Origin of the sequence: Crenobacter intestini, assembly GCF_004919095.1 — a bacterium.
Lineage (GTDB): Bacteria > Pseudomonadota > Gammaproteobacteria > Burkholderiales > Chromobacteriaceae > Craterilacuibacter > Craterilacuibacter intestini.
On sequence record NZ_STGJ01000013.1, the window covers coordinates 1 to 100,067 of the forward strand.

Sequence of the window (100,067 nt, forward strand, 5' to 3'; positions counted from 1 at the left end):
TCTTGACCGTCTCCGGCGTCGCCGCGACCCGCGTGTCCGCAAGTTCGCGGACAATGGCAATGATCATGGTCTTCCTTTCAGGATGGTATTGAACGATAGAGCTAAAAACTGGCACGCCCGTCCGGCACGGATTAGAACGAGCGTTTGAAATTCATTTATTCCACGATTGTTAGATCTGCGCAATTGTTTTATACAAAAGCGACATCATGCGTGGCAAAGCCGCGTCGCCCGACGCAAGGGGCAAGAGATTAAGCAAACTCCGGCAGCCACGCTGTGATCAGGATCAGATACCCTGCGCATCCGGCGCAAGCATCGCGCGCCGTCGCGCATGGTGCGTTGCACAAAAAACACAGTGTAGCCGCGCCCCCTGCCGCCGCGCATCGGGGCAACACCCTAAGCCGACAGGAGACCACCGCTTGCCCCCCTCGCCCTGGCCCTACCCCCGCTTGTTCGCGCACCGGCTGGGCGGCGCGCTGGCGCCGGAAAACACGCTCGCCGGCCTGCGCCTGGCCGCCCGGCTCGGTGTACGCGCGGTCGAGTGCGACGTCAAACTGTCGGCCGACGGCGTACCCTTCCTGCTGCACGACGACACGCTGGAACGCACCACCGACGGCCACGGCCCGGCCGCCGCCCAGCCCTGGGCCGCGCTGCGGACGCTGGACGCCGGCACCTACCACCACCGCGCCTTCGCCGGCGAGCCGCTGCCGGCGCTCGCCGAGCTCGCCGGCGCCTGCCAGCCACTCGACGTCGTCCCCAACCTGGAAATCAAGCCCTGCCCGGGGCGGGAAGCGGAGACCGGCCGGCAGGTCGCCCTGGCGGCCGAACGGCTGTGGCGGCACGCGCCGCTGCCACCGCTGTTGTCGTCGTTCTCGCCTGAGGTGCTGTTGGCCGCCGCACAGGCGGCGCCGACGCTGCCGCGCGCGCTGCTGCTGGAACAATGGGAGGAAGACGCGGCCGCGCAGGCGGCGGCGCTGGGCGCGCGCGCGCTGCACCTGCCGTGGCAGGCGCTGACGGAAACGCGCGTGGCCGCGCTCAAGGGTGCCGGCTACGCGCTGATGGCGTGGACGGTGAACGACCCGCGCGAGGCGGGCCGGCTGACCGCGCTCGGGGTCGACATGCTGTGCAGCGACCGGCCGGAGCGGCTCTAGTCCCCGACGCGGGCGAGCAGGCGGTTCACCGTGCCGTCGCGCACCATGCTGGCGAGCGCGGCCTCCAGCTTGGGCTTGAGCGCATGGTAGGGCGAACGCTTGGCCAGCCCGACCTTGCGCGGCTCGGCCGCGACCAGCTCCAGCGGCGCACGGACGACGCGCCCGGCGAATTCCGGCCACGAGCTGACCGCCTCGCCGTGCAGCTCGTTGACGATGACCACGTCGACGCGCCCAGCCGCGAGCTTGTTGAAGCTGCCGACGATGTTCGGGCTGACGTCGCGCTGGATATGCGGGTCGCTGTCGAAGTCCGGCGTGTAGCGCGCGCCGTGGGTCACCGCGACACGCTTGCCGTACAGGTCTTCGTAGCGGGTCAGCGGCGCGCGCGCCCCCGTCTTCAGGTACAGCGCGTTGCGGGTCGGCGCGGCGAACGGCGGCTCGAGGAAGTCGAGGTAGGCCACGCGGTCGGGCGCGTTCTGGATGCCGATCACCAGGTCGGCGCGCCCCTCTGCGACTTCGGCGAGGCAACGCGCGATCGGGCACGGCAGGAAGGCCAGCGGCTGCTTCACCCGCCGCGCGAGCTCGCGGACGATCTCGGTATACGGGCCGGCCGGCTCGCCGGCGGCGTTGACCACCTTCCACGGCGGAAAGACGTTGTAGGCCAGCGTCAGCGGGCGGCCTTCGGCCAGCGCACCGGCCGCCAGCAGCAGCATGCCCCATAGCAAGGGTCTGGTTCGGATCATGTTTTTGGCGTCTGAGCGTCATTGTTTTGACAAGATCATACCTTGCGCGGCGCAGACAATGCCAACAACAAAACAGGGCGCCCCTGAGGGGTACGCCCTGTGCCTGTCGCCTTCCGGCCACGCCTACAACTTGATCACCCCGGCTGCCCACAGCGCGAGCACCAGCGCGTCCAGCGCCAGCAGCACGACCAGGTACAGCTTGTCGCGGCCGGCGAACACCGCGGCGCTCGCGTCGTGCTCGCGGCGCGACCACATGTACACCGGCACGCCGACGGTCAGGAACAGCGGGATCATCGCCACGTACTGCAGGCCGCCCGCGTACAGGATGAACAGGCCGAAGATGGTGCCGATCACGCCGCTGGCCAGCGCCTGGCCCAGGATCCTGTCGCTGCCGGCGTATTTAACAAACTCGCCGTTACGCGCCATCTTGACGAGGAACAGGGTGGACGCGAGGTAGGACGGCAGCACCATCACCGTGGAAATGCTCAGCATGGTGTTCCACGCGTTGGGCGAGAAATACACCAGCAGCATCGCGGTCTGCATCACGCAGCTGCTGACCCACAGCGAGACCGACGGCGCGTCGTTCTTGTTGGTCCGCGCGAACGCCTTGGGGAAGGTGCCGTTGACGCCGGCCGCCATCGGGATTTCCGCGCACAGCATGGTCCACGCCAGCCAGCCGGCCATGATCGACACGATCAGGCCGACGTTCATCAGCCACGCACCCCAGTGGCCGACCACCATCTGCAGCACGCCGGCGGTCGACGGGTTGGCGATCTTGGTCAGCACATGCTGCGGGGCGATGCCGAACGGCAGCACCGACAGCAGCACGTACACCACCAGCGCGACGATAAAGCCGATCAGCGTCGCCTTGCCGACGTCGGCCTTGTTCTTGGCGCGGCCGGACAGCACCACCGCGCCCTCGACCCCGATGAACGCCCACAGCGCGACGATCATCGGCGCCATCACCTGCGAGGTGATCGAGCCGAGCTCCAGCGCCTTCTCGGGCGAAGAGTGCCCCCAGAAGTTGCTGAACATCAGGCCCGGGCTCAGCATGAAGCCGACGATCAGGATGAACAGCACCAGCGGGACGATCTTGGCGACCGTGCCGACGGTGTTGACGATACCGGACACCCGCACGCCGGAGAGCACCAGGAAGTTGTACGCCCAGATCAGGATGGAGCCGACGATGATCGAGTTCAGGTTGTTGCCGCCGGTGAACACGCCGGGGAAGAAGTAGTTGAACGAGTCCATCAGGATCACCGCGAAGGCGACGTTGCCGAACGCCGCCATCAGCCAGTAACCCCAGGCCGAGATGAAGCCGATGAAGGGGCCGAAGCCTTCGCGCGCGTACATGTAGATGCCGGCCTGCAGGTCCGGACGGGCGTCGGCCAGGATGCGGAAGGTGTTGGCGATGAAGTAGACGCCGACCCCGGCAATGATCCAGGAGACGATCACCGGGCCGATCGCCGAGGACTGCGCCATATTCTGCGGCAGGCTGTACACCCCGCCGCCGAGCATGGAGCCGACCACCACCGCGATCATCGCGAAGAAGCCGAGCTTGGCCTGCGGCGCGTCGCCGCCGCTGTTCTGCTTGTCAGACATATTGCTTGCTCCCATAAAGACGCCGGCCGCGGCGGGACGCTTAGCCCCGCCCGGCCGGCGGGTGGCGGCCGCTTACTGGCGGCCCTTCTTGGCGGCACCAGCCGCGGTCCGCGTCAGCGCGGCTTCGGCCGACTTGTCGGCCGCCCTCGCCTCTTCCACCAGCGCGCGCACCCAGAAGTTGCCTTCCGCGTCGACGCTGACGCCGTGCACCTCGTGCTCGAAGCCGGGGAAGCTGCGGTCGAAGGCCTGCAGCGCCTGCAAATAGCCGACGATGGGGTTGGCGCCGGCCGGCACCCGCTCGCCCGGCATCAACAGCGGAATCCCCGGCGGGTACGGCACCAGCATGCTGGCGGCGATGCGGCCGGCGAAATCGTCGACCTTCACCGGCTCGGCGCGGTAGCGCACCACCTGCTGGAAGGCGGCGGCCGGCGTCAGCACCGGCTCGGGCGTGACGCTGACCGCGGCGTCCAGCTTGGGCAAGAGCGCAAGCTCGGTCATCTTGCCGTGCATCGCGTCGCACAGCGCCTTGAGCGTCATCTGCGCGTACTGCGGGTGGGCCTGGGCGAGTTCCGGAATCGCCTCGGCGACGGTCGCGCCCTCGTCGTACAGGCGCTTGAATTCGAGCAGGCTCTCCAGCAACGCGCCCCACTTGCCCTTGGTGGTACCGACCGAGAACAGGATCAGCAGGGTGTAGTCGCCGGTACGCGCGATCTCGGTGTGGCGGCTGTCGAGGAACTTGGTCAGCACGTAGCCGGGGATGCCGCGCGCCTCGGTCTGGCCGTCGGCGCGCACGCCGGGGCTGGTGATGGTGACCTTGACCGGATCGAGCATGCAGTCGGTGCCCTCGATGTCCTCGCGCGCGAAGCCGTGCCAGGTTTCGGAGGCGTCCAGCCGCCAGCACTCGGGCGAGCGGCTGAGCAGCGACATCGGCGCGTCCTCGAAGCGGTAGCTAAGCTTGCTCGCCGGGTCGGTCACCTCGCGCGGCTGCAGCACGTCGAAGAACCAGCCGGCCTCGCCGCCCTTCTGCTCGAACTTGCGCTTGAGGATGACCACCGCCTTGCGGAAGGCCACCGCGTCCTCGATCGCCTCCTGCAACAGCGACTCGCCGGACGCGCCCTCCATCATCGACACCGCGACGTCGATCGACGCGATGATCGGGTAGTACGGCGAGGTGGTGCCGTGCATCATGAACGCGTCGTTGAAGTCGTGGAAACTGAGCGGCGCGCGCGCGCCGGGCTTCACGTGGATCATCGACGCCATCGACAGGGCCGGCAGCATCTTGTGCGTCGAATGCACGGCAAACAGCGTCGGCGTGTCTTCCGGCTTGCCCTCGTAACCCATCGCGAAGCGGTGGCGGTACAGCGGGTGGAACTTGGCGTACGCGTACCACGCCTCGTCGAAGTGGATGCGAGGCACACTCTGCCCGAGCGCGCCGACCACGTCGTCGACGTTGTAGCAGAAGCCGTCGTAGGTACAGTTGGTCACCACCGCGTAGCTGGGCGCCGCCGACGCCGCGCCCTCGGCCAGCGGGCTGCCGGCGAGCAGGGCCGCGACCGCGTCCTTGCCCAGGCGCGCGGTCGGGATCGGCCCGATCATGCCCCAGGCGTTACGCGTCGGCTGCAGGTAGACCGGACGCGCCTGCGCCAGGGTCAGGCCGTGGTTCAGCGACTTGTGGCAGTTGCGGTCGACCAGGCACAGCTCGTTGGCGCCGATCGCGCCCTGCGCGACGATGCGGTTGGAGGTGGACGAGCCGCCGACGCTGTAGAAGGTCCACTTGGCGCCGAACGCGCGCGCGGCACGCGCCTCGGACGCCTTCGGCGGCCCGGCGTGCTCGAGGTAGTCTCCCATTTCGCTGGTGGCGACGCCGATATCGGCGCGCAGCATGTTCTCGCCGAAGAAGCGCAAAAACTCGGCGCCGACCGGGTGCTTCTTGTACGCCATGCCGCCCATATGTCCCGGGCAGTCCCAGTAGTAGTCGCCGGCCTCGGTAAACTCCTTCAGCGTCTTGAAGTACACCGGCAACAGCTCGCGGTAGTACTGGCCGATCGCGGTATCGACCCGCTCGGCGATGAAGTTCGGCGTATCCGAATAGAGGTGGATGTATTCGCGCACCTCCTGCAGCACCTCGACCGGCAGCACCGGGAAGATGTCGTTGCTGTCGGAGATCAGGAAGATCGGCAGGCTCGCGTTGCGCGCGCGCACCCGGCTGACCAGTTCCAGCGCGTGGCGCTGCAGCGCGTCGGTATCGACCGCCGCGTCGACAAACAGGCCCAGCGCACCGTAGTCCTGCGCCTCGTTGAGCAGGATCGCGGCGTCGGCGATGGAGTAGGTGTCCTCGATCTCGAAACCGCGCTCGGCGAGCGCGTCCTCGATGCGGGCGAGCGCGTCGGCGGCGGGGTGCGAGCGCCCGGCCAGCGCCTCGTTCAGAACCAGCAGTATTTTCCTGCGTGCGTGCATAAATCCTCCCGGACAAGCTGTAACGGATGGATGACCGGCCGTCGGCAGGACGGCCGGAAGAAGAAAACCCATGCGAAAGGCGCGGTCGGAAAACGGAAAGCCGGCCGCGCCGGATAGCCACGTTCTAGCAGCGGAGCCGGCAATTGCAACGACAGGTGAATAACGCGGAGCATGAAAAAACCCGGGGTGTGCCCCGGGTTGTCTCGGTAAAAGAAGCGGCTTAAGCGTGGTGCGGGTGCGCCGCGTGGCTGGCCAGTTCGCCGCGCGCCTGGCGCACCACGCTGACCGCGGCCGACAGGGCGAGGCCGGCGATGGCGACGGCGACCACGAGGTCGGGCCACGCGCTGCCGCTGCCGAACACGCCGAGCGCGGCGACGCCGATCGCGACGTTGACGATGGCGTCGTTGCGGCTGCACAGCCACACCGAACGCATGTTGGCGTCGCCCTCGCGGTGCGCGTACAGCAAGAGCGCGACGCTGACGTTGGCGACGAGCGCCAGCATCGCGATCGCGCCCATGGTGAACGGCTCCGGCGGCACGCCGGCCAGCGCGGCCCACGCGGTCTTGCCCAGCACGAACACGCCGTAGGCACCCATGCTCAGCCCCTTGACCAGCGCCGCACGCGAGCGCCACAGCATTCCCATCGACAGCACCGCCAGCGACAGCGCGTAGTTGGCGGCGTCGCCGGCGAAGTCGACCGCGTCGGCCAGCAGCGACACCGACCCGGCGCGCAGGCCGCCGAACACCTCGACGCCGAACATCGCCGCGTTGACCACCAGCGCGATCCACAAGGCCCTGCGAAAACGCGGGTCGACCGACCCCTTCTGCGACGAACAGCCGCCGGAACAGCATGCGGACATGGCTTTCTCCTGTGTGTTAGCCGGATGATGACCCGATTGAACACCCTGAAGCGGCTACAGGGTCAAGCGCGTCGGCGCTAGCGCGGCTGGAACGCGATCAGCCCCATGCCTACGAGCGCGACGGCGACGCCGGCGACGTCCCACGGCGACGGGCGAACGCCGTCGACCAGCCACAGCCACAGCAAGGCGACCGCGATATACACGCCGCCGTACGCGGCGTACACCCGCCCGGACGCCGCCTCGTGCAGCGTCAGCAGCCAGGCGAAGGCGGCCAGGCTGGCGGCGGCAGGCAGCAGCAACCAGGCCGGGCCGCCCTGCCTGAGCCACAGCCACGGCAGGTAGCAGCCGACGATCTCGGCCAGCGCGGTCAGCAGGTACAGCGCGACCGTCTTCATGCCCCCGCCCCGCCCGCCGCGGGCGGCAGGTGGTGAACCTCGATCGTCGCGTGCACCACCTCCTCATGCACGGCGAGCCGGTCGCGCACCGTGTCCGGCGTCAGCGCCGAGTCGCGGGTCACCACCGTCAGCGCGCAGGAATAGGCGACCTGGCCGACCCGCCACACGTGCAGGTCGACGATGCGCGTCGCCCCCGCCCCGGCGTCGACCTCGACCACCTCGCGGATCTCGCCGACCACCGGATGGTCCATCTCGCGGTCGAGCAGCACCTTGCCCGTCTCGACGATCAGCCCGCGCGCCCACACGCCGACCAGCACCGCGCCGACGATGCCCATCGCCGGGTCCAGCCACGACCAGCCGTACAGCCAGCCGCCGACGAGCGCGCCGATCGCCAGCACCGAAGTCGCCGCGTCGGCGATCACGTGCACGTACGCCGACTTCAGGTTGAGGTCGTGGTGGTGATGGTCGTGCCCGTGGTGGTGATGGCCGTGATCATGCCCGTGCGCATGGCCATGCCCGTGGTGGTGCGCGCGACCCAGGATCAGCGCGCAGACGACGTTTACCACCAGCCCGAGCACCGCCACCGCGATCGCCTCGCGGTACTGGATGGGTTCGGGCGAAAAAAAGCGCTCGACCGAGCCGACCACCATCATCGCGGCGACGCCGAGCAGGAAGATCGCGCTGGCAAAGCCGCCGAGGATCTCGATCTTCCAGGTACCGAAGGCGAAGCGCGGGTCGCGCGCGTAGCGGCGCGCCGCCGCGTACGCCATCGCCGACAGGCCGATCGCCAGCGCGTGCGAGCTCATGTGCCAGCCGTCCGCCAGCAAGGCCATCGAGTTGAACCACCAGCCGGCGGCCACCTCGACCAGCATGGTGGCCGCCGTGATCCACATCACGGCCCGCGTGCCGCGCTCGGCCGCCGCGTTGCCGCCGTCAAACACATGGTCGTGCACCCAGCGGGTCATCTGTTCGGGCTGCATGATTTGCTCACTTGATATAGGTGCGCAGCACGGCGACCAGCTCGTCGGCGCCCTGCTGGCGCTCGGCGTCACTGGTGATCGCCGGGTCCGCGATATGGGAACGGATATGGCCTTCCAGCACTTCGGCCATCAGGCCGCCGACCGCGCCGCGGATCGCCGCGATCTGGTGCAGCACTTCGGCGCAGCCCTGGTCGGCATCCAGCGCGCGCTCCAGCGCCTCGACCTGGCCGCGGATGCGGCGCACCCGCGCCAGCAGCCGGGATTTTTCCTGCACGGTATGGCTCATGGTGTTCTGCCAAAAAAGGATAGGGGGGTATGGTATATCCGGCAGGATAAAAATGCCATGCGCAAACCAAGGGCAGGCCGGCGGCGCTACCGTCCGTACCGGAGGTGCCACGGCGGGCGGGCAAGCAAAAGGCGATGTCCTAATTGCAAGTTGGTAGGTTGAGCCCGGGTTTTGTGTCCGCTGCGCGGACGTGTTTGAGTGCCGCTTCCGCGCGGCGAACGGGCAAGGGGCTTGTAGCGACAAGCCCCTTGCATCCCAAACGCCCCCGAAGGCTCGCGACTTCCCCGTCAACAAAGACGCTGGCGAGGCGCTGGCCAACTCGCGATTCGCTACCGTCGAATCGCTCGAACAAGGGCCAGCTTAAGACCTCGCCAGCGCCTTTGTTGCCGGCGCGAGCCTACGCGGAAGGGTGGCTGGCGCAAAAACAACCCGCGATGCCAGCAACAGCACCACCAACTTTTAATTAGGACATCGCCAAGCAAAACCCCCGGCAGGCGGGGGCTGCAAGGGGCAGCCGGCAATCACCGGCAACAAGCCGGAACGATGCAGAAGGCAGACCAGGGCGTACCGCCCCAGCCAGCCCAGGGCCACTCAGGCGGGCTTGCGCAGCACGAACATCTGGTAGCCGAACTCGCCCAGATGCTTGCGGTAGATTTCAAGCTCCGTCTCCAGGTCTTGCAGTGCCGCTGAATCTTTGAGCTGCCCGCGTAGCTGGCTCACCCGCGCCTGCAGCGGGCCCGCATACGCCTGCCACGCCTCGTCGCTCAGGACAAAGCTGTCCAGCAACGCGTAACCCGCCGCCTGCGCCTGCTGCTGCCGGCTGGCCGCGTCGCTCATGTCCGGGTACGCGCCTTGCCAGAAGGCGCGCGCTCCGGCGCTGGGTGTTGCCGTACGCCAAACGAGGTCGCTGAACATCAGCACGCCGCCGGGCAGCAAGAAACGCTGCCATTGCGCGAGGGCCTTCTCCACGCCCATCACGTAGGCGCTGCCCTCGCACCAGATCAGGTCGAAACTGCCGGCGGCAAACGGCATCTCCGTCATGCTGGCGCAGACGGTTTCCACCCGGCTGGCGACGCCGGCCCCGGAAGCGTGCTCCGCCACGCGGGCAAGCGCGGAGGCCTCGTTGTCCAGCGCGGTGATCTTTGCCGAGGTATGCGCGGCCAGCACGGTGGTCGCGATGCCCCTGCCGCAGCCGATCTCCAGGATGTGCCGTGGCTGGAACGGGACGGCCGCCAGCGCCCTGAGCGTGTCCTTGTCAGACCCCGGCCCCCAGCGGTCGAGCGAGGCAAACACCTGCATGAAGTCGGCCATGTATTGTTCGTGTTCGTTCATGTCTTTCGATAACCATTTGAGCCTCAACGCGTCCTTCTCGCTGAAGCCTTGTTTCATCAACCACGCAAGGTGGGCGTCGGGCGCGACCTGGTCGACTGCCGCGTGCCACGCCTGCAACGCGCCCTCGCCCAGCAGCGCGGCCAGCAACTGGCGCGACTGCTGCTTGCGTGCGATCTCCTCGTCGAGCCGCCGCAACCGGCGCTCAAGCAGTTCCCGGTCGATCCGGGCGTCCAGGCAGGCGATGCACTCCTTGAGGGTCAGCCCGCCTGCCTGCAGTTTCAGGATCAACTGCAGCCGCTGTACATCCTGCTCGCCGTAGCTGCGGTAACCGTTGCCTTGCCGCCGGCCGCGGATCAGACCGAGCTTCTCGTAGTAGAGCAAGGTGGAGCGGGACAGCCCGACCCGCGCGGCCAGCGCCGAAATGTGCAACATGCAGGCTCCTTCGCGATTGCGGCCCGAATGACACTTACCTGCCGGCATCCGCACCGCCTCCTCAATGCTGCACTGTAGGGTGTAAAGCCGTAGACAGGTCAAGCGCGGGCAAGACGATGGCCGGCACACGGCCGTGCCGCCCGGACGAGGCGCGGGGGCGGAAAAAACAAAACCCCCGGCTGGCGGGGGTTGGCGAGTCGAAGCCCCATGCAACTTCGGGGCGGGCAGTCCGATGCAGAAGCTAGTGAGCCAGGCTGTAAGCCTGGTCAAATAAGGAGTTAGCCTTCAGCACACTTTACTTGTGTACTGAATCGTGTACATACACACCAATCTGCCTCATAAAACGAGACCGACAAGCATGACGAATGGAAGTCTTGCGAGACTAGTATAGCAATACTTGGTCGCCAGCTTATCAATCGTCCAACACCCAATCCAGTAGCTTGCCCACGCCATACCCTACCGCCGCACTAGTGGCCACGGTCAGTGCGAGCGGGGCGAGTGTCGTCGCGGTGACACCCGCAGCCAGCCCTGCCGCCAGGGCGGTGGTACCGCCGGCCACCTGACTGCCGGTAACGGCGGCGGATGCAGCCTGGGCAGCCAGTTGCACGGTGTGCTTGCCCGCCTGCTGTCCAGGTGTACTCGCCGCCAGTCGTGCCGCCTGTGATGCGGCAAGGCCAGTGCTGACCAGTTGGCTCACCTGCTGGCTGTCGTGGGTTCCCTCGATGCACCAGTGCACGAAGTGCTCGCAGTTGTTGAACAGCACGTTGTAGCCGTCTTCGCCCTGACGCTTGAAAGCACGGGCGATGCTCTGCTCGGCGTCAAAGCGCCGGCACAGGTGATGGCGGACGCTGCTCGGCCAGCCTTGCTGGAATTCTTCCAACGTCACTACGGCGACGCCATCCTGCACGTAGTGGATGACGCGCTGCTGGCCCAGATAGAGTCCATGGTGGGTGTAGCCGGCACGCGGCGTAATGAGGTGGTCGCCTCGTTGCATGTGGTTTCCTTTCGTCTGAATAAAGAAGCCCCCGCGCTTGGCGGGGGCGATCTGCCGTCATGCGGCTTCCGGCTCTTTGCTCGTGCCGAGCTTGCTGGTGAGCCGGCTTGGCCGGGGGCTGGTCTTGGCGGGGGCCTCTTCGGGTGGTGGTTCGTCGCCTTCCGGGTAGAACTCCTGCAGCAGTAGCGGGATCTCCTCTTCGCTGTCCTCGAACTGGCCGTTGCGCAGCAAGGCCTTGGCGGCTTGCTCCAGGCCTTCCTGGTCGACGCCGGCCTCCAGCGCCGCCTGGGCGTCGCTTCTGGCCTGCAACACCACGCTGGCGAGGGTGTCGCCGTCGCGTAGCGTCAGATCGACGTAGTAGACCGGCGCCCGGTAGGACTGGGTGGTGCTCTTGGCACGCAGGCGCAGCATCAATGGCAGGTAACGGGCGTGCCCGCCGCTGACGGCCTCGAAGTAACGCAGGCGTGCCGCCAGCGTGCGCACCGAGTTGTAGCCGGTGGTCCGAAAGATGAAGCTGCCCAGCTCGTCGGCCTGACCGTCGATCTGCAGGTTGAGCCGGCCATACAGCTTGCAGCCGGCCTGCAGCCCGAAACGGCAGCGCTCGGGGCCGGCACAGGCCACATCCTCCATCCCTTCCTTGCCGTTACGTCTGGCGTGTTCGCCGTTGCCGACGCACAGCGGCCGACCGTTGTTGCGGTCGAAGGCGCTGTACTCGGCTCGCAGGTTAAGGTCGCTGTCGTTGAACAGCAGCCGCACCGGAATGGCGCGCAGCTTGCCGTTGGCGCTGGCGTCGCTGTACTGCTGGTGCAGCGGATGCAGCATCCAGCCACCGCGGGTCTGTACCTGGGTGGTCAGGGTGAAGCTGTCGTCCTTCTCCGGCAGCCACTTGTCGTTCTTGTTGACCAGCTTGCCGATGCTGATGCGTCCGATCACCGGCGGGGTGATGGCGAGTCCCTTGATCATGCTGTACTCCTTTCGGTCTGGATGACGAAGCGGCGGCTGCCGCTGACGGGTTTGCTGTATTGCTGCAGCAGGTCGGGATGTTCGAGGTTCAAGCGCTCCAGATCCGGCGCCAGCCGGTCCTTGCTCTTCTTCCAGCTGATCTTGCCGCCCTGGAACACCGCCGAGGTGGCACTGCCCAGCGCCGCCTGCAGTTGTTGCTTGAGCCTGGCTTCAATGGCTTCGGTTTCTTCCTTGCGCTGGCGGATGGCCAGCAGGTCGCCGAACAGCGCGTTGAACTCGCTCGACTCGGTGAGGTCCAGCGTGTCGCCGTTGTCCTGCGGAAACAGCCATTGCAGGGCACGGCCGGCGTCGTCCGAGCCGTCCGGCACCGGTTGTTGATCGGTTTCCACCGCCTGCCAGAACGCCGCTTCGCGTTCGATCAGGTCGGCGATCTTGTCGTCGTCACGCTGGATGCGGTAGATCCTGAAGTCCTGACCACCAATCAGCACCGCGACATCCGCCCAGGCGTGGCCGGTCACCACCAGCTGGTGCAGTACCTGACATTGGTAGGCCACCGGTACGCCGTCTTCCCACTGCGTCGTGCTGTGATAGCCGGCGGTCTTGATCTCCAGCACGCCGGGGCCGTCCTCACAGCCGACCACCTCACGGTCGAGGTTGGCCAGCATGAAGCGGTGTTCGGCGTGTTGCAGGACTGCGTTGACCCGACGTACCTTGCGGCCAGTCCGCTCGGCGTAGGCGCGGGCCAGTACCGGCTCCAGCGTGGTGCCCCATACCACCGCGTCTTTGCCGGAAATATCGTCAGGTGCCTTACGGCCGGTCTTCTCCAGCCACAGGGCTAGCGGGCTCTTGTAGGGCGACAGGCCAATGGCTGCTGCCGCGTCGGACGAACCGATGCCTTGCTGGCGTAGGGCCAACCAGGTCTGATGATCGAGCCCCACCGTCGAAGCCAGACGAAGGGCATTGCCGTAGCGTTCACGCATGAAAGTCTCCTTGAGAAAGCACAACGCCCGGCAGGCGAACCTGACCGGGCGGGGATGAATGAATGAATGAATCGGAAGAAGCAGACGTTAGTGGTAGGGCATGGCTGCCAGCTGGTCCAGGCAGTCGCCTGACAGCGGCAACAGCTCGCTGACCAGTGCCAGGGCGTGTTGGCCGTAGCCACCGCCTGCCATGAAGCGGATGGTGAGCTCGGCCAGCTGCTGAAGGACACGATCGGCCGAAGGTGCTTCACCTTCGGCCTCCACCATGCAGCCGAACCACGCGCCCAGCGCTTCGCTGACCTCGTACTCGAACACACCCGGGAAGGCGTAGCGGGCCGATAGCGCCGCGTTGACGCGGTACAGCGGCTCGGCGTAGCGACAGAGCGTGTCGTGCAGCTCCAGCGCGCCTTGTGCCCAGCGTTGGTACAGCGCATCCGGCTGGATGCCCACCAGCATGCCGGCGGTCAGGAAAGACGCCTGTACGGCGACCGAGTTGTAGTAAGGCACCATGTCAGTACTCCTCGGTCAGCATCAGAGTCAGTACCCGGCGAGGCACCGCCAGATCCGCCGGGTCTTCCGACAGGGAGCGCAGCGAAGCGTCGTAGTAGTCGATCTTCCACAACACCCGCACCCCGTCGAATTCCAGGCTACCGAAGTCGTGTTCGCCGTGCGGATCGTTGTCGGCGCTGAAATCATCGAATGCCTGCAGGCGTCGCAATAGCGCCAGTTGAAGCGGGGTGGGTAAGGCACGCACGCCCTGGGTGAGGACCAGCATGCCGCCGAAGCACAGCGAGCGGCGCAGCAGGTCGTTGTAGAAGCGGATGCGCAGAGTGCGCGAGTCGGTCAGGGTTTCGGTCATGGTCAAACCTCCAGGTGACGCCGCGGACAGCAAGCGTCAGCCACGCAGACATGAAAAAGGCCGCCTCGCGGGCGGCCATCGGGAAGGAACAACGGGAAGGACGTCAGTCGAGCAAAGCCAGCGCGTGATCGAGCGCCTGCGTCTTGAGCTGGGCGCCCTGGCCGAACCAGGCCGAGTCCAGCCGGTAGTCCTGGCTACGAGCCCGGCGCTTGTGATCGACGAACTCGGTCACCGCGTTGAGCAGCCCCCACACCGTGCCTCGGGTACCGGTCAGCAGCGAACCCATGCCGGCGCCACTGTAGAGCGCCTGCAGCTGCTGCATGGCGCGAGAAGCGACGCTGTCCTCGCCCACTGCCAGCGGCTCGTCCAGCACCTCGGCAAAGTACTGGCGGGCCTCCTCGGGCGACACCGAGCGCTGACTGAGTGCCTTGAGGTTGCCAATGAAGGCCTCCCACCCCGACAGGCCCAGCCCCAGCGCTTCCTTGACTGCGACCGGGTCGAACACCGTCGAGTGCGGCACCTTGACCGCGCCGGTCTTGTCAGCCACCGCCATCTGCAAGGTGTTGTTGCACACCACCCGCAAGGACGTGAACTGCGCGGTAGTGCACAGCGTGCCGTCGCAGCTGGTGGCCAGCAGCAGATAGGCCTTCACCCGGTCACCGCCCTTGAGCAGGGTTTCTTGCCCGGTCCTGGCCAGCGCCCACAACTTACGCCCGCCCTTCAATACGCCGGCCGTCTCCAGCTCGAAGCCGCCGGCACTGACCAGATCGCGGTAGAAGTGCAGCACCTCGGCCGGCTGCACCACCTTGTAACGCGGGGACACTACCGACAGCGGCGCCAAAGTATCGGAGCGATACAGCACCCGCGCGTCGCTGTACGGGCGGATATGCATGCCGCCATCCGGCGACACGTTGAACAGCACGTCGCCGTGCTCGATGGTCCAGTCCATGCCGGCCTCGCGCAGCCAGACCGATTCCGGTTGCTGCGGGGACAGCGGGTTGCCCAGACCGTGCCAGGGCACGGCACCGACGTAAGCCATGGTTTCGACAAGATGAGACATCACACACTCCACAAGGCAAAAACCCCGGCACAAGGCCGGGGCTGGGGGGGGGGGAAGGAAGGCCTGGGCTTGCACGCAGACCTCGGGCTGATTCATGGGAGTGATATGTGTCTGAAAAAATCTACAGAGGGAGTCAACGATGTTTGGTTGACAGAATACGCACAGGCTCCGCTGATACGGTGTGTAACTTGGCTACGAGTGGCTATTTGGCGACTGGGTACTCAGGCGCTCTTTGGTCTATTGAATCAGTGGCTTGGTGATACTCCAGCGGCCTGACGGGGATACCGCCTCCGCTCAACCACAGGGTAAGGATGCAGCCGATCAGGCTGATCATTGCAGCCAGTATTAGCACGGCCGCGACCCCCCACTGCTCGCGAATCATCGGCAAGAATACGATACCGATACAGGCGCCTACCTTGGCTGTGCTGGAGGCGACCCCACAGGCGGTTGCTCGCAACTGCGTAGGAAAGAGGACTGGAGGCAGTGCGAAGGTTGTGGCGTTGGGGCCGGCATACATGGCCAGGTTGTAAAGTGCGAAGCCGCCCAGTATCCAGACCAGTGAGTACAGACCTGTGTCGCCGTTAATGGCCAGCAACATGAGTACCATGCCGCAGGCCATTCCGGCAAAGCCGATCGCCTGCGCACGGATGGCGCCAAGCCAAGGGACAAAGTACAGGCTGGCGACCGCGCCGGCGAGCAGGGCGAGGTCAACCAGAGCGCTGCCGCGGGTGGCGGCCGCGTCGCGCCCGATCAGGCTGGCGCCAGCGTCGTTAAGGCCCAGACTCGCCAGGATGACCGGCGTAAACAGTCCGACGCCGTAGGTCGCAATATCCATCAGCAACCATGGCAGGCAGGACAGCGCCAGCCTGCGCCGGTAGGGTGTCTGTAGCAGGCTGCGCGCGTGCATGGCATGCGCGGGTTCGGCGAGGCTCTGTACATGCCGTGCCGTGCCGGCTACCTGCGCATGTCTCAAGCTGTGTTCAGCCAGGTGCGGCAGGACGCTGGCGAGTGCGCGGGCAGCCTCCAGATTGCGTCCGTGCAGCATCAGCCAGCGGGGGCTTTCCTGCAAGGCCAGCCTCGCTAGCGCGATCAGCGCCGCGCACAGGCCCGTGCACCCGAGTAGCAGGCGCCACACCCCGCTTGTGTAGCTTGCGTCAAGCAGGGCGAGCCCCGCGCCCGCCCCGATAACCATGCCGGCAGCCTGCGAGCCTTTCAGGGCGACCATCGAGCGCGGCCTGCTGGCGACGGGCATCCATTCGGCGACGTAGGTGCCGCTGACCGGAAAGTCTACGCCGATGCCGAACCCCACCAGTAAAAGCCCTGCAGCCAGGGTGAGCGGTGTCTGCGCCCAAGCTGCGAGCGCAGCGCCCAGCGCGACTAGAGCCATATCGGCGATGAAGACGGGTTTGCGGCCGGCCCGGTCGGCTGCAAAACCACCCAGCAGCGCGCCAGGGACCGAGCCGAACACCAGGGCGGCCCCCAGCAGCCCCTGTTCGGCAGGCGACAATGCAAACCGAGCAGAGAGCAGCGGAATTGCAATCCCGAGCAGCATTAGCGACATGCCGTTTAGCAAAGTGCCACCGCTGGCCAGCGCCCATAGCCGCGCATGGCCACAGCCCAGCGTGGCCTCATCGATCAGGTCGAGCAGCCCCTGATGGGCGGGTGAGACTTGGCTGACCGGGGGGGTCATTCTGTTGCGCGCACCGGTAGCGGATGGGTTGCACGCGAAATTGAGGCTCGCGGCTGCATGGACAGCGGACGTTCGAGGGAAGCTTGCGCTAGCAGCGCGTCGTCGCAGAACAATTCGAGCGGGCGGGCGTTGGCGATCACCCGCCCTTGCGAGAGCACGATCACTCGGCTGCAGACGTCAAGGACGAGGTCGAGGTCGTGGGTGGCGATCAGCTTGGTGTGCTCGAAGCACTGTAGCAGGCCGATCAGCCTGCGCCGCGCGGCGGGGTCGAGTGCGTCGGAGGGTTCGTCAAGGATCAGGATATCCGGTTGCATGGCGAGCACGCCGGCGATTGCGACCGCTCTTTTCTGTCCGCCAGATAGCTCCCACGGCGCACGTGCGGCCAAGCTGGCCGCACCGACTTGTTCAAGTGCCCGCATCACGACACGATCGATGTCCTGAGTAGATACGCCAAGGTTGAGGGGGCCAAACGCGACGTCTTCGAACACTGTCGGCATGAACAACTGGTCGTCCGGGTTCTGGAAGACAAAGCCTAGCGTGCGACGTAGTTGCGGCAGGGTGCGCCGCTCGACGCGAAGCTCGCCGACGCGAATCTGCCCTTGTGTAGGCACGAGAAAGCCATTCAGTAATTGCAGCAACGTCGACTTGCCGGCGCCGTTACCGCCGACGACAGCAACCGACTCGCCGTGATGCAGGGTGAAGCTGACCTTGTCCAGTGCCGGCGCTTGCCCCGGGTAGGCAAAGCAGAGGTTTTCAACCTGCAGCAGGTGATGGCTCATGTATTCAGGCTCCTGTCAGCAAGCGGCCCAGCATCAGGGGGATGTCCACCTGTCTTGCGAGCAGCGGGAAGATGATCCAGAACAGCAAAAAGCCGGTGTCGCGCCAGCGCCAGCGGGGGAGCCTTGCCAGGCGCATCTTTCCGTCGAAGCCGCGCGCGAGCATGGCCTGATGGATGCGCATGGCGCGCTGGAACGTTCGGGTCAGCACCGACGCGAGCAGTAGCTTGAGCTGGTGCGGCGGCACCCCCCGGCGAGGCTTGCCGGCCCCGCGCAGTTGCCAGGCCTGGACGGTGCGTGCGAGTTCCTCTCCGACCACGAAAAGATAGCGGTACAGGAACAGCACCTGGTTCACCAGTACTGCGGGCAAGCCCAAGCAAGACATCGCATAGCTGATACGGATGATGCCAGTGGTGGCCAGCAGCAGGAGCGCGCTGGAAACGGCAATCAGGCCGCGCAGCAGGATGGATGCGAGCGAAAACCAGCCTGCCGCGATCGCCCCACCCCAAGGTGACGGCAATGGGTCGGGATCGAGCCATGGATTCAATGCCCCGACCATCAGTACGAACGGCAGAGCCAGCAGCAGGCGTCCGCACAGCCAGCTAAGTGGCACCTCGCCCATCACCAGCAGGACGACCGGAAATAATGCGAGGGGCAAGAGCCTGGCCACTTCGTAGGACGGGAACGAGGCAAGCACCCCTACGACCCACAAGGTGGCCAGCAACTTGGCCCGTGCGTCAATCGCAGCGGCACGGGTTGGCCGGCTGGCGAGGCTATCTGCGCGCCGGATCGCAGAAAGCGCATGAGCCAGACCTGTCATGGTTCGCCTTGGCCTAATTGTTGCGCCGGGGGCGGCGCAACATGAGTGCGACCAGAGCGACCAGAGCGAGCGTCACCACGCTGCCGACAATACCCGCGATCGACACGCCCGGCACGACAACACCATTCGAGGGCAAGGCATTAGGCAACTCATAGTCAGGTAACACGGAGGTGAGTTGCTGCACTTGTGCGCTCTGACGATGCAGGGTGCCGACGGGTGCTTCTTCCAACAGACTTGTTGCTCGTAGCCGTTCGACCGACCATTCCAGACCATCCGGATGTTCCGAGGCCAGCCATGAGAGCACGCCACCTGTCAGTAGCGCGGCCAGGATGAAGCTGGCGATGATGCCACGGCCTCCAGCCTGCAAAGGTCGCCCGGAAAAGCCTCCCGGCCGTTGTGCCAGAGCGGTCAGTACGCCTGCCGTGACAAGGCCCTCAACCAAGCCAATGACCAGATGGATCGGTATCATCAGCGCCAGGAACTCGGGCAAGGGTAAGCGGGTGATTCCGCTCGCCGCTGTCTCCAAAGCGATGCCGGCCGCACCCAGGATCGTCGACAGCGTGCAGGCGAGCACCGCCGCCAATGTGACGCGGGCGCGGCTATTGCCGTCGCCGGCCAGCGTGCAGTAAACCAGCGGATAGAGGATCAGGCAGCTGATTACGCCCAAGTTGAACACATTGGCACCCCAGGCCAGCAAGCCGCCGTCGGCAAAAAACAGGGCCTGCACCAGCAGGACCGACGCGATCACGATGAGCCCAGCCCAAGGCCCCAGCAGGATCGCTAACAGCATTCCGCCACCGAGGTGACCGCTAGAGCCGGTTCCGGGGATGCTGAAGTTGATCATCTGTGCGGCAAATACAAAAGCACCGAGAACACCCATCAGCGCAACGAGCTGGCTGTCTTCCTGCAAGCTTGCTTGCAGGCGGCGTGCGCCAATGACCAGAGCGGTGAGGCTCGCAGCGAGAAAACTGGCGCCTACTTCGGGGGACAGCAAAGCATCGGCCATGTGCATGTGGGGACTCCTTGAACGTGTGTGAGATTAATAAAAGGTTCTACTGGTGGCCGATTTTCGATTCGGGGTTTGGTGCATGCGGGTGGGGCAGCAACTGCGCCTTGGGCAGCGTGAATAGCCACATGGTCAGCACGTAAGGAGCGGTAAAGGTCGGGATGCCGACCGGGGTCAGCAAGGTGTCGAGTGCGCCTTGCACGATGACGGTGAAAATGGTCGCCAGCAGGGCGAACACGAGTACCTTGGGGCCGGTTTGCATAAACACGACACCGACTGCGATCGCAGTCAGCACAGGGCTGAAGCCGTACAGGCCGGCCTTGACCGCCGCCGGGTCCGCGCCGAACAGCACGCTGCAAAAGAGCGCAACTACCGAGCCCAAGAGGGCGGCGATGGCCGCTGGGATAGATTCGACCAGAAGCCCGATCACGATCAGCACGCCGCTGACCGCGTTGCCCAGCAGAAAGACCTGCCCGATATTTCGGCAAAGGATGACCAGCATGTCCTGCGGTGCCATTCCGGCAAAGCCTGCCACCGAAATGGCTTCAGGCAGCTTGGGTGGCCCCATGCTTGCGATGGGGAGGTTGGCGAATGAGTAGGCGGCCAACATTAGTAGCCAGGTCGTCAGTACGAACGGTCCGGTCGATGCGGCCACCCCCCAGTTCTTGGTGACCACATTGGTGAAGGCGTCCATGACGACCGTCGAGACAGCCGCCCCGAGCACCAGCAAAACCCACATCACCGGTCCGGCAGCGAGGAAGGTGGGGACGGCAACACCGACCAGAATGCCGTTGAAACCGTACATGCCCTGGGCGATGGCCTTGTCGCGTGCGTCGATCAGATAGGCGGTCCCGGTCGCGACGACCAGCCCGAGCACGGCGCCGACTGTAGTGGCCCAATTGCCGGTATCGACGGACGCGTAGGCGATTGCGAGCAGGAAGCACACCCCCGTCAGTGCATTCTCCATGAAGAAAACCTGACCTGCTCCACGCAGACAGTGCGTGACAAAGTGTTCCGGTAAACGGTACCCCATCATCGTCCTCCTAGCTTGGCTTGCTTTGGTTTAGCGCTAGCGCCAACGGAACTCGGCTGGCAGTGAATGCCCAGTCACCTCTTCGCGGACCACCTGCCAGCACTCCCTGATCCGCTCGCGTACCTGATGGCTTTCCTGTCCGACCACCCGGAACATCAGTCCGGCGTCGCCAGGCAGTCGGCTGAGTCCGCTAGCGAGACCTTCCGCTCGATCGAAGCGTGGAAGAACCCTTGCGCTGATCCGTTCAACGATGGAAGGCGATGTCAGGATCAGCAGGTTGCCGAACACGTCAAAGCCGGCCATCACGCCGGGTAGGGCGAGGCTGCCGCTAGCGGGCTCCGCCAGCAGTTTTTCGGTGAAGAGTAGCGAGCCGTCCGGCCGTCGTACCTCTGTTCTCAATGAAAGTACGTCGTAGGCAAAGCGCTCAGCGTGGTGCTTGCGCCCCGACATGACCGACTCGGCACAGACAAGCGTCGCCGAGGCAGGCAGCACGATGCGGGTCAGGCTCGCGTAGCGGGCATGTCGATAGGGAATGGTGACCTCGGGCATGTACTCCAGGTAAGCGTTTTCCTCGAGCACCAGTGTCTGCACCTGCGATGCGTAGTTGGCATCCATCGCGTGCACCCGGTTGGCGCCTTGGGTGGTGACATGCGCGCAGGCACCGGCACCAACCGTGACATGGATGCCCAGTCGGTCGCCTTGCAGGACGCCCCCGCCGATGGAGGTCATCATGCAGATGGGTAACTGCGGCATTGCCTCGTCCCAGTACAGGGCCTGCTGCACGAGCAAAGGCGTCTTGCGATAGAGATCGGCGAGGATGGATCGGTTATCCCGCAGCGCGAAGCCCAGTCTGAGCAGCCCAATCTTTCCCGGGACCCCGGCCGGCATCTGAGGTGGGTGATCCTGATAGCCGGCCAACTCGGGCAAGTCACCGAGCTCGCCCAGTTGGGCGAGCAGTTCCGGTTCGCGCATCATGGCAGGCTCTTTTCACGAATGGGGACGTCGAACAGTGCCATCTCGTGGATCAGGCTCACGAGTTCGGGGATGCCCTCGCCCGTCTTGCAGTTGGTGAACAGGTAGGGTTTGTCCGGACGCATCATGCGCGAGTCACGGTCCATCACCTCCAAGCTGGCCCCGACATGGGGGGCAAGGTCAGTCTTGTTAATGACAAGGATGTCGGACTGGCAGATGCCCGGTCCGTTTTTGCGCGGGATCTTGTCACCCGCAGCAACGTCGATCACGTAGATGAAGAAGTCGACCAACGCGGGGCTGAAGGTCAAAGTCAGGTTATCGCCGCCAGACTCGATCAGAACAACATCGCTCTCCGGGAAGCGCGCCTCCATTTCCTCGACTGCGGCCAGGTTCATTGACGGGTCTTCCCGAACCGCAGTGTGCGGGCAAGCACCTGTTTCGACGCCGAGGATCTTTTCCTCCACCAGAATGCCCTTTAGCGTGCGCTGCACATGTCGCGCGTCTTCGGTGGTGACGACGTCGTTGGTGATGATCAGCACCCGGATACCCAGGTCGAGCATCAGCGGCGTGATCGCCTCGATGATGGCGGTCTTGCCAGACCCTACCGGGCCGCCGATTCCAATCCTTGTGATTTTCTTCATGGTGATTCCCCCGTGAGGCCGCATCCAGTCGCGGTCAATTCATGAACATGCGTACATGCGCACCGACGTGATGGGCGACTAGTACGTCAAATACAGGTGCGAAGCCGGACATCTCGTTGAGCGAGAGCTGCCTGCTTCGCAGGTAGGCGTCGTTGGCGCTGCCGTTCACCCGGTACAGCAGTTGCTGGGTATCGTAGTGGTCGATCTTCATCATCCTGAGTGCCGCGCCCAGCATCATCGACGCCACACCGTACTGATGGACGGCAAAAGCGTCCTCCTCGGGCAACCGCCGGCCGGCAAACATCAGCGCGTGCGCGATGGCAAAGCAGCCGGGCGTGCGCCCCTGCTTAATTTCTTCCAGCCAGGCTGGCACCATGCCCGCATCCGGTAGTTTTGCACCCAGTTCAGCCAGCTTCTTGCCCATCCGGGTGGTCATTAGTCGTTGCTCTTCCCCAACCCTGCGGGTAAACAGCGCATGGTCAGCTTGAATCACGTCGTCCATAGAGCCTTTGCATGCGGCACGATGGGCGTGCAGTAGCGCGACCCCGTCCAGCGAAGCGGCCTGCCGTGTCGCGGCCAGCACGAATCCTTCCAGCGTGGCAACGTCGTGCACAATGCCTGTCTGCAAGGCCGACTCAAGCGCATTGGAGAAAGCGAACGCGCCGACCGGCAAGGTCGAGTCGCCAAACTGCAGCACCCGCATCAGTTCGGTCAGCGATCCTGTTGCGTGGCGTCTAGTCATGGTCATGTCGATGCCGCGTGTAATTGCCATGTAGTTCTGCATGCCGGTGCTCGCCCACCGGAGCTGCCGCATGCGGGTGCTGGTGGGCGTGGCTGTGCAGGTGCGTGTGGCTGCTGCCGTCCTCGTGGGTGTGCTCGTGCTCGTGGGGGTGCTCATGCACGGCGGGTGCTGCCTGTTCGAAGGATTGGGTATGGCTGTGTGGGGTGGCGTCTGCCCCGCCGAACAGCCGTCGGGATTCGTGCGGCGCAAGGTAGGGGATTACCTCCGCGCCCGGAATGAACTGGTAACGGATATGCTCGAAGTGGTGTGTTCGCATGACCGAGTCCATGACCTTGCGGTCCACGGTCAGCGGCACGTAGACACGCGAACCTTTTACCACGGCTGGCCAGTGCTGGTTACCCAGTGCGTGCCCGAGTTCGAAGCAAGTCCGCGCGATCAGTTCGGCGGACAATACCTGGGTACCTTCCAACTCGATCACCAGCACATCCTTGAGCGTGATGCTGACGACGATGGCGGTGCGAGCCTCCCCATCGGCGACGATAATGTCCCCGTCGTGCAGGTGGCTTTGTCTCGGCAGAGCGATAGCGATCTCGTTGCCAGCCAATGTTCTCTTGCGTAAACGGTTCTTCTGGGCCTCCCACTGGTCAAGCATCAGTGTGTCGACGTTCCAGTCAGCCAGACGATCGGTCCATTCCGGCGCCAGGCGGTTGCCCAACACAGCCTCGATCAGAATCATTGCATGCCCCTTGTCGGTAGTGGGTGAGGATCTGGCGGGTATTCAGCCCGCCGTTTTTTTGGCCAGCTTCAGGCCGGCGATCATCAGCAGGAAGCCTGCGAACAGGCTGGCTGCAAGGTATGCCAGCGCGACCGCGAATTCGCCGGGCGTCTTCATGACGGTCGCGGCGCCGTAGACGAAACTTGAAAAGGTCGACATCCCCCCCATGATCCCGGTGCCGATCATGGTGTGGACGTGGTGGTGGATCTTGACCCGCTGGTGGAACGAGGTAGATAGACCGAGCAGGAAACAGGCGATCATGTTCGCCGTGAAAATGTCCAGAGGAAATCCGTCGGACATGGGAGACACCATCAGCATGATGAACTCCCGGCACATGGCGCCGAACGCACCGCCGACAAAAATCAGAATGATCAGGTTCACCATGACTAGCTCCTAGCCTTGCAGCACGGCAAGCCACGCGCCAAATACGGCTGCGGCGAGGCCGGCGAAGGTCGATGCAAGTAGGTAGATCGTGGCAAGCCGACCCTTGCCTGCATCCGCAAGCTTGGCCGCATCCAGTTGCATGCTGCTGAAGGTGGTGTAGCCGCCCAGCACGCCGGTGAGGACGCCTGCATTCAGGGCGCTGCCGAAGCGATCCCGCCAGTCGACGCCGAACAGGACGGCCAAGTAGGCGATGACGAAAGCTCCGGTGACGTTGATCAGGAAGGTGCCTAGCGGGAAATCGCCGTGGTAGCGCTCGCCGACGAGGGCACCTACACGCCACCGCAACAGCGCACCAAGCCCTCCCCCTAGACCTACCCACATTACGTCCAGTGCGTTCATCATCGCCCCCTTCGCTAGGTCAGCTGAAGAAATGCAACTGGTTCAACGCAATCGATGCCGCCGGCAGGACTGTGGCGTGCACTCCGTTAACCCGTACGGCAAAGGTCTCCGGGTCGACTTCGATTAAAGGCGTCGCGTCGTTGCGTACCATGTCCCGCTTGGTGACCTGTCGTGTCCGGTAAACCGGCTCCACCCGACGCTGCAGGCCGTAACGGTCGGCAACGCCGTTCTCGTACGCCGCCCTCGACGTGAAGGTGATGCAGGTCTTGTGCAGCGCCGAGCCAAAGGCACCGTACATCGGCCTGTAAATCACGGGTTGCGGGGTGGGCAGCGAGGCATTCGGGTCGCCCATCGGCGCCCAGGAAATCATGCCGCCCTTGATCACATACTTGGGCTTGGCGCCGAAAAGCGCCGGATCCCACAATACCAGGTCGGCCAGTTTGCCCACCTCGACCGAGCCGATCAGGTGGCTGACCCCCTGTGCGATGGCCGGGTTGATGGTGACCTTGGCGACAAAACGCAGTACGCGGAAGTTGTCGTTACCCGGCGCATCTTCGGGTAGCTTGCCGCGCGCCTTCTTCATGCAATCGGCCGTCTGGATCGCACGCAGGAAACTTTCCCCTACCCGACCCATCGCCTGGGAGTCGGACGAGATAATCGAGATCGCGCCCATATCGTGCAGGACGTTCTCGGCGGCGATGGTCTCGGCGCGGACCCGGCTCTCGGCGAATGCCACGTCCGAAGGAATTTTCGGGTTCAGGTTATGGCACACCATGATCATGTCGAAGAGTTCGGCCTGCGAGTTGACGCCGTAGGGTAGCGTCGGGTTGGTCGAACTAGGGAGCACGTTCTGCAAGGAGGCGACGCGGATGATGTCCGGCGCGTGGCCGCCGCCGGCTCCTTCGGTGTGGTAAGTGTGGATCGTGCGCCCCTCGAACGCTGCGATGGTGTTCTCGACGAAACCGGCTTCGTTCAGGGTATCCGTATGGATGCATACCTGAACGTCCATATCGTCTGCGACCGTGAGCGCGCTGCGGATCGCGCCCGGTGTGGTACCCCAGTCCTCATGGATCTTGAAACCAGCCGCGCCAGCATTGATTTGCTCAACAAGGGGTGCAATTCCGGAGGAGTTGCCCTTGCCTAGCAACCCGACATTGATGGGGAGCGCATCAAAGGCCCGCATCATCATCTCCATGTTCCATACGCCGGAAGTGATGGTCGTGCCGTTCGTGCCGTCGGTCGGGCCAACGCCACCGCCCCACAGCGTGGTGATGCCGTTGGAGAGCGCCGCGTAGGCCTGCTGCGGGGAGATCATGTGGACGTGGCCGTCGTTGCCACCAGCGGTCAGGATCAGGTGTTCGCCTGAAATGGCGTCTGTCGACGGGCCGATGGCCAGTGAGGGGGTGACGCCGTCCATGGTCGAGGGGTTGCCTGCCTTGCCGATGCCGCAGATCAGACCATCCTTGATGCCTACGTCGGCCTTGATGACGCCAAGGCGGGCGTCGACGATGGTCACGTTAGTGATCACCAGGTCAGGCGAGCCGGCAAAGCCCGTGAGCTGGTTGTCCATCCCCATCCCATCGCGCAAGGTCTTGCCGCCGCCGTAGACGGCCTCATCACCGTAGCTGCGTAGGTCTTTCTCGATTTCGATGTAAAGATCGGTATCACCCAGGCGGATCTTGTCGCCGGTGGTCGGGCCGAACAGGTCGGCGTATTGCTGTCTGGAAATGCTCGACATGGACTTTTCCTTTCGTGCCGACGGTTCAGCGCTTGTTTTTGAAACCGAGTAGTTCGACGCGACGCATGGCCTCGCCGAAACGGGGGCGATAGGCGTGGTCGTGCTCACTGCCCGTCCAGCCGTCGACCAGGTTGTTGAAGCCGTAAATCCGCTGGCCACCGCCGATTGGGATCAGCGTCACTTCCTTTTCATCACCCGGCTCGAAACGGACGGCAGTGGTGGCCGGGATATCGAGGCGCTTGCCGAAAGCTTGCGAGCGATCGAACTCCAGATAGGCATTTGCTTCAAAGAAGTGAAAATGCGAACCAACCTGAATCGGGCGATCGCCGGTGTTGCGAACCTTGAGAGTGGTGGTTGGTTTGCCGGCATTCAGTTCGATCGAACCTTCTGCCAAAATGAGCCCGCCTACCGGGCAGCTTTGTGTCGAATTGGACATGAGCAGAGCTCCGAAAAATGGATAGGGGGCTACTTGATCGGCGCGTGCACAGTTACCAGACGACTGCCGTCAGTGAACACAGCTTCTACCTGTACGATGGGAATCATCTCGGCGACGCCTTCCATCACATCCGCGCGGGTCAGCACGGTGCTGGCATCCTTCATCACGTCTTCGACAGACTTGCCTTCGCGTGCGCCCTCCATGGCCGCAGCGGAAATGATGGCGACGGCTTCTGGATGATTGAGCTTCAACCCCTTGCCCTTTCGCTTGAGTGCGACATCGGCAAGGGTGTAGATCATCAGCTTGTCCAGTTCTCTTGGGGTCAGGTTCATAGGGACCTCTTGGCGTGCCGGGGCATCCCGGTCCGGACGAAAACGGCTAAGCCAAGTGGTGAAAACCACTTATGCCAAGCACACTTATCTGCCTGAATGACGGCAGATGACTCCCGATATAGGATCTACGGGGGGGAAGAGCAAGAAAGAAGCAATTGATATTTAAATGACAATTAAGTCGCATTCAGCGAGAGTTATGAGTTATAAGAATTGTCATTCTGCGCCATCAAGATGGGAGCTTTGCCGACCTGAACGGCATGGAGGGCGATCTGACCGTGCTCGGTCAACAGATCCGCGCACGGGTCGAGCAGTGGGTGGGCATCCCAAGCTGCGTTGGCATCGGCCCGAGCAAGACTCTGGCCAAGTTCTGCAACCACTTGGCCAAGCGCCACGCCAAGCTTGCTGGCGTGCTCGACTGGGACAGCCTCACCCCCGAGCGGCAAGCCAAGGCACTCGCTAGTGAACCCGTCAGCGAGGTGTGGGGGATCGGCCGTAAACTCTCCGTGCAACTGGCGGACATGGGCATCTGCACGGCGCTGGATCTTGCCCGTGCGGAGCCGGCACTGATCCGCCGTCGCTTCGGGGTAGTCGTTGAACGGGTACTGCGTGAGCTACAAGGGGTCTCTTGCCTCACGCTGGAGGACGTTGCGCCGGTGCGGCAGCAACTGGTGCGAAGCCGCAGCTTCGGCGAGCGGGTTACCGCCCGCGAAGACCTGCTCGCTGCCATTGCTCACCACACCGCACAGGCTGCCACCGACTTGCGTACCCAAGGCAGCGTAGCCGGACTGATTGGCGTACAACTGCACACCCATCGTTTCCGCGAACAGGACCCGCAATATCACGCCTGCGATTGGCACGCATTACCCGTGCCCTGCAGCGACACGCTGACCCTGACCAGGGCGGCTATTGCCTTGCTGAATCGACTTTACCGACCTGGCTACGCCTACAAGAAAACCGGCGTCACCCTGGCCGCGCTGGAGGTCGGCCCGGCGCGCCAGATCGACTGGCTCTCTCCTGACACGTCCCCCAACACCGCAGCCTTGATGAACACCTTGGACGCGATCAACCAGCGTTACGGTCGCGGTACGCTCAAGCTCGCAGTGGAAGAGATGGGCCAGCGCTGGCAGATGCGTCGTGAGCGGGTCAGCCCTTGCTACACGACGCGGTTTGACCAGTTGCCGAGGGTGGGCTGGGCAGGCTGTGATCTACTCGACGCAGCCTCCATGCAAACGGTAAGACTACACACTACTGGGGATCGCGCTGAATGCTTGTTGCTGTTGTAGGGCCGCCTGCGGCTGACACGACTTGTCTGCTGGTGGTACGACAGAGGAGTCACCCAACATTTTTGGACGTCGCCCTGGCTTTGGCGGTAACAACGGTGGCATTTCGCCCCGACGGAAAGTTCTTTTATTGTTGCCAATCAACAATCGGATATAGTAATCCGCCTTCACCAGATAGAGAGCTGTCTTCCTTAAGATAGCTATCTTCTCTATATCTGTACGATTTACCATTCCGATTCCATAGTTTTTGTAACCTGTAGCATTTGCATTACAGCTATGGTATCTACCAATACCTTTGGTAACTTTATCTTTCCAATACTCACCAATTTGCTTTGCAATGTACACATCACGACAATGCCTTGCACCATCAAAGAAAAGCATCAGGTGTATATGGCAACCTGTTTCCATACCCATTTCAATTTTGGCAGCATAACCAACCACGCCCTTGAACTGTTTCTTTATTTTATAATTTTTTAGCATTAGATCCAAGTGACGAGATGCCGTCTGCGGCGTGATATCTTCAGTTGAATCTCGTAGATAAGCGAGATCAATACGAACAACCAGCAACTTTGAATAGTGCTCAAAAAGGCGCGTTATATATTTGTCAAAACTAGCAACATTTTTTATCACATGCCGCTTTCTTTCTAAGGCAGATGAAATGATACCATCCTCTTGAGCACGCGTTCTTATAACATGGGCAAGCTGGTTTATTTTTGACTCCAGACGATAGAAATGTCTGCCATACAAATCACTAGTCCACTCATCACCATTTGAAAATATGGCGCTTCCGTCAACTATTTGAAATAGCATAGTTACCAATGGAGGAAATTCATGCTTTGGGAATTGCCTCTGAAGATGAAAAAAACCACCTTGCATTACTGTAAATAAATCCTTTGCTAATTGATCAATTCTACTACCCTTTGGATGGCTCGACTTGTTTATTTTTATCAATTGATGATCCGACAGCACGATTTTCCTTAATGTATTTTCAGCAAAGAAACATTCCGCAACTGCCGTCAAAGCATGCGTAAATATTGCATCACCTTTTTCGCCATGAATAACCTGCCTAGTAGTCATGTCTGACATCAGACCATTTTCATCAAATGGTTTCATAGCAGAAGATTTTTTCATATTGGCTCCCTCTAAAAGAAAGCAGTTCAAGTAACGTTCAATAACAAAAGATCCGCAATTATGCAGAGTTAAAATACCGACCTATCTCGGCCGACTCAGTTAGGATCTGCCGATAGATTAGGGGGTTTTGTAAAAATAAAACCGGGCAAGTTATTCATAACAAAAGCATGCATTTTGCTCTACACAGGCTCCTGCATGCGGCAGCTCCTCATGGAAGCGCAGCGTGGTAGGCCCACGGCGACTTCTGCGTGCACCACCTGTAAATCTTAGTAACAGGCCTAACTCACTACCCGCATACTACTAATTCACTACCCCCTGGCTTCGCTCCTGATGACGATTGCTCGGCGCTTGGCCAGCTTGTTCAGGTAGTCAATAACCTCAGACTCCAGCCAACCGACGGCCGACCGGTCCATCCCCGGCAGTGAGTGAACTGGCCTCGGAAATTCGGGATCGTGATACTTGGACTTGGCGCTCATCCGCGAGTAGATCGTGCTACACGACAGGCCGAGCACTTCTTGTAGCTGCTTTCGACGCAGGACGCGTGGAAAGGGTATGGATTGAAGGTGCACATTCATCTTGATTCTCCTCAGGGCTAATAAAACACATCACGACGTCGAAGCTCGATGCCAAGCTTAGGCCGCCCGATAGATTAATAAAACCCGTCAGCAGCTGAGGGAGATAAAATTTATTAGACCTCCAGAACAGACTCTTGATAGCTAACATTTTACATAGGAGGGCATACGAAGAATGATGACATGTCCATTACTCTCGCTACTTGAGAGCAAGGCAGGCTATTAAAACCACTCACCGGACAGAATTAGCAAAATCCATATGGTATTCACACTACCAAGAATGGCAGGTCTCAGAAACTTATTGATCGAAATCATCGCCAAAATGATTGACCGCTCACCTTTAAATTCGGCGACAGATTATGAAATATCAACAAAATCAAAAATAAAAAAGCAGCCATCTGGCTGCTGAAATTTGGAATTAATTTTACTTTGACCGACGTGACTTTCTTTCAATATATTTTTCTCTATCCGGCATATCAGCAATCCACGTCTTCAATGATTTAAATGAAACCTTCTTTTCACTCACGTTAATATTTATTTTCCCATCTACAAAATTTGCAGCGGCTTCTACCGTGCTCCAAACAACTCCCTCACTTCTAATAAAATCATAGACAGCTTCTTTCTTTTTAAAATACACATCCTTACTCTTCATTGATGCCGCACTTGCTGCCCGACTCATCTTTCTCTTTAATGCATCACTAATCTCTTCATCCAGTAACAAAATTGTCTTTACGCAAGTCAACAACGATCTAAAATGCAGTGCATGATTGAACGAATTGCCAAAATCTTTTTTTGACATATAGTCGAAAGCTAAAAGTCCGTGAATCAACCCCCTCTCTATCGAAAGAGTCAGTTCACTCAAGCGCATTTCTCTATTTTTAATTTTAGCAACCTCGATAGATTTTATATAGAGTTCGTCCGGATCAAGGGCATCACGCTTACCAATTTCGCTCAATAGAGCTGAAAAGCTCTCTGGCGTTGTGCTTGGGGAAACGGATGAGTAATATATAAAGCTATCTTCAAACATCTCATTCATTGAATTAATAAAATGAGTGGCATCAAGTTCTGTCATATCCATTTAATAGTACTCCTTCATATCTGATCGTCGACAAAATCAGCCCACGCCTGCATGATTAGCTTCCTCTGCTCGGCATACTCTGCTCGGTTGTAGACTCCCTTGATGCCAACGATCTTGTGCGACAGCGCCTTTTCGATCGCATCAGAGGAATGACCCATTTCGTGCAAGTGCGTTGATGCTGTACGCCTAAAATCATGCAGGACAAAATGCTGAACGTCCAATGACAACGACTGAACAGCTTGGTTGAGGGTACTGCTTGCAATGGGGCGGTCTTCAGTCCCACGTGGGCTGGGGAAAAGATAGGACGACGAACGAGTCAAGGACTTGAGCTCCGTCAACAACCCTTTGGCCTGCGTCGACAGATATACCCGGTGGGGGCGGTCTTTCTTCATCCGCTCAGCGGGGATATCCCAGATACCCGCGTCTAGGTCCACTTCCTCCCAGCGAGCAGTGGTGAGTTCTGTTTTACGGACCATGGTGATCGCCAGCAGGTGCAGGGCCAGCTTCAGCGGGCGACGGATATCGGACAGGTAGACACCCCGCAGTACATCGCCGATCTCCTGTGCTGACAGCACCCGGGTACGACTTTCCTCTGTCGCAATGAAGCGAGCGGGCAGCACTGCTGCCGGGTTGTGCTCTGCGACCTGGCGGGCAATCGCAAAGTCGTACATGCGCTTGAGCACGTTGCGGGTCAGCAGCGCCATCTTTGGCGAGCCCCTGTGCTTGATCCTGTCGCACAATCCCAACACATCCGCCGGCTTCACATCCTTCAGCGGCATGCCCCCAAGCCACGGCAGCACGTCCTTATAAATCACCCGTGTAAGCGTCTTCCGGTAGCTCTCCGACTTGCCCTCCAGTTGCTCCAGTAGCCAGTGCTCGGCAAATTTAGCCACCGTGTTGTGCTTCTCCGCCTTGGCTTCCCGAACCGCTAGTTTCGGCGACTCACCTTTCGCCACCAGCTTGGCCCATTGGTCCCTTTGCTGCCTCGCCTCAGCCAGGCTGATTTCCGGGTACGGGCCGATCGTCAACGTTGGCTGTGGTTTGCCATGCAAGGTAAACCTGTATCGCCAGACCTTACTGCCGGTCGGCATCACCTCCAGCACCAGCCCTCCTCCATCACTAATCCTGTAACGCTTCTCAGTGGGTTTGAGTGCCTTGATCTTTGTATCGGTCAATGGAATCGCCTGACGCGGCATGGCTGTGCTCCCTCGATGTCCAGTGCGTGCACCTCTGTACACAGAAACGGACACACGAATCACTTCTATCTAATTGATTTACAAACAAAAACTGCAGACCCATGAGGATTGATCCGCTCTTCACGCAAAGCATCCTTCGTGTACGCATGGCCAGAATACCCAAAATCCATGTCAATGCGTACACGAAAATACAATTAAGAGTCACGTGTACATAATCGTGTACCGTACTTTGCAAGATTTAGCTAGAAGCCGTCGGAACAGATAAAAAATAAAAACCCCCGACTGGCGGGGGTTGTAGAGATTTTTTGGAATGACTCGGAAGCTGTCGGAAAGCTTTTTACTTGCCGATGCAGAAGCGGCTGAAGATCACGCCCAACAGGTCGTCCGCCGTGAATTCGCCGGTGATCTCGGACAGCGCGTTCTGCGCGAGGCGCAGCTCCTCGGCGAAGATCTCGACCTGCTGCCACTCGACGGCGGCGGTGTCGAGATGGGCGCCGGCGCGGCGGATCGCGTCGAGGTGGCGCTCGCGGGCGAGAAACACGCCCTCGGCGTCGCCCTGGAAGCCGATCAGCGCCAGCAGCCGCGCCTTGAGCAGGTCGACGCCGGCGTGCGTCGCCGCCGACAAATGCACTACCTCGTGGCCGTCCTCGTCGCCGACGCGCGGCGTCTCGCCCACCAAATCGATCTTGTTGAACACGAAGATGCGCGGCAGGCGCTCGGGCAGCCGCGCGAGGATGGTTCCGACGCTGCCGGTGATGCCCTCGCGACCGTCGACCAGCACCAGCGCGACGTCGGCGCGCTCGACCGCCTGCCAGGTGCGCTCGATGCCGATCTTCTCGACCACGTCGTCGGTGTCGCGCAGGCCGGCGGTGTCGATCACGTGCACCGGCACCTCGTCGATCAGGATTTCCTCGCGCACGGTGTCGCGGGTGGTGCCGGCGATGTCGGTGACGATCGCCACCTCGTCGCCGGCCAGCGCGTTCATCAGGCTGGACTTGCCGACGTTCGGCTCGCCGACCAGCACCACGTGCATGCCCTCGCGCAGGATCGCGCCCTGGCGCGCGGTCGCCTGCACGCGGGAGAGCCGCTGGCGGATCGCGGAAAGCTTGCCGGTGGCATCGGCCGCCTTGAGGAAGTCGATGTCTTCCTCGGGGAAGTCGAGCGTCGCCTCGACCAGCATGCGCAGGGTGATCAGCTCGTCGACCAGTTGGTGGATTTCGCCGGAGAACGCGCCCTTCAGCGACTTGAGCGCGCCGCGCGCGGCGGTCTCGGAGGCGGCGTCGATCAAATCGACCACGCTCTCGGCCTGCGCGAGGTCCATCTTGTCGTTGAGGAAGGCGCGGCGGGTGAACTCGCCCGGCTCGGCGTGGCGCGCGCCCAGCTCGATGCAGCGCGCGAGCAGCATCCGGAGCACCACCGGGCCGCCGTGGCCCTGCAGCTCGATCACGTCCTCGCCGGTGAAGCTGTTGGGGCCGGGGAAGAACAGCAGCAGGCCGTTGTCGAGCGCGCTGCCGTCCGCGGCGACGAAGTCGGTATACAGCGCGTAGCGCGGCTTCGGCGTCTTGCCGCCGCTGATCGCCTGCGCGAACGGCAACAGGTCGCGCCCGGAGACGCGGATCACGCCGACGCCGCCGCGGCCCGGGGCGGTCGCGATGGCGGCGATGGTCGAAGGTGCGTAACTGAGGTTCATGTCATGTTCCGTGGTGTGAGCCGTGCGGGACGGCTGCTTGCCTGGGCGCGCTGCGCGGCAACGCGCCGGGGCAAAAAGCCAAAAAGCCCGGCCGCGAGGCCGGGCTTTTGCCAGGGAGCCTGCTGCCAGTTTACGACTGCAGTGCCGCCTTGCGGGCGTTTTCGATCTGGCGGTTGATGTAGTACTGCTGGGCCATCGACAGCACGTTGTTGACCACCCAGTACAGCACCAGGCCTGCCGGGAAGAAGAAGAACATCACCGAGAAGGCAACCGGCATGATCTTCATCATCTTCGCCTGCACCGGGTCGGTCGGCGGCGGGTTCAGGAAGGTCTGGATGAACATGGTGATCGCCATGATCGCCGGCAGCACGTAGTACGGGTCCGGCTTGGCCAGGTCATGGATCCACAGGATCCACGGCGCCTGACGCAGCTCGACCGAGGCGAGCAGCGCCCAATAGAGGCCGATGAACACCGGGATCTGGATCAGGATGGGCAGGCAGCCGCCCAGCGGGTTGATCTTCTCCTGCTTGTACATCTCCATGACCGCCTGCTGGAACTTCATGCGGTCGTCGCCGTACTGCGCCTTCATGGTTTCCAGACGCGGCGCCAGCGCCTTCATCTTGGCCATCGAGCGGTACGAGGCGGCGGTCAGCGGGTAGAACACGGCCTTGACCAGGATGGTCAAGAGCACGATCGCCCAGCCCCAGTTACCCACCAGCGTGTGCAGCTTGGTCAGCAGCCAGAACAGCGGCGAGGCGAAGATGTACACCCAGCCGTAGTCCTTCACGTAGTTCATGCCGTCGGCGAGCTTGGTGATGGTCGCGTACTCTTCCGGACCGGCGTACAGCGGCACCGAGATCGACTCGGAGGCGCCGTTGGCCAGCGTCGGCAGGTTGACCAGCACGCCGGCCGAGTACAGGCCGTTCGGCAGCTTCTTGATGTCGTACGTGCAGTCTTCGGCCTTCGCGCAGATCGCCTTGCCCTCCAGCGGCTTGGTGATCCAGCCGGAGAAGAAGTAGTGCTGCACCATCGCCACCCAGCCGTCCGGGCTGTTCTTCACGTAGCTGGCCTTGTTCTTGTCGAGGTCTTCGAACGACACCTTCTGGAACTTGCCTTCCGAGGTGTACAGCGCCGGGCCGGTGAAGGTGTGCGCGAAGTAGCTCTCACCCTCGGGCGACTGGTTGTCGCGCAGCAGGCGGTAGTAAGCCGACAACGGCAGCGGCTTGCCGCTGGCGTTGCTCACGTCGTAACGCACGTCGATCAGGTAGGAGCCCTTGCTGAAGGTGTACACCTTGCTCACCTTGACGCCGTTCACTTCCGGCGCGGTCAGCTTGACCTCGACCTTGTCGCCGGCGAGCGTGTAGTCGGTCTTCTCGGCGGTGAACAGGGTCTTGTGGGTCGGCAGCTGCGGGTCGGCGGCGGACAACAGGCCGGTCTGCGCGACGTACACGCGGCCGCCCTTGTCGGTCAGCAGCTCGAAGTCCTTGGTGGAATCGGTGGTCTGCCCGTGCTGGGTCAGGTCGAGCGTGCGCAGGTCACCGCCCATGGTGTCGATCTCGGCGCGCAGCACGTCGGTGTTGACGACGATGCGCTGGCCCTTGTCGAGGCGGGACGACTCGGCCGGCTGCGGCGCGGCAGGCGTTCCGTCACCGGCGGCACGGGTGGCGGTCGCAACGGCTGCCGGCTTGGCCGGTGGCGGAGGCGCGAAGAATTCCTGCCAGCCGAGCAAGATTGCCAGCGACAGGACAATAAATACGATCAGTCTCTTGGAGTCCATCTCTCTTTTACCGGAAAGTTCAGGGAACCGGGTCGTAGCCGCTGCCACCGAACGGGTGACAACGTGCGATGCGCCTTGCCGCCAGCCAACCCCCCTTGCAAGCCCCGTGCTTCTGCACCGCTTCGATCGCGTAACACGAACAGGTCGGCAGGTAGCGGCAGCGCGGGGCGAGCCACGGGCTGATGGCGACCTGGTAGAAGCGGATCAGGAGGACGAGGAGGCGCGACATCGCGTGAGTTTAGCAAAGAGTGCGGCCAAAGCCGTGATTGCCTCGACACGATTTTCACGCACGAAGGGCTGCCGGGCCCGGACAACGTAGTCGTTGCCACCGAGTCCGTGCTGATGCAGGCGGAACCACTCGCGCACCGAACGCTTGATGTAATTGCGGCGGTTGGCCCGCTTGGCGACCTTCTTGCCGACCACCAGACCGAGCCGCGCATGGCTCAGCCCGTTGGGGCGGATATGGACCTGGAAGAAGGCATTGCCGCGGGACTGGCGCAAACTAAAAACGGATGAAAAATCATCCGTTTTCAAAAGCCGGTGCGCACGGCGAAAGTGGTAGGCCAAGGCCTTATACGGACAGGCGCTTGCGGCCCTTGGCACGGCGGGCGGCCAGAACGGCGCGACCACCACGGGTCTTGGAGCGGACGAGGAAGCCGTGGGTACGCTTGCGGCGGGTCGTGGAGGGCTGGTAAGTGCGTTTCATGATGCTATTCCTGTTTCGAAACGGAAATAAACGCGGGATTACATCGATAAACCCCCTTGTTGTCAAGCACTTATTTTTGACAGCCCTGTGGATAACTTGTGTAAAAACCGTTAGAATGGGTGAGCTTGGCGCCTTGTTCGCCGCGGGCACACCGCTGACCCCGCGCGGCGCCGCCGATCCCCGGCCCTGTCGCGCCGGGCGTCGCGTACCCGAATACCTGAGCCGGCCCCGCGGGGCCGGCATGTCTTTCGCAACCCGGACTGTCCACAGGCCCGTCCGGGTTTGGCAAGCAAGATTGAGTAATGAACGAACTGGATCAACTGTGGCCGGCGTGCCTTGAGCGCCTTGCCGCCGAACTGTCTTCGCAGCAGTTCAACACCTGGATCAAACCGCTCGCCGCCGAGCTCGGCGACGAGGGCCTGGTGTTGCTCGCGCCCAACCGGTTCATCCTGCAGTTCATCAAGGACCGCTTCCTCGACCGCATCCAGGGCCTGGTCAACGAGCTGGCCGGCGAGATCCCGATCGAGCTGCGCGTCGGCGCCGGCATGAAACCGGTCACCCCGCCGTCGGTCAGCGCCGCCGCGCCGCGCCCGGCGCCGGCCCAGCCGGCCGCGCCGACGGTCGCCGAGCAGGCCAAGCAGGCCGCCGTGAAGGCGATCGGCAACCACGAGAGCACCCGGCTGAATCCGGCGTTCACCTTCGAGAGCCTGGTCACCGGCAAGGGCAACCAGCTCGCGCGCGCGGCCGCCTTGCAGATCGCCGAGAACCCGGGCGACCCGGCGTACAACCCGCTGTTCGTGTACGGCGGCGTCGGCCTCGGCAAGACCCACCTGATCCAGGCGATCGGCAACCATGTGTTCCAGAAGAACCCGCAGGCGCGGGTGCGCTACATCCACGCCGAGCGCTACGTCGCCGACATCATGCGCGCGTACCAGCACAAGGCCTTCGACGAGTTCAAGCGTTACTACCACTCGCTCGACCTGTTGCTGATCGACGACATCCAGTTCTTCGCCGGCAAGAACCGCACGCAGGAAGAGTTCTTCTACGCATTCAACGCGCTGATCGAAGGCGGCAAGCAGGTGATCATGACCTGCGACACCTACCCCAAGCAGATCGAGGGGATGGAAGAGCGGCTGATCTCGCGCTTCTCGTGGGGGCTGACCGTCGAGATCCAGCCGCCGGAGCTGGAGATGCGGGTGGCGATCCTGATGAAGAAGGCCGAGGTCGACAACATCAAGCTCGACAACAACGTCGCCTTCTTCATCGCGCAGAACGTGCGTTCCAACGTGCGCGAGCTGGAAGGCGCGCTCAAGCGCGTGGTCGCCTACGCGCGCTTCACCAACCAGCCGATCACCCTCGAGCTGGTGAAGGAAGCGCTGAAGGACATCCTGGCCGCCGGCAACCGGCAGGTCACCGTCGACGTGATCCAGAAGACCGTCGCCGAGTACTACAAGATCAAGCTGTCCGACATGCACAGCAAAAAGCGTTCGCGCGACATCGCGCGGCCGCGGCAGGTGGCGATGGCGCTGGCCAAGGAACTGACCCAGCTCTCGCTGCCGAACATCGGCGACGCCTTCGGCGGCCGCGACCACACGACGGTGCTGCACGCGTGCAAGACCATCGCCGAGTTGCGGAACAACGACGCGGACATCGCCCACGATTACGAAGCGCTGCTCGCGATGCTGCGCAACTGACCAACCTAACCACCTGTTTCTGAATCGGGAGCCCACCGCATGCTGATCCTGCAAGCCGAACGCGACGCCCTGTTGAAGCCCCTGCTGGCCGTGACCGGCATCGTCGAGCGACGCCACACGCTGCCCATCCTGTCCAACGTGCTGATCGAGAAGAAAGGCGGCGTGGTGAGCTTCCTCGCCACCGACCTGGAAATCCAGATCACCACCGCGAGCCCCGATGAGCTGCCGGGCGAAGACTTCCGGCTGACCACCTCGGCCAAGAAGCTGCAGGACATCCTGCGCGCGATCCCCGACAAGGCGGTGGTCACCCTCGAATCGCTGGACGGCGGCCGCCTGGTGCTGAAGGCCGGCAAGAGCCGCTTCAACCTGCAGACGCTGCCGGCGGACGACTTCCCGCTGGTGAGCGCGGCCAGCCAGCCGCAGGCGGTGTTCAGCCTGCCGCAGCGCGACCTCAAGCGCCTGCTCTCGCAGGTGCAGTTCGCGATGGCGGTGCAGGACATCCGTTACTACCTGAACGGCCTGTTGCTGCAGACCGAGGGCAACCAGGTGCGCCTGGTGTCCACCGACGGCCACCGCCTGGCCTTCGCCGCCGCCGAGCACGACGGCGATTTGCCGCGCAGCGAGCTGATCCTGCCGCGCAAGACCGTGCTCGAGCTGTACAAGCTGCTGCAGGACAGCGACGAGCTAATCAGCATCGAGCTGTTGTCCAACCAGGTGCGCTTCAGCTTCGGCGCCACCGTGATCATCAGCAAGGTGGTCGACGGCAAGTTCCCCGACTACAACCGCGTGATCCCGCTCGACAACGACAAGCTGTTCCTGATCGAGCGGCTGACCTTCCTGCACGCGCTGCAGCGCGCCGCCATCCTCGCCAACGAGAAATTCCGCGGCGTGCGGCTGGTGCTGAAGAACGGCGCGATGTCGATCCTGTGTACCAACAGCGAACAGGAAGAGGCCGAGGAAGAGCTGGAGATCGCCTTCCAGGGCGACTCGCTGGAGATCGGCTTCAACATCAACTACCTCTTGGACGTGCTGACCAACCTGCCGGCGGACACGCTGCAGCTGGCGTTCGGCGACGCCGCGCGTTCGGCGCTGTTCACCATCCCGGGCAACAGCAACTTCAAGTACATCGTGATGCCGATGCGCATCTGACGGGCGCGGCACACGCCCAGCGGCGGGGCGCCACGGCGCCCCGGCAAGGATCCCTGATCCCGAATTTTGAGAATCGAGTAGCAGACAGATGAGTGAACAGGAATACGGCGCGGACAGCATCAAGGTCCTCAAGGGCCTCGACGCGGTACGCAAGCGCCCCGGCATGTATATCGGCGACACGCAGGACGGCACCGGCCTGCACCACATGGTGTTCGAGGTGCTCGACAACGCCATTGACGAGGCGCTGGCCGGCCACGCCGACACCATCCGCGTCACCATCCACCCGGACAACTCGATCTCGGTGGAAGACAACGGCCGCGGCATCCCGACCGACATCCATCCGGAAGAAGGGCGCTCGGCGGCCGAGGTCATCATGACCATCCTGCATGCAGGCGGCAAGTTCGACAACAACAGCTACAAGATCTCCGGCGGCCTGCACGGCGTCGGCGTGTCGGTGGTCAACGCACTGTCCGACTGGCTGCGCCTGAAGATCTGGCGCGACGGCAAGGTGCACGAGATGGAGTTCCGCCACGGCGACGCGGTGGAACCGCTGACCGTCACCGGGCACACCACCCACCGCGGCACCCAGGTGCACTTCATGGCGTCGACCGAGATCTTCGGCCATGTCGAATTCCACTTCGACATCCTCGCCAAGCGCATCCGCGAACTGTCCTTCCTCAACCAGGGCGTCGCGATCACCCTGATCGACAAGCGCAACGGCAAGGAAGAGAACTTCGCGTTCTCCGGCGGCGTGGCGGGCTTTGTCGAGTACATGAACCGCAACAAGTCGGTGCTGCACCCCAAGGTGTTCTACGCGCTGGGCGAGAAGGACGGCATGAGCGTCGAAGTCGCCATGCAGTGGAACGACTCGTACCAGGAATCGGTGCAGTGCTTCACCAACAACATCCCGCAGCGTGACGGCGGCACCCACCTGACCGCGCTGCGCCAGGTGATGACCCGCACGCTCAACCACTACATCGAAGAGAGCGAGACGGCCAAGAAGGCCAAGGTCGACACCACCGGCGACGACATGCGCGAAGGCCTGACCTGCGTGCTGTCGGTCAAGCTGCCCGACCCCAAGTTCTCCAGCCAGACCAAGGACAAGCTGGTCTCCAGCGAAATCGGCCCGGTGATCAACGAAGTGATCAGCGAGACGCTGAAGAACTACCTGCTGGAAAACCCGAACGACGCCAAGACCATCTGCGGCAAGATCGTCGAAGCCGCCCGCGCGCGCGAAGCCGCGCGCAAGGCGCGCGAGATCACCCGCCGCAAGGGCGTGATGGACGGCCTGGGCCTGCCCGGCAAGCTGGCCGACTGCCAGGAAAAAGACCCGGCGATGTCCGAACTCTACCTGGTGGAGGGTGACTCCGCCGGCGGCTCGGCCAAGCAGGGCCGCGACCGCAAGTTCCAGGCCATCCTGCCGCTGAAGGGCAAGATCCTCAACGTCGAGCGCGCGCGCTTCGACAAGATGCTGGCCAGCCAGGAAGTGGCGACGCTGATCACGGCTTTGGGCTGCGGCATCGGCAAGGACGAGTACAACCCGGACAAGCTGCGCTACCACCGCGTGATCATCATGACCGACGCGGACGTCGACGGCGCGCACATCCGCACCCTGCTGTTGACCTTCTTCTACCGGCAGACGCCGGAGCTGGTCGAGCGCGGCCACATCTACATCGCGCAGCCGCCGCTGTTCAAGGCCAAGCACGGCAAGCAGGAACGCTACCTGAAGGACGAGACCGAACTCGACCAGTACCTGCTGCAGCTGGCGCTGGACAAGGCCGAGCTGACCCCGCGTGCCGACGCCGCGCCGCTGGAAGCTGAAGAGCTCGGCCGCATCGCCCGCCAGTTCCTGCGCGCACGCACCGTGATCGAACGCGAAAGCCGCGTGATCGACCACCTGGTGCTGGAAGCCATGCTGTCCACCGGCCCGCTGTCGCTGGAGACCGAGCACGAAGCGCTGGCCGCACTCGATGCGCTGCGAGCGCGGGTGCCGGCCGACGAGATCGGCCTCGAACTGCTGCCCGACGAGAAGAACGACGGGTATCTGCTGAAGGTGATCCGCAAGCTGCACGGCAACGTGATGGTCACCGTGCTCGACCAGAGCTTCCTCGACTCCGCCGACTACGCCGAGCTGCAGAAGACCGCGGCCATGCTGGACGGCCTGTTGGGCGAAGGTGCCAGCGTGCGCCGCGGCGAGACCGTCAAGCCTGTGGACAACTTCGGCGCCGCGCTGGACTGGCTGCTGGCCGAGGCACGCAAGGGCATGGGCATCCAGCGCTACAAGGGGCTGGGCGAGATGAACCCGGAACAGCTGTGGGAAACCACCATGGACCCGAGCGTGCGCCGCCTGCTCAAGGTGCGCATCGAAGACGCGATGGCCGCCGACGACGTGTTCACCACGCTGATGGGCGACCAGGTCGAACCGCGCCGCGCCTTCATCGAGAGCAACGCGCTGATCGCGCGCAATATCGACATCTGATCGCGCGGATACGGGTAGGGTGGGTTAGGCCGCAGGCCGTAACCCACCACAGACCACCTGCCAGATAGACCAAGGCCAGCCGGCAACGGCTGGCCTTTTTTGCGGCTAAGTCCGACGGATGTGTGGCACAAGCTGAGCAGATCATGCCTGCTGTGCGGTGGGTTACGCCGCCCTACCTGCTATGAATCACCACGCACATGGGAAGCCGCCCCAGCCCCGTAGCCGCAAGCCGTGGCGAAGCTGGCCGACAAGGTTTTAAGCCGCCTCTTGTCTGAGCGGATCGCGGTAGCGAGCCGCGAGTTAGGCGGCGCCTTGTCGGCCGGCTTCGCCGCGGGGTTTCGCGGCGGCTTCGGGTCGCCTTTTCTTTCGGCCATTTCTTTTGGCGAGACAAAAGAAATGGCCCCGTCCGCCGCGCGGAAGCGGCAAGAAAACATCCGCGTAGCGGATTCAAAAAGAATCGTTTGGTAGGGTGAGTTAGGCCACAGGCCGTAACCCACCATCGATCACCTACCAGACAGACCAAGGCCAGCCGATAACGGCTGGCCTTTTTTTGGTGACTCCCGACAGACTTTGGCTGGTGGGGGAAGTCTGTTTTTGAGTCTGCTACGCGGACGCATTTAAGTGCCGCTTCCTCGCTAACCAAGCGCAGCAGTCCCTCTCCCAACCTGCGCCCTAAAACTCACTGCCTCCAACTGACAATGTTGCTCCACCGCACCCGGTAGTTCAAAAAATTGCACGCTGCTGGCCTGAAAATGTAAGCCGTACACACGGTAGATCACGTAGGCGTCCGGCTGTTCTTTGGCTGCGTTGATCTCGTTAGCTGAGATGTAAAATGCTGTGTCAGCGGGGCCCTGTGTGGATTTTACTTCTATCAATTTTGGACGACCGTCTGGATGGTAGGACGCAATATCATAGCCGGCTGCAGCATTATGCAGAGCTACGTGTTGTACCTGCTGTGCCAGGTCGTTGCAGCCTTGCTGAGTCAAGCGGTCAATTTCGTATTGAAGTACCAATAGCTCGCCACACAAGCCAAGGCCGCGGTTGCGCTCGTCACGGGCGGCCCAATCAATCACATTGGCCTGGCTGCGCTTGGATTTGCCTCGAATAGCCACGGGGGTAGCCACAGGCGGCTCCACTCGCTGAAGCTGTAACGTTGGAGGCAACATAATTGGTGGACAGTACAGCGGATTAAGCGCTGGTCGATACGGTAGCCCCATTTCATGTAGCTGGTTGGTGCTTAGATCCCAGTTTTGAATCTGCCAAATAAAATGCACAGGCCTGACCAACTGCGGGTCATGCTGGTGATAAGCTAGCACCCCCATATAGGCATAACGATCGGTACGGTTGCCACGCAAAAAAAGGTGGATATTACGTTGGTTGGGGTCATGCTGCAGTAGTTGCTGAATCACAGATGAGTGAAAGTCATGCCTGTTTTGCGACTCCCAAATCAGGTAGCCATCTTCGGTGATAGAATCTTGGTACGGGTTGCCTTCGGTAGGCTCACCTAGTGTCACCAAAAATACAAAATGTCCGCTGCCCTTGGGCGAGTCCACAATACCAGATATGCCCCAGCGCCCTGCACCAGGGGTAAAAATACAGCCTGGCTCAAACAGTTGGGAGATGTCGTGCCGGCTATAGCGCTGGTAGCGTTGTAATACTGGCTTGGGCACGATCTGAAATCCCAGCCCCTGCAGAATAGAAAAACATGGCGATCTCAGGCCTCCGGTAAATGAATTAGACGATAGCGGCTGACCCAGTAGTTGCCCCACAGCCAAACCTAGCACGGCCTTCGGAGGATAACGCTGGCTATTGTGTAACAGGTCGTAATCAGTGGAGTCGGAGTAGCCATACTGGGCTGCATGCTCCAAGCTAAAATTTTCCAGTACCGTCAATACATGCTGCTCGGTCAACCCGGATAGGTGATGCCGAAGTTGATGAATACGGCCGCTAGGGCCAATAGACACTGAGAGATCACTGCTTACCATGCAATATATCCTATATGTTTAACCACAGCTTATGACGTAGCTCTTTCGGCTGCAATATGCATATAGATAATTAGTGACTACATGTAGTTGACCTCTCATTTACACTGTCTGACTTTACTGTGCTACTCCTCTGCAGCCCACTTCAGTAGTTACACATGAGCAAACAATGTGGTGTGCCTACCTCGTGGGTGCGCATAATCATGCCAATGTTCTTCCCGTAGGGCCACTTCTTGCTTAAGATCAAGCGCCCCCACATCCGGGGGCGGGTCCGCCGCCACCATCCCGGCGCGCGGACGCTGACCGCAAGGAGCACACCATGCCCGCCGAACCGTTGACCTTTTTGCTGTCGCGCCGCGTCGACGCGGCGCACCACGATGAATTCCTGCGCTGGATGCGCACCGGGGAGGCGCTGGCCGCCACCCGGCCGGGCTTTCTCGGCGCCGGCCTGTTCTCGCCGCCGGCCGGCGGCGACGCCTGGCAGATCGTGTTCCGCTTCGCCGACGAGGCCAGCCTCGCCGCGTGGCTGCACGACCCGGAACGAGGCGCGTGGCTGGCAGGTGGCACCCACCTGGTGCAGGCGAGCGAGGCGCAGTGCGCGCGCGGGCTGGACGGCTGGTTTGCCGCGCCGCCGCCGCGCTGGAAGCAAACCATCGCGGTGTGGCTGGCGTTCTTTCCGGTGTCGCTCGCGCTCAACGGCGTGCTGGGCGACTGGCTATCGCAGTTTCCGCTGCTGTGGCGGGTGCTGATCTCGACGCTGATGCTGACGCCGCTGATGGTCGGCGTGGTGATCCCCTTCGTCAGCCGCAAGCTGCGCCGCTGGCTGGCGCCGCCGCTGCCGGCCTCGCTGGCCGGCCGCTAGATCAGGTTGAAGCGCCGCTCGGGCGGCGGCGGCAGCACGCGCATCGGCTCCTGCAGCATTTCGTGCAGCGACGCCTCGATGTTGTAGCTGAGGGAAAACAGCGGCAAATCGTTCGGCTCGACGCCGAACGGCTCTTCGATCTCGCCGCCGATCTCGTCCAGCGCGAAGAAGGTGTACGCGATGAAGCAGGCGATCAGCGGCGTCCACCAGCCGATGCTGGCGGCCAGCGCAAACGGCAGCAGCAGGCAGTACACGCTGACGGTGCGGGTGAGCAGCACGCGGTAGGTATAAGGAAACGGCGTGCCGGCGATGCGCTCGCAGCCGCCCTGCACCTCGCTCAAGGTGTTGAGGTGGGCCTCCAGCAACTGCAGTTGCAGCATTTCAAGCCGGCCCTGCTGCTGCAGGCCGCTCGCCATCTTGCCTAGCCACAACAGCACGATCAGCGGCCGGTTGTCGGCGCGCGCCAGCCGTTCGCAGGCGTCGGTCGGCAGCAGGCGTTCGAGGTCGGCGCCGGCGTCGCTGCCGCGCAGGTGGTGGGCGAGCGCCTGCGCGAAGGCGGCCACGCCGCGCACGAACTGGCAGCGTGCCTCGCTCACCTCTGGGTGCGGCGTGAAGCACAGCATCTGCCGCGCCAGCGAGCGCGAGCTGTTAAGCAGCGTGCCCCACAGCTTGCGGCCTTCCCAGTAGCGCTCGTAGCTGACCGTGTTGCGAAAGCCGAGGAACAGCGCGAGCGTCACCCCCATCAGCGTGAACGCGGAGACGGTCAGCCTGCTGCCGCCGGCGTGCAGCGGCCACCACGGGCGCAGCCACAGCGCAAGGCAGGACACGCCGCCGATCAGCGCGAGGCGGGGCAACAGGCGCGGCAATACCGAGCCGCGCCCGGCGAACAGCAGGCGCAACCAGTGGCGGTGGGGCAGGACGATCATGCGGGGCAGCCGGCAAAAGCGGCAGCATAGGTGGCGCGACGGGCGTTCGCCTTGCGCGCGGCGCGAATCTGCCCGCGCGTGGCGCGCGACGGCAAACGCTACCAGTCGTGGCCGCGCCCGGCCAGGTAATGCGCGAGGTGCACCACCAGCGCGTGCGACGGCGACTGCAGGCCGAACAGTACGCCGGCCGACACCAGCACGCCGCCGGCGACGATCAGCCGGCGCATCGGCAAGGTGCCCGCGTCTTCGCAGGCCTTCAGGTAGCCGGCTGACACCCACAGCCCGAGCGCGAGGCCGCTGGCCACCTCGGACACCGAATGCACGCCTATCATCAGCCGCGACACGCCGACCAACAGCGCCAGCAGCACGCCGGCCAACTGGCCGTAGAAGGCGCGCGCGCTGTCGCGCGGCCACAACTGGCGGCCGAGTACCGGCAGCACGGCGGCGGCGAGATAGCTGTGCCCGCTGACGCCGGTAAAGCGCAGCGCCGGCACGCCGACGCCCCAGCCTATGAAGGCGAGCTTGCTCGCCAGCACCAGCAGGCCGCCCGCGCCCAGCAGCAACAGCCAGAGACCCGCGCTGCGCAGGTGACCGCGCACGGCCTGCGCCAGCGCGATCGCCAGCGCGGCGGGCAGGGTTACCGCCGAGTCGCCGGCGTTGGTCAGGAAGTGCCACATCCGCTCATCATGGCCGAGCGGCGCCGCCGCCGCCAGCGCCGCCATCCGTTACAATGACGGCCCGCCGAACCGTACAAGGACGCCCGCGATGGCCCGCAAGCAAAAACCCGCCTCCCCCCAGAACGGCGAAGCGGCGGCGCGCGCCGCCGCCCAGCAACGCCATGCTCGCGCGCAGGCCGCCTGCCAGGCGGTGCTCGCCGCCTTCGACGCGCTGGAAGCCGCCGACGGCTTCACCGGCCACGACACCGCGCGCCAGTACGCGCAGATGTGCCGCGTGTACGCGGCCAAGCTGCGCAACGGCAACGTGCTCTCCAGCGCCGACTTCGACGTCGCGGTCAAGCTGTGCACCGCCGCGCGCCGCGCGCTGCTGCAGCTAGACCCGGCGCTCGCCTTCGCCGGCCAGCCCGGCGCCGACGCGCTGATCGCCGCCGGCGCCGCCGCCTACACGGTACTGGAAGACAACCACAAGCTGGGTGGCCCCGCCAGCAAACGCCCGCTGCCGTTCTGATTGTTCCACGTGGAACGGCAAAGCCGGGCCGGCTGCCGCATACTGTGGGCGACGGCGTGCCGACGGCACGCCGCAGCCTTTCCCCTGACAAGGAGTGTGCGATGCAACTGAGCAGCCAGACCTTCAGCGACGGCGGCCGGATCCCCGGCAAATGCGCGTTCGCGGTCCCCGACCCGCAGCACCACCTGAAACTCTCCAGCAACCTCAACCCCGAACTGTCCTGGCAGGACGTGCCGGCCGGCACCCGCTCGTTCGCGCTGGTGTGCCACGACCCGGACGCGCCAAGCGTCGCCACCGACGTCAACGTCGAGGGGCGCACCATCGCCGCCGACTTGCCGCGCGCCGACTTCTTCCACTGGTTGCTGGTCGACATCCCCGAAAACGTGCGCGGCATCGCCGAGGGCGGCCACAGCCGCGAGGTGACGCCGCGCGGCAAGCCGGGGCCGGCAGCGCCCGGCGGCATGCGCCACGGCCTGAACGACTACACCGGCTGGAACGCCGGCGACAGCGAGATGGCCGGCGACTACTACGGCTACGACGGCCCGTGCCCGCCGTGGAACGACGCGCGCGTGCACCGCTACGTGTTCACGCTGTACGCGCTCGACTGCGAGCGGCTGCCCATGGGCGAAGCCTTCTCCGGCAACGCCGTGCTGGCGGCGGTGCGCCCGCACATGCTGGCCAGCGCCACGCTGACCGGCACCTACACGCTCAACCCGGCGCTCGCCTGAGGCGCGCCGAGCACGCCGAGCAGCCAGTCGCGGAACGCCGCCAGCTTGGGCTGGCCGGCGTTCTCGCGCGGGTAGACCAGGTAGTACGCCCACTCGGTGTACAGGCGCTCGGAAAACGGCATCAGCAACCGCCCGCTGGAGAGCTCGCCCGCGATCATCGAGCGCTGCGCCAGCGTCACTCCCATGCCGCCCAGCGCGGCGGCCAGCGCGTATTCCTGGGTGTCGAAGGTGACGCCGCGCGCGGTGTCCACCTCGCCCGCCACCCCGAGCTTGTCGAGGTATCGCGCCCAGGTGTCGTCGCCGCGCCACGGGTGCAGCAGCGTGTGGCGCGCCAGGTCCGCCGGCACCTTGAGTGGCGTGCGCGCGAGCAGCGCCGGCGCGCACACCGCGACCAGCTCTTCCTGCGCGATGCGCTCGCCGGCGAGGCCGGCCGGCAGCTCGCCGTCGCGCAGGCCGACGATCGCCAGGTCGTACTCGGCGCGGTTGAACGGCAGGTCGGGGTCGAGCTGGGTGATCAGATGCACCGTGTACTCGGGGTAGAGCTGCTGGAACGACGGCAGGTTGGGCAACAGCCAGCGCATCGCCGGCGTCGCCGGGCTGCGTACCCGCAAGTCGCCCTGCCGACGTTTCAGCGCTTCGCTGGCCGCCTGCAGGCGGTCGAAGGCGTCGCGCACCGGCGCGTACAGCGCCTCGCCCTCCGGCGTGAGGGTGAGCCCGCGGCGGCCGCGCACGAACAGCGGCGTGCCGTAGAACGTCTCCAGCGTCTGCACCTGGCGGCTGACCGCGCCCTGGGTGAGGAATAGCTGTTCGCCGGCGCGGGTGAACGAGCGGGTGGCGGCGGCGGCGAGGAACACGCGCAGCGCGTTGAGCGGGGGCTGACGGGCCATGTCAGGTATGCGTTTCTTGCATGCTAGGCATGCATATTACTGCTTTGCGGCGCGGTGGCGCAGCCCGTTAAGCTGGAAGTCCGATTCTCCCCCTCCATCGCGGCCGACCGCGCGTTAGTCGTGGCTGGCCGCATTTTTTTTGCGTGATCCGCCATGTTCAACGCCGCCTTCTCCACCCTGCCCCGTCCTGCCCGCGCGCTCGCCTGGTTCCGATGCAGCCGCTTCATGCACGACGCGCGCGGCATCGGTGTGCTGGCCAAGCCGCTGATCCTGTCGCAGTTCGCGCAAACCGGCATCCTGTTCATCGACACCCTGCTGATGGGCCGGCTCGGCGCGCAGGCGCTGGCCGGCGGCGCGCTGGCGCTGTCGACCTTCTACCTGTGCTACGTGCTGGCGTTCGGGCTGGTGGCCGCAGCCGGCAACCTGGTCGCCATCCACCACGGCGCCGGCCGCCGCCGCGACGTGGTCGCCGCGGTGCGCGCCGGCCTGCTGCTGGCCGCCGCTGCGTCGCTCGGTTTCGGCGTGCTGCTGTGGAACATCCACCCGCTGATGCTGTGGCTGGGGCAGGACGCGCACACCGCGCTGATCGCCCGCGACTTCTTGCGCGTGCTGGTGTGGGGCATGCCGTTCGGCCTGCTGTTCCTCGCGCTGCGCAGCTTCGCCGCCGGCGTCGGCCGCCCCGGGCCGGTGCCGGTGATCACCTTCAGCGCGCTGGCGTTCTCGGCCATCGCCGGCTGGGCGCTGTCGCAGTGGCTGGGCGTGTACGGCGTCGCGCTGTCGGCGGCGCTCACCTACGGCTGGATGGGGCTCGCCTTCAGCGCGGTGGTGGCCTGGCACCCGACCTTCCGCCGCTACCCGCTGTTCGCGCGCTTCACCCGGCGCGACTTCGCCGCGCTGGGCCCGCTGCTGCGCGTCGGCGTGCCGACCAGCGTGACGCTGGGGCTGGAGAGCGGCCTGTTCAACGTCGGCGCGTGGCTGATGGGCGCGCTGGGCGCCGCGCAGCTGGCCGCGCACCAGAGCATGATCCAGCTGGTGATCGCGAGCTTCATGGTGCCCTTGGGCCTAATGTACGCGACGTCGATGCGCGCAGGCCAGGCCGCCGGCGCCGGCGACTGGGCGCAGGTGCGCCGTTACAGCCGCTGCGGGCTGTGGCTGGCGATTGGCTGGTCTTGCGTGGCGGCGCTACTGCTGTTGGCGATGCCGTTGCCGCTGATCGCGCTGTTCCTGCCCGACGGCCGCGAGGGGGTGGACGCCGCGCGCACGGCAGCTTTGGCGCTGCTGCTGCCGGCCGCGCTGATGTTCGTGCTCGACGCGTGGCAGGCGCTCGCCGGCGGCATGCTGCGCGCGCTGAAGGACGCGCGCGCCAGCATGCTGATCTACGCGGCCGGCTGCGCGGGCTTCGGCCTGCCGCTGGCGTGGCTGCTGTCGCGCCACGGCCTGGGCGGCGCCGGCGTGTGGTGGGGGATGTGCGCCGGCCTGCTGCTGATCGGCGCGCTGTCGCAATACCGGCTCGCCGGGCGCATCCGGGCGCTGCAGGCCGGCGCGCGGCTGTGAGTCAGGCGGGCAACTCGAGCCGATAGCTGTCGAACACCTCGTCGCGCCGGTAGCCGGCCGCGCGGTACAGCGCCTGCGCCGCCGTGTTGTCGTGCGCGGTCTGCAGCACCACCGCGCAGGCGCCCGTCTCCCGGGCGAGTTCCTGCACGGCGTCCAGCAAGGCGCGGCCGATGCCGTGGCCACGCGCCTCCGGCTCGACGAACAGGTCGTGCAGGATCAGTTGCGGCGCGAGTGACAGCGAATCGAAGCTCGGGTAGCACAGCGCGAAACCCAGCCCGGCGCCCTCCTCGTCTTCGGCCAGCAGCACGCTGGCCGAACCGTCGGCCAGCCGGTCGACCAGGAACACCCAGCTGTCGCCGGCGCGCGGGTCCATCCCGTAGAACACCCGGTAGGCGGTGAACAGCGGCAGGATCGCGTCGATGTCCTGCCCGTCGGCACTGCGTATTCTCACGTCTCGGCTCATGGCAGCTCTTCCGGTACAAGGTCCGCCTTCAGGCTATGCCGCGCCTGTCGGCGCGCGCAAGCGCCGCGCACGCAAAAAGGCCGCCCGGTGGGGCGGCCTGTGGCGGACATGCCAGCGCGGCGGGTCTTAGCCGGCCATCGCCGCCTCGACCTCGTCGGCGGTCTTCGGGATCGGCTCGCCGAGCACGCGGCAGCCGTCGGCGGTGATCAGCACGTTGTCCTCGATGCGCACGCCGCCGAAGCCGGCGTACTCGGCGAAGCGCGCGTAGTCGATCATGCCGGCGTGCAGGCCGTCGGCGCGCCACGCCTCGATCAGCGCCGGGATGAAGTAGACGCCCGGCTCGACAGTGATCACCATGCCCTCGCGCAGCGTCTTGGCCAGGCGCAGATAGCCCATGCCGAACAAGGGGCTGCGCGACAGCCCTTCGCCGTAGCCGACCAGGTCTTCGCCCAGCGCTTCCATGTCGTGCACGTCGAGGCCGATCTGGTGGCCCAGGCCGTGCGGGAAGGCGATCGCGTACGCGCCGGACTCGACGATTTCATCCGCGTCGCCGTGGAAGAAGCCGAGTCTGGCCATGCGCTCGACCATTACCTTCGCGGCCAGCTTGTGCATGTCGAGGTAGCGCACGCCCGGGCGCAGCGCGTCGATCACCGCCAGCTGCATCGCCAGCACCGTGTCGTAGATCTCGCGCTGGCGGTCGCTGAAGCGGCCGCCGACCGGCAGCGTACGCGTGATGTCGCTCGCGTAGCCGCCGGCCGAGGTGCAGCCGGTGTCGTTCAGCGCAAGGTCACCCGCCTGCAGCACGCCGCGGTGGTGTTCGTTGTGCAGCACTTCGCCGCGGCGCGAGAAGATGCTCGGGTACGCGAGGTGCAGGTCGTGCGCGCGCATCAGCCCTTCCATCGCGCCGACCACCTGGTATTCGGGCACGCCGGCCTTAGCCGTACGCATCGCCGCGAGGTGCATCTGGCGGGTCACCGCCAGCGCCTGTTCGATCTCGGCGACTTCGCCGGCTTCCTTGATTTCGCGCAGCGCGACCACGGCGTGGGTCAGCGGGTGCGAGAACGCCCCGCCCGCCTCGGCCGGGCTGACGCCGAACAGGCGCGCGAGCTCGAGGCGGGTCTCGCCGCGGTAAGGCTGCAGGTAATGGACGGCGCGGCCGGCGGCGCGCGCCTCGGCCAGCGCTTCGAGCAGCTCGGCGTACGGGCGCGTCGCGGCGATGCCGGCCTTGGCGGCGCGCTCGGCAAGCGACGGCACCGGCCCGGTCCACACGATGTCGGCCACGTCCGGCTCGTCGCCGAACAGCACCGCCTCGCCGCTTTGCGCGTCGACCACGCCGGCGAGCCCCTGCATGTCGAGGCCGAAGAAGTAGCGGAAGCTCGAATCCTGGACGAAGGGGTAAGGGTTGTGCGCGTAGTTCATCGGCGCGTCGACGTTGCCGACAAACAACAGCAGGCCGTCGAGGCCGGCCTCGGCGAGCCGCGCGCGGCGCGCGGCGTAGACTTCAGCAGCAAACATGGTCGGGTCCTTGTCAGGGCAGCCGGAGCTGTCTTTTGTATCCAATCTTGCACGTTAGCACGCACGGCGGGGCGGATGCCAGCCTGCGGCCCACCACGTAAAACCATATGGAATAAACAACTGATATTTCATTCCTTCTGGAAATATCGGTTTGCGCATACGCTGGGTGCGGACAAGGAGATGCCGCACATGCCTACAGACTTCGACTACCTGATCCAGCCCGGCTGGAACGACTCGCCCGCCGGCCACTGGCAGAGCCACTGGCAGCAGCAACTTGGCGCGCGCCGTCCGCAGCCAGCCAGTTGGCAGTTGCCGCAGCTGGACGACTGGGTCGACGCGCTGCGCGCCGAACTCGCCGCCTGCCGCCGCCCGGCGATCGTCGTCGCGCACAGTCTGGGCTGCGTCGCGCTCGCCCACTATAGTGCACGCTTCGGCGGCGCCGGCGTCGCGGCCGCGCTGCTGGTCGCGCCGGCCGACGTCGAGCGCGCCGGCGCGCCGGCACCGCTGTTGGACTTCGCGCCGCTGCCGAACAGCCGCCTGCCCTTCCCGGCGCGGGTGGTCGCCAGCGACGACGACCCGTTCTGCCGGATCGAGCGTGCCCAGATGCTCGCCGACGCCTGGGGCGCGCCGCTGTCGGTGCTGCCGGGAGCCGGCCATATCAACGCCGCGTCCGGCCACGCGCGCTGGGACGAGGGCTTTGCCGAGCTGGCCATCTTGAAGGAAGGCGTGCAAGTCCCCACCTGTGCTGCTTGAATGGTAAGTCCGGCCGCCACCCTCTGCCCTTGGCTTTGACCTTGCCCGGCAGCGGTGACAAACTGGCCGCCTGCCATGTCCACCCACACAAAGGAAACTTCATGTTCACTCAACGCCGTCTCGCCGCCTTGCTGTCCGCCGTGGTCCTGGCTGCCCCGATGATGGCCCAGGCTGCGCCGGCGGCCGATACGGCCGCGGTCAAGGAGCTGGTCCAGGCCACCAATATGCAGAACATGCTGCCGGCACTCGCCCAGCGCGCGTTCTCCGCTTCGCTGCCGATGCTCGAGAAGTACCTGGTCGACAACAAGATCAAGCTGACCCCGGCCCAGCAGAAGAAGATGCAGGACGGCATGAAGGGCTACGCCGAAACCCAGGGCAAGCTGGTGAAGGACTACTTCGACGCCGCGTCGACCAAGCAGCAGTTCGAGCAGGCGCTGGTCAAGCAGTACGGCGAAGCGTTCACCACCGAGGAAGTGAAACAGGTGACCGCATTCGTGAAGTCGCCGGCCGGCCAGAAGTGGGCGCAAACCAACGAGCAGGTGATGACCAAGGTCGCCGCCGAGACGATGAAGGGTGCCGAGAAGGCGCTCAGCGGCAAGATGGAAGCCGCCGCCGCCAACTACGCGAAGAGCGTGGTCGGCAAGTAAGCTTTTGCCGCATGCAAAAAGCCTCCGCAAGCGGAGGCTTTTTTACGTCTGGAGTCTGCCCGTGGCAGGCTACATCTTCAGGTGCGAGTGCAGGGTGTAGCGGCTGCCGGGGTGCAACAGCCGCGCGTACGCGACCAGGCAGCGGTGCGCCCAGCTCTGGCGCAGCACCAGCAGGCAGGGCTCGTCGGCGTCCACCTGCAGCAGCTCGCGCTCGCGCCCCTCGGGCAGCACCGCGCGCACCCTGTGCTCGACCGCGGTCAGCGGGCTGTTGCTCATCAGGAAGGCGTTCGGCGTGGTGAGGCTGAAGTCCTGCTCGAGATAGCCCGGCGCCCAGTTCGGGTTCACGTAGCGCTCCTCGAGCTGCACCGGCAGGTCGTCCTCCGAGTGCACGATCAACGAGTAATACACGGTGTCGCCGATGGCCATCTCCATGCGCCTGGCCAGCGCCTCGTCCGCCTCCAGCGCGCGGTGCGCGACCACCCGCGACGCGTGCGCGTGCTGGCGCTGCTCGATCTCGGCGGCGATATTGCTGACTTCCATCAGCGGCGCCTCGGCCTTGATCTCGGCCACATAAGTGCCGTCGCCGGCGAAGCGCAGCAGCACGCCGTCTTCGACCAGTTCGTGGATCGCCTTGTTGACGGTCATGCGCGACACTTCGAAGGCCTTGGCCAGTTCGAGCTCGGGCGGAATCTTGGTGCCGGGCTGGTAGTGCCCCTGGTGGATGCTCTCGAGCAGGTGCGCCTTGATGCGCTGGTAACGGGGAACGGCGGGCTGTTTCACGGTGAAGTCCAATCTCTTGCCTGCGCCATTCTTAACATCAAGCCACGGCCGGAGGCCACGACCAAACAGCACACTATTGTCCAAAATCAAACAAAACGAACATAAAATTGCTTTGCCATTTGACGTTGGCCTATAGATTGCTTGGTCATAAATTGGCCGCCGGGTTTCACGTGGAACCGCCGCGCTGCCGAACCGGCGCCCCACCCCCTTTCGGGTATAATGGGCGCACGTTTGCCTTTGGTCAGGACCCATGCCAGGACAGATTTCCCGCTTTTTGCCGATCCGCTTCGCCAACGGCGCTTCGATCAGCCGTTTCGCCAAGCATTGCCCGCACTGCAAGACACTGGTGCAGTCGGAAAACATGATCGGGGAAGCGGCGCTGGTCCAGGACAGGCTGTTCATCATCGCCGTCGCCCGCTGCACCCAGTGCAACCACTCGTTCAAGGTCACCTGCGTGATCACCGACGACAAGCGCGTGCACAAGGCGCTGCTGCCGCAATGGCTGCTGCTGGTCTGGCTCAAGCAGGTGACGCCGGCCAACGCGCCGGCGCAGGACGCGCGCGACTGGTCGTTCGACGCGGAAGAGAACGCGCCCGCCGCCAGTGGCGGCGTGACGCTACCCGAGGGCAGCGAACCGCAGCCTTCGGACGAAGTGATCGGCCGCTACGAGAACGCGCCGATCCCGGCCACGCTGTCGGTCGCCGGCCGCCGCTTCGTGTTCGACCGCGTGCAGCCGGATGCACTGCCGGCAGTACTGGCCAGCAACGAGCTGCTGTACCAGCGCCACCTCGTCTACCGCGAAAGCTGACTCAGCGGTAATCGCCCCACAGCGTCTGCATCGCCGCGACGGCCGCCAGCGCGGCGGTCTCGGTGCGCAGGATGCGCGGGCCCAGCCCCAGTGCCTGCCAGCCCGCGTCCAGCGACTGCGCCTCCTCCTGCGCCGACAACCCGCCTTCCGGCCCCGCCATCAGCCACACCCTGGACGGCGCCGCCGCCATGTCCGCCAGCCGCCGCTTGCCCAGCGGCGACAACACCAGCTGCGCGTCGGCCGCCGGCAAAGCGGCCAGCCACTCACGCAGGGTCAGGATCGGCCGCACTTCCGGCAGCGTGTTGCGGCCGCACTGCTCGCACGCCGACAGCACGATCTCCTGCCAGCGCTCGACGCGCTTTTGCGCGCGCTCGCCGGACAGGCGGACGATGGAGCGTTCGGTCGACAAGGGCTGGAACACGCTGACCCCCATCTCGACGCCCTTCTGCAGGGTGAACTCCATGCGGTCGCCGGACGAGATCGCCTGCGCGAGGCCGAGCCACAGCGGGCTCTCGCGGCTGGTCTCGCTGCGCTCGCCGATCAGGCAGCGCGCGTCGCGCTTGCCCAGCGACAACAGCGTCGCCGGGTACTCGCCGCCGTCGCCGTTGAACAGGGTCAGCGCGTCGCCCGCTTGCAGGCGCAGCACCTGGATATGGCGCACCACGGTGTCGGGCAGGGACAACTCCTGACCCGCACCCAGTAGCGTTCCGACATAAAACCTTGGCATGATTGGGGCAACCCGTGAAAAAAGCGGCCGCCGCATCCGGCGCCGCGATGAAAACAGCGCCCATTATAAGCGCGCAGCGCCGGCAAACCGCCGGCCCACATAAAGGAAAGCCCTGCATGCAAGCCGTCGAACAGGTCATCAGCGTGGTCCGTGAAGTCGCCCAGACCGAGGTCATGCCGCGCTTCTTGCGCGTCGGCTCGCACCGCAAGGACGACGGCACGCTGTTCACCGAAGCCGACCTCGCCTGCCAGCACGCGCTCGGCCGGCTCTTGCCAACCATCCTGCCCTACCCAGTGCTCGGCGAGGAAATGACCGAACAGGAGCAGGAGGCGCTGTGGGCGGCGCACCCGGACGGGCTGTGGGTGGTCGACCCGATCGACGGCACCACCAACTTCGTCAACGGCCTGCCGTATTTCGCGATCTCGGTCGCGCTGATGAAGGGCGGCCGCAGCGAACTGGGCGTCATCTACAACCCGGTACTCGACGAGATGTTCTACGCGTGCCGTGGCGAAGGAGCGCACCTGAACGGGGTGCGCCTGCCGCTAAAGAAGACCGCCAAACCGATCGCCGACGCGGTGGCCAGCATCGACCTCAAGTATTTGCGCTCGGCGCGGCTGACCGCCCGCCTGCACAGCGTCGCGCCGTGCGCGAGCCAGCGCAATATGGGTTCGAGCACGCTCGACTGGTGCTACCTCGCCGCCGGCCGCTACGACATCTACCTGCACGGCGGGCAAAGGCTATGGGATTACGCGGCCGGCTGCCTGATTCTCGAAGAAGCCGGCGGCCGGGTGGTGTCGCTCGACGGTGACGACTACTGGCACGGCGAGCCGTGGAAGCGCTCGGCGGTCGCCGCGATCGACCCCGAACTGTTCGAGCAGTGGCTGCGCTGGGTGCGCGCCAACCAGTAACAAGCTGTCACGCGCGCTGGCCGCGCTGTTTCCACAGCCCGTACAGGCTGCTGCCCGAATACATCGCCAGCGCGCTCCAGATCAACGCGTAGCCGAACATGCGGCTGCCGCCGAACGGCTCGTGGTACAGCCAGACGCCAAGCAGGAACTGCAGCGTCGGCGAGATGTACTGCATCAGCCCCAGCGTGGTCAGCGTCAACCGGCGCGCGCCGGACGCGAACATCAGCAAGGGCAGCGTCGTCACGATGCCACCGCCGACCAGCAGCCAGTCGTCCAGCGGCGCGCCATGCAGGAAGGCACCCGTCCCCTCGGACTCGAACCACATGAGGCCCGCGAACGCCAGCGGGAACAGCAGCCAGGTCTCCAGCGCCAGCCCTTCCAGCGACGGCAGCCGCGCGGTCTTGCGCAGCAAGCCGTACACGCCGAAGCTCACCGCGAGCAGCAAGGCAATCCACGGCAGCGTGCCGGCAGTGAGCGTCAACCACCCCACCCCCAGCGCCGAGACGATGACCGCCATCGCCTGCGGCCGCGTCAGCCGCTCGCCGAGCACCATCCGCCCGATCAGCACGTTGACCAGCGGGTTGATGAAGTAACCGAGGCTCGCCTCGACCACCCGGTTATGGGTGACCGCCCAGATATAGATCAGCCAGTTGGCCGACAGCATGCCGGCCGACAGCGCGAGCAGGCCAAGCCTGCGCCTGTCGCGCAGCGACTCGGCCAGCCAGCCCCAGCCGCCGCGCACGGCAAGGACGAGCGCCAGCAACAGCGCCGACCACACGATGCGGTGGCACAGGATCTGCAGCGCCGGCACCTGCGACAACGGCTTCCAGTAAAGCGGGAACAGGCCCCAGCACAGGTAGGCGCCGGCGGCGAACATCAGGCCGCGACGGGCCTCGAGCGATTGGGTGGACATGATGGACAGGCGGAAAACGACAGGAAACCACTCTAGCACAGCCGCCGCGCGCCAATCATGACGCCCATTGGCATCTTCCTCCATAAAAATGCAATAAACATTAAAAATCCGGCGATTTGCCGCCGCCCTCTGGCCTTCCCCCGCCTACCCACTACAAATAAGCAAGGCTTCGTTCCACGCACCGCGCCACAAGCGCGACCGACAGGAGAGCAAACATGTCGATCCGACATGCGACCCTCGCCGACAAGTACTTGCAGCCGACCGGGCTGGTACTGATGAGCGGCATCCAGGCACTGGTCAGGCTGACCATGCTGCAACGCGACCACGACCGCGCCCGTGGCCTGAATACCGCCGGCTTCGTCACCGGCTACCGGGGCTCGCCCCTGGGCGGCGTCGACCTGGCGATGGAGGCGGCCGCCGAGCCCTTGCGCGCGCACGACGTGGTGTTCCGCCGCGGCATCAACGAGGACCTGGCGGCGACGGCGGTATGGGGCACCCAGCAGCTCGGGCTGTTCGAGGGCGCCACCGTCGACGGCGTTTTTTCGATGTGGTACGGCAAGGGCCCCGGCGTCGACCGTTCGGCCGACGTGCTCAAGCACGGCAACGCCGCCGGCAGCAGCCCGTCGGGCGGCGTGCTCCTGGTGTGCGGCGACGACCACGCCGCCAAGTCGTCGACCTTCCCGCACCAGTCCGACCACATCCTCGCCGCCAGCATGATCCCGGTGCTCAACCCCTCCGGCGTGCAGGAAGTGATCGACTTCGGCCTGCACGGCTGGGCGATGAGCCGCTACAGCGGCTGCTGGGTCGCGCTGAAGGCGGTGACCGACACCATAGAGAGCAGCGCCATCGTCGACGTGTCGCCCGAACGCTTCGCGCCGGTGCTGCCCGCCGACTTCCCGCTGCCGGACGGCGGCGTGTCGATCCGCTGGCCGGACCCGCCGCTCGCGCAGGAAGAACGCCTGCTGCACCACCGGCTGTACGCGGCGCTCGCCTACGCGCGCGCCAACCGCCTCAACCGCGTGGTGCTCGACTCGCCGAACGCGCGGCTCGGCATCGTCACCACCGGCAAGAGCTACCTCGACGTGCGCCAGGCGCTCGACGACCTGGGCATCGACGACGCGCTCGCCGCCGACATCGGCCTGCGCATCTACAAGGTCGGCATGACCTGGCCGCTCGAGCCGGAAGGCATCCGCCAGTTCGCCGAGGGGCTGGAGGAAATTCTGGTCGTCGAGGAGAAGCGGCAGATCATCGAGTACCAGCTGAAGGAACAGCTGTACAACTGGCGCGAGGACGTGCGCCCGCGCGTGGTCGGCAAGTTCGCCGAGAAGGGCGAATGGACGCTGCCGCACGGCGACTGGCTACTGCCGGCCGCCGGCGAGCTGACGCCGGCGCGCATCGCGCGCGCGATCGCCGACCGCCTCGCCAATATCGTCGACAGCGTGAACATCCACGACCGGCTGCGCTTTTACGCGGACAAGGAAGCGCAGCTGACCCGGCCACGGCAGACTCTCGCGCGCCTGCCGCACTACTGCTCGGGTTGCCCGCACAACACCAGCACCCGCGTGCCCGCGGGCAGCCGCACGCTGGCCGGCATCGGCTGCCACTATATGGCGACGTGGATAGACCCGGACACCAAGACCTTCAGCCAGATGGGCGGCGAAGGCGTGCCGTGGATCGGCCAGGCGCCGTTCACCCGTACCCGCCACGTGTTCGCCAACCTGGGTGACGGCACCTATTTCCACAGCGGCCTGCTAGCGATCCGGGCCTCGGTCGCCGCCGGCGTCAACATCACCTACAAGCTGCTGTACAACGACGCGGTGGCGATGACCGGCGGCCAGCATGTCGACGGCCCGCTCGACGTGCCGATGATCACCCGCCAGCTCGCCGCCGAGAACGTCGCGCGCATCGTGATCACCAGCGACGAGCCGGAGAAATACCGTGTCGCGCACGGCCTGCTCGCCTCGCTCGCACCCGGCGTCGAGGTCTTCCACCGCCGCGAGCTCGACGCTCTGCAGCGCGAGCTGCGCGAGACGGCCGGCGTCACCGTGCTGATCCACGACCAGACCTGCGCGGCCGAGAAGCGCCGCCGCCGCAAGAAGGGCCAGTACCCCGACCCGGCGAAACGCGCCTTCATCAACGAGCGGGTATGCGAAGGCTGCGGCGACTGCTCGCAGAAATCCGGCTGCCTGTCGGTGCTGCCGGTCGAGACGCCGTTCGGCCGCAAGCGGCGCATCGACCAGTCAAGCTGCAACAAGGACTACAGCTGCGTCGAAGGCTTCTGCCCGAGCTTCGTCATCGTCGAGGGCGGCAGGCTGCGCCGGCCGGCGGCGGACACGCTGAGCGCTGACTCGCTGCCGCCGCTGCCGGAGCCCACCCTGCCCGCGCTCGACCGCCCGTACGGCATCATGATCGCCGGCGTCGGCGGCACCGGGGTGGTGACCATCGGCCAGGTGCTCGGCATGGCAGCGTGGGTGGACGGCGCCGGCGTGACCGTGCTCGACATGGCCGGGCTCGCACAGAAAGGCGGCTCGGTGTGGTCGCACGTGCGCATCGCGCCGGACCGGCAGGCGCTGCACGCGGTGCGCATCTCCGCCGGCGACGCCGACCTGGTGCTCGCGTGCGACCTGGTGGTCGGCGCGGCCGAAGAGGCGCTCGCCAAGCTGCGCGAGGGGTTCAGCCGGGTCGTGGTCAACCGTTTCGAGTCGCCGACCAGCGCCTTCCTGCGCAACCCGGACCAGGGCTTCCCGGCGCAGGCGATGCTCGACACCCTCGCCGCCGCGGTCGGCCGTGACCATGTGTACGAGGTCGACGCGACGGCGACCGCCGTCGCGCTGCAGGGCGACGCGCTGGCCAGCAATATGTTCATGCTCGGCTACGCGTGGCAGCTCGGTTTGGTACCGCTGTCGCGGCAGGCGATCGCCGAGGCGATCCGCATCAACGGCAACGCGGTCGACTTCAACCTCGCCGCCTTCACCTGGGGACGCCACGCCGCCCACCAGCCCGATGAGATCGCGCGCCGCGTCACCCGCGCCAACGTCGTCCACTTCGTTCCACGTGAAACACCGCATGCGCTGCTGCAGCGCTACGGCAACGAACTGACCGCGTACCAGAACGCCGCGCTGGCCAGCCGCCACCGCGCGCTGGTCGAACGGGTACAGGCGGCGGAAGAAGCGTGCGCGCCGGGCAGCACCCGCCTCGCCTGCACCGTCGCGCGCAGTTACTACCAGCTGCTCGCCAGCAAGGACGAGTACGAAGTGGCGCGCCTGTACAGCCAGCCCGAGTTCCGGCAATCGCTGGAGAAACAGTTCGAGGGCGACTACCGAGTCGTCTTCCAGCTGGCGCCGGCGTGGCTCGCCCCCAAAGACGGCCGCAAGCGCAGCTTCGGCCCGTGGCTGCTTCACGCGCTCGGCCTGCTCGCCAGGCTGCGCTTCCTGCGCGGCACCGCCTTCGACCCGTTCGCGCACCAGGCCGACCGCAAGCTTGAACGCGAGCTGGTGTCGCGCTTCGAGCGCGACGCCGACGCCGTGCTGTCCGGCCTGTCCCCCGCCACGCTGGAGACGGCGTGCCGGCTGCTGGAGAGCTACCAGCACGTGCGCGGCTACGGCCATGTGAAGGCGGCCAGCTGGCGTGAGGTCGGCGAGGCGCAGCTGGCGCTGCGCACGCAACTCGCGGCGACGGACAGCCAGCAGAGCGCAGCCTAGGCGGTCAGCCCACGGCCGCCAGCCGCTCGACCTGCTCGAACACGGCGGCCGCGTCCGCGCACGCGGCCCGCCGCAGCCACTGGCAAAGCTCCGCGTCGTAACGCTCGACCAGCCACAGCCGTCCCCCGTCTTGGCGGACGATTTCGCGCGCACGGACCGAGCGCGGCGTATTGAACATCAGCAATTCGCGGGTACGGCCTTCTTCTTGGCTTGCGGCGTGCAAAGTCTGGATGGGTGGCATGGGAGCCCCTGGTCTGGTAGACCGGGCTTTCCTAGCAAACGGCGTGCCGGAAAAGCAAAAGCGCCACGGCGAACCGTGGCGCTTTTGACTCTGGCTTAGGCTGTCTTGCGCAGCGTCTGCTCTTGATATTTCTCTCTATTCCCTTGGTACGACTTAGCGCACTTCGGCAACGATATCCTTACTGAAGGACTTTTCGCAATACTTGCAGCGCATTTTCGTGTCATTTTTACCGGCTTTGACATAGAAAAAGCTGCTAACTGGTTCGTTATGCGAGATGCAGTTCGAGTTCGGGCAGGAGAAGATGCCCTCGATGGTCTCCGGCAGCTCGAGCTTGTGCTTCTTCACCACCTCGAAGTTCTCGATCACGTTGACCGTCGCCTGCGGCGCGAACAGCGCCAGCTCGTTGGCTTGGTCTTCGGTCAGCGCGATGTTCTCGACCTTGATGATGTCCTTGCTGCCCATATGGCGGCTGACCAGGTTCAGGCCGACGGTCACGCGCTCGCCGGTGTCGGCCAGACGGAACAGGCGCAGGATCTTCAGCCCCTGACCGGCCGGGATATGGTCGATCACGGTGCCCTCTTTCAGCGCTTCGACGGTACGGGTGTATTGCATGGCGTATCCTTTCTAGTTCCCGGTTCGGTTCAGACGTTTTCGTTGAGCACCAGCGACAGCAGCGCCTGACGGGCGTACACGCCGTTCTTGGCCTGCTGGAAGTAGTACGCGTGCTGGGTCGCGTCGACGTCGACCTCGATCTCGTCCACGCGCGGCAGCGGGTGCAGCACCTTCATGTTGGTGCGCGCCCCCTTGAGCATGTCCACCTTCAGGATGTACTTGCCCTGGATCTTCTTGAACTCGGCCTCGTCGAAGCGCTCGCGCTGCACGCGGGTCATGTACAGGATGTCGACCTGCGGGACCACGTCGTCGAGCGAGTTGACGATGGTGTACTCGATGCCCTTCTCGTCGAGCTCTTCGCAGATGTAATCCGGCATCGCCAGCGCCTCGGGCGCGACGAAGTAGAAGCGCGCGCCGAACAGCGACAACGCCTGCGTCAGCGAGTGCACGGTGCGGCCGTACTTGAGGTCGCCGACAAAGGCGACGGTCAGCCCGTCTAGGCGGCCCTGCGTCTCGTAGATCGAGAACAAGTCGAGCAGGGTTTGCGTCGGGTGCTGGTTCGAGCCGTCGCCGCCGTTGATGATCGGCACTTCGGAAAATTCGCTGGCCAGACGGGCGGCGCCCTCTTTCGGGTGGCGCATCACCACCGCGTCGGTGTACGAACCGATGATCTTCAGCGAGTCGGCCAGGGTCTCGCCCTTCTTGGCCGAAGTGTTGCCACCGTCCGCGAAACCGATCACGGTGCCGCCCAGACGCTGTACCGCCGTTTCGAACGACAGGCGGGTGCGGGTCGACGCCTCGAAGAAGCAGCTGCCGATCAGGCGGCCCTTCAGCAGGTCGTTGCGCGGCTCGCGCTTGAGGCGGCCGGCAGTCTCGACCACCAGCTCCAGCTCCTCGCGGCTGAAGTCGGGGATGGAAATGATATGTTTGCGGTACAGCGGGTTAGCCATGTTCACGCTCCTTAGGGTTTCTCGCACGCTCTTATTAATACTTAAAAAAAAAGCCCCTGATAAAATCAGGAGCTTTTCTTGTGGATCCGGTTGGGCCCGGGCAATGCGGGAAACAATGCGTCTGCGCCGCCGAAGCGGTCAGCAAGCCCTTGTTTCACTTGAAGAATTTTCAACATTGCGGGGGTCGTCCGAACAAACCGCGTAATTCTAATCACTTTAACCGTGAAAAACCAGCCTTGTCGTCGCAAAAACGAAACAAAACGTCGAAAAAAACCAATCCAAAAAGCATTACATAACAACAAAGCAACAAAAACTCAACAAAAACACCAATTCACCCACTTTTGGTAGCAAGATTCAGCCAACCATAACAAACAGGTAAAAACCCCGTAAAATCAGCCGGGCCTCCTGTTGGTAAAGCTGTTGATAACAACCACAAAGTCGTCCCCGCCATGATCAAGTGCATCCAAGTTGACGACCTCAAGGTCGGCATGTACATCCACGACCTGAACTGCGACTGGATGTCACACCCCTTCCTGATGCAGCGCTTCCTGGTCCGCGACGAGTCCGCGATCGCCAAGATCGCCGCCAGCGGCATTCACGAGGTTTACATCGACACCCTGCGCGGGCTGGACGTCTCTCACGCGCCGACCGTCAGCGAGGTGCGCGAGCGGCTGGAGAGCGAGATGACCGCGTTCGCCGCGCGCGAACAGGCGTTGCCGCAGAAGCTGGAAGCCGGTGCCGAACTGCAGCAGGCCAGGGTCATCCACGAACAGGCCCACCGCATCGTCTTCGACATCATGCGCGACGTCAGGCTGGGCAAGCAGGTCGAACTGGAAGAAGTCGAACCGGTAGTCGGACGCATGACCTCGTCGATCCTGCGCAACAACGGCGCGCTGCTTTCGCTGTGCCGGATCAAGAACAAGGACGACTACACCTTCCGCCATTCGGTCAGCGTCGGCGCGCTGATGGTCAGCTTCTGCAACGCGATGGGGATGGACAAGCAGAGCATCCACCTGGCCGGCATCGGCGGCATGTTGCACGACATCGGCAAGATGAAGGTACCGGACGAGATCCTCAACAAGCCGGGCAAGCTGACCGAGGCGGAATTCGCGGTGATCAAGTGCCACGTCGTTGAAAGCCAGCGCATCCTCGAGCAGACGTCGGGCATCTCGCCGCTATCGGTCGAAGTCGCCGCGCAGCACCACGAACGGCACGACGGCAGCGGCTACCCGGCCGGCCTCAAGGGCGACCAGATCTCGATGCTCGGCCAGATGGCCGCCATCGTCGACGTCTACGACGCGCTGACCTCAGACCGCTGCTACCACAAGGGAATGACGCCGACCGACGCGCTGCGCAAGATCTACGAATGGTCGAAGTTCCACTTCAACCCCAAGCTGGTGCAGGCTTTCATGCGCTGCATCGGCATCTACCCGGTCGGCACGCTGGTGATCCTGGAAAGCGGCCGGCTGGGCGTGGTCGTCGAGCAGAACGAAAGCAGCCTGATCAGCCCGCTGGTGAAGGTGTTTTTCAGCAGCAAGAGCAACGCGCACATCCCGCCCGAACTGGTCGACCTCACCCGCAGCCAGGACAGGATCGTCCGCCACGAGTCTGCGGAAAAATGGCGGCTCGACCCTTTACGCTTCCTGTGAGCCGGCCAGGCCCGGCGCCGGGTACTTCTGCGCGTTCTTGGCGAGCTTGTCGGCCACCACGTGCGGCAGGTCGATGCCGGTGACCTGCGCGAGACGGACCAGGTAGAGCAGCACGTCGGCAATCTCCTCGCCCAGATGCTCGAACGCGGCGGGGTCGTCGCCGATCGACGCCGCCTCCGCGTCGGTCTTCCACTGGAAAATCTCGGCGAGCTCGCCGACTTCACCGACCAGCGCGAGCGCAAGGTTGCGCGGCGTATGGAAGCGCTGCCAGTCGCGCTCATCCGCGAAACGCTGCAACGCCCCACACAGGGCGGATACCTCGAGCAGCGGCGCGTCGCCCTTCTCCCCGTCTTCCCGCATCACTTCTCCTTGCGCGAAAACAGGCGCGGCCGGGAATCCGCAGCGCGCTCGCGCAGCAATTCCAGATACAGCGCCTCGACCTGCGTGCGCGCCCACGGCGTGCGGCGCAGAAACTTCAGGCTGGACTTGATGCTGGGCTCGTGGCTGAAACAGCGGATCTCGATGCGTCTCGCCAGCGTCGGCCAGCCGTAGGCCGTTTGCAGTTCGGTCAGGATGCGCTCGAGCGTGACGCCGTGCAGCGGGTTGCCGGGTTGCGGAGTATTCATGGCGGATATTCGTTCAGCGCAGGCGCGCCGGATGAGGATGGATGGTGCCGGGCCGGGAATGAACACACCGGCTCAAGGCCTTGCTAACAGGGGCTTCGCATCGCAATGGAATGCAAGTTAAGCCCAAACTGCCCCCAGCTCTCAGGCAGAGCCCGCATGCTAGCACGGCTGCCGCCTTTTGATCAGCCCAGGCATCACGCCCCTTCCTGAAGAAAACTGTCCGCACAACCCCGCACGAGCCCGCGCCACGGACTTTTGACGCGGCATGCGCGCTCGGGTACCGGGCCTGCTACCCTGCAGTGCCAGGCCCCTGCCTGCGCCAGCAACAAGTTGCCGGATTTTCGGTAAAGGAAACCGGCCGCTTATGGCGATACACAGCGCCGCCGCTTTGCCAATGACGCCCCGAAGTTCTACGAAACACTATGGTCCTCGTGCTGCAGAGGGTGCAGTGGACAGTATGGAGCCGACGCGGGGGACTCACCGCCGTCAGGCATGATCGCCAAATGGCAAAGGGGGAACGATGAGCGAACAAACGCAAGGCCGTCCGGCATGGGACTGGATGAGTCCGTCGGCTGAACGGCTACAGTCCAAGATCACCAGCCTGGAGGTATCGCTCAACGAATTCGAGGCGCGCCAGCTCACGGACGAACAGAAGCGTGTGGTCGGGATCTGCAAGGTCTACCTGGGCAGAGCACATGATCTCCTCGATCGGCCGGCATTCGGTTCGAAGTTCCCGTTCCCGTTCCTGAGCCGCAAGCACCCGCACCTCGTATGGGAGCTGCTGCACCGGGTCGATGAACAGCTCATCCTGCTGATGACACCGGAAGAGTTCGCCGGCAAGGCGGTTGAAGTAAAGACGGCGTTCGACCTGAACATCACGGAAGAGAAGTCACGCGCCGACTGGATCGGTCCCAAAGGACGACTGATCGGCGTAATCGATAGGGTGACCAATGGCAACGCGACACCCGCCGATCACGCCACGGCGAAAGACGCACTGCAGCAGGTCAACGAGCAGATGGACCGCAGCTTCTGGCAGCTGTCGGCAAACACGCTGACCAGCGTGTGGAGCGCGGCGATCCTCGGCCTGCTGCTGGTGCTGGCGTGGTGCTCCCACACCGGCAATGCGCTCCACGGCCTCGCGCAAGGCGGCCTTGTAACCCACTCCAAGACGCTGCTTGTACTCGGGCTGATGGGCGCCTACGCCAGCAATGTGCTCACGCGAGAGGACTTCCTCTACGTGCGCGGCGGCCCGTTCTTCCGTTACTTCCTGCTCCACTTGCTGGCCAAGCCCCTGATGGGCGCGTTTGCCGCGTTGTTCGTGTTCGTACTGGAAAAGTCGAAGCTGCTGTTCGCGATCGTGACCGCGGATGGCGCTGTAGGCCATGGCGCGGCCTCGCATCTGATCACCATCAACGTCGGAGCGGCCGACGCCGGCTATGTCTACGCGGAGCTGGCTGTCGCGTCGGGCTTCGGGGCCGACAAGCTCCTGCGCAGCACATTCGACAGCGTGCTCAAGCGACTGGAACAAAGGGCGGAAAAGACAAAGGATTCGGCAGGCAAGTAATACGCGGGGCAAATGAACGGGCGGTTGTGGCAGCCACAACCGAACTACAAGTTACCCCCAAACATACCCCCACGATCAGCCGGGAGCAGCGGGAACTCCTCGCAACGCATAGGCCACGAAAACCCCGCAAACCTTTGTCTACGGGGCTTTTGCTGGACTTCTCCGGGACGCGTTGGAACGCTTGTTGGTGCCCCGAGCCGGGGTCGAACCGGCACAGCCTAAGCCGAGGGATTTTAAGTCCCTTGTGTCTACCAATTTCACCATCGGGGCGATTTGCCGCGCAGACGCGGCGAACGGCGCAGACTTTATCACAAAAGCGGCCGCCGGTTCAGCCGGCGTCAACGCACCAGCGACTTGCGGGTATACGCGCAGAAGCCCGGGCGTGGGCCGATCTGCGGGTGCTTGCGGCAGGTTTCCGGCCGCTTGTCGTAGACTGTGCACAGACGGCTGACCGGGTCCAGCCATGCGCAGTCGCCGTTGGCGCGGCGCGCCAGCGTGAACACGCCGTACTTGTGGTTGAAGTGCTCGATCTGGCGCGCCTTCTGCAGGCGCTTGGCGATGTTCTTCGCCGGCTCTTCGAGCTCGAATTCGTCAACCAGCCCCATGCGGACCAGGTCGGGCAGTTTGACCTCGACCGGCATCGTGCAGCAGCTGCCCATGCAATCCTTGCACAGGCCCTGCTTGTAGCGGGTCCAGGTCTCCAGCCTTTCGACGTCTGCGTACATCCGTTCAATCCTGTTTCACGTGGAACGTCAGCGCGGACGCTGACGATAGAAGGTCATCGGCTGCGCGACCGGCACGTCGGACGGCGGTGGCGCCTGCAGCACGTGCTTCTTCATCTTGCCCATCACGTGCATCTCGCACGGCCGGCACTCGAAACGCAGCGTGTAGGTCTCGTCGCCGCTCTTCAGCGTCATCGGGTCGGCACGTACCTGCCCCATCACCCCCTGCACCCCCTTCGCCTGTTTCGGGCACAGGTTGAAGCTGTAGCGCAGGCAGTGCTTGGTGATCATCAGGCTGACTTCGCCCGCCTCGTGGTGCGCCTCGTACGCGAGGTCGATCAGCTCGACGCCGTGGCGGCGGTAGAACTGCCACGCCAACGGGTTGTACACGTTGGCAAGGTAGCTGATCGAACCTTCCGGGTAGGACGGCGGCGGGTCGAGTTCGGGTTTGCGCTGAGGGCGCTGCCAGGCGGCGACGCGCGCGTTTTCCAGCGCCGAGAGCACGTCGCGCCGCAAGGCGTTGGCGGTGGACGCCGGTACGAACCACGGCGCACCCAGCTGCAGCTCGACCGACTCGGCGCGGAACATGGTGTTGCCGAACTTGTTCAGCGACGCGGCAAGGCCGGACAAGGCCCGCTCAGCGTCGCGCGCGGCCTCCAGCGCCATCGGCGCGCGCACGCAGGCGGCCACGCCGTCTTCGTCGACCGCGTTCAACACCAGCCCCTGTTCGTCGTCGGACAGCGTCAGCCAGACACCGACCCGCCGCTCGGCAGACGGGCGCAGCAGCGCGAGTTCCCAAGCATGGTCGCGGTTGCGGCACAACTCGGCCCCCGCGCGCAGCCCCTGCAGCAGCGACGCGTCATTCGGCACCACGCGCCAGCGCGCGCCGCCTTCAATGTCGCCCAACCGCTCGACGGTGTTGACGTTGAAACCGACCACCTCGCGCTTCTTCATGAAGTTGAGGCCGTCGCCGTTAGCCAGCGTCTCGCCGCTTTCCATTTCCAGGTAACGGTCGGTCACCCGGGTGACCACGCCCAGCGGCTTGCCGACAAACTTGGGCGAATCGAACGCGCCGATATCGGCCTTGCGGCCGGTGGCGAAGTAATCGGTCGCGCCGCGGTTGAAGGTCTTGTCCGGGTCCGGCGTGAAGAACACCTCGGCGTGCCCGCTGGACGCGGGCGCGAGCGCGGGCCGCGCCTGGAGCGCCTCGTCGAGCAGTTGCCGGTAATACGCGGTGATGTTCTTCACGTAGGACGCGTCCTTGTAGCGCCCCTCGATCTTGAACGAGCGCACGCCGGCGTCGATCAGCGCGCCGATATTGGCGCTCTGGTTGTTGTCCTTCATCGACAGCAAATGCTTGTCGTACGCGACCACCCTGCCCTCGCCGTCGGTCAGCGTGTACGGGAGCCGGCACGCTTGCGAGCAGTCGCCACGGTTGGCGCTGCGCCCGGTGTCGGCGTGGCTGATATAGCACTGGCCGGAGAACGCCACGCACAGCGCGCCGTGCACGAAGTACTCGATGGCGGCGGTGTTGCCCACCGCACGGGCGATCTCGCCGACCTGCGCAAGCGTCAGCTCGCGCGCCAACACCAGCTGGGAGAAGCCCGCGTCGGCAAGGAAACGCGCCTTTGCCGCGTCGCGGATATCGCACTGGGTCGATGCGTGCAGTTCGATCGGCGGCAGGTCCAGCTCGAGCATCGCCATGTCCTGCACGATCAGGGCGTCGACGCCGGCGTCGTACAGCTGGTGGACCAGCGTGCGCGCGGGCTCGAGCTCGGCCTCGTGCAGGATGGTGTTGAGGGTGACGAACACCCGCGCATGGTAGCGGTGCGCGAAGCGCGCCAGTTCCGCGATGTCGGAGACACTGTTGCACGCGTTGTGGCGCGCACCGAAACTCGGGCCGCCGATATAGACGGCGTCCGCGCCGTGCAAAATGGCTTCCCGCCCGATTTCGGCGGTTTTCGCGGGCGACAACAGCTCGAGCTGGTGCGGCAACAGGCTCATGATCTTTCCTTGCGACGGGGGCTGACAGGATGCGCTTGCGCGGGAGGGGCGGAAGTATAGCGGAATCAGACACTTGCAGGAAACGGATCGCAAGTACCGGGGCGGGCGGCGGCAAGGCGGTACGCTGTCAATGCTGTGCAAATATGCGATACTCGCAAGTTATTGTCATGAAGCACGCCGAGGCTGAGCATGGATTTCGAAAAAGCACGTTTCAACATGATTGAGCAGCAGATCCGCCCGTGGGATGTGCTCGACACCGGGATTCTCGACCTGATGTTCGACGTCAAGCGCGAGGATTTCGTCAGCGACGACCTGCGCAACCTCGCGTTCACCGACCGCGAGCTGCCACTGCCCAACGGCAAGCTGATGCTGCAACCGAAGGTCGAGGCTCGCCTGCTGCAGGACCTGGAAGTCGCCGCCGGCGACAAGGTGCTCGAAGTCGGTACCGGATCGGGCTACGTCACTGCGCTGATCGCCAAGCTCGCGCGCGAAGTGCTGAGCGTCGAGATCGACGGTGCGCAACTTGAACGCGCAGCCGCCGCGCTGCGCAAGTCCGGCGTCGGCAACGCCCGCCTGTTCGAAGGCAACGGCGTCGAAGGCCTTGCCGGCCAGGCGCCGTTTGACGCGATCTACGTCGGCGGCTCGCTGCCGGTGGTCCCCGAGGCGCTCAAGCAGCAGCTTGCCGTCGGCGGCCGCATGGTCGTGGTGGTCGGCGACCTGCCGGTGATGCGCGCGCTGCGCATCCGCCGCGTGTCCGAAACCGACTTCTCCAGCGAAGAGATGTTCGATATCTGCGTGCAGCGCCTGGAAGGCGCCGAAGCGATCGAACCCGAACGCTTCAGCTTCTGATGGTCCGCGAGATTGGCGCCAGCGCGCTGGCGGCATGGCTGTCCGACGAGGCCCGGCCACAGCCCTGCCTGCTCGACGTACGCGAGCCTTGGGAAATCGAACGCGCCGCGATCGCCGGCAGCGTCGCGATCCCGATGCATCTCATCCCCATGCGGATGAACGAGCTGCCGGACGGGCCTGTCGTCACCGTCTGCCACCATGGCGTGCGCAGCTACCAGGTCGCGCTCTACCTTGAAAAGGCCGGCTTCGACGAGGTGTACAGCCTCGCCGGCGGCGTGGAAGAATGGGCGAACAGCGTGGACCCCACGATGGCGCGCTATTGAGCGCACGCCTCCCTCCCAACCCCGAAGGGCCGCGATAGCGGCCCTTTTTCATTGTCTATCCATACCCATGAAACTGGACTACCTGACCCCCGCCCTCGCCCGCGTCCGTCCGGGCTGGCAGCCGCTGCTGCAGGCCACACAGCTGTCCGCCATCGACCATGCGCTTGCCGCGCGACATGAGGCCGGCGAATCCATCTACCCGCCGCGCGAGCAGATCCTCGCTGCCTTGTCCTACCGCGACCCTGCCGACACCCGGGTAGTGATCTTGGGACAAGACCCGTACCACGGCGCGCACGAGGCCATGGGGCTGAGTTTTTCGGTCCCGGCCGACGTGCGCATCCCGCCCAGCCTGCGCAACATCTACAAGGAAATCGCCAGCGACCTGGATTGCCAGCCGCCCTCAAGCGGCGACCTAAGCGGCTGGGCACAGCAGGGCGTGTTGCTGCTCAATAGCGTGCTGACCGTCAGCGCCGACCAGGCCGGCAGCCACGGCAAGATCGGCTGGCAGGCGGTCAGCGACGCGCTGATCCACGAAACCAGCGTGCACAGCGCAGCCTGCGTGTTCATGCTGTGGGGCAGCTGGGCACACGGCAAACGCCCGCTGATCGACGCGGACAAGCATCTGGTGCTGACGGCTCCGCATCCTTCTCCCTTATCCGCGTACCGCGGTTTCTTCGGCTGCAGGCATTTCAGCCAGGCCAATGCCTGGTTGCAGCAGCGTGGCCATGCGCCGATCCACTGGTGTGGATAAGTCTGACTTCCGTTTCCTTGTCCTGCGGCAGGTGCCGTTTCAAGCGTCTGCCGCAGCCTGCCCAACCATTCTTTCCTTCACCATCTCCCTGCTTTTATCCGCTTGGCCAGCCATCCTGACGGCTAATCCAGCCTTCCATCCTGCGTGCTGGACACGCCACACCCACCCGAAAAGCACCAGAACCTCCTGTTTGATACCGCCTGCCTGGCATTTCTGTGAGCAACCAGACGTCGATAGGCTGAACCTATCGTGTTTGTCATGGTGCTTCTTCCGTGCTGCCCATCTGTCCGCGAAGTGCTTGTGTCCGCTTGGCAGGTTTCCAGCTTGCAATCTGTCTATTGTTTTTACTTGTAAAAAACGATGAAACTAGTAGAAGGCAGTCCATTGTTGTGGATAAGCCTTGTTCTTAAATGCAAATCAAGCATTTGCAGGTCGTTGTTTCCTGTGCGAACCCCCCATTGCAAGCATTGCACGGCTTGTGGATTGTTTTGAGGCCAACGCTGCAGACGGGTTTATCCACACCTTGCGACGGACTTACCCTGTGCAGGGCAAGCATGTGTTTTTTACGCCTGAATACCCTTCTTGTTTTTTTCTTGTATTTATTGAAGAGACTAATGAAGGAGGCTCATTGCTGTGGATAAACGTGCAATACACTGAAAACCAAGGGTTTTACGGTACTGGAAAGCTATGGATAAGCGGGGTCGCCAGTAGTCGGATCAGTTGTGGATAACTTTGATGATGGTTTTCCACAGCGACTTTTCAACAGCCGGTGTGGCAGGAATCCGCTTGGTTAACAACAGGGGCACTCGTACAATGCGCGGTCATGATGAATGTGCTGATCGTACGCACCTCGTCGATGGGGGACCTTATCCACACCTGGCCCGCCGTCACCGACCTGGTTGCGCATTACCCCAACGTCGAGCTGAGCTGGCTGGCGGAAGAAGCCTTTGCCGACATCGCCGCACTGCACCCGGCTGTTGGCGAGGTGATCCCGATCGCCTGGCGGCGCTGGCGCAAGGCTTTGCTCGCCAAACAGAGCTGGCAGCAGATGGCCGCCATGCGCGAAGCCCTGCGTGCACGGCCGTGGGACTGCGTGATCGACAGCCAGGGCCTGCTCAAGAGCGCCTTGCCGGCCAAACTCGCTGGCGGGCCGCTGGCCGGTTACGACAGTCACAGCATCCGGGAGCCGCTGGCCAGCCGTTTCTACGACAAGCAAGTCAGCGTCAGCCGCGAGCTGTCGGCGATCGAACGCAACCGCAGGCTGTTCGCGGGCGTGTTCGGCTATGCGGTGGAAGGGCCGCCGCGTTTCGGCGTCGGCCAGGGCGAACGGCCGTCCTGGCTGCCAGATGGACCTTACGCGGTGCTGTTGCACGCGACTAGCAAGGCGTCGAAGGAATGGCCCGAGCAGCACTGGGTCAACCTGGGCGCGCGGCTCGCCGCGGAGGGCCTCGTCTGTGTGCTGCCCTGGGGCAACGCGCAGGAAGCCGAGCGGGCGGCACGCCTGCAGGCTGCGATCGAAGGGGCCGTGCTTGCGCCGCGCATGCGCTTGCGTGAGGCGGCCGGCTTGATCGGCCACGCGGCCGCGGTGGTCGGCGTCGACACCGGCCTGACCCACCTTGCCAACGCGCAGGACGTGCCGCTGGTGGCGATCTACACCGATACCGACCCGGCGCTGACCGGCGTCGTCGAGACCGCCCGTGCGTGCAACGTCGGCCGTGCCGGCGTCTGCCCGGAGGTGGACGAGGTCTACGCCTTGTTGCAGGCGAGACGGACGGCATGAGTTTCTGGCGTTCTCCTTACTCGGCGCTGTGGCGCCTGCTCTCGCCCCTGGCCAAGGCCTACCTCAGGCGGCGCGCCAGGCGTTCGCCCGCCTACCTCGAGCATTGGGACGAACGCTTCTCGACCCGCACCAAACCGCCGCGGCACAAGAACGCCTTGTGGATACACGCGGTGTCGGTCGGCGAGACGCGCGCGGCCTTGCCGCTGGTCGCCGAACTGCGCCGGCGCTGGCCGCAGCTGCCGCTGTTGCTGACGCAGATGACGCCGACCGGCCGCGCGACCGCGCTCGACCTCTACCCCGACGCCGAAGTGCGCTACCTGCCCTACGACAGCCGCGAGGCGGTGCAGCGATTTCTCGACCTGTACCAGCCGCGCGTCGGCATCCTGATGGAAACCGAGATCTGGCCGAACCTAATCCACGGCTGCGCCGAGCGCGACATTCCGCTGTTTCTCGCCAACGCGCGGCTGTCGGAAAAGTCGCTGCGCGGCTACCGCCGCGTCAGCGGGCTGATCTCGCCGGCCTTGGGCTGCCTCGCCGGGGTGGCCGCGCAGAGCACGGACGACGCGGCCAGGCTGTCATCGCTTGGCGCGGATAACGTGCAAGTCTGCGGCAACACCAAGTTCGACTTCGTGCCGCCGGCCGACAAGGTCGAGCTGGGGCGCGCCTTCCGTGAAGCGGCGGGTACGCGCAAGGTTGTCGTGTGCGGCAGCACGCGCGAGGGCGAAGAGGCGTTGATTCTGGATGCGTGGGCGGCGTACGGGCCGTCCGACGCGCTCTTGGTGCTGGTGCCGCGCCATCCAGAGCGTTTTGGCGCGGTCGCGGCGCTGGTCGCCGAGCGGGGCTTCGCGCTGCAAAGGCGCAGTGAAGGCGTGGCGATCGACCGGCAGATCCGGGTCTGGCTGGGGGATTCGATGGGGGAGCTATTCGCGTACTACGCGATGGCCGACCTCGCCTTTGTCGGCGGCAGCCTGCTGCCGCTGGGCGGGCAGAACCTGATCGAGCCGGCCAGCGTCGGCGTGCCGGTGCTGTTCGGCCCTTCGATGTTCAATTTTGCCGAGGCGAGCCGCCTTGCGCTGGCCGCCGGCGCCGCGCGCGAGGTGGCCGACGCGACGGCGCTGGCCGAAACCTGCCGTACCCTGCTGGACGACGACGCCGGCCGCCAGGCGATGCACGAGGCCGCGCTCGCGTTCAGCCGCTCGCACCAAGGCGCCTGCGCGCGCATCGCCGACTACGTCGAGGAGCGGCTGGCCGCGCAGGGTGTCAGTCTTCGCCGCTGACGTCGTCCTCGGCGTCCGAGCTTGCCCAGAACAAGCGGTCGGGGATCGCGTGGCCCATGCCCGGGCGGAACGCGTAGCGCAACGCCTGCCAGGTGTACTCCTGTGCTTCGCGCACCGCCTCGGGCAGCCGCGCGCCGCCGGCAACCATGCCGGCGATCGCCGCCGCCAGCGTGCAGCCGGCGCCGTAGTAGCTGCCGGGCAGCCGCTGCCAGCGGTCGCGGCGGATCTCGCCGTGCTGGCCGTACAGGAGGTTGCAGATGCCGCTGGTGGTATCCTGGCTGCCGCTGAGCAACACGTATTCGCAGCCGAGCGCGAGCAGGCGGCGCGCGTATTCGGCCGCTTCCGGCTCGTCTTCCTCGTCCGGCTCATTCAGCGCCAGATGGCGCGCCTCGGCCCGGTTGGGCGTGATCAGCGTCGCGTGCGGGATCAGCAGTTCGCGCATCGAGTCGATGAGTTCGGTGCTCGCGTACTCGCCGCTGCTGGCGAGTACCGGGTCGAACACCAGCGGGATGTCCGGATAGTCGGTGACGAGCTCGGTGATCGCCGCGACGTTTTCCGCGCTGCCTGTCATGCCGACGCAGAACGCGGCGATGGGCATGTCTTCGAGCAGCATGCGCGCCTGGTCGAGCACGAAATCGGCGTCGACGACCTGGATTGCGTCGACGTTGCGGCTGTCGCGCACGGTCAGCGCGGTGACCACCGACAAGGGGTGGCAGCCTAGGCTGGCGAGCGTCAAGGCGCTGGCCTGGATGCCGGCGCCACCCGAGGGGTCGGCCGCCGACAGGGTCAGTACGATGGGGGGAGCGGGACGTGGAGACGGCACACCTTAGCCTCTTAGCATTACAAGACGTACAATAGCCATTTTAACTGAATAGCAGGGGCGAACCGATGCAAACCTGGATGTGTCTGATCTGCGGCTTCATCTACGACGAGGCGGCCGGCCGCCCCGAAGACGGCATCGCGCCGGGGACCCGCTGGGACGACGTGCCGATGAACTGGACTTGCCCGGACTGCGGTGCGCGCAAGGACGAATTCGAGATGATCGAGATCTGATTGGGAGACCGCCGATGGCGATCCGACACGCTTTGCCGATGGCCGCACTGCTGGCCGGTAGCCTGCTGCTGAGCGCATGCGAGAGCACCACCGCGTCCGGCGCGGTCGGCGCCAACCGCAAGCAGTTGCTGCTGGTGTCGACGCAGGAGGTCAACGCTGCGTCGGCGCAGTCGTACCGGCAGCAGCTGGTGAAGGCCAGGCAAGCCGGCGTGCTCAACCGCGACGCGCGTCAGGCGCGGCGGGTTAACGCCGTCGCGCAGCGGCTGATCGCCGAGGTCGGCGTATTCCGTCCCGAGGCGCGCGGCTGGCAATGGGAAGTCAACGTGTTTGCCAGCCCCGAGCTCAACGCCTACTGCATGCCTGGCGGCAAGATCGGCGTGTACAGCGGCTTGATCGATCGGCTGTCGCTCACCGACGCCGAACTGGCGGCGGTGATCAGCCACGAGATCGCGCACGCGCTGCGTGAACACAGCCGCGAGCAGGTGTCCCAGGAGTTCGCCAAGCAGCAGGGTATCGCGCTGGCCGGTGCCGTGCTGGGGCTGGATGCAGGCACGCAGGACTTGGTGCAGTTGGTCGGCCAGTATTCGTTGAGCCTGCCGTTCTCGCGGCGCATGGAGAAGGAAGCCGACCTGATGGGGCTGGAGCTGATGGCGCGCGCCGGTTACGACCCGAACGCCGCGCTGTCGATCTGGCGCAAGATGGAGGCGGCCGGCGGCAGCGGCGGCCCGGAATGGATGTCGACCCACCCGTCTGGCACGAGCCGCATCGCCGAGATGCAGCAGATGCTGCCGCAGGTGATGCCGTACTACCGAGCGGCGCGTCCCTGACTGTTCCACGTGAAACACTGAGATGGCCTACCTCTACGTCAAGGCGTTCCATATCGTGCTGGTGACCGCCTGGTTCGCCGGCCTGTTCTACCTGCCGCGTATCTTCGTCAACCTGGCGATGGCGTCGCCCGGCGCCGAATACGACCGCCTGCTGCTGATGGCGCGCAAGCTGTACCGCTTCATGACGCCGCTGGCGGTGCTGGCGCTGGCGCTGGGCCTGTGGTTGTGGTTAGGCTTCGGCATCAGCGGCGGCTGGCTGCACGCCAAGCTCGCGCTGGTCGGCTTGCTGGTCGGCTACCACGCGTGGTGCGGCCGGCTGTACGCGGCGTTCGCCGGGCACCGCAACCGGCACGGCCACGTGTGGTTCCGCTGGTTCAACGAACTGCCGGTGCTGGTATTGGTTGCCGTCGTCGTGCTGGTCGTCGTCAAGCCGTTCTGATGGCCGTCGAGATCGAGCGCCGCTTCCTGGTGCAAGGCGATGGCTGGCGGGGTGGCGCGGACGGCGTCCGCCTGCGCCAGGGCTTCATGGCGGCCGACGCGGTGCGCAGCGTGAGGGTGCGCATCGCCGGCGGCGAGGCGTGGCTGACCATCAAGGCCGAGGCAACGGCGGTGGCCCGCGCCGAATTCGAATATCCGCTGCCGCTGGCCGACGCCGAACACATGCTCGCGCAGCTGTGCGTGTTCAGCGTCGACAAGTGGCGCTACCACCTCGAATACGGCGGCCGGGAGTGGACGGTCGACGAGTACGGCGCCGATGGCGGCGCGCTCGTCATCGCCGAGATCGAGCTGCCCGACGCCACCACCGATTTTCCGCGTCCGCCCTGGCTGGGCAACGAAGTGACGACCGACGCGCGCTACAGCTACGGCTATTTGCTGCGCCACCACTGTTTCGGCGGGTCGCCCGCGTAAGCGGCCTGCCCCGATTTACTGGCTTTGGAGAATGCAACGATGTCCTGCAACCTCGAACTGTTCGAACGTGGCAAACAATCGATCCCCGGCGGCGTCAATTCGCCGGTCCGTGCCTTCGGCTCGGTCGGCGGTACGCCGCGCTTCGTGAAGAAGGCGCTCGGCGCGCATTTCTGGGACGCCGACGACAAGCGCTATATCGACTACATCGGCTCGTGGGGCCCGGCCATCCTCGGCCACGCCCACCCCGAAGTGATTTCCGCCGTGCAACAGGCGGCGGTGGGCGGGCTGTCGTTCGGCGCGCCGACCGAGGCCGAGATCGAGATCGCCGAAGAGATCCGCAAGCTGCTGCCTTCGGTCGAACTGGTGCGGCTGGTGTCGTCGGGCACCGAGGCGACGATGAGCGCGATCCGCCTCGCCCGCGGCTATACCGGCCGCGACGCGATCATCAAGTTCGAGGGCTGCTACCACGGCCACTCCGACAGCCTGCTGGTGAAGGCCGGCTCCGGCCTGCTCACCTTCGGCAACCCGAGCTCGGGCGGCGTGCCGGCCGACTTCACCCGCCACACGCTGGTGCTCGAGTACAACAACGTCGAGCAGCTCGAGCGCACCTTCGCCGAGATCGGCGACAGCATCGCCTGCGTGATCCTCGAGCCGATCGCCGGCAACATGAACCTGATCAAGCCGAGCGAGGCCTTCGTCAAGGCGCTGCGCGGGCTGACCGAAAAGCACGGCAGCGTGCTGATCTACGACGAGGTGATGACCGGCTTCCGCGTCGGCCTCGGCTGCGCGCAGGGCCTGCACGGCATCCAACCGGACCTGACCACGCTGGGCAAGGTGGTCGGCGGCGGCATGCCGCTGGCGGCCTTCGGCGGCCGCGCCGACATCATGTCGTGCATCGCGCCCCTGGGGAACGTCTACCAGGCTGGCACGCTGTCGGGCAACCCGGTCGCCGTCGCCGCCGGCCTCTCCACGCTCAGGCTGATCCAGCGCCCCGGCTTCTACGACGAGCTGTCGGCCTCCACCCGCCGTCTCGCCATGGGCCTCGAGGCGGCTGCGCGCGACGCCGGCGTGCCGATGTGCGCCGACAGTGTGGGTGGCATGTTCGGCCTCTACTTCTGCGAACAGGTGCCGGCGAGCTACGCCGAGGTGACCGCGTCCGACCGCGAGCGCTTCAACCGCTTCTTCCACGCGATGCTGGAAGAAGGCGTCTACCTCGCGCCGTCGGCGTACGAGGCGGGCTTCGTGTCGATCGCGCATACCGACGCGATCATCGACGAGACGATAGCCGCCGCGCGCCGCGCGTTCGCCCGCGTCTGACCTGACCTTGCATCCGGAAGCCGGCGGTCTTGGGCCGCCGGCTTTTTTCGTTTGTGCAACACGCGGCAACACCAGGCGGGTGGCAAATTTTCATGACTATTGGAAATGATAATAATTCGCGTTATTATCATCTCCATGAAACGCAACTACTTTGTCCTGACGACGCTCGCCACGGTGACCTTGGGCCACGCGGTGCTGCTGTACGCGGCGGATGCGCCGCCGCTGCAGCCGCCAAAGGCCTTGCCGGTGGTCGCGGTCGCGCTGCTGGCCAAGCCTGCACAGGCCGTGGCGGAACAGCCCGCCGCCGCGCCCGCCCGGGCGAAAGCAGCGGCGCCGGCCAGACGTGCGCCGGCGCCTGAGGCCGTGTCCAGGGTCAGGGCCGATGCGCCCCGTCCTGCCTCCGCCAAGCCGGCTGCCGCGGCAGCGGCCGTGGCCAGCACAGCCCCAGCTGGCAGTGCGGGCGCACAGCCAGCTTCCGGCGAGCGGCAGGGTGCTGCGGCCGCAGGCGAAGGTGAAGCGCCGGCGGTGACGCCGCCGCAGTACCGCGGCGACTACCTGCACAACCCCAAGCCCGCCTACCCGCCGCTGTCGCTCGAACTGGCCGAACAGGGCGTCGTCGAGCTGAGGGTCGCCGTCAGCGCGGCGGGCGAGGCGACTTCCGTCGAACTCTTCCGCAGTAGCGGCTTCCCGCGGCTTGACCGCGCCGCACGCGAAGCGGTGGCGCGCTGGCGCTTCATCCCGGCCCGGCTGGGCAGCCAGAGCGTCGCGCACAGTTTTGTCGTTCCCGTCCATTTCTCGCTGAAAACCGCCAAATCATGAACCTGATGCTTGTCTTCGAGCAGGGGGACGCCGTGCTCGCCACCGTCTTCCTGAGCCTGATCGCGATGTCGATCCTGACCTGGACGCTGCTGATCGTCCGTTCCGTCCAGTTGTGGCGCGCGCGCCGCGCCAACCGGGACGCCGAGGCGCGGCTGTGGGACGCGCCCGACTGGGCGGGCGCGCTTGCCGCGCTCGAGCACAACGACGCGCCGGCGGCGCGTCTGGTGCGCGACGGCACCGCCGCCCTCGCCCACTACCACAGCCACGCCGGCCGTTCGCTCGGCCAGGCCTGCGGCGTCGACGAATTTCTGACCCGCGCGCTGCGCAAGCGGCTGTCGCTGGAGTCCGGCCGGCTGGAGTCCGGCATGGTGCTGCTGGCGTCGATCGGTTCGACCGCGCCGTTCATCGGCCTGTTCGGCACGGTGTGGGGCATCTACCACGCGCTGGTCGGCATCGGTGCCAGCGGGCAGGCCGGCATCGACGTGGTCGCCGGCCCGATCGGCGAGGCGCTAATCGCGACCGCCGCCGGCCTCGCCGCGGCGATCCCCGCGGTGCTCGCCTACAACGCGCTGGGCCGCGCGCAGCGGCTGATCGCGCAGCAGCTCGACCATTTCGCGCACGACGTGCACGCGCAACTATTGACCGAAGGGAGCGGCGATGGCGTTCGGTAACTTCGACAGCGAGCGCGCGGCGCCGCTCTCCGAGATCAACATGACCCCGCTGGTCGACGTGATGCTGGTGCTGCTGGTCGTCTTCATCGTCGGCATGCCGCTGATGCAGCAGTCGGTGCGCGTCGAGCTGCCGAAAACCGCCAGCACGCAGCAGGCCGGTGCCGGCACGCGCGCGACGCTGGCCATCGACGCGGCGGGCCGGCTGTGGCTGGACGAGCGCGCGGTGGGTGAAGCTGAGCTTTCCGCCGAACTGGCCCGCCTTGCCGCCAACCCCGCGCTCGAACTCGAACTGCAGGCCGACCGTGCCGTGCGTTACGAGGCGGTCGCCCGCGCGCTCGCACAGGCCCGCGAGGCCGGCATCAGCCGCATCGGCTTCGTCACCACCGAACGTTGAGTTTCCCCCGTCCGTGCATCCCGCTTGGGCGGGAGGGCTGCGTGCGCCCGGCGCGGGCGGGTTTTCTACCCCGCCGCTGAAAACACAAGAAGAGAGCAAACATGAAGAAGCAATCCGCCCCCCTGCTGGTGGGGCAGCGCGGTGCCGTCGTCGGCGCCGGCGTCCTCGCCCTCGCCCTCAACCCCGCCTTCGCCCAGGCCGCCGATACCCGGCTGCAGGCGGTCGAAGTGGTCGGCGAGCAGGCCCAGCGCGGCACGCTGGCGACCGGCGCGTCGACCATAGGCAAGACCTGGCAGCAGCTGCGCGACATCCCGCAGTCGGTGACCGTGGTCAACCAGCAACTGATCGAAGACCAGGGCGCGGATTCGCTGAAGGACGCGCTGAAGAACGTGTCCGGGCTGACCTTCGCCGCCGGTGAAGGCGGCCGTACCGGCGACCAGATCGTGATGCGCGGCTTCGCGACGACGACCGACCTGTTCGTCGACAGCGCGCGCGACATCGGCCAGTACACGCGTGACCTGTTCAACACCGAGAAGGTCGAGGTCCTGAAGGGGCCAAGCTCGATGCTGTTCGGCCGCGGCTCGACCGGCGGCGTGATCAACCTGGTCAGCAAGCAGCCCTACGCCGGCAACAAGCAGGAAGCCGAACTGACCATCGGCAGCGAGGACAAGCGCCGCGCCACGGTTGACGTCAATTACGCCGAAACCGACGACGTGGCGCTGCGCCTGAACGTGATGGCGGAGAAGAAGAACAACGGCCGCACCGTGCACGACGACGAGCGTTACGGCTTCGCGCCGTCGGTGGCGATCGGCCTGGACGGCCCGACCTCGCTGACGCTGTCCTACCTGCACCTGACCGAGCACAACAACACCGACTACGGCGTGCCGTACGACCCGAACACGCTCAAGCCTGTCGACGTGCCGTACGGACGCTACTACGGCCTGTCCGGGCTCGACTACGAAGACACCAAGACCGACCTTGCCACCGCCGTGCTCGAGCACCGCGTCAGCGACAAGAGCAAGGTCAAGAACCAGCTGCGCTACGCGCGTTACCAGCGCGACGCTGCGCCGACCGCGCCGCGCCTCTCCGGCTTGAAGCCGGGCATGCCGGTGAGCGGCCAGACGGTGATGAGGCGTGAACTCAAGCAGCGCAACGGCGTCGACGAGACCTGGTCGAACCAGACCGACTTCACCACCGAGCTGGAAGCGGCCGGTCTTAAACACCAGCTGCTGGCCGGCCTGGAGCTGACCCGCGAGCGCTCGTACACCGACCGCCACGACAACCTGACCGGCACCAGCCAGCCGTCGACCAGCGTCGGCGCGCCTAATCCGTCGGATACGCCGAATCTCAAATGGGGAAAGACCAGCCACCGCGACTACGTCGCCGACGGCGCCGCGCTGTACGCGCAGGACTTCATCACGCTGAACCGCGAGTGGAAGGCGTTGCTCGGCGCGCGTTTCGACCGCCTGTCCGGCGACTACCATACCCGCAACTTCAACAAGGACACCGGCGCGCTGGATAGCAAGACGTCGTACGACGCCAGCCGCACCGACAATGTGTGGAGCTGGCGCTCCGGCCTGATCTGGCAGCCGGACACGACGCAGTCCTACTACGCGAGCTACGGCACCTCGTTCAACCCGTCGGGCGAGGCGTACGCGCTGGACAAGGCGACCCAGAAGGTCGCGCCCGAGAAGAACCGCAATATGGAGCTGGGCGCCAAGTTCGACTTGCTGGACGGCGACCTGTTGCTGCGCGGCGCGCTGTTCCGCATCGAGAAGACCAACGAGCGCAACACCGACCCGTTGATCCCGGACGTGGTGACGCTGTCCGGCAAGCGGCACACCGACGGTGTCGAATTCGAGGCCGCCGGGCGGCTGACCGAGCGCTGGGAGGTGTTCGCCGGCGCGACCTACCTTGACGCGACCATCGACAAGGCCGGCTCGCACCTGGGCACCGAAGGCAAGCGTCCGCGCAACACGCCGAATTTCAGCGCCAACCTGTGGACCAGCTACCGGCTGTCGTCCGAGTGGACGGTCGGCGGCGGCGCCAACTGGGTCGGCAAGCGCTACGCGACCGAGGCCAACACCAACGTGCTGCCCGAATACGTTGTCGTGGGCGCGATGCTCGCGTACGAGACGCGCCACTACAAGGCGCAGCTGAACGTGAACAACCTGTTCGACGAGAAGTACTACGAGGGGCTGTACAGCGGCCACGCCACCTACGGCGCCCGCCGCAATGCCGAGCTGACGCTGGGCGTGAAGTTCTGATTCTCCAACCTTGCCGCCGGGTGCGCGACCCCTCGCGCCCGCGCGGGCTTTTTCATTCCGGAATAACGCGATGCTGCTGCACATCCCCCAGGTCCTCAACCCCGAAGAACTCGCGCATGGGCGCGTGCTGCTGGACGGCGCGCCGTGGGCCGACGGCTGCATCACCGCCGGCACCCAGTCGGCACAGGCCAAACGCAACCTGCAGCTGCCGCAGGACACGCCCGCCGCGCGCGAACTGCAGGCGATGGTCGAGGCAGCGCTCGCGCGCAACGCGACCTTCTTCTCGGCCGCGCTGCCCAAGCAGGTGTTCCCGCCCCTGTTCAACTGCTACCAGGGCGGCATGGACTTTGGCAACCACGTCGACAACGCGGTGCGCGCCGACCCGTTCAGCGGGCAGTGGGTGCGTACCGACGTATCGTGCACGCTGTTCTTCACCGGGCCCGACGAGTACGACGGCGGCGAACTGGTGATCGAGGACAATTACGGCGAACACCGCGTCAAGCTGCCGGCCGGCGACATGATCCTCTACCCGTCGACCAGCCTGCACCGGGTCGAGCCGGTGACGCGCGGTGCGCGCGTCGCGTCGTTCTTCTGGACGCAGAGCATGGTGCGCGACGACGCCAGACGCAGCTTGCTGTTCGACATGGACCGCGCGATCAGCAGCCTGCGCGCACGCGTCGGCGACGGTGAGGAGACGGTGATGCTGACGGCGAACTACCACAACCTGCTGAGGATGTGGACCGAGCTGTGACGTTGCCGGTTTGGCGGATCTGTATAAGCAAAATATAATGGTCGTCCGCGCCGCACGGCGCACCCGCAGGTTCCGGACGGAGAACGACGTGAAACAGGGCAGGATCATCCACTACAACCGCGACGGCGGACACGGCATCGTCAGCGTCGACTGCCGGCAATATCCGTTCGAGATCAGTCACTGGCGGGCCGACTACGCGCCCGAGCTGAACATGGAAGTCGGCCTGCTGCTGGACGAGGCCGGCGCGGTTGAGGACGTGGTGCCCTGCTGCGCGGTGTTCCCGCGGCTGGCGCAGCCTGACGCGGCGTGTACCTGCCCGCCGCAGCCTTGGCTCGTGCTGGTGCGCCGGCGTGCCGCCTGCGCTGTGCGCAGCGTACTGGGCAGCATAGGCTGGATGCCGCTGGCGGGCTTCGCGCTGTTCGCCGTCGCGATGCTGCTGGGTGACGCGGCGAGCGCCGCCGTGCTCGGCAGCCGGGTCGGCGGCAGCCTGTACGCGATGCTCGCGCACGGTGGCCTCTCCGCGCTGGTGTGGCTGTCCGCGCTGGCGCTGGTGTTGCCCTGCTTGTGGCGCGACCGCCTCGCCTGGCTGGGCTTCTTGCTGCCGCTCGCGAGCGTGGTGCTCGCGCTGTTCTCGCTGTTCAACGAATACGGCGCGCTCGCCGAATCGCTGCGCGGGTTGTCCGACGCGGTCGGCGCCGGCGTGCAGGCCGCGGCGCCGGCACGCGCCTTCCTCGGCCAGCTGACGCTGGGCCTGCCGTTCTACCTCGCGCTCGCGGCAAGCGTCGCGCTCGCGCTGTTCGGCGCGTCGCGGTTTCGCGGCCACCCGCCCGCCCGGCATCCCGCCGCCTAAAAACAAAAAGCGCAGCCTTAGGCTGCGCTTTTTGTTGGGGTGAGCAGGCGCTCAGTCTTCCTCGCCGAGGAAGCCGCCGCTCTGGTGTGCCCACAGCCGCGCGTACAGCCCGCCTTTGGCCAGCAGCTCGGCGTGGCTGCCCTCCTCGACGATGCGGCCACCGTCCATCACCACCAGCCTGTCCATCGCCGCGATGGTCGACAGCCGGTGCGCGATGGCGACCACCGTCTTGCCCTCCATCAGCGTGTACAGGCTTTGCTGGATCGCCGCCTCGACTTCCGAGTCCAGCGCGCTGGTCGCCTCGTCGAGCAGCAGGATGGGAGCGTCCTTGAGCATTACCCGCGCGATCGCGATGCGCTGCCGCTGGCCGCCGGAGAGCTTGACCCCGCGCTCGCCGACATGCGCGTCGTAGCCGCGGCGGCCGCGGGCGTCGGTCAGCTCCGCGATGAAGCCGTCGGCCTCGGCGCGGCGGGCCGCCTCGAGCATTTGCGCCTCGGTCGCGTCCGGCCGGCCGTACAGCAGGTTGTCGCGTACCGAGCGGTGCAACAGCGAGGTGTCCTGCGTCACCATGCCGACCTCGGCGCGCAGGCTCTCCTGTTGCACCTCGCGCACGTCCTGGCCGTCGACCAGCACGCGGCCGGATTCCACGTCGTAAAAGCGCAGCAGCAGGTTGACCAGCGTCGACTTGCCGGCGCCGGAGCGGCCGACCACGCCGATCTTCTCGCCGGGGCGGATGGTCAGCGACAGCCGGTCGATCACCCGCCGCTCGCCGCCGTAGCCGAACACCACGTCCTCGAAGCGGACCTCGCCCCGGCTGACCGCCAGGCGCGGCGCGCCGGGGCGGTCGGTGACCGCGATGCGCCTGGACAGCGTCGCCATGCCGTCGTGCACGGTGCCGATATGCTCGAACAGGCTGGAGAGCTCCCACATGATCCAGTGCGCGATGCCGTTGAGCCTGAGCGCCATCGCGGTGGCGGCGGCGACCGCGCCGACGCCGACCTCGCCGCGCGCCCACAGCCACAGCGCGAGCCCGGCGGTCGACGCGATCAGCAGCATGTTGAGCAGGTGGTTGACCACCTCGACGCCGGTAACCAAACGCATCTGCGCGTGCACGGTGCCCATGAACTCGCGCATCGCGACGCGCACGAAGCCGGCCTCGCGGCGGGCGTGGCCGAACAGCTTGACCGTCGCGATATTGGTGTACGCGTCGGTCACCCGCCCGGTCATCAGGCTGCGCGCGTCGGCCTGCTCGCGGGCGGCCGCGCCGAGGCGCGGGATGAAGTAGGCGAGCGCGACGAGGTAGAGCGCGAGCCAGCCGACGAAGGGCAGCAGCAGCCACACGTCGAAGCTGCCGACCACGGCGAGCATGGTGACGAAGTAGATGACCACGAACACCAGGATGTCGCAGACGATCATCACCGTGTCGCGTACCGCCAGCGCGGTCTGCATCAGCTTGGCCGACACCCGGCCGGCGAACTCGTCCTGGTAGAAGCTCATGCTCTGCCCGAGCAGGTGGCGGTGGAACTGCCAGCGCAGCCGCATCGGGAAGTTGCCGAACAGGCCCTGGTACTTGCACATCGCCTGCAGCCACACCAAGAGCGGGCTGCCCAGCACGATGGCACCGAGCAGCAGCAGTCTGCCCTGCTCCTTGTGCCACAGCTCGGCAGGCGGCGTCGCCGCGAGCCAGTCGACGATGGCGCCGAGCATCGAGAACAGCAGGGCCTCGAACGCGCCGATGCTGGCGGTCAGCACGATCACCGCCGCGATCAGGCCGCGCATGCCGGCGGTTGCCTGCCAGACGAAGGGGAAGAATGAAGCCGCCGGCTGTGGCGGCGCTGCGTCCGGGTACGGATCGACCCGGTTTTCAAACCAGTTGAGCAAGATGGGCTCCGGCGGCGGGATGGAATGGGCCGATTATACGGCGCATCGCTTGCCCGCCTGCCGGTGGCGGCGCTAAGTTCGGGACTTGCGATCGCAGAAAGAGAAGCCGTGAAGATTACCGTCCTGTTTCCCACCCAGACAGAATTCCAGTGTTTCGACCACCCGCAGGTGGAGAAGGCGCTGTGCGGCGTCGGCCCGATCGAGGCGGCGTACCGCACCACCCGCATCATCCAGCAGCAGCGCCCCGACGTGCTGATCATGGCCGGCATCGCCGGTGTCTACCCCGGCTCGTCCTTGCGGGTCGGCGACGTCGCGCTGGTGGCGAGCGAGCGCGAGGCCGACCTCGGCTTTTTCGACCGGCAAGGCTTCACCCAGCTTGCCGACGTCGAGCTGGCCATGGACTTCGAGCGGCATCGCAGCTACGACAGCCCGTGGCTGGACGAGACTCTCCCGCTGCCGCAGGCGAGCTCGAACACGGTCAGCGCGGCGCTTGCGCCGTTTGTCTCGCACGACGGCGTCGACCTGGAAAACATGGAGGGCGCGGCGTTTTTCCATGTCTGCCTGGCCGAAGGGCAGCGCTTTTATGAAATACGCGCGGTGTCCAACCCAGTGACGCTCGAGCCGCATGTGTGGGACTTCGACGCCTCGCTGCGCACGCTGGCAGCCGGCCTGCACCGGCTGGTCGAACACCTGCTGCCCAGTGTGGCGCGCGCATGAAAAAAGCGGCCCGCTCGCGCGGGCCGCTTGGCAGCAGACAGCCTGCGCTTAGTTGAGTGCAGCGGCCAGCGCGCTGCGCTGCTCGGCGAGGCTCTGCGGCAGGCGGTCGGCCAGGCGCGACAGCCATTCGTCGTGCGCGGCGACTTCGGCGCGCCAGGCGTCGACGTCAAGCGCCATCAGCTGCTCGAACTGCTCGCGGGTCACCGCGTCCAGACCGTCCCAGCCGATATCCTCGTAGCCCGGCATCCAGCCCAGCCAGTTGCGGTTCGCGTTGGCGCGGCCGTCGACGCGGCCGACGATCCATTCGAGCACGCGCATGTTCTCGCCGAAGCCCGGCCACATGAAGTTGCCTTCCTCGTCAACGCGGAACCAGTTCACGCAGAAGATCTTCGGCGCGCTTGGCAGGGTGCGGCCGATCGCCAGCCAGTGGTTGAAGTAGTCGCCCATGTGGTAGCCGCAGAAAGGCAGCATCGCGAATGGGTCGCGGCGGGTCTGCCCCTGCGCGCCCATCGCGGCGGCGGTGGTCTCCGAGCCCATGGTCGCCGCCAGGTAAACGCCCTGCGCCCAGTCGGCCGACTCCATCACCAGCGGGATGGTGCCCGAGCGGCGGCCGCCGAAGATGAACGCCGAGATCGGCACGCCGGCCGGGTCGTTCCACGCGGCGTCCAGCGACGGGCACTGGGTCGCCGACACGGTGAAGCGCGCGTTCGGGTGCGCCGCCTTGCGGCCGCAGCCCGGCGTCCACGGCTGGCCCTGCCAGTCGGTCAGGCGCTCCGGCGCTGTCTTGCTCATGCCCTCCCACCACACGTCGCCGTCTTCGGTCAGCGCGACGTTGGTGAAGATCACGTTTTCCTTCAGCATCGCCATCGCGTTCGGGTTGGACTTCTCGGAGGTGCCCGGCGCGACGCCGAAATAGCCGTTCTCCGGGTTGATCGCGTACAGGCGGCCGTCGGCGCCCGGCTTGATCCACGCGATGTCGTCGCCGACGGTGGTGATCTTCCAGCCGTGGTAGGCCTTGGGCGGGATCAGCATCGCGAAGTTGGTCTTGCCGCAGGCGCTGGGGAAGGCGGCGGCGACATAGTGCTTGTCGCCCGCCGGGCTTTCGACGCCGAGGATCAGCATGTGTTCGGCCAGCCAGCCCTCGTCGCGGCCCATGGTCGACGCGATCCTGAGCGCAAAGCACTTCTTGCCCAGCAGCGCATTGCCGCCGTAGCCCGAGCCGTACGACCAGATCTCGCGGGTCTCCGGGAAGTGCACGATGTACTTGGTGTCCGGGTTGCACGGCCACGGCTTGTCCGCCTCGCCCGAAGCCAGCGGCGCGCCGACGGTGTGCACGCAGGGGACGAAGTCGCCGTTTTCGCCGAGCACCTCGTACACCGCGCGGCCCATGCGCGTCATGATGCGCATCGACGCGACCACGTACGGCGAGTCGGTCAGCTCGACGCCGACATGCGCGATCGGCGAGCCCAGCGGCCCCATGCTGAACGGGATCACGTACAGCGTGCGCCCGCGCATGCAACCCTCGAACAGGCCGCCGAGTGTCGAGCGCATCTCGTCCGGCGCTGCCCAGTTATTGTTCGGGCCGGCGTCTTCCTGGCGCACGCTGCACACATAGGTGCGGTCTTCGACGCGGGCGACGTCGGACGGGTCGGAAAACGCCGCGTATGCGTTGCGGCGCTTTTCAGGGTTCAGCCTGACCAGCGTGCCGGCCTCGACCATCTGCGCGAGCAGGCGTTCGTTTTCCTCGTCCGAACCGTCGACCCAGTGGATGGCGTCGGGCTGGGTCAGGCTGGCGATGCGGGCGACCCAGTCGATCAGGGCCTGGTGGTGGACGTATTCCGGGGCAAATGACTGCATGCTGGTCCTCGATGCGTATGCGGATAATTCTTGTTGAATCCGTGGATTTTCACATATATGTCATCTTGCGTCGCGCCGCACGCCAAGAATATCCCTTGCCCCGTGCGGTAATTGGCGGCGCGGCAACAGGATGACATGGGGCGTGGTGCGCGGCGGGAGCGGTCGGACAGCTTTCCGGCCGTTTGTCCACATTTTTATCCACAGCCCGGCGGCGGCAACGGGCAGGATGCCGGCTACACTCTTGCTATCAGTTGCCCGCAGAAAGTCCAGCCATGGTTTCGCCCAGCATGTCCCGCGTCGACCTGGTCGCCGCCTGCCGCATCGTGCTGGCCGTGCTGCTGACCGAGGCGTGCGGCTACCTGTCTGGCAGTTTCATCCCGTACGCGAGTGCCAGCGTCGGCAGCCTGTGGGCCGCGGCCTCGGCGATCGTCGTGCTCTCCGCCAGCGCGACCGAGGCGCATACCGCCGCGGCCAAGCGGGTGCTGGGCACCTTGGTCGGCGCGCTGGTCGGCTGGGCCTACCTGCAGTTCTTCCCGGAGACCTGGTTCGGCACGGCGGCGTGCGTGTTCCTGACCGTCGTCGTCAGCCAGTATTTCGCCGTGCCGGACAACGGCCGGCTCGGCTGCGTGACGGTGCTGGTCGTGCTGGTGGTCTCGTCGCTGCATCCGGGGATTCCGCCGTTCACCAATGCCGCGCTGCGCTTTGTCGAGGCGGCGGTCGGCTCCGGCGTGGCCCTGCTGGTCGCCACGCTGTGGTCCTACAAGGCGCAGGGGAAGTGAGGCAAGGCCTGGGCGATGCACAGAGTTGTCCACAGCTTGGGGGCCTGCCTGCCGCTAGGGTCCGTCAGGCCAGTTTCCGGAATATGAGGAGGAGCGGATGGCCGCGCTGATGCCCGCCAGACTCGACTGGAAAGCCGCTTTACGCATCATGCTGGGGGTGGCGCTGGCCAACGGCGGCGGCAATTTGCTGGGCAGTTTGATACCAAATGCATCACCGGCGACCGGCGGGATGTGGGCGTCCATCTCGGGCATCGTCGTGCTGCAGGCGACGCACGGGGAGGCCGGCAGCGCGGCGTTCAAGCGCGTGCTGGGCACGCTGATCGGCGCCGTGCTCAGTTGGCTCTACCTCGAATTTTTCCCGGTGGCGTGGCCCGGCGTGCTCGTCTGCGTGTTCCTGACCGTGCTGGTCTGCCAGGGACTGCGCGTTCCCGATAACGGCCGGCTCGGCTGCATCACGGTGCTGGTGGTGCTGGTGGTCGCCGAGCTTCACCCCAGCCTGCCGGCGCTCGCCAACGCCGGCCTGCGCTTTGACGAGTCCACTTTAGGCTCGCTGGTCGCCCTGCTGGTCGCCTGGCTGTGGCCGTATCCGGCCGGCCACTGACACGACGGCTACGCCCGCTGCGCTAGAATCGGCGTTTTGTCCCGTCGTGCCCGCAGCCATGCCTTTTTCCATCCCCGCCCAGCCTGCCGGCGCCGCCTGCCTGTTTGCACTTTGCCTGATCGCCCGCGCGGCGACGCACGCCGAGGTGCTGGCGTTCGGCCGGCGCCTCGACCCCCTGCTCGACGAAGAAGCGGTCGAGGCCGCGCTGGCTGAGCTGTCGCGGGACGCGTGTGTCGCGCCGGCAGACGGCGGGCGCTGGGTGGTGGCACCCGACGCTCTGGCACCGGCCTGGCGTGCCCTGCTCGACGGCTACGCCGGCGAGCGGCTGCGCGACGCGCTCTTCGCGTTCTGGCAGCTGGAGCGCAGCCGCGCGCCGCGCTTTGCCAGCGAGGCGGCCGCGCTCAGCGTGATCCGCCTGCTGCTGTGGCAGGGTACGAACCAGGCGCGCCTGACGGCATGGCGCGACGCGTGCGGCGGCAGCATCCTGTGGTCGCGTGTGCTCGAGCGCGCCGGGCTTGGCGTGGTCGACGCCGACCTGTTCGCGCGCCTGGCGCCGGAGTGGGCCGCGGCGCTCGGCCGGCGCGCGCTCGAGCGCCTGCTCGCGGGCGACGCGGCGATGCGGCCGTTGCTTGTTACCGTCGAAGACAGGCTGGCGGCCGGCGAGGGGGATGCCCGGCTCGCATCGCTGCTCGCGCAGGCGTGGCTGTTCGCGGGCGAGCACGACAGGCTGGCGGAGATGCTGGCGCGCCCGCCGCTGGCCGGTAGCGCCGACGTGCCTGCGCTGGGCGCGGCGCTTGCCTTTGCCCGCGGCGATTTTTCAGCTGCCGCGGCGGGCTTCGACGTCGCCCAGCGTGACGCGGCCCTGCCCGAGGCGCTCGCCTGGCTGCAGCCGCTCGCGCTGATGGCGGCAGGCGACGCCACGTCGTGCGCCGCCGCGCTCGCGCTATGCGGCCGCCACGGACGCTCGCACGGCGAGGACAGCCGCTGGGGCATCATCGCGACCGCGCTCAAGGCGCGTGCCGGCCGGCTGGACGCCGACGCGGCCGGGCTGCCGTTGCAGGGCACGCCGCACCACGCCGACGCCGACGACCTGCTGCGCCTGATGATGCGGGCGTGGCTGGGGCCGCGCGAAGGGCGCCCGTCCCTGCAGCCGGCCGACGCGCCGGCCCTGGCGGCGCTGCACGACAGGCTGGCCGGCTGCGGCTTCGGCTGGCTGCAGGCCCAGTACGACGCGGCGCTGGCCCGGCTGATGGGCGAGCCCGGTACGCCGGCCTTCTTTGCCGCCGTCCGTGCGCAGGGCTGGCGCGAACAGCTGGACGAGCTCTCCGCGCTATTCAGCGCAGGGCCGGTCCGCAACCGCCTGCGCTGGCGGCTGGACGTCGGCGACGACGGTGCGGTGCGCGCGATCGAGCCCTGGCAGCAGCGCTTTGGCGCGCGCGGCTGGGGGACGGCACGCCCGGTGGCGCTGGCTACGCTCGCCGCCGACGCGACGCTTGCCGACGCCGACGCGCGGGTCGCGCGGGCGATCAGGCCGGGGCCGGGGCGCGGCTGGCAACTCGACTTGACGCTCGCGCTGCCGGCGCTGGTCGGCCATCCGGGCGTCGAGTGGGCCGATGCGCCCGGCGTCGCCGTCGAGCTGGCCTTGCGGGCGCCGCAACTGATCGTCTCGCGCACCGAGGCGGGCTGGACCCTGCAGGTCGACCCGCCGCTGCGCGCGGCGGCCCTGTCGGGCAGTCCGGAACGTGAGCAGGACGCGCTGGCCGCCCTGACGGTGCGCCGCGAGTCCGCCTCGCGCGCGGTGCTGGTGTGGCTGGACGAGGCGCAGCAGCGTGCGGCGCGGCTGCTCGGCGCGCTGCCCGCCATCCCGCCGGCCGGCGCCGAGCCGCTGTCGGCGACGCTCTCTGTGCTGGCCAGCCATTTCACCGTGGTCGGCGAGCTGCCGGCGCGTGGCGCCGCACCAACCGAGGCGGCTGCCAGGCAGCTGCGCGCCGAGCTGATGTTCGACGGTGAAACGCTTGAGTTGCGGCTGGTCGCCGCGCCGGCTGGCGTCGACGGGCCGCGGCTGGTACCCGGCCACGGTGGCGCGATGCTGGCGCTGCGCGACGGCGAAGTGCGGCGCACGCTGCGCCGCGACCTCGCCGCCGAACGCGCCGCGCTCGCCGCCATCGTCGACGCGTGCGGCCTCGAGCGGCGTGGCGCCAGCAAGCCGCAGGCGTGGACGATACGGGGTTGCGACGCCGCGCTCGCGTTGATCGAGCGGCTCTCTGCCCTGCCCTCTGCGCCGCTGCTTGACTGGCCGCGCGGGCGGGCGGTGCGTATCGACGCCGTGGCCGCACCCGCCTTGCGGGTGCGCGGCCAGGGCGGACAGGACTGGCTGTCGCTGGAGGGCGAGCTCGAACTCGACGAGGAGCGGGTGCTGGCGCTAATCGACCTGCTCGAGAAGCTGCGCCGCCACGGCAGCCGCTTCATCGAGCTGGACGAAGGCCGTTACCTCGCGCTGACCGACAGCCTGCGCGACGCGCTGGTGCAGCTCGCGCTGCTCTCCGAGCCGGCGGCCGGCGGCGTGCGCGTGCCGGCGGCGGCGGTGGGCTGCCTGTCGGGGCTCGGTGACGCCGCGCTGGAGGTAGACGCCGCGTTGGGCGAACGGCTGGCGCGCTTGCAGCGCCCGGCGGACACGGCATGCGAGCCGCCGGCCGGGTTGTGTGCGCAACTACGCGACTACCAGACAACCGGCTACCGCTGGATGATGCGGCTCGCCCAGAGCGGGCTGGGCGCCTGCCTCGCCGACGACATGGGGTTGGGCAAGACGCTGCAGTCGATCGCGGTGCTGCTCGCGCGTGCCGAAGGCGGCGCCGCGCTGGTGGTCGCGCCGACCTCGCTGCTGGGCAACTGGGCGCAGGAGATCGCCCGCTTCGCGCCGGCCTTGCGGGTGGCCAGCTACGGCGACGCGGCCGACCGTGCCGGCCTGCTGGCCGGCGCGGGGGCCGGCGACGTGCTGCTGGTGTCGTACACCCTGTTCGCCGACGCGTCCGGCGCCTTTGCCGCGCGCGGCTGGCATACGCTGGTGGTCGACGAGGCGCAGGCGATCAAGAACCCGCAGTCGGCGCGCAGCCGCGCGGTCTACGCGCAAGACGCGGCGTTCAGGCTGGTGTTGTCGGGGACGCCGGTGGAGAACCGGCTGATGGAATTGTGGGCGATCATGCACGCGTGCAACCCCGGCCTGCTCGGCAGCGAGGAGCAGTTCGCCCGCCGCTTCGCGCAGCCGATCGAACGCGAAGGGCGTGCCGACGCGCTGGACGCCTTGCGCGCGCTGATCGCGCCCTTCGTGCTGCGCCGCTGCAAGGAAGAGGTGCTGACCGAGCTGCCGCCGCGCACCGAGCTGCTGCTGCCGGTGCGCGCGTCGCGTGAGGAGGCCCAGTGGTACGAGGCGCTCAGGCGCAAGGCGCTGGCCGACGCCGAGGAGAGCGCTGCCAGCGACGCAAGCGGCAAGGCACGCATGAACGTGCTCGCGCAGCTGACCCGGCTGCGCCGCGCCGCATGCGATCCGCGGCTGGTACAGCCGGACATCCGGTTGGCCGGTGCCAAGGTGATCGCCTTCGCCGAACTGGCCGGCGCGCTGGTCGAGGGCGGGCACAAGGTGCTGGTGTTCAGCCAGTTCGTCGACTTTATCGGGCTCTTGCGCGAGCCGCTCGACCGCGCCGGCATCCGCTGCCTGCAACTGGACGGCAGCACGCCGGTCGCCGAGCGCAACCGGCTGGTCGCGGCGTTCCAGCGCGGCGAAGGCGACGTGTTCCTGATCAGCCTCAAGGCTGGCGGTTTCGGCCTGAACCTGACCGCCGCCGACTACGTGGTGATCGCCGACCCGTGGTGGAACCCGGCCGCCGAAGACCAGGCGAGCGCGCGCGCGCACCGCATGGGGCAGCAAAGACCGGTCACCGTCTACCGGCTGGTCAACGAAGGTTCGCTCGAGCCGCGCATCCTGCGCATGCACGAGGACAAGCGCGCGCTGGCCGACGCGGTGCTTTCAGGCGCTCAACCCCTGTCGCCGCCGACGGCCGACGAGATGCTCGCGCTGATGCGCGGCTGAAGCACGGGGGCAGCCTTGGCGGCCTCGCGGATGAAGAAGCACAGCAGGAAGGCGAACTTGCCCAGTGCCGCGGCGAGGGCGGCGATGCTGAGCCAGGCGGTTTCGTCGGTGAACAATTGGGTGAAGGGTTCCATGGTGTCGCGCCTTGTCGTGGTTCCAGTGGCGTCCATAGTCGGCGCAGCGTCTTACGGCGGGCTTAAGCGGGCAAGGCCGGGATGTTAAGGAGTATTGCGGGCATTTTGACGACACTTGGCCCCGGCGGTAACCTTCCGTCATGACATGTGCCGGAAAGTGGACAAACAAGACGGGGCTGCCGGGCTTGCTGGGCGGGCTCTTGGCCTGCCTGCCGCTGCTGGCTGAGGCCAGGCCGCCGGTGGTGCTGATGACGCAGCAGCAGTCGCCGTACGTCGAAGTGAACGCCGACGGCGTGCCGGCGAGCGGGCTCGCGCTCGAGCGGGTGCGCTGCGCGTTCCGCCGGCTGGGGGTACCGCTGGAAGTGCGGCTGACCGCCTGGGCGCGTAGCCAGGCGATGGTCGAGCATGGCCAGGCGGACGGTTTTTTTCCGGCGTCGGCCAACGCCGAGCGCGACCGCTGGGCGACGCTTTCGGCGACCGTCGCGCCCCAGGAATGGCGCTGGTACCTGCCGGCCGGCAGCCTGCTCGACCCGGGGTCGGCCGAGTTCCGGCAGCACGCGCGGGTCACCGCCTACCACGGCTCGAACATGGCGCGCTGGTTGCAGGACAACGGCTACCAGTTGCTGGCCGACCCGCCGACGCACGACGAGTTGCTCGGCCTCTTGCTGCGCAAGCGGGTCGACGCCGTGCTCGGCAGCCAGCTGGCGATGGACGTGCAGGTGCGTGCCGCCGGCGCAGAACGGCGCGTCCGCTCGGTCCTGCTGCTCTCCCGCCCGCTGGGCGTCTATTTCGGGCACCGCTTCCTGGCCGGCGAGTCTCCCGACTTCTTGCAGCGTTTCAATACCCAGCTGGCGGCCTGTCAGCGCGGGCAGCCCTAGGGGCGGCGAATTCAGGATGTTTGACTAGACTGACCGTTGTCTGGCAGCCGGATGGGCTGCCCCTGTCAGGGAGAACATCATGAGCATTCGCAAGGTCGCCGCGGCGGTACTGGCCGCTTCCGTCCTGCTTTCGGCGTGCGCGAGCAACGGCATGTACGGCGGTGGCGGTTACGATACCCAGCAACTGCGTTTCGGGGTGATACAGTCGATCACCCCGGTCGAAATCCGCGACAGCGGCCATTACGGGATAGGCTCGGTAATCGGTACCGTCGCCGGCGGCCTGCTCGGCAGCCAGATCGGCGGCGGGACCGGCCGTGACGTCGGCGCATTGCTGGGCGCGCTCGGTGGCGGTTACCTCGGCAGCGAGGTCCAGCAGCGCGAGGCGCCGGCCCAGCCGCAGATGGCGCAGTACGTGATGGTGCGCATGCAGAACGGCGTCGGCGTCGGCGTGACCCAGCCGCCCAACCCGCAACTGTTCGTCGGCGAGAATGTCGTCGTGCAGGGCAGCGGTCCCGACGCGCGGGTGATTCCGCAGTAAGCGTCCCGCTGGGGGCGGCGTCCGCCGCCCCTGCCCTGTTCCCCGCTAGTTACGGGTCTTTCACCGTCAGCCACAGCCGCATGTCGAACTCGAGCTGGTGGTAGTCCGGTTCCATATGGCGGCACAACTGGTAGAACGCCTTGTCGTGCCCGCCTTCCTTCAGGTGTGCGAGCTCGTGCACCACGATCACCCGCAGGAACGCTTCGGGCGCGTCGCGGAACAGCGCGGCGACGCGGATCTCGTGCTTGCGCTGCAGGCGGCTGCCCTGCACGCGCGCAACGCGTGTCTGTAGCCCCAGCGTGCCGCGCACCAGGTCCAGCCGGTTGTCAAACAGTACCTTGGCAAGCGGCGGCGCTGTCTTCAGGTAGCGCTGGCGCAAGGCCTGCGCGTACTCGAACAGCGCCTTGTCGCTCTGCACCGCGTGGCGTCCCGGGTACTTGCGCGCGACAAGCTCGCCCAGCCTGCCCTCGGCCAGCAGCGCCTGCGCCTGCTGCAACAAAGGTTCCGGGTAGCCGGCCAGATATTTCAGCGTCGGGCTACCCGTCATTGTGGCAAGGCCGCCTTCACACCGACAACTCGACGATCTTCAGCGCAGGCTGGCCATCGGCCGCCGGGAAGTCCGCCTCGGGGACGATCCAGCGTGCCTCGCGCACTTCCCTGCCCGCCTTCAGTGCGCTGCGCTGCAGTTGTGCAAGCCACGCCTCGGCGTCGACTTCCGGCGCCGGGTTGCTGCAGATCAGCGTGCCGCCCTCGGCAGTCGCGAGCAGCGCCGGCTTGAACAGGGCCGGGTAGTCGTTCACCACGTCGACCACGCCGAACAGGTTCTTCGCGTAGCGCGGCGGGTCGAGGAAGACCAGGTCGAACTGGCGTGCTTCCACTTCCGGGAACTTGGGCATCCGCTTGCCGCGCACGAAGCGCGGCTGGCCGATGCCGGCGAACTGGCGCATCGCCGCGAACAAGTCGCTCACCATAAATCGCGGCCGGTGTGGCAGCGCGTTGAGTTTGGCGTTGCTGCGGCCGACCTTGATCGCGGCCTCGGACGCGTCGACGTTCAGCACGAACTCCGCACCCGCCCTGGCCGCCACCACGCCCACGCTGCAGGTGTGCGCGAACAGGCTGAGCACGGTCTTGCCCGGCGCGAGCGCCATCAGGCGACGACGGGCCGCCCGCATTGCCAGCGGCAGCTGCGGTGCGCGCTCCTCGTGGCGGCCCTGCACCATGTATTTGACGCCCATCTCGTGGACGACGCGCGGCAGTTCGGCCTGGGCAAGCTGTTCGCCGGACAGCGCGTTGCCGGCGCCCGGATGGCGGGCGCTGAAAGCGTTGTAGACGACGGCGTCCAGCTGCAGGCGTTCGCGGTACAGGCGGGCGATGCCCTCTTCTTCTTCCGCATCCAGCGGCGCGTCGAAGGTCTGCACCAGCACGAGTTCACCGAGGCGGTCGACGCTCAGGCCCGGCCGGCCTTCGGTGTCGCCGTCGAACAGGCGGTAGGCATCGGTGTTTTCCTCTGCGAGTTTCGCGCAAAGCGTGCTGCGTGCGTCGAGCGCGTTCGAGAGCAGCTCGGCCAGGGTGGCGGGCATGGGAGATCCTTGTCTGAATTCATCGATGAGATGCCGCATTGTACGTCTACCGCCGCGTTCCGGCGTGCCGGCCGGCAGTTTGCCAGTTTGTCATGCCGGGTTCATGATTAAGCCATTGATTTGTATGGAGGATGACCGCCATGTACCGCAAGCTGACTTTCTTTTCCCGCTTTGTCCCCGACATCCTCGCCGGCCGCAAGACGATCACCCTGCGCGACGAGGCCGAATCGTGGCCGCGTGTCGGCGAGACGCTGGACGTGCACACCTTCGAGGATGACCGCTGGTTTTGCCGCATCTGCGTGGAAGGCGTCCACCCGATCGCGCTGGATGCGCTGGACGACACGCTCGCCGGACAGGAAAACATGACGTTGGCGGAGCTGAAGGACGTGCTCGCCGGGATCTACCCCGGTCGCGACAAGTTCTGGCTGATCCGTTTTAAAGTGTGCGATACGGCCCATTCCTGAGCCTGAAATGCCTGTTTAGGTTTGAGGTATAAATATTGTTATCTATTTAACGAAATACGTAATAAAAAATTACGGAAAATCCCCCTGCTACGGCATGGGTGTGGCTGCCTTGTATTTGCCGGGCGGCGCCATATATAGATGAAGGCCACCGCGTCCGTGCGGCGGCCCTTACTTATCGGGAAACAACATGCAGCAGTTCGACGGAACCACCATCGTATCTGTCCGCCGCGGCGAGCGCGTAGCGCTGGGCGGCGACGGGCAGGTCACCCTCGGCAACATCGTCATCAAGTCCACCGCGCGCAAGGTGCGCCGCCTGTACCACGACAAGGTGCTGGCAGGTTTCGCCGGCGGTACCGCCGACGCGTTCACCCTGTTCGAGCGCTTCGAAGCCAAGCTGGAAAAACATCAGGGCCATCTGGTGCGCTCGGCGGTCGAACTGGCAAAAGACTGGCGGACCGACCGCATGCTGCGCCGCCTGGAGGCGATGCTGATCGTCGCCGACCGCGAAAGCACTCTGATCATTACCGGTAACGGTGACGTACTCGAACCCGAGCAAGGGATCGCCGCGATCGGCTCCGGCGGCGCCTTCGCCCAGTCGGCCGCGCGCGCGCTGTTCGAGAACACCGAGCTTGAGCCCGCCGTGGTGGTCAAGAAGTCGCTGGAGATCGCCGGCGACATCTGTATCTATACCAACCACAATCATTTGATCGAAACGCTGGATTGAACGCGATGAGCACGATGACCCCGCAGGAAATCGTCCACGAACTGGACAAGAACATCATCGGCCAGCACGCAGCCAAGCGTGCGGTCGCCATCGCCTTGCGCAACCGCTGGCGCCGCCAGCAGGTCGAAGAGCCGCTCAAGGGCGAGATCACGCCGAAGAACATCCTGATGATCGGGCCGACCGGCGTCGGCAAGACCGAGATCGCCCGCCGCCTCGCGCGCCTCGCCAACGCGCCTTTCATCAAGGTCGAGGCGACCAAGTTCACCGAGGTCGGCTACGTCGGCCGTGACGTCGACACCATCATCCGCGACCTCGTCGAAGTCGCACTCAAGGAAACCCGCGACGGCGCGATCCGCAAGAACCGCTACCGAGCCGAAGACGCCGCGGAAGACCGCATCCTCGACGTGTTGCTGCCGCAGCCGCGCCAGAACGCAGGTTTCTTTGCCGGCGAACCGGCGCCTGAACCGGCCAAGGCCGAGGAAAACGCGACCCGCCAGAAATTCCGCAAGATGCTGCGCGAGGGCAAGCTCGACGACAAGGAAATCGAGATCGACGTCGCGATGACGGCGCCGGCGATGAACATCATGGGCCCGCCGGGGATGGAAGACTTCACCAGCCAGCTGCAGACGATGTTCCAGGGGCTGGGTGCGGGCAAGAAGAAGGCCAGCAAGATGAGCGTCGCCGAGGCGCGCCGCCTGCTGATCGACGAGGAGGCCGCCAAGCTCGTCAATGAAGAGGAGCTGCGCACCGAGGCGCTCGCCAACGTCGAGCAGAACGGCATCGTGTTCCTCGACGAGATCGACAAGGTCACCAGCCGTTCCGAGGGCAACAGCGCCGACGTGTCGCGCGCCGGCGTCCAGCGCGACCTGCTGCCGCTGGTCGAGGGGACGACCGTCACCACCAAGTACGGCATGGTCAAGACCGACCATATCCTGTTCATCGCGTCGGGCGCGTTCCACCTGTCCAAGCCTTCTGACCTGATCCCGGAACTGCAGGGTCGCTTCCCGATCCGCGTCGAGCTGACCTCGCTGTCGGTCGACGACTTCAAGGCGATCCTTACCGGAACCGACGCCTGCTTGACCCGCCAGTACCAGGCTTTGCTCGAAACCGAAGGTGTCGAGCTCAAGTTTGCCGAGTCCGGCATCCAGCGGCTGGCCGAGATCGCCTGGCAGGTCAACGAGAAGACCGAGAACATCGGCGCCCGACGCCTTTATACGGTGATGGAGAAACTGCTCGAGGAAATCTCGTTCGACGCGAAGACCGGTCTCTGTGAAGTGGACGCCACCTACGTCGACACCAGGCTCGAGATGCTGTCGCAGCGCGAGGATCTTGCCCGGTACGTGCTCTAAGCCCGTTTTCACGGGGGAAACCTGTAAAAAGCCGCGGCCGACGCGGCTTTTTTGGTTTTATCCGGAGTACGGGAAGGTTTTCCGCCCGCAAAACGGGCGTGTATACGAGCGGGGGCGCTAGAAATTTTAGCCGCTAATTTTTATGCAATAAGGCAACATTTTGATATTTAATAGAAAAAATTCCGCATCGATGAAAAATTTGGGGAATGTGCGGTTTTTCTAAAAAAAGCGTTGACGCAGGCCGGCCGGAAACGTATAGTTCGCCTCCTCAGCTGACGACGCAAACGAAACGAAGTCAGCACTGCTCTTTAACAGAACGAACAACCGATAGGTGTGAGTGCTTGGCGAAG

General features: G+C 65.3%; 101 protein-coding genes and 1 tRNA gene. 42 read left to right on the plus strand and 60 right to left on the minus strand.

Annotated elements, in window-relative coordinates; all coding sequences use genetic code 11:
• Positions 1–416: 416 nt before the first annotated feature.
• Positions 417–1,148 carry a glycerophosphodiester phosphodiesterase gene (gene ugpQ / locus E5K04_RS11785; protein ID WP_235844360.1) on the plus strand — a complete coding sequence of 244 codons (732 nt, stop codon included), beginning with the start codon at positions 417–419 and terminating at the stop codon, positions 1,146–1,148.
• Here the strand turns inward: ugpQ and E5K04_RS11790 are convergent.
• The 28 genes from E5K04_RS11790 to E5K04_RS11925 all read right to left on the minus strand — a co-directional run bounded on the left by E5K04_RS11790 (position 1,145) and on the right by E5K04_RS11925 (position 26,831).
• Entirely contained in the window at positions 1,145–1,888 is a 744-nt protein-coding gene (locus tag E5K04_RS11790; protein WP_136554316.1) for a substrate-binding periplasmic protein, read from the minus strand. The genes ugpQ and E5K04_RS11790 overlap by 4 nt on opposite strands.
• A gap of 123 nt (positions 1,889–2,011) precedes the next feature.
• On the minus strand, positions 2,012–3,490 hold the full coding sequence (locus E5K04_RS11795; protein ID WP_136554318.1) for a basic amino acid/polyamine antiporter: 1,479 nt from the start codon (positions 3,488–3,490) through the stop codon (positions 2,012–2,014).
• Between the two features lie 72 nt (positions 3,491–3,562).
• Positions 3,563–5,947 (minus strand): Orn/Lys/Arg family decarboxylase, encoded by a 2,385-nt coding sequence (locus E5K04_RS11800; RefSeq protein WP_136554320.1) that lies wholly within the window; start codon positions 5,945–5,947, stop codon positions 3,563–3,565.
• A gap of 220 nt (positions 5,948–6,167) precedes the next feature.
• Positions 6,168–6,806 (minus strand): cation transporter, encoded by a 639-nt coding sequence (locus E5K04_RS11805; RefSeq protein WP_136554322.1) that lies wholly within the window; start codon positions 6,804–6,806, stop codon positions 6,168–6,170.
• Positions 6,807–6,883: 77 nt separating this feature from the next.
• A complete protein-coding gene (locus tag E5K04_RS11810; RefSeq protein ID WP_136554324.1) occupies positions 6,884–7,201 on the minus strand; it encodes a YnfA family protein in 318 nt (105 codons plus the stop codon).
• Positions 7,198–8,181, minus strand: coding sequence for a CDF family Co(II)/Ni(II) efflux transporter DmeF (dmeF, locus tag E5K04_RS11815; protein ID WP_136554326.1), 984 nt, complete (start codon positions 8,179–8,181; stop codon positions 7,198–7,200). Before dmeF ends, E5K04_RS11810 begins: the two co-directional genes overlap by 4 nt.
• Before the next feature lie 7 nt (positions 8,182–8,188).
• Positions 8,189–8,467 (minus strand): metal/formaldehyde-sensitive transcriptional repressor, encoded by a 279-nt coding sequence (locus E5K04_RS11820; RefSeq protein ID WP_136554328.1) that lies wholly within the window; start codon positions 8,465–8,467, stop codon positions 8,189–8,191.
• 591 nt (positions 8,468–9,058) lie between these two features.
• Complete coding sequence (locus E5K04_RS11825; protein WP_136554330.1) at positions 9,059–10,231, minus strand: MerR family transcriptional regulator; 1,173 nt, start codon at positions 10,229–10,231, stop codon at positions 9,059–9,061.
• A 412-nt stretch (positions 10,232–10,643) separates the two neighbouring features.
• The gene (locus E5K04_RS11830) at positions 10,644–11,225 is read right to left on the minus strand and encodes a lecithin retinol acyltransferase family protein (RefSeq protein WP_136554332.1); all 582 of its coding nucleotides are present in this window, start codon (positions 11,223–11,225) and stop codon (positions 10,644–10,646) included.
• A gap of 57 nt (positions 11,226–11,282) precedes the next feature.
• Positions 11,283–12,188 carry a recombination directionality factor gene (locus E5K04_RS11835; protein ID WP_136554334.1) on the minus strand — a complete coding sequence of 302 codons (906 nt, stop codon included), beginning with the start codon at positions 12,186–12,188 and terminating at the stop codon, positions 11,283–11,285.
• Positions 12,185–13,168, minus strand: coding sequence for a YqaJ viral recombinase family nuclease (locus E5K04_RS11840; protein ID WP_136554337.1), 984 nt, complete (start codon positions 13,166–13,168; stop codon positions 12,185–12,187). The genes E5K04_RS11835 and E5K04_RS11840 overlap by 4 nt, the downstream gene beginning before the upstream one ends.
• Positions 13,169–13,255: 87 nt before the next feature.
• Positions 13,256–13,678 carry a hypothetical protein gene (locus tag E5K04_RS11845; protein WP_136554339.1) on the minus strand — a complete coding sequence of 141 codons (423 nt, stop codon included), beginning with the start codon at positions 13,676–13,678 and terminating at the stop codon, positions 13,256–13,258.
• Between the two features lies 1 nt (position 13,679).
• On the minus strand, positions 13,680–14,027 hold the full coding sequence (locus E5K04_RS11850; RefSeq protein WP_136554341.1) for a DUF3768 domain-containing protein: 348 nt from the start codon (positions 14,025–14,027) through the stop codon (positions 13,680–13,682).
• Positions 14,028–14,130: 103 nt separating this feature from the next.
• Entirely contained in the window at positions 14,131–15,087 is a 957-nt protein-coding gene (locus E5K04_RS11855; protein ID WP_136554343.1) for a DUF932 domain-containing protein, read from the minus strand.
• 202 nt (positions 15,088–15,289) lie between these two features.
• On the minus strand, positions 15,290–16,777 hold the full coding sequence (locus E5K04_RS11860; RefSeq protein WP_136554345.1) for an MFS transporter: 1,488 nt from the start codon (positions 16,775–16,777) through the stop codon (positions 15,290–15,292).
• Entirely contained in the window at positions 16,774–17,556 is a 783-nt protein-coding gene (locus tag E5K04_RS11865) for an energy-coupling factor ABC transporter ATP-binding protein (protein WP_136554347.1), read from the minus strand. Before E5K04_RS11865 ends, E5K04_RS11860 begins: the two co-directional genes overlap by 4 nt.
• 4 nt (positions 17,557–17,560) lie before the next feature.
• Positions 17,561–18,373 (minus strand): energy-coupling factor transporter transmembrane component T family protein, encoded by an 813-nt coding sequence (locus tag E5K04_RS11870; RefSeq protein ID WP_136554349.1) that lies wholly within the window; start codon positions 18,371–18,373, stop codon positions 17,561–17,563.
• A gap of 13 nt (positions 18,374–18,386) precedes the next feature.
• On the minus strand, positions 18,387–19,385 hold the full coding sequence (locus tag E5K04_RS11875) for an energy-coupling factor ABC transporter permease (RefSeq protein WP_136554351.1): 999 nt from the start codon (positions 19,383–19,385) through the stop codon (positions 18,387–18,389).
• Between the two features lie 40 nt (positions 19,386–19,425).
• Positions 19,426–20,415 carry an urea transporter gene (gene yut / locus E5K04_RS11880; RefSeq protein WP_136554353.1) on the minus strand — a complete coding sequence of 330 codons (990 nt, stop codon included), beginning with the start codon at positions 20,413–20,415 and terminating at the stop codon, positions 19,426–19,428.
• A 33-nt stretch (positions 20,416–20,448) separates the two neighbouring features.
• On the minus strand, positions 20,449–21,387 hold the full coding sequence (locus tag E5K04_RS11885) for an urease accessory protein UreD (protein ID WP_205700355.1): 939 nt from the start codon (positions 21,385–21,387) through the stop codon (positions 20,449–20,451).
• A complete protein-coding gene (ureG, locus tag E5K04_RS11890) occupies positions 21,384–22,025 on the minus strand; it encodes an urease accessory protein UreG (RefSeq protein WP_136554355.1) in 642 nt (213 codons plus the stop codon). Before ureG ends, E5K04_RS11885 begins: the two co-directional genes overlap by 4 nt.
• A gap of 34 nt (positions 22,026–22,059) precedes the next feature.
• Positions 22,060–22,809 (minus strand): urease accessory protein UreF, encoded by a 750-nt coding sequence (locus tag E5K04_RS11895; protein WP_235844362.1) that lies wholly within the window; start codon positions 22,807–22,809, stop codon positions 22,060–22,062.
• Positions 22,760–23,503 carry an urease accessory protein UreE gene (gene ureE / locus E5K04_RS11900; RefSeq protein ID WP_136554357.1) on the minus strand — a complete coding sequence of 248 codons (744 nt, stop codon included), beginning with the start codon at positions 23,501–23,503 and terminating at the stop codon, positions 22,760–22,762. The genes E5K04_RS11895 and ureE overlap by 50 nt, the downstream gene beginning before the upstream one ends.
• Positions 23,504–23,545: 42 nt before the next feature.
• Positions 23,546–23,926, minus strand: coding sequence for a fluoride efflux transporter CrcB (gene crcB, locus E5K04_RS11905; RefSeq protein WP_136554359.1), 381 nt, complete (start codon positions 23,924–23,926; stop codon positions 23,546–23,548).
• 9 nt (positions 23,927–23,935) lie between these two features.
• Positions 23,936–24,325 (minus strand): fluoride efflux transporter FluC, encoded by a 390-nt coding sequence (locus E5K04_RS11910; protein WP_136554361.1) that lies wholly within the window; start codon positions 24,323–24,325, stop codon positions 23,936–23,938.
• A gap of 19 nt (positions 24,326–24,344) precedes the next feature.
• Positions 24,345–26,063: an urease subunit alpha gene (locus tag E5K04_RS11915; protein WP_136554363.1), complete on the minus strand. Its 1,719-nt coding sequence runs from the start codon at positions 26,061–26,063 to the stop codon at positions 24,345–24,347.
• Between the two features lie 25 nt (positions 26,064–26,088).
• Positions 26,089–26,499, minus strand: coding sequence for an urease subunit beta (gene ureB, locus E5K04_RS11920; RefSeq protein ID WP_136554365.1), 411 nt, complete (start codon positions 26,497–26,499; stop codon positions 26,089–26,091).
• A 29-nt stretch (positions 26,500–26,528) separates the two neighbouring features.
• The gene (locus E5K04_RS11925; protein WP_136554367.1) at positions 26,529–26,831 is read right to left on the minus strand and encodes an urease subunit gamma; all 303 of its coding nucleotides are present in this window, start codon (positions 26,829–26,831) and stop codon (positions 26,529–26,531) included.
• Between the two features lie 257 nt (positions 26,832–27,088).
• Between E5K04_RS11925 and E5K04_RS11930 the strand changes: the two genes are divergently transcribed.
• A complete protein-coding gene (locus tag E5K04_RS11930) occupies positions 27,089–28,114 on the plus strand; it encodes a DUF4113 domain-containing protein (RefSeq protein WP_136554369.1) in 1,026 nt (341 codons plus the stop codon).
• Here E5K04_RS11930 and E5K04_RS11935 read toward each other — a convergent pair.
• The 9 genes from E5K04_RS11935 to rpmH all read right to left on the minus strand — a co-directional run bounded on the left by E5K04_RS11935 (position 28,070) and on the right by rpmH (position 36,261).
• Positions 28,070–29,242 carry a YagK/YfjJ domain-containing protein gene (locus E5K04_RS11935; protein ID WP_136554371.1) on the minus strand — a complete coding sequence of 391 codons (1,173 nt, stop codon included), beginning with the start codon at positions 29,240–29,242 and terminating at the stop codon, positions 28,070–28,072. The genes E5K04_RS11930 and E5K04_RS11935 overlap by 45 nt on opposite strands.
• A 308-nt stretch (positions 29,243–29,550) precedes the next feature.
• Positions 29,551–29,817 carry a helix-turn-helix transcriptional regulator gene (locus tag E5K04_RS17085; RefSeq protein WP_136554373.1) on the minus strand — a complete coding sequence of 89 codons (267 nt, stop codon included), beginning with the start codon at positions 29,815–29,817 and terminating at the stop codon, positions 29,551–29,553.
• A gap of 421 nt (positions 29,818–30,238) precedes the next feature.
• On the minus strand, positions 30,239–30,892 hold the full coding sequence (locus E5K04_RS11945; RefSeq protein WP_136554375.1) for a hypothetical protein: 654 nt from the start codon (positions 30,890–30,892) through the stop codon (positions 30,239–30,241).
• 14 nt (positions 30,893–30,906) lie between these two features.
• Positions 30,907–32,088 (minus strand): tyrosine-type recombinase/integrase, encoded by a 1,182-nt coding sequence (locus tag E5K04_RS11950; protein ID WP_136554377.1) that lies wholly within the window; start codon positions 32,086–32,088, stop codon positions 30,907–30,909.
• Positions 32,089–32,425: 337 nt separating this feature from the next.
• Positions 32,426–33,778 carry a tRNA uridine-5-carboxymethylaminomethyl(34) synthesis GTPase MnmE gene (gene mnmE, locus E5K04_RS11955; RefSeq protein ID WP_136554379.1) on the minus strand — a complete coding sequence of 451 codons (1,353 nt, stop codon included), beginning with the start codon at positions 33,776–33,778 and terminating at the stop codon, positions 32,426–32,428.
• 130 nt (positions 33,779–33,908) lie between these two features.
• On the minus strand, positions 33,909–35,555 hold the full coding sequence (yidC, locus tag E5K04_RS11960) for a membrane protein insertase YidC (RefSeq protein ID WP_136554381.1): 1,647 nt from the start codon (positions 35,553–35,555) through the stop codon (positions 33,909–33,911).
• 19 nt (positions 35,556–35,574) lie between these two features.
• Positions 35,575–35,784, minus strand: a complete 210-nt coding sequence (gene yidD / locus E5K04_RS11965; RefSeq protein WP_136554383.1) for a membrane protein insertion efficiency factor YidD — start codon at positions 35,782–35,784, stop codon at positions 35,575–35,577.
• Positions 35,760–36,122 carry a ribonuclease P protein component gene (rnpA, locus tag E5K04_RS11970; RefSeq protein WP_136554385.1) on the minus strand — a complete coding sequence of 121 codons (363 nt, stop codon included), beginning with the start codon at positions 36,120–36,122 and terminating at the stop codon, positions 35,760–35,762. The genes yidD and rnpA overlap by 25 nt, the downstream gene beginning before the upstream one ends.
• 4 nt (positions 36,123–36,126) lie before the next feature.
• On the minus strand, positions 36,127–36,261 hold the full coding sequence (rpmH, locus tag E5K04_RS11975; protein WP_136554387.1) for a 50S ribosomal protein L34: 135 nt from the start codon (positions 36,259–36,261) through the stop codon (positions 36,127–36,129).
• A gap of 302 nt (positions 36,262–36,563) precedes the next feature.
• Here rpmH and dnaA point away from each other — a divergent pair, with 302 nt between their 5' ends.
• From dnaA to E5K04_RS11995, 4 genes are all read left to right on the plus strand, one after another.
• Positions 36,564–37,955: a chromosomal replication initiator protein DnaA gene (gene dnaA, locus E5K04_RS11980; protein ID WP_136554389.1), complete on the plus strand. Its 1,392-nt coding sequence runs from the start codon at positions 36,564–36,566 to the stop codon at positions 37,953–37,955.
• 39 nt (positions 37,956–37,994) lie between these two features.
• Positions 37,995–39,104, plus strand: a complete 1,110-nt coding sequence (gene dnaN / locus E5K04_RS11985; RefSeq protein ID WP_136554391.1) for a DNA polymerase III subunit beta — start codon at positions 37,995–37,997, stop codon at positions 39,102–39,104.
• An 88-nt stretch (positions 39,105–39,192) separates the two neighbouring features.
• Positions 39,193–41,583, plus strand: coding sequence for a DNA topoisomerase (ATP-hydrolyzing) subunit B (gene gyrB, locus E5K04_RS11990; RefSeq protein ID WP_136554393.1), 2,391 nt, complete (start codon positions 39,193–39,195; stop codon positions 41,581–41,583).
• Between the two features lie 231 nt (positions 41,584–41,814).
• A complete protein-coding gene (locus E5K04_RS11995; RefSeq protein WP_136554395.1) occupies positions 41,815–42,051 on the plus strand; it encodes a hypothetical protein in 237 nt (78 codons plus the stop codon).
• A gap of 167 nt (positions 42,052–42,218) precedes the next feature.
• Here E5K04_RS11995 and E5K04_RS12000 read toward each other — a convergent pair whose 3' ends face one another.
• Positions 42,219–43,475 carry a DUF3427 domain-containing protein gene (locus E5K04_RS12000; protein ID WP_168929219.1) on the minus strand — a complete coding sequence of 419 codons (1,257 nt, stop codon included), beginning with the start codon at positions 43,473–43,475 and terminating at the stop codon, positions 42,219–42,221.
• Positions 43,476–43,884: 409 nt separating this feature from the next.
• On the opposite strand from E5K04_RS12000, the gene E5K04_RS12005 reads away from it, so the two are divergent.
• Positions 43,885–44,427 (plus strand): antibiotic biosynthesis monooxygenase, encoded by a 543-nt coding sequence (locus tag E5K04_RS12005; RefSeq protein ID WP_136554399.1) that lies wholly within the window; start codon positions 43,885–43,887, stop codon positions 44,425–44,427.
• Here E5K04_RS12005 and E5K04_RS12010 read toward each other — a convergent pair.
• Positions 44,424–45,353 (minus strand): bestrophin family protein, encoded by a 930-nt coding sequence (locus E5K04_RS12010; protein ID WP_136554401.1) that lies wholly within the window; start codon positions 45,351–45,353, stop codon positions 44,424–44,426. The genes E5K04_RS12005 and E5K04_RS12010 overlap by 4 nt on opposite strands.
• Before the next feature lie 98 nt (positions 45,354–45,451).
• Positions 45,452–46,030 carry a phosphatase PAP2 family protein gene (locus E5K04_RS12015; protein WP_205700356.1) on the minus strand — a complete coding sequence of 193 codons (579 nt, stop codon included), beginning with the start codon at positions 46,028–46,030 and terminating at the stop codon, positions 45,452–45,454.
• Positions 46,031–46,118: 88 nt separating this feature from the next.
• Here E5K04_RS12015 and E5K04_RS12020 point away from each other — a divergent pair, with 88 nt between their 5' ends.
• Entirely contained in the window at positions 46,119–46,538 is a 420-nt protein-coding gene (locus tag E5K04_RS12020; protein WP_136554405.1) for a hypothetical protein, read from the plus strand.
• 101 nt (positions 46,539–46,639) lie between these two features.
• Positions 46,640–47,266: a YbhB/YbcL family Raf kinase inhibitor-like protein gene (locus E5K04_RS12025; RefSeq protein WP_136554407.1), complete on the plus strand. Its 627-nt coding sequence runs from the start codon at positions 46,640–46,642 to the stop codon at positions 47,264–47,266.
• Here E5K04_RS12025 and E5K04_RS12030 read toward each other — a convergent pair.
• Positions 47,239–48,153: a LysR substrate-binding domain-containing protein gene (locus E5K04_RS12030; RefSeq protein ID WP_136554409.1), complete on the minus strand. Its 915-nt coding sequence runs from the start codon at positions 48,151–48,153 to the stop codon at positions 47,239–47,241. The two genes, E5K04_RS12025 and E5K04_RS12030, sit on opposite strands and share 28 nt — an antisense overlap.
• A 153-nt stretch (positions 48,154–48,306) precedes the next feature.
• Here E5K04_RS12030 and E5K04_RS12035 point away from each other — a divergent pair, with 153 nt between their 5' ends.
• Complete coding sequence (locus E5K04_RS12035; protein WP_136554411.1) at positions 48,307–49,707, plus strand: MATE family efflux transporter; 1,401 nt, start codon at positions 48,307–48,309, stop codon at positions 49,705–49,707.
• Between the two features lies 1 nt (position 49,708).
• Here the strand turns inward: E5K04_RS12035 and E5K04_RS12040 are convergent, their stop codons facing one another.
• On the minus strand, positions 49,709–50,170 hold the full coding sequence (locus E5K04_RS12040; RefSeq protein ID WP_136554413.1) for a GNAT family N-acetyltransferase: 462 nt from the start codon (positions 50,168–50,170) through the stop codon (positions 49,709–49,711).
• A gap of 126 nt (positions 50,171–50,296) precedes the next feature.
• Positions 50,297–51,685 carry an aminopeptidase P family protein gene (locus tag E5K04_RS12045; RefSeq protein WP_136554415.1) on the minus strand — a complete coding sequence of 463 codons (1,389 nt, stop codon included), beginning with the start codon at positions 51,683–51,685 and terminating at the stop codon, positions 50,297–50,299.
• A 189-nt stretch (positions 51,686–51,874) separates the two neighbouring features.
• Between E5K04_RS12045 and E5K04_RS12050 the strand changes: the two genes are divergently transcribed.
• Positions 51,875–52,438, plus strand: coding sequence for an RBBP9/YdeN family alpha/beta hydrolase (locus E5K04_RS12050; protein ID WP_235844364.1), 564 nt, complete (start codon positions 51,875–51,877; stop codon positions 52,436–52,438).
• A gap of 101 nt (positions 52,439–52,539) precedes the next feature.
• Positions 52,540–53,085, plus strand: coding sequence for a DUF2059 domain-containing protein (locus tag E5K04_RS12055; protein WP_136554419.1), 546 nt, complete (start codon positions 52,540–52,542; stop codon positions 53,083–53,085).
• A gap of 69 nt (positions 53,086–53,154) precedes the next feature.
• On the opposite strand, the gene hutC is transcribed toward E5K04_RS12055, so the two are convergent.
• On the minus strand, positions 53,155–53,865 hold the full coding sequence (hutC, locus tag E5K04_RS12060) for a histidine utilization repressor (RefSeq protein WP_205700357.1): 711 nt from the start codon (positions 53,863–53,865) through the stop codon (positions 53,155–53,157).
• 250 nt (positions 53,866–54,115) lie between these two features.
• On the opposite strand from hutC, the gene E5K04_RS12065 reads away from it, so the two are divergent.
• Complete coding sequence (locus E5K04_RS12065; RefSeq protein ID WP_136554423.1) at positions 54,116–54,673, plus strand: hypothetical protein; 558 nt, start codon at positions 54,116–54,118, stop codon at positions 54,671–54,673.
• A 1-nt stretch (position 54,674) separates the two neighbouring features.
• Here E5K04_RS12065 and E5K04_RS12070 read toward each other — a convergent pair whose 3' ends face one another.
• On the minus strand, positions 54,675–55,400 hold the full coding sequence (locus E5K04_RS12070) for a 16S rRNA (uracil(1498)-N(3))-methyltransferase (RefSeq protein ID WP_136554425.1): 726 nt from the start codon (positions 55,398–55,400) through the stop codon (positions 54,675–54,677).
• 116 nt (positions 55,401–55,516) lie between these two features.
• Here E5K04_RS12070 and E5K04_RS12075 point away from each other — a divergent pair, with 116 nt between their 5' ends.
• Positions 55,517–56,308 (plus strand): inositol monophosphatase family protein, encoded by a 792-nt coding sequence (locus tag E5K04_RS12075; protein WP_136554427.1) that lies wholly within the window; start codon positions 55,517–55,519, stop codon positions 56,306–56,308.
• A 7-nt stretch (positions 56,309–56,315) separates the two neighbouring features.
• Here the strand turns inward: E5K04_RS12075 and rarD are convergent, their stop codons facing one another.
• Positions 56,316–57,221, minus strand: coding sequence for an EamA family transporter RarD (rarD, locus tag E5K04_RS12080; RefSeq protein ID WP_136554429.1), 906 nt, complete (start codon positions 57,219–57,221; stop codon positions 56,316–56,318).
• Positions 57,222–57,436: 215 nt separating this feature from the next.
• Here rarD and E5K04_RS12085 point away from each other — a divergent pair, with 215 nt between their 5' ends.
• On the plus strand, positions 57,437–60,922 hold the full coding sequence (locus tag E5K04_RS12085; protein WP_136554431.1) for an indolepyruvate ferredoxin oxidoreductase family protein: 3,486 nt from the start codon (positions 57,437–57,439) through the stop codon (positions 60,920–60,922).
• Positions 60,923–60,926: 4 nt separating this feature from the next.
• Here E5K04_RS12085 and E5K04_RS12090 read toward each other — a convergent pair whose 3' ends face one another.
• The 3 genes from E5K04_RS12090 to pyrB all read right to left on the minus strand — a co-directional run bounded on the left by E5K04_RS12090 (position 60,927) and on the right by pyrB (position 62,725).
• Positions 60,927–61,163 carry a hypothetical protein gene (locus E5K04_RS12090; protein WP_136554433.1) on the minus strand — a complete coding sequence of 79 codons (237 nt, stop codon included), beginning with the start codon at positions 61,161–61,163 and terminating at the stop codon, positions 60,927–60,929.
• 153 nt (positions 61,164–61,316) lie between these two features.
• The gene (gene pyrI / locus E5K04_RS12095) at positions 61,317–61,775 is read right to left on the minus strand and encodes an aspartate carbamoyltransferase regulatory subunit (protein WP_136554435.1); all 459 of its coding nucleotides are present in this window, start codon (positions 61,773–61,775) and stop codon (positions 61,317–61,319) included.
• Positions 61,776–61,804: 29 nt separating this feature from the next.
• Positions 61,805–62,725: an aspartate carbamoyltransferase gene (pyrB, locus tag E5K04_RS12100; RefSeq protein ID WP_136554437.1), complete on the minus strand. Its 921-nt coding sequence runs from the start codon at positions 62,723–62,725 to the stop codon at positions 61,805–61,807.
• A gap of 449 nt (positions 62,726–63,174) precedes the next feature.
• On the opposite strand from pyrB, the gene E5K04_RS12105 reads away from it, so the two are divergent.
• Positions 63,175–64,374: an HD-GYP domain-containing protein gene (locus tag E5K04_RS12105; protein ID WP_136554439.1), complete on the plus strand. Its 1,200-nt coding sequence runs from the start codon at positions 63,175–63,177 to the stop codon at positions 64,372–64,374.
• Here the strand turns inward: E5K04_RS12105 and E5K04_RS12110 are convergent.
• The gene (locus E5K04_RS12110) at positions 64,360–64,734 is read right to left on the minus strand and encodes a nucleotide pyrophosphohydrolase (RefSeq protein ID WP_136554441.1); all 375 of its coding nucleotides are present in this window, start codon (positions 64,732–64,734) and stop codon (positions 64,360–64,362) included. The genes E5K04_RS12105 and E5K04_RS12110 overlap by 15 nt on opposite strands.
• Positions 64,734–65,000, minus strand: coding sequence for a VF530 family protein (locus E5K04_RS12115; protein ID WP_136554443.1), 267 nt, complete (start codon positions 64,998–65,000; stop codon positions 64,734–64,736). Before E5K04_RS12115 ends, E5K04_RS12110 begins: the two co-directional genes overlap by 1 nt.
• 520 nt (positions 65,001–65,520) lie before the next feature.
• On the opposite strand from E5K04_RS12115, the gene E5K04_RS12120 reads away from it, so the two are divergent.
• Positions 65,521–66,564 (plus strand): hypothetical protein, encoded by a 1,044-nt coding sequence (locus E5K04_RS12120; RefSeq protein ID WP_136554445.1) that lies wholly within the window; start codon positions 65,521–65,523, stop codon positions 66,562–66,564.
• Positions 66,565–66,749: 185 nt separating this feature from the next.
• On the opposite strand, the gene E5K04_RS12125 is transcribed toward E5K04_RS12120, so the two are convergent.
• The 3 genes from E5K04_RS12125 to E5K04_RS12135 all read right to left on the minus strand — a co-directional run bounded on the left by E5K04_RS12125 (position 66,750) and on the right by E5K04_RS12135 (position 69,290).
• Positions 66,750–66,834, minus strand: a tRNA-Leu gene (locus E5K04_RS12125).
• A 68-nt stretch (positions 66,835–66,902) separates the two neighbouring features.
• Complete coding sequence (locus E5K04_RS12130) at positions 66,903–67,289, minus strand: YkgJ family cysteine cluster protein (RefSeq protein WP_136554447.1); 387 nt, start codon at positions 67,287–67,289, stop codon at positions 66,903–66,905.
• Between the two features lie 27 nt (positions 67,290–67,316).
• Positions 67,317–69,290, minus strand: coding sequence for a peptidase U32 family protein (locus E5K04_RS12135; protein ID WP_136554449.1), 1,974 nt, complete (start codon positions 69,288–69,290; stop codon positions 67,317–67,319).
• A gap of 189 nt (positions 69,291–69,479) precedes the next feature.
• Here E5K04_RS12135 and E5K04_RS12140 point away from each other — a divergent pair, with 189 nt between their 5' ends.
• The 5 genes from E5K04_RS12140 to waaA all read left to right on the plus strand — a co-directional run bounded on the left by E5K04_RS12140 (position 69,480) and on the right by waaA (position 74,270).
• Positions 69,480–70,139: a protein-L-isoaspartate O-methyltransferase family protein gene (locus E5K04_RS12140; protein ID WP_136554451.1), complete on the plus strand. Its 660-nt coding sequence runs from the start codon at positions 69,480–69,482 to the stop codon at positions 70,137–70,139.
• The gene (locus E5K04_RS12145) at positions 70,139–70,462 is read left to right on the plus strand and encodes a rhodanese-like domain-containing protein (protein ID WP_136554453.1); all 324 of its coding nucleotides are present in this window, start codon (positions 70,139–70,141) and stop codon (positions 70,460–70,462) included. Before E5K04_RS12140 ends, E5K04_RS12145 begins: the two co-directional genes overlap by 1 nt.
• A 67-nt stretch (positions 70,463–70,529) precedes the next feature.
• Positions 70,530–71,213: a uracil-DNA glycosylase gene (ung, locus tag E5K04_RS12150; protein ID WP_205700358.1), complete on the plus strand. Its 684-nt coding sequence runs from the start codon at positions 70,530–70,532 to the stop codon at positions 71,211–71,213.
• Between the two features lie 823 nt (positions 71,214–72,036).
• Positions 72,037–72,993, plus strand: a complete 957-nt coding sequence (gene waaC / locus E5K04_RS12155; protein WP_136554455.1) for a lipopolysaccharide heptosyltransferase I — start codon at positions 72,037–72,039, stop codon at positions 72,991–72,993.
• Positions 72,990–74,270 carry a lipid IV(A) 3-deoxy-D-manno-octulosonic acid transferase gene (gene waaA / locus E5K04_RS12160; RefSeq protein WP_136554457.1) on the plus strand — a complete coding sequence of 427 codons (1,281 nt, stop codon included), beginning with the start codon at positions 72,990–72,992 and terminating at the stop codon, positions 74,268–74,270. Before waaC ends, waaA begins: the two co-directional genes overlap by 4 nt.
• Here the strand turns inward: waaA and thiD are convergent.
• Positions 74,254–75,093: a bifunctional hydroxymethylpyrimidine kinase/phosphomethylpyrimidine kinase gene (thiD, locus tag E5K04_RS12165; RefSeq protein WP_136554459.1), complete on the minus strand. Its 840-nt coding sequence runs from the start codon at positions 75,091–75,093 to the stop codon at positions 74,254–74,256. The two genes, waaA and thiD, sit on opposite strands and share 17 nt — an antisense overlap.
• A 65-nt stretch (positions 75,094–75,158) precedes the next feature.
• Here thiD and E5K04_RS12170 point away from each other — a divergent pair, with 65 nt between their 5' ends.
• From E5K04_RS12170 to E5K04_RS12220, 11 genes are all read left to right on the plus strand, one after another.
• Positions 75,159–75,323: a rubredoxin gene (locus tag E5K04_RS12170; protein WP_136554461.1), complete on the plus strand. Its 165-nt coding sequence runs from the start codon at positions 75,159–75,161 to the stop codon at positions 75,321–75,323.
• Between the two features lie 14 nt (positions 75,324–75,337).
• Entirely contained in the window at positions 75,338–76,150 is an 813-nt protein-coding gene (locus E5K04_RS12175) for a M48 family metallopeptidase (RefSeq protein ID WP_136554463.1), read from the plus strand.
• 22 nt (positions 76,151–76,172) lie between these two features.
• The gene (locus E5K04_RS12180; protein ID WP_136554465.1) at positions 76,173–76,589 is read left to right on the plus strand and encodes a CopD family protein; all 417 of its coding nucleotides are present in this window, start codon (positions 76,173–76,175) and stop codon (positions 76,587–76,589) included.
• On the plus strand, positions 76,589–77,059 hold the full coding sequence (locus E5K04_RS12185; protein WP_136554468.1) for a CYTH domain-containing protein: 471 nt from the start codon (positions 76,589–76,591) through the stop codon (positions 77,057–77,059). The genes E5K04_RS12180 and E5K04_RS12185 overlap by 1 nt, the downstream gene beginning before the upstream one ends.
• Positions 77,060–77,098: 39 nt before the next feature.
• The gene (gene hemL, locus E5K04_RS12190; RefSeq protein ID WP_136554470.1) at positions 77,099–78,376 is read left to right on the plus strand and encodes a glutamate-1-semialdehyde 2,1-aminomutase; all 1,278 of its coding nucleotides are present in this window, start codon (positions 77,099–77,101) and stop codon (positions 78,374–78,376) included.
• Positions 78,377–78,511: 135 nt separating this feature from the next.
• Positions 78,512–79,195: an energy transducer TonB gene (locus tag E5K04_RS12195; protein ID WP_205700359.1), complete on the plus strand. Its 684-nt coding sequence runs from the start codon at positions 78,512–78,514 to the stop codon at positions 79,193–79,195.
• Entirely contained in the window at positions 79,192–79,866 is a 675-nt protein-coding gene (locus E5K04_RS12200) for a MotA/TolQ/ExbB proton channel family protein (protein WP_136554472.1), read from the plus strand. The genes E5K04_RS12195 and E5K04_RS12200 overlap by 4 nt, the downstream gene beginning before the upstream one ends.
• A complete protein-coding gene (locus E5K04_RS12205; RefSeq protein WP_136554474.1) occupies positions 79,853–80,260 on the plus strand; it encodes an ExbD/TolR family protein in 408 nt (135 codons plus the stop codon). Before E5K04_RS12200 ends, E5K04_RS12205 begins: the two co-directional genes overlap by 14 nt.
• A gap of 101 nt (positions 80,261–80,361) precedes the next feature.
• Positions 80,362–82,527, plus strand: a complete 2,166-nt coding sequence (locus E5K04_RS12210; protein WP_136554476.1) for a TonB-dependent receptor — start codon at positions 80,362–80,364, stop codon at positions 82,525–82,527.
• Between the two features lie 70 nt (positions 82,528–82,597).
• Positions 82,598–83,278 carry a Fe2+-dependent dioxygenase gene (locus E5K04_RS12215; RefSeq protein ID WP_136554478.1) on the plus strand — a complete coding sequence of 227 codons (681 nt, stop codon included), beginning with the start codon at positions 82,598–82,600 and terminating at the stop codon, positions 83,276–83,278.
• A gap of 88 nt (positions 83,279–83,366) precedes the next feature.
• On the plus strand, positions 83,367–84,128 hold the full coding sequence (locus E5K04_RS12220; RefSeq protein WP_136554480.1) for a hypothetical protein: 762 nt from the start codon (positions 83,367–83,369) through the stop codon (positions 84,126–84,128).
• A gap of 51 nt (positions 84,129–84,179) precedes the next feature.
• On the opposite strand, the gene E5K04_RS12225 is transcribed toward E5K04_RS12220, so the two are convergent.
• Positions 84,180–86,009 (minus strand): ABC transporter ATP-binding protein, encoded by a 1,830-nt coding sequence (locus tag E5K04_RS12225; RefSeq protein WP_205700360.1) that lies wholly within the window; start codon positions 86,007–86,009, stop codon positions 84,180–84,182.
• 108 nt (positions 86,010–86,117) lie between these two features.
• On the opposite strand from E5K04_RS12225, the gene E5K04_RS12230 reads away from it, so the two are divergent.
• Positions 86,118–86,726: a phosphorylase family protein gene (locus E5K04_RS12230; RefSeq protein WP_136554484.1), complete on the plus strand. Its 609-nt coding sequence runs from the start codon at positions 86,118–86,120 to the stop codon at positions 86,724–86,726.
• Positions 86,727–86,774: 48 nt separating this feature from the next.
• On the opposite strand, the gene E5K04_RS12235 is transcribed toward E5K04_RS12230, so the two are convergent.
• Positions 86,775–88,583, minus strand: coding sequence for a phosphoenolpyruvate carboxykinase (GTP) (locus E5K04_RS12235; protein WP_136554486.1), 1,809 nt, complete (start codon positions 88,581–88,583; stop codon positions 86,775–86,777).
• A gap of 272 nt (positions 88,584–88,855) precedes the next feature.
• Between E5K04_RS12235 and E5K04_RS12240 the strand changes: the two genes are divergently transcribed.
• The 3 genes from E5K04_RS12240 to E5K04_RS12250 all read left to right on the plus strand — a co-directional run bounded on the left by E5K04_RS12240 (position 88,856) and on the right by E5K04_RS12250 (position 94,050).
• Positions 88,856–89,362 carry an FUSC family protein gene (locus E5K04_RS12240; protein WP_136554488.1) on the plus strand — a complete coding sequence of 169 codons (507 nt, stop codon included), beginning with the start codon at positions 88,856–88,858 and terminating at the stop codon, positions 89,360–89,362.
• A 97-nt stretch (positions 89,363–89,459) separates the two neighbouring features.
• Positions 89,460–89,963, plus strand: a complete 504-nt coding sequence (locus tag E5K04_RS12245) for an FUSC family protein (protein WP_136554490.1) — start codon at positions 89,460–89,462, stop codon at positions 89,961–89,963.
• 58 nt (positions 89,964–90,021) lie between these two features.
• A complete protein-coding gene (locus tag E5K04_RS12250; RefSeq protein ID WP_136554492.1) occupies positions 90,022–94,050 on the plus strand; it encodes a DEAD/DEAH box helicase in 4,029 nt (1,342 codons plus the stop codon).
• On the opposite strand, the gene E5K04_RS12255 is transcribed toward E5K04_RS12250, so the two are convergent.
• Positions 93,996–94,184, minus strand: a complete 189-nt coding sequence (locus E5K04_RS12255) for a hypothetical protein (protein WP_136554494.1) — start codon at positions 94,182–94,184, stop codon at positions 93,996–93,998. The genes E5K04_RS12250 and E5K04_RS12255 overlap by 55 nt on opposite strands.
• Positions 94,185–94,324: 140 nt before the next feature.
• Here E5K04_RS12255 and E5K04_RS12260 point away from each other — a divergent pair, with 140 nt between their 5' ends.
• Together E5K04_RS12260 and E5K04_RS12265 are read left to right on the plus strand one after the other, a co-directional pair.
• On the plus strand, positions 94,325–95,062 hold the full coding sequence (locus E5K04_RS12260) for a substrate-binding periplasmic protein (protein ID WP_136554496.1): 738 nt from the start codon (positions 94,325–94,327) through the stop codon (positions 95,060–95,062).
• A gap of 79 nt (positions 95,063–95,141) precedes the next feature.
• Positions 95,142–95,600 carry an outer membrane lipoprotein gene (locus E5K04_RS12265; RefSeq protein ID WP_136554497.1) on the plus strand — a complete coding sequence of 153 codons (459 nt, stop codon included), beginning with the start codon at positions 95,142–95,144 and terminating at the stop codon, positions 95,598–95,600.
• A gap of 49 nt (positions 95,601–95,649) precedes the next feature.
• Here the strand turns inward: E5K04_RS12265 and E5K04_RS12270 are convergent, their stop codons facing one another.
• Positions 95,650–96,147, minus strand: a complete 498-nt coding sequence (locus tag E5K04_RS12270; protein WP_136554499.1) for a YgjP-like metallopeptidase domain-containing protein — start codon at positions 96,145–96,147, stop codon at positions 95,650–95,652.
• 16 nt (positions 96,148–96,163) lie between these two features.
• A complete protein-coding gene (locus tag E5K04_RS12275) occupies positions 96,164–97,180 on the minus strand; it encodes a class I SAM-dependent rRNA methyltransferase (protein WP_136554502.1) in 1,017 nt (338 codons plus the stop codon).
• A gap of 140 nt (positions 97,181–97,320) precedes the next feature.
• On the opposite strand from E5K04_RS12275, the gene yqfB reads away from it, so the two are divergent.
• The 3 genes from yqfB to hslU all read left to right on the plus strand — a co-directional run bounded on the left by yqfB (position 97,321) and on the right by hslU (position 99,717).
• On the plus strand, positions 97,321–97,644 hold the full coding sequence (yqfB, locus tag E5K04_RS12280; RefSeq protein WP_136554504.1) for a N(4)-acetylcytidine aminohydrolase: 324 nt from the start codon (positions 97,321–97,323) through the stop codon (positions 97,642–97,644).
• A 187-nt stretch (positions 97,645–97,831) separates the two neighbouring features.
• Positions 97,832–98,368: an ATP-dependent protease subunit HslV gene (gene hslV / locus E5K04_RS12285; RefSeq protein WP_136554507.1), complete on the plus strand. Its 537-nt coding sequence runs from the start codon at positions 97,832–97,834 to the stop codon at positions 98,366–98,368.
• Positions 98,369–98,373: 5 nt separating this feature from the next.
• Positions 98,374–99,717 (plus strand): ATP-dependent protease ATPase subunit HslU, encoded by a 1,344-nt coding sequence (hslU, locus tag E5K04_RS12290; protein WP_136554509.1) that lies wholly within the window; start codon positions 98,374–98,376, stop codon positions 99,715–99,717.
• Positions 99,718–100,067 lie beyond the last annotated feature (350 nt).

Bases quoted from the DNA above. Each gene is read 5' to 3' on its own strand.
- E5K04_RS11855 (WP_136554343.1), bottom strand. From the start codon at position 15,087: ATGTCTCATCTTGTCGAAACCATGGCTTACGTCGGTGCCGTGCCCTGG.
- ureG (WP_136554355.1), bottom strand. From the start codon at position 22,025: ATGAAGAAAATCACAAGGATTGGAATCGGCGGCCCGGTAGGGTCTGGC.
- E5K04_RS12195 (WP_205700359.1), top strand. From the start codon at position 78,512: ATGAAACGCAACTACTTTGTCCTGACGACGCTCGCCACGGTGACCTTG.
- E5K04_RS11885 (WP_205700355.1), bottom strand. From the start codon at position 21,387: ATGATGCGCGAACCGGAACTGCTCGCCCAACTGGGCGAGCTCGGTGAC.
- yidD (WP_136554383.1), bottom strand. From the start codon at position 35,784: ATGTCGCGCCTCCTCGTCCTCCTGATCCGCTTCTACCAGGTCGCCATC.
- E5K04_RS12245 (WP_136554490.1), top strand. From the start codon at position 89,460: ATGGCCGCGCTGATGCCCGCCAGACTCGACTGGAAAGCCGCTTTACGC.
- dnaN (WP_136554391.1), top strand. From the start codon at position 37,995: ATGCTGATCCTGCAAGCCGAACGCGACGCCCTGTTGAAGCCCCTGCTG.
- E5K04_RS12170 (WP_136554461.1), top strand. From the start codon at position 75,159: ATGCAAACCTGGATGTGTCTGATCTGCGGCTTCATCTACGACGAGGCG.
- E5K04_RS12135 (WP_136554449.1), bottom strand. From the start codon at position 69,290: ATGAGCCTGTTGCCGCACCAGCTCGAGCTGTTGTCGCCCGCGAAAACC.
- E5K04_RS11915 (WP_136554363.1), bottom strand. From the start codon at position 26,063: ATGTCGAGCATTTCCAGACAGCAATACGCCGACCTGTTCGGCCCGACC.
- E5K04_RS11830 (WP_136554332.1), bottom strand. From the start codon at position 11,225: ATGCAACGAGGCGACCACCTCATTACGCCGCGTGCCGGCTACACCCAC.
- E5K04_RS12210 (WP_136554476.1), top strand. From the start codon at position 80,362: ATGAAGAAGCAATCCGCCCCCCTGCTGGTGGGGCAGCGCGGTGCCGTC.
- E5K04_RS11950 (WP_136554377.1), bottom strand. From the start codon at position 32,088: ATGCCGCGTCAGGCGATTCCATTGACCGATACAAAGATCAAGGCACTC.
- E5K04_RS12145 (WP_136554453.1), top strand. From the start codon at position 70,139: ATGGTCCGCGAGATTGGCGCCAGCGCGCTGGCGGCATGGCTGTCCGAC.
- E5K04_RS12115 (WP_136554443.1), bottom strand. From the start codon at position 65,000: ATGAATACTCCGCAACCCGGCAACCCGCTGCACGGCGTCACGCTCGAG.
- hslV (WP_136554507.1), top strand. From the start codon at position 97,832: ATGCAGCAGTTCGACGGAACCACCATCGTATCTGTCCGCCGCGGCGAG.
- E5K04_RS11865 (WP_136554347.1), bottom strand. From the start codon at position 17,556: ATGAGCCATCACCTGCTGCAGGTTGAAAACCTCTGCTTTGCCTACCCG.
- E5K04_RS12005 (WP_136554399.1), top strand. From the start codon at position 43,885: ATGCCCGCCGAACCGTTGACCTTTTTGCTGTCGCGCCGCGTCGACGCG.
- E5K04_RS12065 (WP_136554423.1), top strand. From the start codon at position 54,116: ATGCCAGGACAGATTTCCCGCTTTTTGCCGATCCGCTTCGCCAACGGC.
- E5K04_RS12250 (WP_136554492.1), top strand. From the start codon at position 90,022: ATGCCTTTTTCCATCCCCGCCCAGCCTGCCGGCGCCGCCTGCCTGTTT.
- E5K04_RS11860 (WP_136554345.1), bottom strand. From the start codon at position 16,777: ATGACCCCCCCGGTCAGCCAAGTCTCACCCGCCCATCAGGGGCTGCTC.
- E5K04_RS12015 (WP_205700356.1), bottom strand. From the start codon at position 46,030: ATGTGGCACTTCCTGACCAACGCCGGCGACTCGGCGGTAACCCTGCCC.
- E5K04_RS11825 (WP_136554330.1), bottom strand. From the start codon at position 10,231: ATGTTGCACATTTCGGCGCTGGCCGCGCGGGTCGGGCTGTCCCGCTCC.
- E5K04_RS12110 (WP_136554441.1), bottom strand. From the start codon at position 64,734: ATGCGGGAAGACGGGGAGAAGGGCGACGCGCCGCTGCTCGAGGTATCC.
- E5K04_RS12025 (WP_136554407.1), top strand. From the start codon at position 46,640: ATGCAACTGAGCAGCCAGACCTTCAGCGACGGCGGCCGGATCCCCGGC.
- E5K04_RS12275 (WP_136554502.1), bottom strand. From the start codon at position 97,180: ATGCCCGCCACCCTGGCCGAGCTGCTCTCGAACGCGCTCGACGCACGC.
- E5K04_RS11820 (WP_136554328.1), bottom strand. From the start codon at position 8,467: ATGAGCCATACCGTGCAGGAAAAATCCCGGCTGCTGGCGCGGGTGCGC.
- dnaA (WP_136554389.1), top strand. From the start codon at position 36,564: ATGAACGAACTGGATCAACTGTGGCCGGCGTGCCTTGAGCGCCTTGCC.
- mnmE (WP_136554379.1), bottom strand. From the start codon at position 33,778: ATGAACCTCAGTTACGCACCTTCGACCATCGCCGCCATCGCGACCGCC.
- E5K04_RS12205 (WP_136554474.1), top strand. From the start codon at position 79,853: ATGGCGTTCGGTAACTTCGACAGCGAGCGCGCGGCGCCGCTCTCCGAG.
- E5K04_RS12200 (WP_136554472.1), top strand. From the start codon at position 79,192: ATGAACCTGATGCTTGTCTTCGAGCAGGGGGACGCCGTGCTCGCCACC.
- E5K04_RS11945 (WP_136554375.1), bottom strand. From the start codon at position 30,892: ATGGATATGACAGAACTTGATGCCACTCATTTTATTAATTCAATGAAT.
- E5K04_RS12185 (WP_136554468.1), top strand. From the start codon at position 76,589: ATGGCCGTCGAGATCGAGCGCCGCTTCCTGGTGCAAGGCGATGGCTGG.
- E5K04_RS12265 (WP_136554497.1), top strand. From the start codon at position 95,142: ATGAGCATTCGCAAGGTCGCCGCGGCGGTACTGGCCGCTTCCGTCCTG.
- E5K04_RS12090 (WP_136554433.1), bottom strand. From the start codon at position 61,163: ATGCCACCCATCCAGACTTTGCACGCCGCAAGCCAAGAAGAAGGCCGT.
- E5K04_RS17085 (WP_136554373.1), bottom strand. From the start codon at position 29,817: ATGAATGTGCACCTTCAATCCATACCCTTTCCACGCGTCCTGCGTCGA.
- E5K04_RS11910 (WP_136554361.1), bottom strand. From the start codon at position 24,325: ATGAACGCACTGGACGTAATGTGGGTAGGTCTAGGGGGAGGGCTTGGT.
- dmeF (WP_136554326.1), bottom strand. From the start codon at position 8,181: ATGCAGCCCGAACAGATGACCCGCTGGGTGCACGACCATGTGTTTGAC.
- E5K04_RS12035 (WP_136554411.1), top strand. From the start codon at position 48,307: ATGTTCAACGCCGCCTTCTCCACCCTGCCCCGTCCTGCCCGCGCGCTC.
- pyrB (WP_136554437.1), bottom strand. From the start codon at position 62,725: ATGGCTAACCCGCTGTACCGCAAACATATCATTTCCATCCCCGACTTC.
- E5K04_RS11895 (WP_235844362.1), bottom strand. From the start codon at position 22,809: ATGCAGAACTACATGGCAATTACACGCGGCATCGACATGACCATGACT.
- E5K04_RS11845 (WP_136554339.1), bottom strand. From the start codon at position 13,678: ATGGTGCCTTACTACAACTCGGTCGCCGTACAGGCGTCTTTCCTGACC.
- E5K04_RS12045 (WP_136554415.1), bottom strand. From the start codon at position 51,685: ATGTTTGCTGCTGAAGTCTACGCCGCGCGCCGCGCGCGGCTCGCCGAG.
- E5K04_RS11925 (WP_136554367.1), bottom strand. From the start codon at position 26,831: ATGAACCTGACCCCAAGAGAACTGGACAAGCTGATGATCTACACCCTT.
- E5K04_RS12050 (WP_235844364.1), top strand. From the start codon at position 51,875: ATGCCTACAGACTTCGACTACCTGATCCAGCCCGGCTGGAACGACTCG.
- E5K04_RS11805 (WP_136554322.1), bottom strand. From the start codon at position 6,806: ATGTCCGCATGCTGTTCCGGCGGCTGTTCGTCGCAGAAGGGGTCGGTC.
- E5K04_RS12030 (WP_136554409.1), bottom strand. From the start codon at position 48,153: ATGGCCCGTCAGCCCCCGCTCAACGCGCTGCGCGTGTTCCTCGCCGCC.
- E5K04_RS11840 (WP_136554337.1), bottom strand. From the start codon at position 13,168: ATGCGTGAACGCTACGGCAATGCCCTTCGTCTGGCTTCGACGGTGGGG.
- E5K04_RS12130 (WP_136554447.1), bottom strand. From the start codon at position 67,289: ATGTACGCAGACGTCGAAAGGCTGGAGACCTGGACCCGCTACAAGCAG.
- E5K04_RS12070 (WP_136554425.1), bottom strand. From the start codon at position 55,400: ATGCCAAGGTTTTATGTCGGAACGCTACTGGGTGCGGGTCAGGAGTTG.
- waaA (WP_136554457.1), top strand. From the start codon at position 72,990: ATGAGTTTCTGGCGTTCTCCTTACTCGGCGCTGTGGCGCCTGCTCTCG.
- E5K04_RS11850 (WP_136554341.1), bottom strand. From the start codon at position 14,027: ATGACCGAAACCCTGACCGACTCGCGCACTCTGCGCATCCGCTTCTAC.
- E5K04_RS12120 (WP_136554445.1), top strand. From the start codon at position 65,521: ATGAGCGAACAAACGCAAGGCCGTCCGGCATGGGACTGGATGAGTCCG.
- E5K04_RS11930 (WP_136554369.1), top strand. From the start codon at position 27,089: ATGGAGGGCGATCTGACCGTGCTCGGTCAACAGATCCGCGCACGGGTC.
- E5K04_RS12270 (WP_136554499.1), bottom strand. From the start codon at position 96,147: ATGACGGGTAGCCCGACGCTGAAATATCTGGCCGGCTACCCGGAACCT.
- E5K04_RS11790 (WP_136554316.1), bottom strand. From the start codon at position 1,888: ATGATCCGAACCAGACCCTTGCTATGGGGCATGCTGCTGCTGGCGGCC.
- E5K04_RS12010 (WP_136554401.1), bottom strand. From the start codon at position 45,353: ATGATCGTCCTGCCCCACCGCCACTGGTTGCGCCTGCTGTTCGCCGGG.
- rpmH (WP_136554387.1), bottom strand. From the start codon at position 36,261: ATGAAACGCACTTACCAGCCCTCCACGACCCGCCGCAAGCGTACCCAC.
- E5K04_RS12260 (WP_136554496.1), top strand. From the start codon at position 94,325: ATGACATGTGCCGGAAAGTGGACAAACAAGACGGGGCTGCCGGGCTTG.
- ureE (WP_136554357.1), bottom strand. From the start codon at position 23,503: ATGATTCTGATCGAGGCTGTGTTGGGCAACCGCCTGGCGCCGGAATGG.
- E5K04_RS11800 (WP_136554320.1), bottom strand. From the start codon at position 5,947: ATGCACGCACGCAGGAAAATACTGCTGGTTCTGAACGAGGCGCTGGCC.
- E5K04_RS11875 (WP_136554351.1), bottom strand. From the start codon at position 19,385: ATGCACATGGCCGATGCTTTGCTGTCCCCCGAAGTAGGCGCCAGTTTT.
- yqfB (WP_136554504.1), top strand. From the start codon at position 97,321: ATGTACCGCAAGCTGACTTTCTTTTCCCGCTTTGTCCCCGACATCCTC.
- pyrI (WP_136554435.1), bottom strand. From the start codon at position 61,775: ATGCAATACACCCGTACCGTCGAAGCGCTGAAAGAGGGCACCGTGATC.
- E5K04_RS11810 (WP_136554324.1), bottom strand. From the start codon at position 7,201: ATGAAGACGGTCGCGCTGTACCTGCTGACCGCGCTGGCCGAGATCGTC.
- E5K04_RS12235 (WP_136554486.1), bottom strand. From the start codon at position 88,583: ATGCAGTCATTTGCCCCGGAATACGTCCACCACCAGGCCCTGATCGAC.
- hemL (WP_136554470.1), top strand. From the start codon at position 77,099: ATGTCCTGCAACCTCGAACTGTTCGAACGTGGCAAACAATCGATCCCC.
- E5K04_RS12055 (WP_136554419.1), top strand. From the start codon at position 52,540: ATGTTCACTCAACGCCGTCTCGCCGCCTTGCTGTCCGCCGTGGTCCTG.
- hslU (WP_136554509.1), top strand. From the start codon at position 98,374: ATGAGCACGATGACCCCGCAGGAAATCGTCCACGAACTGGACAAGAAC.
- E5K04_RS12255 (WP_136554494.1), bottom strand. From the start codon at position 94,184: ATGGAACCCTTCACCCAATTGTTCACCGACGAAACCGCCTGGCTCAGC.
- E5K04_RS12240 (WP_136554488.1), top strand. From the start codon at position 88,856: ATGGTTTCGCCCAGCATGTCCCGCGTCGACCTGGTCGCCGCCTGCCGC.
- E5K04_RS11795 (WP_136554318.1), bottom strand. From the start codon at position 3,490: ATGTCTGACAAGCAGAACAGCGGCGGCGACGCGCCGCAGGCCAAGCTC.
- E5K04_RS12180 (WP_136554465.1), top strand. From the start codon at position 76,173: ATGGCCTACCTCTACGTCAAGGCGTTCCATATCGTGCTGGTGACCGCC.
- yut (WP_136554353.1), bottom strand. From the start codon at position 20,415: ATGATGGGGTACCGTTTACCGGAACACTTTGTCACGCACTGTCTGCGT.
- E5K04_RS12085 (WP_136554431.1), top strand. From the start codon at position 57,437: ATGTCGATCCGACATGCGACCCTCGCCGACAAGTACTTGCAGCCGACC.
- E5K04_RS12175 (WP_136554463.1), top strand. From the start codon at position 75,338: ATGGCGATCCGACACGCTTTGCCGATGGCCGCACTGCTGGCCGGTAGC.
- rarD (WP_136554429.1), bottom strand. From the start codon at position 57,221: ATGTCCACCCAATCGCTCGAGGCCCGTCGCGGCCTGATGTTCGCCGCC.
- E5K04_RS12020 (WP_136554405.1), top strand. From the start codon at position 46,119: ATGGCCCGCAAGCAAAAACCCGCCTCCCCCCAGAACGGCGAAGCGGCG.
- gyrB (WP_136554393.1), top strand. From the start codon at position 39,193: ATGAGTGAACAGGAATACGGCGCGGACAGCATCAAGGTCCTCAAGGGC.
- ureB (WP_136554365.1), bottom strand. From the start codon at position 26,499: ATGTCCAATTCGACACAAAGCTGCCCGGTAGGCGGGCTCATTTTGGCA.
- E5K04_RS12105 (WP_136554439.1), top strand. From the start codon at position 63,175: ATGATCAAGTGCATCCAAGTTGACGACCTCAAGGTCGGCATGTACATC.
- E5K04_RS12040 (WP_136554413.1), bottom strand. From the start codon at position 50,170: ATGAGCCGAGACGTGAGAATACGCAGTGCCGACGGGCAGGACATCGAC.
- ung (WP_205700358.1), top strand. From the start codon at position 70,530: ATGAAACTGGACTACCTGACCCCCGCCCTCGCCCGCGTCCGTCCGGGC.
- yidC (WP_136554381.1), bottom strand. From the start codon at position 35,555: ATGGACTCCAAGAGACTGATCGTATTTATTGTCCTGTCGCTGGCAATC.
- E5K04_RS12140 (WP_136554451.1), top strand. From the start codon at position 69,480: ATGGATTTCGAAAAAGCACGTTTCAACATGATTGAGCAGCAGATCCGC.
- E5K04_RS12075 (WP_136554427.1), top strand. From the start codon at position 55,517: ATGCAAGCCGTCGAACAGGTCATCAGCGTGGTCCGTGAAGTCGCCCAG.
- E5K04_RS11935 (WP_136554371.1), bottom strand. From the start codon at position 29,242: ATGAAAAAATCTTCTGCTATGAAACCATTTGATGAAAATGGTCTGATG.
- E5K04_RS11870 (WP_136554349.1), bottom strand. From the start codon at position 18,373: ATGACAGGTCTGGCTCATGCGCTTTCTGCGATCCGGCGCGCAGATAGC.
- E5K04_RS12215 (WP_136554478.1), top strand. From the start codon at position 82,598: ATGCTGCTGCACATCCCCCAGGTCCTCAACCCCGAAGAACTCGCGCAT.
- E5K04_RS11835 (WP_136554334.1), bottom strand. From the start codon at position 12,188: ATGATCAAGGGACTCGCCATCACCCCGCCGGTGATCGGACGCATCAGC.
- crcB (WP_136554359.1), bottom strand. From the start codon at position 23,926: ATGGTGAACCTGATCATTCTGATTTTTGTCGGCGGTGCGTTCGGCGCC.
- waaC (WP_136554455.1), top strand. From the start codon at position 72,037: ATGATGAATGTGCTGATCGTACGCACCTCGTCGATGGGGGACCTTATC.